101 protein-coding genes and 1 tRNA gene (1 of these 102 running past the window's edge) are annotated in these 114,022 nt (G+C 64.9%); 52 read left to right on the top strand and 50 right to left on the bottom strand.

The window, feature by feature from the left end; genetic code table 11:
* Window positions 1-160 precede the first annotated feature (160 nt).
* From V2L18_RS13980 to V2L18_RS13935, 10 genes are all read left to right on the top strand, one after another.
* Complete coding sequence (locus V2L18_RS13980) at window positions 161-1,435, top strand: FAD-binding oxidoreductase (protein ID WP_336178876.1); 1,275 nt, start codon at window positions 161-163, stop codon at window positions 1,433-1,435.
* Window positions 1,436-1,867: 432 nt separating this feature from the next.
* A complete protein-coding gene (locus V2L18_RS13975) occupies window positions 1,868-3,169 on the top strand; it encodes a diguanylate cyclase (RefSeq protein ID WP_336178875.1) in 1,302 nt (433 codons plus the stop codon).
* Between the two features lie 427 nt (window positions 3,170-3,596).
* Complete coding sequence (cysG, locus tag V2L18_RS13970) at window positions 3,597-5,060, top strand: siroheme synthase CysG (RefSeq protein WP_336178874.1); 1,464 nt, start codon at window positions 3,597-3,599, stop codon at window positions 5,058-5,060.
* 29 nt (window positions 5,061-5,089) lie between these two features.
* Window positions 5,090-5,413 (top strand): DUF2849 domain-containing protein, encoded by a 324-nt coding sequence (locus tag V2L18_RS13965; protein WP_336178873.1) that lies wholly within the window; start codon window positions 5,090-5,092, stop codon window positions 5,411-5,413.
* A gap of 26 nt (window positions 5,414-5,439) precedes the next feature.
* A complete protein-coding gene (locus V2L18_RS13960; protein ID WP_336178872.1) occupies window positions 5,440-7,095 on the top strand; it encodes a nitrite/sulfite reductase in 1,656 nt (551 codons plus the stop codon).
* Complete coding sequence (locus tag V2L18_RS13955) at window positions 7,082-7,843, top strand: phosphoadenylyl-sulfate reductase (protein WP_336178871.1); 762 nt, start codon at window positions 7,082-7,084, stop codon at window positions 7,841-7,843. Before V2L18_RS13960 ends, V2L18_RS13955 begins: the two co-directional genes overlap by 14 nt.
* A 2-nt stretch (window positions 7,844-7,845) precedes the next feature.
* Window positions 7,846-8,370: a DUF934 domain-containing protein gene (locus V2L18_RS13950; RefSeq protein ID WP_336178870.1), complete on the top strand. Its 525-nt coding sequence runs from the start codon at window positions 7,846-7,848 to the stop codon at window positions 8,368-8,370.
* Window positions 8,371-8,511: 141 nt separating this feature from the next.
* A complete protein-coding gene (locus tag V2L18_RS13945) occupies window positions 8,512-9,096 on the top strand; it encodes an NUDIX hydrolase (RefSeq protein ID WP_336178869.1) in 585 nt (194 codons plus the stop codon).
* A gap of 157 nt (window positions 9,097-9,253) precedes the next feature.
* Window positions 9,254-10,006, top strand: coding sequence for an SDR family oxidoreductase (locus tag V2L18_RS13940; protein ID WP_336178868.1), 753 nt, complete (start codon window positions 9,254-9,256; stop codon window positions 10,004-10,006).
* 140 nt (window positions 10,007-10,146) lie between these two features.
* Window positions 10,147-12,075, top strand: coding sequence for an alpha/beta hydrolase domain-containing protein (locus V2L18_RS13935; RefSeq protein WP_336178867.1), 1,929 nt, complete (start codon window positions 10,147-10,149; stop codon window positions 12,073-12,075).
* A 271-nt stretch (window positions 12,076-12,346) separates the two neighbouring features.
* Here the strand turns inward: V2L18_RS13935 and V2L18_RS13930 are convergent, their stop codons facing one another.
* Window positions 12,347-13,513: an acetyl-CoA acetyltransferase gene (locus tag V2L18_RS13930; RefSeq protein ID WP_336178866.1), complete on the bottom strand. Its 1,167-nt coding sequence runs from the start codon at window positions 13,511-13,513 to the stop codon at window positions 12,347-12,349.
* 182 nt (window positions 13,514-13,695) lie between these two features.
* Window positions 13,696-14,379, bottom strand: a complete 684-nt coding sequence (locus V2L18_RS13925; RefSeq protein WP_336178865.1) for a GntR family transcriptional regulator — start codon at window positions 14,377-14,379, stop codon at window positions 13,696-13,698.
* Between the two features lie 590 nt (window positions 14,380-14,969).
* On the opposite strand from V2L18_RS13925, the gene V2L18_RS13920 reads away from it, so the two are divergent.
* The 3 genes from V2L18_RS13920 to V2L18_RS13910 all read left to right on the top strand — a co-directional run bounded on the left by V2L18_RS13920 (window position 14,970) and on the right by V2L18_RS13910 (window position 20,737).
* Window positions 14,970-16,805, top strand: coding sequence for an ATP-binding cassette domain-containing protein (locus V2L18_RS13920; RefSeq protein WP_336178864.1), 1,836 nt, complete (start codon window positions 14,970-14,972; stop codon window positions 16,803-16,805).
* A 17-nt stretch (window positions 16,806-16,822) separates the two neighbouring features.
* On the top strand, window positions 16,823-17,275 hold the full coding sequence (locus tag V2L18_RS13915) for a YaiI/YqxD family protein (protein ID WP_336179133.1): 453 nt from the start codon (window positions 16,823-16,825) through the stop codon (window positions 17,273-17,275).
* Between the two features lie 177 nt (window positions 17,276-17,452).
* The gene (locus tag V2L18_RS13910; protein ID WP_336178863.1) at window positions 17,453-20,737 is read left to right on the top strand and encodes an AAA family ATPase; all 3,285 of its coding nucleotides are present in this window, start codon (window positions 17,453-17,455) and stop codon (window positions 20,735-20,737) included.
* A gap of 68 nt (window positions 20,738-20,805) precedes the next feature.
* Here V2L18_RS13910 and mdoH read toward each other — a convergent pair whose 3' ends face one another.
* Window positions 20,806-22,626: a glucans biosynthesis glucosyltransferase MdoH gene (gene mdoH, locus V2L18_RS13905; protein ID WP_336178862.1), complete on the bottom strand. Its 1,821-nt coding sequence runs from the start codon at window positions 22,624-22,626 to the stop codon at window positions 20,806-20,808.
* 56 nt (window positions 22,627-22,682) lie between these two features.
* Here mdoH and V2L18_RS13900 point away from each other — a divergent pair, with 56 nt between their 5' ends.
* The 6 genes from V2L18_RS13900 (at window position 22,683) to V2L18_RS13875 (ending at window position 28,119) form a co-directional block, all read left to right on the top strand.
* Window positions 22,683-23,684 (top strand): zinc-binding alcohol dehydrogenase, encoded by a 1,002-nt coding sequence (locus V2L18_RS13900; RefSeq protein WP_336178861.1) that lies wholly within the window; start codon window positions 22,683-22,685, stop codon window positions 23,682-23,684.
* Window positions 23,685-23,770: 86 nt separating this feature from the next.
* The gene (locus V2L18_RS13895; RefSeq protein WP_336178860.1) at window positions 23,771-24,193 is read left to right on the top strand and encodes a 6-carboxytetrahydropterin synthase; all 423 of its coding nucleotides are present in this window, start codon (window positions 23,771-23,773) and stop codon (window positions 24,191-24,193) included.
* Complete coding sequence (locus V2L18_RS13890) at window positions 24,190-25,287, top strand: glycosyltransferase family 4 protein (protein WP_336178859.1); 1,098 nt, start codon at window positions 24,190-24,192, stop codon at window positions 25,285-25,287. The genes V2L18_RS13895 and V2L18_RS13890 overlap by 4 nt, the downstream gene beginning before the upstream one ends.
* A complete protein-coding gene (locus tag V2L18_RS13885) occupies window positions 25,284-26,120 on the top strand; it encodes a class I SAM-dependent methyltransferase (protein WP_336178858.1) in 837 nt (278 codons plus the stop codon). The genes V2L18_RS13890 and V2L18_RS13885 overlap by 4 nt, the downstream gene beginning before the upstream one ends.
* A 184-nt stretch (window positions 26,121-26,304) precedes the next feature.
* Window positions 26,305-27,459, top strand: coding sequence for a GTP cyclohydrolase II RibA (ribA, locus tag V2L18_RS13880; protein ID WP_336178857.1), 1,155 nt, complete (start codon window positions 26,305-26,307; stop codon window positions 27,457-27,459).
* A 120-nt stretch (window positions 27,460-27,579) separates the two neighbouring features.
* Window positions 27,580-28,119, top strand: coding sequence for a cytochrome b (locus tag V2L18_RS13875; protein ID WP_336178856.1), 540 nt, complete (start codon window positions 27,580-27,582; stop codon window positions 28,117-28,119).
* On the opposite strand, the gene V2L18_RS13870 is transcribed toward V2L18_RS13875, so the two are convergent.
* Together V2L18_RS13870 and V2L18_RS13865 are read right to left on the bottom strand one after the other, a co-directional pair.
* Window positions 28,106-28,384, bottom strand: a complete 279-nt coding sequence (locus V2L18_RS13870) for a hypothetical protein (protein ID WP_336178855.1) — start codon at window positions 28,382-28,384, stop codon at window positions 28,106-28,108. The genes V2L18_RS13875 and V2L18_RS13870 overlap by 14 nt on opposite strands.
* 152 nt (window positions 28,385-28,536) lie before the next feature.
* Window positions 28,537-29,208 (bottom strand): GntR family transcriptional regulator, encoded by a 672-nt coding sequence (locus V2L18_RS13865; RefSeq protein ID WP_336178854.1) that lies wholly within the window; start codon window positions 29,206-29,208, stop codon window positions 28,537-28,539.
* A gap of 331 nt (window positions 29,209-29,539) precedes the next feature.
* Here V2L18_RS13865 and dctP point away from each other — a divergent pair, with 331 nt between their 5' ends.
* From dctP to V2L18_RS13835, 6 genes are all read left to right on the top strand, one after another.
* Entirely contained in the window at window positions 29,540-30,559 is a 1,020-nt protein-coding gene (dctP, locus tag V2L18_RS13860) for a TRAP transporter substrate-binding protein DctP (protein ID WP_336178853.1), read from the top strand.
* Window positions 30,560-30,811: 252 nt separating this feature from the next.
* Window positions 30,812-31,315 (top strand): TRAP transporter small permease, encoded by a 504-nt coding sequence (locus V2L18_RS13855; protein ID WP_336178852.1) that lies wholly within the window; start codon window positions 30,812-30,814, stop codon window positions 31,313-31,315.
* Window positions 31,312-32,619 (top strand): TRAP transporter large permease, encoded by a 1,308-nt coding sequence (locus tag V2L18_RS13850; RefSeq protein ID WP_336178851.1) that lies wholly within the window; start codon window positions 31,312-31,314, stop codon window positions 32,617-32,619. The genes V2L18_RS13855 and V2L18_RS13850 overlap by 4 nt, the downstream gene beginning before the upstream one ends.
* Window positions 32,620-32,636: 17 nt before the next feature.
* On the top strand, window positions 32,637-34,046 hold the full coding sequence (locus V2L18_RS13845; protein WP_336178850.1) for a malonyl-CoA decarboxylase: 1,410 nt from the start codon (window positions 32,637-32,639) through the stop codon (window positions 34,044-34,046).
* Window positions 34,043-35,581, top strand: coding sequence for a malonyl-CoA synthase (locus tag V2L18_RS13840; RefSeq protein ID WP_336178849.1), 1,539 nt, complete (start codon window positions 34,043-34,045; stop codon window positions 35,579-35,581). Before V2L18_RS13845 ends, V2L18_RS13840 begins: the two co-directional genes overlap by 4 nt.
* Before the next feature lie 339 nt (window positions 35,582-35,920).
* Window positions 35,921-37,018, top strand: coding sequence for an ATP-dependent RecD-like DNA helicase (locus V2L18_RS13835; RefSeq protein ID WP_336178848.1), 1,098 nt, complete (start codon window positions 35,921-35,923; stop codon window positions 37,016-37,018).
* 7 nt (window positions 37,019-37,025) lie between these two features.
* Here V2L18_RS13835 and V2L18_RS13830 read toward each other — a convergent pair whose 3' ends face one another.
* The 3 genes from V2L18_RS13830 to V2L18_RS13820 all read right to left on the bottom strand — a co-directional run bounded on the left by V2L18_RS13830 (window position 37,026) and on the right by V2L18_RS13820 (window position 39,448).
* Window positions 37,026-37,463: an EamA family transporter gene (locus V2L18_RS13830; RefSeq protein WP_336178847.1), complete on the bottom strand. Its 438-nt coding sequence runs from the start codon at window positions 37,461-37,463 to the stop codon at window positions 37,026-37,028.
* Window positions 37,464-37,535: 72 nt separating this feature from the next.
* Window positions 37,536-37,769, bottom strand: a complete 234-nt coding sequence (locus tag V2L18_RS13825) for a BrnA antitoxin family protein (protein ID WP_336178846.1) — start codon at window positions 37,767-37,769, stop codon at window positions 37,536-37,538.
* Window positions 37,770-37,900: 131 nt separating this feature from the next.
* Entirely contained in the window at window positions 37,901-39,448 is a 1,548-nt protein-coding gene (locus V2L18_RS13820; RefSeq protein WP_336178845.1) for a CHAD domain-containing protein, read from the bottom strand.
* 148 nt (window positions 39,449-39,596) lie between these two features.
* Between V2L18_RS13820 and ade the strand changes: the two genes are divergently transcribed.
* Window positions 39,597-41,321: an adenine deaminase gene (gene ade / locus V2L18_RS13815; protein ID WP_336178844.1), complete on the top strand. Its 1,725-nt coding sequence runs from the start codon at window positions 39,597-39,599 to the stop codon at window positions 41,319-41,321.
* 25 nt (window positions 41,322-41,346) lie between these two features.
* Here ade and V2L18_RS13810 read toward each other — a convergent pair whose 3' ends face one another.
* Together V2L18_RS13810 and V2L18_RS13805 are read right to left on the bottom strand one after the other, a co-directional pair.
* Window positions 41,347-42,045: a Crp/Fnr family transcriptional regulator gene (locus tag V2L18_RS13810; RefSeq protein WP_336179132.1), complete on the bottom strand. Its 699-nt coding sequence runs from the start codon at window positions 42,043-42,045 to the stop codon at window positions 41,347-41,349.
* Between the two features lie 177 nt (window positions 42,046-42,222).
* Window positions 42,223-43,497, bottom strand: a complete 1,275-nt coding sequence (locus tag V2L18_RS13805; RefSeq protein ID WP_336178843.1) for an OpgC domain-containing protein — start codon at window positions 43,495-43,497, stop codon at window positions 42,223-42,225.
* A gap of 522 nt (window positions 43,498-44,019) precedes the next feature.
* Here V2L18_RS13805 and V2L18_RS13800 point away from each other — a divergent pair.
* On the top strand, window positions 44,020-45,231 hold the full coding sequence (locus tag V2L18_RS13800) for a YeeE/YedE family protein (RefSeq protein ID WP_336178842.1): 1,212 nt from the start codon (window positions 44,020-44,022) through the stop codon (window positions 45,229-45,231).
* A gap of 84 nt (window positions 45,232-45,315) precedes the next feature.
* The gene (locus tag V2L18_RS13795; protein WP_336178841.1) at window positions 45,316-45,840 is read left to right on the top strand and encodes a DUF302 domain-containing protein; all 525 of its coding nucleotides are present in this window, start codon (window positions 45,316-45,318) and stop codon (window positions 45,838-45,840) included.
* A 101-nt stretch (window positions 45,841-45,941) separates the two neighbouring features.
* Here the strand turns inward: V2L18_RS13795 and V2L18_RS13790 are convergent, their stop codons facing one another.
* Window positions 45,942-46,859, bottom strand: a complete 918-nt coding sequence (locus V2L18_RS13790) for a PHB depolymerase family esterase (RefSeq protein WP_336178840.1) — start codon at window positions 46,857-46,859, stop codon at window positions 45,942-45,944.
* A 197-nt stretch (window positions 46,860-47,056) separates the two neighbouring features.
* Complete coding sequence (locus V2L18_RS13785) at window positions 47,057-48,646, bottom strand: MBL fold metallo-hydrolase (protein ID WP_336178839.1); 1,590 nt, start codon at window positions 48,644-48,646, stop codon at window positions 47,057-47,059.
* A gap of 250 nt (window positions 48,647-48,896) precedes the next feature.
* Here V2L18_RS13785 and V2L18_RS13780 point away from each other — a divergent pair, with 250 nt between their 5' ends.
* The 3 genes from V2L18_RS13780 (at window position 48,897) to V2L18_RS13770 (ending at window position 51,636) form a co-directional block, all read left to right on the top strand.
* Complete coding sequence (locus V2L18_RS13780; protein WP_336178838.1) at window positions 48,897-50,120, top strand: MFS transporter; 1,224 nt, start codon at window positions 48,897-48,899, stop codon at window positions 50,118-50,120.
* Window positions 50,121-50,179: 59 nt separating this feature from the next.
* Entirely contained in the window at window positions 50,180-50,824 is a 645-nt protein-coding gene (gene maiA / locus V2L18_RS13775) for a maleylacetoacetate isomerase (protein WP_336178837.1), read from the top strand.
* Between the two features lie 257 nt (window positions 50,825-51,081).
* The gene (locus tag V2L18_RS13770; protein ID WP_336178836.1) at window positions 51,082-51,636 is read left to right on the top strand and encodes a flavin reductase family protein; all 555 of its coding nucleotides are present in this window, start codon (window positions 51,082-51,084) and stop codon (window positions 51,634-51,636) included.
* Between the two features lie 16 nt (window positions 51,637-51,652).
* Here V2L18_RS13770 and V2L18_RS13765 read toward each other — a convergent pair whose 3' ends face one another.
* From V2L18_RS13765 to phnG, 14 genes are all read right to left on the bottom strand, one after another.
* Complete coding sequence (locus V2L18_RS13765; protein WP_336178835.1) at window positions 51,653-52,231, bottom strand: tetratricopeptide repeat protein; 579 nt, start codon at window positions 52,229-52,231, stop codon at window positions 51,653-51,655.
* 59 nt (window positions 52,232-52,290) lie between these two features.
* Window positions 52,291-52,899 (bottom strand): phosphonate metabolism protein/1,5-bisphosphokinase (PRPP-forming) PhnN, encoded by a 609-nt coding sequence (gene phnN / locus V2L18_RS13760; RefSeq protein WP_336178834.1) that lies wholly within the window; start codon window positions 52,897-52,899, stop codon window positions 52,291-52,293.
* A complete protein-coding gene (locus tag V2L18_RS13755) occupies window positions 52,899-54,041 on the bottom strand; it encodes an alpha-D-ribose 1-methylphosphonate 5-triphosphate diphosphatase (protein WP_336179130.1) in 1,143 nt (380 codons plus the stop codon). The genes phnN and V2L18_RS13755 overlap by 1 nt, the downstream gene beginning before the upstream one ends.
* A gap of 53 nt (window positions 54,042-54,094) precedes the next feature.
* A complete protein-coding gene (locus V2L18_RS13750; RefSeq protein WP_336179129.1) occupies window positions 54,095-54,784 on the bottom strand; it encodes a DUF1045 domain-containing protein in 690 nt (229 codons plus the stop codon).
* Between the two features lie 214 nt (window positions 54,785-54,998).
* Window positions 54,999-55,814 (bottom strand): phosphonate ABC transporter, permease protein PhnE, encoded by an 816-nt coding sequence (gene phnE / locus V2L18_RS13745; RefSeq protein WP_336178833.1) that lies wholly within the window; start codon window positions 55,812-55,814, stop codon window positions 54,999-55,001.
* 137 nt (window positions 55,815-55,951) lie between these two features.
* Window positions 55,952-56,950, bottom strand: coding sequence for a phosphonate ABC transporter substrate-binding protein (gene phnD, locus V2L18_RS13740; protein WP_336178832.1), 999 nt, complete (start codon window positions 56,948-56,950; stop codon window positions 55,952-55,954).
* Between the two features lie 56 nt (window positions 56,951-57,006).
* Window positions 57,007-57,852, bottom strand: a complete 846-nt coding sequence (phnC, locus tag V2L18_RS13735; protein ID WP_336178831.1) for a phosphonate ABC transporter ATP-binding protein — start codon at window positions 57,850-57,852, stop codon at window positions 57,007-57,009.
* A 190-nt stretch (window positions 57,853-58,042) separates the two neighbouring features.
* On the bottom strand, window positions 58,043-58,672 hold the full coding sequence (locus V2L18_RS13730) for a DapH/DapD/GlmU-related protein (protein WP_336178830.1): 630 nt from the start codon (window positions 58,670-58,672) through the stop codon (window positions 58,043-58,045).
* Entirely contained in the window at window positions 58,669-59,379 is a 711-nt protein-coding gene (gene phnL, locus V2L18_RS13725; RefSeq protein ID WP_336178829.1) for a phosphonate C-P lyase system protein PhnL, read from the bottom strand. The genes V2L18_RS13730 and phnL overlap by 4 nt, the downstream gene beginning before the upstream one ends.
* Before the next feature lie 2 nt (window positions 59,380-59,381).
* Entirely contained in the window at window positions 59,382-60,158 is a 777-nt protein-coding gene (gene phnK, locus V2L18_RS13720) for a phosphonate C-P lyase system protein PhnK (protein WP_336179128.1), read from the bottom strand.
* A gap of 29 nt (window positions 60,159-60,187) precedes the next feature.
* A complete protein-coding gene (locus V2L18_RS13715; RefSeq protein WP_336178828.1) occupies window positions 60,188-61,090 on the bottom strand; it encodes an alpha-D-ribose 1-methylphosphonate 5-phosphate C-P-lyase PhnJ in 903 nt (300 codons plus the stop codon).
* Window positions 61,087-62,190, bottom strand: a complete 1,104-nt coding sequence (locus tag V2L18_RS13710; RefSeq protein WP_336178827.1) for a carbon-phosphorus lyase complex subunit PhnI — start codon at window positions 62,188-62,190, stop codon at window positions 61,087-61,089. Before V2L18_RS13710 ends, V2L18_RS13715 begins: the two co-directional genes overlap by 4 nt.
* A 4-nt stretch (window positions 62,191-62,194) precedes the next feature.
* On the bottom strand, window positions 62,195-62,824 hold the full coding sequence (phnH, locus tag V2L18_RS13705) for a phosphonate C-P lyase system protein PhnH (protein WP_336178826.1): 630 nt from the start codon (window positions 62,822-62,824) through the stop codon (window positions 62,195-62,197).
* Complete coding sequence (gene phnG, locus V2L18_RS13700; RefSeq protein WP_336178825.1) at window positions 62,821-63,252, bottom strand: phosphonate C-P lyase system protein PhnG; 432 nt, start codon at window positions 63,250-63,252, stop codon at window positions 62,821-62,823. The genes phnH and phnG overlap by 4 nt, the downstream gene beginning before the upstream one ends.
* Before the next feature lie 243 nt (window positions 63,253-63,495).
* On the opposite strand from phnG, the gene phnF reads away from it, so the two are divergent.
* Window positions 63,496-64,248 (top strand): phosphonate metabolism transcriptional regulator PhnF, encoded by a 753-nt coding sequence (phnF, locus tag V2L18_RS13695; RefSeq protein WP_336178824.1) that lies wholly within the window; start codon window positions 63,496-63,498, stop codon window positions 64,246-64,248.
* A 78-nt stretch (window positions 64,249-64,326) separates the two neighbouring features.
* Here the strand turns inward: phnF and V2L18_RS13690 are convergent, their stop codons facing one another.
* From V2L18_RS13690 to V2L18_RS13670, 5 genes are all read right to left on the bottom strand, one after another.
* A complete protein-coding gene (locus V2L18_RS13690) occupies window positions 64,327-65,130 on the bottom strand; it encodes a class I SAM-dependent methyltransferase (protein WP_336178823.1) in 804 nt (267 codons plus the stop codon).
* A 168-nt stretch (window positions 65,131-65,298) separates the two neighbouring features.
* Window positions 65,299-65,375: transfer RNA gene (locus tag V2L18_RS13685), tRNA-Arg, on the bottom strand.
* Window positions 65,376-65,579: 204 nt separating this feature from the next.
* A complete protein-coding gene (locus V2L18_RS13680) occupies window positions 65,580-67,031 on the bottom strand; it encodes a HAMP domain-containing sensor histidine kinase (protein ID WP_336178822.1) in 1,452 nt (483 codons plus the stop codon).
* Between the two features lie 133 nt (window positions 67,032-67,164).
* Window positions 67,165-68,595 carry an FAD-dependent oxidoreductase gene (locus V2L18_RS13675; protein ID WP_336178821.1) on the bottom strand — a complete coding sequence of 477 codons (1,431 nt, stop codon included), beginning with the start codon at window positions 68,593-68,595 and terminating at the stop codon, window positions 67,165-67,167.
* The gene (locus tag V2L18_RS13670) at window positions 68,592-69,404 is read right to left on the bottom strand and encodes a TVP38/TMEM64 family protein (protein WP_336178820.1); all 813 of its coding nucleotides are present in this window, start codon (window positions 69,402-69,404) and stop codon (window positions 68,592-68,594) included. Before V2L18_RS13670 ends, V2L18_RS13675 begins: the two co-directional genes overlap by 4 nt.
* A 589-nt stretch (window positions 69,405-69,993) precedes the next feature.
* Between V2L18_RS13670 and rpmH the strand changes: the two genes are divergently transcribed.
* The 7 genes from rpmH (at window position 69,994) to V2L18_RS13635 (ending at window position 75,997) form a co-directional block, all read left to right on the top strand.
* A complete protein-coding gene (gene rpmH / locus V2L18_RS13665; RefSeq protein ID WP_336178819.1) occupies window positions 69,994-70,128 on the top strand; it encodes a 50S ribosomal protein L34 in 135 nt (44 codons plus the stop codon).
* 44 nt (window positions 70,129-70,172) lie between these two features.
* On the top strand, window positions 70,173-70,601 hold the full coding sequence (gene rnpA, locus V2L18_RS13660; RefSeq protein ID WP_336178818.1) for a ribonuclease P protein component: 429 nt from the start codon (window positions 70,173-70,175) through the stop codon (window positions 70,599-70,601).
* 16 nt (window positions 70,602-70,617) lie between these two features.
* Window positions 70,618-72,459 (top strand): membrane protein insertase YidC, encoded by a 1,842-nt coding sequence (gene yidC / locus V2L18_RS13655; RefSeq protein WP_336178817.1) that lies wholly within the window; start codon window positions 70,618-70,620, stop codon window positions 72,457-72,459.
* Window positions 72,460-72,643: 184 nt separating this feature from the next.
* Window positions 72,644-73,333, top strand: coding sequence for a CatB-related O-acetyltransferase (locus V2L18_RS13650; RefSeq protein WP_336178816.1), 690 nt, complete (start codon window positions 72,644-72,646; stop codon window positions 73,331-73,333).
* 63 nt (window positions 73,334-73,396) lie between these two features.
* On the top strand, window positions 73,397-74,086 hold the full coding sequence (yihA, locus tag V2L18_RS13645) for a ribosome biogenesis GTP-binding protein YihA/YsxC (RefSeq protein WP_336178815.1): 690 nt from the start codon (window positions 73,397-73,399) through the stop codon (window positions 74,084-74,086).
* Between the two features lie 204 nt (window positions 74,087-74,290).
* Window positions 74,291-75,121, top strand: a complete 831-nt coding sequence (gene argB, locus V2L18_RS13640) for an acetylglutamate kinase (RefSeq protein ID WP_336179127.1) — start codon at window positions 74,291-74,293, stop codon at window positions 75,119-75,121.
* Between the two features lie 189 nt (window positions 75,122-75,310).
* Window positions 75,311-75,997, top strand: a complete 687-nt coding sequence (locus V2L18_RS13635) for a pyrimidine 5'-nucleotidase (protein ID WP_336178814.1) — start codon at window positions 75,311-75,313, stop codon at window positions 75,995-75,997.
* A gap of 80 nt (window positions 75,998-76,077) precedes the next feature.
* Here the strand turns inward: V2L18_RS13635 and upp are convergent, their stop codons facing one another.
* The 15 genes from upp to V2L18_RS13560 form a co-directional block, all read right to left on the bottom strand.
* The gene (upp, locus tag V2L18_RS13630) at window positions 76,078-76,707 is read right to left on the bottom strand and encodes a uracil phosphoribosyltransferase (RefSeq protein WP_107988059.1); all 630 of its coding nucleotides are present in this window, start codon (window positions 76,705-76,707) and stop codon (window positions 76,078-76,080) included.
* A gap of 51 nt (window positions 76,708-76,758) precedes the next feature.
* On the bottom strand, window positions 76,759-78,069 hold the full coding sequence (locus V2L18_RS13625; RefSeq protein ID WP_336178813.1) for a DUF1688 family protein: 1,311 nt from the start codon (window positions 78,067-78,069) through the stop codon (window positions 76,759-76,761).
* A complete protein-coding gene (locus V2L18_RS13620; RefSeq protein ID WP_336178812.1) occupies window positions 78,066-79,070 on the bottom strand; it encodes an adenosine deaminase in 1,005 nt (334 codons plus the stop codon). The genes V2L18_RS13625 and V2L18_RS13620 overlap by 4 nt, the downstream gene beginning before the upstream one ends.
* Window positions 79,071-79,247, bottom strand: coding sequence for a hypothetical protein (locus tag V2L18_RS13615; protein WP_336178811.1), 177 nt, complete (start codon window positions 79,245-79,247; stop codon window positions 79,071-79,073).
* A 31-nt stretch (window positions 79,248-79,278) separates the two neighbouring features.
* Entirely contained in the window at window positions 79,279-80,499 is a 1,221-nt protein-coding gene (locus V2L18_RS13610; RefSeq protein WP_336178810.1) for a phosphopentomutase, read from the bottom strand.
* A gap of 89 nt (window positions 80,500-80,588) precedes the next feature.
* A complete protein-coding gene (deoA, locus tag V2L18_RS13605; protein WP_336178809.1) occupies window positions 80,589-81,902 on the bottom strand; it encodes a thymidine phosphorylase in 1,314 nt (437 codons plus the stop codon).
* Complete coding sequence (gene deoC, locus V2L18_RS13600; RefSeq protein ID WP_336178808.1) at window positions 81,902-82,669, bottom strand: deoxyribose-phosphate aldolase; 768 nt, start codon at window positions 82,667-82,669, stop codon at window positions 81,902-81,904. The genes deoA and deoC overlap by 1 nt, the downstream gene beginning before the upstream one ends.
* Window positions 82,662-83,483: a purine-nucleoside phosphorylase gene (locus V2L18_RS13595; RefSeq protein ID WP_336178807.1), complete on the bottom strand. Its 822-nt coding sequence runs from the start codon at window positions 83,481-83,483 to the stop codon at window positions 82,662-82,664. Before V2L18_RS13595 ends, deoC begins: the two co-directional genes overlap by 8 nt.
* Window positions 83,480-83,899: a cytidine deaminase gene (gene cdd, locus V2L18_RS13590; protein ID WP_336178806.1), complete on the bottom strand. Its 420-nt coding sequence runs from the start codon at window positions 83,897-83,899 to the stop codon at window positions 83,480-83,482. The genes V2L18_RS13595 and cdd overlap by 4 nt, the downstream gene beginning before the upstream one ends.
* Window positions 83,896-84,891: an ABC transporter permease gene (locus V2L18_RS13585; protein WP_336178805.1), complete on the bottom strand. Its 996-nt coding sequence runs from the start codon at window positions 84,889-84,891 to the stop codon at window positions 83,896-83,898. Before V2L18_RS13585 ends, cdd begins: the two co-directional genes overlap by 4 nt.
* Before the next feature lie 11 nt (window positions 84,892-84,902).
* Window positions 84,903-86,009, bottom strand: a complete 1,107-nt coding sequence (locus V2L18_RS13580; protein ID WP_336178804.1) for an ABC transporter permease — start codon at window positions 86,007-86,009, stop codon at window positions 84,903-84,905.
* A gap of 220 nt (window positions 86,010-86,229) precedes the next feature.
* Window positions 86,230-87,756, bottom strand: coding sequence for an ABC transporter ATP-binding protein (locus tag V2L18_RS13575; RefSeq protein WP_336178803.1), 1,527 nt, complete (start codon window positions 87,754-87,756; stop codon window positions 86,230-86,232).
* Window positions 87,757-87,842: 86 nt separating this feature from the next.
* Window positions 87,843-88,871: a BMP family ABC transporter substrate-binding protein gene (locus V2L18_RS13570; RefSeq protein WP_336178802.1), complete on the bottom strand. Its 1,029-nt coding sequence runs from the start codon at window positions 88,869-88,871 to the stop codon at window positions 87,843-87,845.
* Between the two features lie 110 nt (window positions 88,872-88,981).
* On the bottom strand, window positions 88,982-89,950 hold the full coding sequence (locus V2L18_RS13565) for a BMP family ABC transporter substrate-binding protein (protein ID WP_336179126.1): 969 nt from the start codon (window positions 89,948-89,950) through the stop codon (window positions 88,982-88,984).
* Window positions 89,951-90,145: 195 nt separating this feature from the next.
* Window positions 90,146-91,132 (bottom strand): sugar-binding transcriptional regulator, encoded by a 987-nt coding sequence (locus V2L18_RS13560; RefSeq protein WP_336178801.1) that lies wholly within the window; start codon window positions 91,130-91,132, stop codon window positions 90,146-90,148.
* 740 nt (window positions 91,133-91,872) lie between these two features.
* Between V2L18_RS13560 and V2L18_RS13555 the strand changes: the two genes are divergently transcribed.
* The 7 genes from V2L18_RS13555 to V2L18_RS13525 all read left to right on the top strand — a co-directional run bounded on the left by V2L18_RS13555 (window position 91,873) and on the right by V2L18_RS13525 (window position 98,869).
* The gene (locus V2L18_RS13555; protein ID WP_336178800.1) at window positions 91,873-92,685 is read left to right on the top strand and encodes a DUF1194 domain-containing protein; all 813 of its coding nucleotides are present in this window, start codon (window positions 91,873-91,875) and stop codon (window positions 92,683-92,685) included.
* Window positions 92,686-92,802: 117 nt separating this feature from the next.
* Window positions 92,803-93,324, top strand: coding sequence for a hypothetical protein (locus V2L18_RS13550; protein ID WP_336178799.1), 522 nt, complete (start codon window positions 92,803-92,805; stop codon window positions 93,322-93,324).
* Window positions 93,325-93,520: 196 nt separating this feature from the next.
* On the top strand, window positions 93,521-94,360 hold the full coding sequence (locus V2L18_RS13545; RefSeq protein WP_336178798.1) for a DUF1194 domain-containing protein: 840 nt from the start codon (window positions 93,521-93,523) through the stop codon (window positions 94,358-94,360).
* 60 nt (window positions 94,361-94,420) lie between these two features.
* A complete protein-coding gene (locus tag V2L18_RS13540; RefSeq protein WP_336178797.1) occupies window positions 94,421-94,831 on the top strand; it encodes a methylglyoxal synthase in 411 nt (136 codons plus the stop codon).
* The gene (glk, locus tag V2L18_RS13535; protein WP_336178796.1) at window positions 94,828-95,865 is read left to right on the top strand and encodes a glucokinase; all 1,038 of its coding nucleotides are present in this window, start codon (window positions 94,828-94,830) and stop codon (window positions 95,863-95,865) included. Before V2L18_RS13540 ends, glk begins: the two co-directional genes overlap by 4 nt.
* A gap of 16 nt (window positions 95,866-95,881) precedes the next feature.
* The gene (gene hrpB, locus V2L18_RS13530; protein WP_336178795.1) at window positions 95,882-98,350 is read left to right on the top strand and encodes an ATP-dependent helicase HrpB; all 2,469 of its coding nucleotides are present in this window, start codon (window positions 95,882-95,884) and stop codon (window positions 98,348-98,350) included.
* Between the two features lie 21 nt (window positions 98,351-98,371).
* Window positions 98,372-98,869: a hypothetical protein gene (locus V2L18_RS13525; RefSeq protein WP_336178794.1), complete on the top strand. Its 498-nt coding sequence runs from the start codon at window positions 98,372-98,374 to the stop codon at window positions 98,867-98,869.
* A gap of 128 nt (window positions 98,870-98,997) precedes the next feature.
* Here V2L18_RS13525 and putA read toward each other — a convergent pair whose 3' ends face one another.
* On the bottom strand, window positions 98,998-102,093 hold the full coding sequence (putA, locus tag V2L18_RS13520; RefSeq protein WP_336179125.1) for a bifunctional proline dehydrogenase/L-glutamate gamma-semialdehyde dehydrogenase PutA: 3,096 nt from the start codon (window positions 102,091-102,093) through the stop codon (window positions 98,998-99,000).
* Between the two features lie 134 nt (window positions 102,094-102,227).
* Here putA and V2L18_RS13515 point away from each other — a divergent pair, with 134 nt between their 5' ends.
* The 4 genes from V2L18_RS13515 to V2L18_RS13500 all read left to right on the top strand — a co-directional run bounded on the left by V2L18_RS13515 (window position 102,228) and on the right by V2L18_RS13500 (window position 106,451).
* Window positions 102,228-102,710, top strand: a complete 483-nt coding sequence (locus V2L18_RS13515) for an Lrp/AsnC ligand binding domain-containing protein (RefSeq protein WP_336178793.1) — start codon at window positions 102,228-102,230, stop codon at window positions 102,708-102,710.
* Between the two features lie 140 nt (window positions 102,711-102,850).
* Window positions 102,851-104,065: an ABC transporter substrate-binding protein gene (locus V2L18_RS13510; RefSeq protein ID WP_336178792.1), complete on the top strand. Its 1,215-nt coding sequence runs from the start codon at window positions 102,851-102,853 to the stop codon at window positions 104,063-104,065.
* Entirely contained in the window at window positions 104,062-105,774 is a 1,713-nt protein-coding gene (locus V2L18_RS13505) for an ABC transporter permease (protein WP_336178791.1), read from the top strand. The genes V2L18_RS13510 and V2L18_RS13505 overlap by 4 nt, the downstream gene beginning before the upstream one ends.
* The gene (locus V2L18_RS13500; RefSeq protein ID WP_336178790.1) at window positions 105,771-106,451 is read left to right on the top strand and encodes an ATP-binding cassette domain-containing protein; all 681 of its coding nucleotides are present in this window, start codon (window positions 105,771-105,773) and stop codon (window positions 106,449-106,451) included. Before V2L18_RS13505 ends, V2L18_RS13500 begins: the two co-directional genes overlap by 4 nt.
* Window positions 106,452-106,542: 91 nt before the next feature.
* Here V2L18_RS13500 and bfr read toward each other — a convergent pair whose 3' ends face one another.
* The gene (gene bfr / locus V2L18_RS13495; protein ID WP_336178789.1) at window positions 106,543-107,028 is read right to left on the bottom strand and encodes a bacterioferritin; all 486 of its coding nucleotides are present in this window, start codon (window positions 107,026-107,028) and stop codon (window positions 106,543-106,545) included.
* A gap of 537 nt (window positions 107,029-107,565) precedes the next feature.
* Between bfr and V2L18_RS13490 the strand changes: the two genes are divergently transcribed.
* Both V2L18_RS13490 and V2L18_RS13485 read left to right on the top strand, forming a co-directional pair.
* A complete protein-coding gene (locus tag V2L18_RS13490) occupies window positions 107,566-108,327 on the top strand; it encodes an SDR family oxidoreductase (RefSeq protein ID WP_336178788.1) in 762 nt (253 codons plus the stop codon).
* Window positions 108,328-108,788: 461 nt separating this feature from the next.
* Entirely contained in the window at window positions 108,789-111,209 is a 2,421-nt protein-coding gene (locus V2L18_RS13485) for a HAMP domain-containing methyl-accepting chemotaxis protein (RefSeq protein ID WP_336178787.1), read from the top strand.
* A gap of 100 nt (window positions 111,210-111,309) precedes the next feature.
* Here the strand turns inward: V2L18_RS13485 and V2L18_RS13480 are convergent, their stop codons facing one another.
* Both V2L18_RS13480 and V2L18_RS13475 read right to left on the bottom strand, forming a co-directional pair.
* Window positions 111,310-112,107: a xanthine dehydrogenase family protein subunit M gene (locus tag V2L18_RS13480; protein ID WP_336178786.1), complete on the bottom strand. Its 798-nt coding sequence runs from the start codon at window positions 112,105-112,107 to the stop codon at window positions 111,310-111,312.
* A 103-nt stretch (window positions 112,108-112,210) separates the two neighbouring features.
* Window positions 112,211-114,022, bottom strand: partial view of a xanthine dehydrogenase family protein molybdopterin-binding subunit gene (locus V2L18_RS13475; protein ID WP_336178785.1) — the 3' portion only. 555 nt of this gene lie beyond the right edge of the window; only the last 1,812 of its 2,367 coding nucleotides appear in the window; the start codon falls outside the window, past its right edge — the gene reads right to left on this strand; the stop codon is at window positions 112,211-112,213.

Below are 114,022 nucleotides of genomic sequence, written 5' to 3'. Positions count from 1 at the left end.
AGGATGACGTTATCGGGTGGTTGTTTTCTTTAATTCATCCACAAACACAACGTCATCCTGAGGAGCCCGCGCAAGCGGGCGTCTTGAAGGATGGGCGCCCCGCTCCGCCCCTTGGCTTCACCTTGAGGATTGTTCCTTCGTCCGCCACGAGACCCCGCCCATGTCCGTTCCGTCCTACGATCCTGCTTCCTACTACACCGCCACCATCAACGACGACCGGCCGCGGCCCGCGCTGACCGAAAGCCTGACGGCCGATGTCTGCGTCATCGGCGCCGGGTTCACCGGCATTTCGGCGGCGCTGCATCTGGCCGAACAGGGCTTTTCCGTGGTGGTGGTGGAACAGAAGCGCATCGGCTGGGGCGCATCGGGGCGCAATGGCGGGCAGTTGCATTCCGGCCAACGGCGCGACCAGCACTGGCTGGAGGCTCATGTCGGCAAGGATCAGGCGCACGTCTTATGGGACATGGCGGAGGAGGCGAAGGCCCTCGTCAAGGATCGCATCGCGCGTCACGCGATCGATTGCGACTGGGCGGACGGGCTCATCCATGCGGTCCACAAGAAGGCCTGGCTCGCCGCCGAGCAACGCGAGGCGGAAGAGCTTGCGCGCGACTACGGCTACGACGCCATCACGCTTCTTGACCGCGACGAACTCGCGGCCGCCATCGGCACGGATGTCTATTTCGGCGGCTATCGCGATGCCGGCGCCGGCCACTTGCATCCGCTCAACTTCGTGCTCGGCATGGCGAAGGCGGCGGAGGATGCGGGTGCGCGGATCTTCGAGGCGACGCGCGTCACCGACATCGGCTCGGGACAGCCCGTCGTCGTGAAGACGGAGAAGGGCGAGGTGCGCGCGGCCAACGTGGTGCTGGCGGCCAACGGCTACCTGGAGGGGCTGGAACCGGCGACAGAAGCCCGCGTGCTGCCAATCAACAACTACATTCTGGCGACCGAACCGCTGGGCGATCGCGATCCCATTCCGGGCGACGACGCGGTGGCCGACAGCCGCTGGGTCGTCCACTACTGGCGCATGAGCCCCGACCGGCGGCTGATCTTCGGCGGCGGAGAGACCTATTCGCGCCGCTGCCCCGCCGACGTCTCCGGCTTCGTGCGCCGGCACATGGCGAAGATCTATCCGCAATTCGCAAACGTGCGCATCGATCACGCCTGGGGCGGCACGCTGGCCATCACGGCGAGCCGCATGCCCTATTTCCGCAGAACCAGGCCCGGACTCTATGTCGCATGCGGATTTTCCGGCCACGGCGTGGCGATCGCCAACCTCGCGGGCCGGCTCATCGGCGAGGCCGTGGCCGGCGATGCCACCCGCTTTGACATGTTCGCAAAATTGCCGATGATGCCGTTTCCCGGCGGAAAATGGCTGAGAACGCCGATACAGGCACTGGCGATGACATGGTTCGCACTGCGCGACCGGCTCTAGCTCGCAATCACGCCCGAAGTGTATTGAACCCGCGGTTTTTCCATCATTTCCGCCGAAGAACGTGGCGGAAACCCCAAACCTCCGCAGGGGAACCGTCGCCCCAATATAGTGTTGCTTGCATAAAAAACCTTCGCAACCAGGCGTAGTTGCCGCCATCGCCAATTAAGATGGCTTTAATCCGATTGTGTTTTCTACTTAACCCGTCGCCAAAGGGCGGGTTTGCTTTTCCGACCTGCTCCGCGGCGGCGGCCGACGTTCCTGGAGGAACTGCCACAAACGGGTTGAGGGAAACCTGCGGGAGGGTAACGGCCATGCAAAGGGCGTCTGGAGGGGATGAGCCCCGAATTCAGCCCGATGCGCGACTTTTTCAAGCCGGAACTGGCCTGCCGCAATGATGCGGAGACCATTTCGGAAGTGGCACGGGATCGGCCCATGGACACGATATTGCTCGTCGAGGATTCAAGTTTCTTCGAAAAGGCGGTGACTCGCAGCTTCCGCCGCGCCGATGGGTTCGACATCGTCGTCGCCAAGACCTGCGCCGAAGCCACCGCCATCCTGCGAGAGGATGCGGCGCGTTTCGCGGTCGCCCTGGTCGACCTGTCGCTGCCCGACACGACCGACGTCGAGACGGTGGACCTGACGACAGCGTTCAGCGTCCCGACCATCGTCTTCTCCAGCCGGTTCGATCCCGCCCTGCAATCGCGCCTCTATGCCAAGGGCATCGTCGATTACGTGCTGAAGGACAGCCCCGCGAGCCTTTCCTATCTGCGCGAACTGGTGCTCAGGCTGCGTTCCAATCGCGGCATCGGCGCGCTGCTGCTGGAAAGCGGCCAGGCTCCGCTCGGCGATGCGGCCGAGCAGTTGCGCCGGCTTCAGCTTTCGGTGACCCGCGTCACCGACCCCAAGGACGCGCTGCAGCAGCTCAACGAACACGAACACATCCGGCTTCTCGTGCTGGACCAGGACCTGCCCGGCGTCGATGCGATCGATCTCATCAAGCAGGTGCGCCTGCGTCGCGGGCCGGAAAAGGTCGCCGTGGTGTCGCTGACGGAAGGATGCGACCAGACAGACATGGTGCGGCTTCTGAAGAGCGGCGCCAACGAGGCGCTGGCCAAGACCTGCCCGCCGGAAGAATTCCTGCTGCGCGTCGGCCAGAACCTCGACACGATCGACCGGATCCTGAAGCTGACGGATGCGGCCAACCACGACGCCATGACCGGGTTGCACAACCGCCGCTTTCTGTTCGATGCCGGCACCCGGCTCTACGTGGAATGCCGTCGCAGCGAACAGCCCGTGCCGGTGGCGCTGATCGACGTCGACCGCTTCAAGCAGGTCAACGACCACTACGGCCACGAGGCCGGCGATCTGGTGATCAAGAACCTGGCGGAGGATCTCGTGACCGCCTGCGGCAGCGGGGTTCTGGCCGTGCGGCTGGGCGGCGACGAGTTCTGCATGCTGATGCCCGGATGCGAGATCGAGGAGGCGAAGAGCTGTTGCGCCGCCGTCTACAGCCGATTCCGCGCGCGCGCACATGTCTTCGGCGGCGAACGGGTGGACGTGACGCTCTCCATCGGCCTGTCGTCGGGCTACGAAGACGACCTGGAAGAGGCGATCCGTGCGGCGGACGAGCAGATGTACGCCGCCAAGAGCCGCGGCCGCGACCGCATCATTGCCAAGAACGACGCGATCCCGCGGGTGGAAGAGCGGCTTGAGCGGTTCCTGCTCGACGTGTGAGATCCCATCACACGGCGGGGCGCAGGCGAAGACAAGATAAAAAGATCGCGAAGCGGCTTCGCCGCGCGTCTTGCGCTGGGTTCCGGGTCTGGCCATGCGCCTTCGGCGCAGATCGCCCGGGATGAAGGCGCGTGTGGGAAGCTTCAAGCCCACCACCCATGCCCTCATTCCGGACAAGCGAGGCCCCAATTCGGAACTGGGCCGAGCGCCGATCCGGAAGCCAGCGACCAAGGGCGGCGAAGCCGTTCCGTTTCCCTTCTCCTTCCTTCCGTCTTCCGTTGCCTTCCTCCCCTTCCCAACTCCCTTCCTGCCAGAAACCGGAAATCTTTTTCCTCTTTCGATTTCGCCTTGAAACCCCATGCCCGGTAATTCGCCGGCCCAATGCCTACCCTTTTAGGACACCAACGGGTTTTCCGCGGAGTGGCTCATGGGCCGGCACAGCAACGAATTCGATCGCAGCACACGCCTTGACGTCTTCCCGACCTTTCACAAGGTCGCCGGACGGCGCGTGGTGGTGGTCGGCGGCGGCGACGAGGCGGCGGCGAAGGTCCGCCTGATCGGCGAGACCAATGCCGACATCGTCATCGTCGCGCGCGACATGTCGCCGGCGCTTGCACGGGCGGCCGAAAAGGCCCGCGCCCGGCATATCGCCGAGGACTTCGCCGCACACCATCTGGCGGGAGCCGCGCTGGCCTTTTCCGCACGCGAGGATGAGGCGCTCGACCGTGAGGTCGTGGAGACGGCGCGCGACATGGGCATTCCGGTCAATGCCGTCGACCGGCCGGAGCTTTGCGACTTCTATACAGGGGCGCTCGTCAACCGCGCGCCCGTCGCCGTGGCCATTACCTCCACCGGGGTCGGGCCGGTGCTTGCCCGCCACATCCGCGCACGCATCGAGGCGCTGTTGCCGCGCGAGACGGGGACGCTGGCGCGGCTTGCGGAGAGTTTCCGCGAAACGGTTTCGAGCTTCGTGCCCTCGCCGGAGAGCCGGCGCCGGCTGTGGGCGTCGTTCTTCTCCGGCCCCGTTGCGCATGCGACCTATGCCGGCCGCACCGACGAGGCCCGCGCGGCCGCGCAGCGGCTCATCAACGGGGCTGCGGACGAGACCGGTTTCGTCTGGCTGATCGGCGCAGGCCCGGGAGCAGAGGACCTTTTGACGCTGCGCGCCCAGCGCCTCTTGCAGGAAGCCGACGTCATCGTCCACGACCGGCTGGTGCCCGATGCTGTCGTCGCCATGGGAAGGCGCGATGCGGCACGCATTCCGGTCGGCAAGGCCAAGGGTGCGCATTCGGTCACGCAAGGCCGCATCAACGAGATACTGGCGCAAGAAGCCGCCAAGGGACTGCGCGTCGTGCGGCTGAAATCCGGCGATCCGATGATCTTTGGCCGCGCGGGCGAGGAAATCGCGGCACTTCGCAAGGCCGGCGTTCCTTACGAGATCGTGCCGGGCGTGACCGCCGCCTTCGCCGCCGCCGCCTCGGCCGAAATCCCGCTGACTTTGCGCGGCGTCGCCTCAAGCCTCGTCTTCGCCACCGGCCACGACAAGGACGGCGAGACGCTGCCCGAGTGGGCGGGCCTTGCGCTTTCGGGTGCCACCGTCGCCGTCTACATGGGCCGTACCGTCGCTGGACGCGTCGCCGGGCAACTTCGCGCAGCCGGCCTCGACGCGGCAACGCCGGTGATGGCGATCGAGAACGCTGCAAGACGCGAAGAGCGGTCCTTCGCCGGGCGGCTCACAGATCTTGAGACGTTTTCGGCACGCGACGACGTCAACGGCCCGGTGCTGATCGTCATCGGCGAGGTGGTCGCCCATGCCGCGCTGGAACGCGCCGAACCTCTCGCGCCGCACACCGCGCCCGCGCTTTCCGTATCCCGCTTTGCTGCCGCGTGAAGACGCGTGCCCGAGACCACGAGGCCGTCATGAAGCCGATCTGCAAGCTCGTCACCGCAAACCGCCTCGCCGACGGCGAAGTCGTCTGGCTTGGGGCGCATGGCGCTTGGGTCGAAACCATCGAAAACGCCCTCGTGCTTGAGGACCCCGCAGCGGTGGAAGCGGCGGAAGCGGCAGCGGTCAGGGCCGTCGCCGCAAACGAGATCGTCGATGTCGACACGATCGACGTGACCCGCCAGGGCGCGGGCGTCGTGCCGGTGCGGCTGCGCGAGCGCATCCGCGCCGCCGGCCCCACCTTCCGAACCGATCTCGGCAAGCAGGCGCAGGCCTCCCGAGCCTTTGACGCGGCCTGACCAAGCCATCCGCCAGGAGTAGCCCCGTGTACCGTTACGATGAATTCGACCAGGAATTCGTGGACCAGCGCATCGCGCAGTTTTCCGATCAGGTGCGCCGACGCCTTGCGGGCGAGCTGAACGAGGACCAGTTCAAGCCGCTGCGGCTGATGAACGGCGTCTACCTGCAGCTTCATGCCTACATGCTGCGTGTCTGCGTGCCCTACGGCACACTGAACGGCGCCCAGATGCGCAAGCTCGCCCATATCGCGCGCACCTATGACCGTGGCTATGGCCACTTCACCACGCGCCAGAACATCCAGTTCAACTGGCCCAAGCTCTCCGACATCCCCGCCATCCTGAAGGAACTGGCGGAGGTGGAGATGCACGCGATCCAGACGTCGGGCAACTGCATCCGCAACACCACCGCCGATCATCTGGCGGGTGCGGCCGACGACGAGATCGCCGATCCGCGCCCCTATGCCGAGATCATCCGGCAATGGTCGTCGCTGCATCCGGAATTCACGTTCCTGCCGCGCAAGTTCAAGTTCGCGATCACCGGCGCACCCCATGACCGCGCGGCCATTCAGGTGCACGACATCGGCATGCAGATCGTCAGGAACGCGGCGGGCGAGCTGGGCTTCAAGGTCTATGTCGGCGGCGGCCAGGGCCGAACGCCGATGATCGCCAAGCTCGTGCGCGAATTCCTGCCCGAGGAGGATCTGCTCGCCTACTCGGAAGCGATCCTGCGCGTCTACAACCGCTACGGGCGGCGCGACAACAAGTACAAGGCGCGCATCAAAATCCTGGTGCATGAGACCGGGATCGAGGAGTTGCGCGGCGATATCGAGGCGGAATTCGAGAAGATCCGCCACGGCGTGCTGCAGCTTCCCGCCGACGAGGTGCGCCGGATCGAGGCCTATTTCGCGCTGCCCGCGCTCGACCCCACGGCAACGAGCGCACGGTTCGAGGCCAAGCGCGCCAGCAACCCGGCATTTGCCGCCTGGGCGGAGCGCAACGTGCATCCGCACAAGGTGGCGGGCCATGCCTCGGTGACGATCTCGCTGAAGCCCATCGGCGGCGTGCCGGGCGATGCCTCGGCCGAACAGATGGAGGCGATCGCGGGGCTCGCAGAGGAATTCGGGTTCGACGAGCTGCGCGTTTCCCACGAGCAGAACCTGATCCTGCCGCATGTGCGGCTCGACGATCTCGACAAGGTCCACGACGCGCTCGTCGCCGCCGATCTGGCGGAGGGCAATGCCGGGCTCATCACCGACATCATCGCCTGCCCCGGGCTCGACTACTGCGCGCTTGCCAATGCGCGTTCCATCCCGATCGCGCAGGAGATTTCCGAGCGTTTCGGCGATGCCGCGCGCCAGCGCTCCATCGGCGATCTGAAGATCAAGATCTCCGGCTGCATCAACGCCTGCGGCCATCACCATGTGGGCCACATCGGCATTCTGGGCGTGGAGAAGAAGGGCGAGGAGCTCTACCAGCTGACGCTGGGCGGCTCCGCCGACGAGCACACCTCGATCGGCTCGATCATCGGACGCGGCTTCGACGGCGACAGGATCGTCGATGCGGTGGAAACGGTGGTCGACACCTACCTGAAGCTCCGCGCCAACGACAACGAAACCTTCCTTGCGGCCTATCGCAGGGTCGGCGACGCACCTTTCAAGGAGGCGCTCTATGGCACAGCTTGACGCGACTGCCCTCGCGCTCGATCCCGAAAACGCGCTCAGGGCGGAAGCCCAGGCGCTCAATGTCCAGTATGGCGGCCTGCCGACACCGGACCTGCTGGACCATGTCCTTCACCGGCTCTATCCCGGCAGGATCGCGCTGGTTTCCTCCTTCGGCGCGGAGTCCTCGGTGCTGCTGCATCTGTTGGCGCAGGTCGACCGGCATGCGCCGGTGCTGTTCGTCGATACGCAGAAGCTCTTCGGCGAGACGCTGCGCTATCGCGAGGCGCTGATCGAGCGCTTCGGGCTGACCGGCGTGCGCACCACCACGCCGGACCCGGACGACCTGGCAACCGCCGATCCGCAGGGCTCGCTGTGGCTGCGCGACACCGACACGTGCTGCCATATCCGCAAGGTGCTGCCGCTGGAGCGCGCGCTCGACGGCTTCGATGCCTGGATCACGGGACGCAAGCGCTTCCAGAGCGCCACGCGTGCCTCGCTTTCGGTGTTCGAGGTCGCCAACGACCGCATCAAGGTGAACCCGCTCGCCACCTGGTCGGTGGATACGCTGAAGGCCTACGCGGAGACGCACGACCTGCCGCCGCATCCGCTGGTCGCGCAAGGTTTTCCCTCCATCGGCTGCATGCCCTGCACCGACCGTGTGGCGCCGGGCGAGGACCCCCGCGCCGGACGCTGGCGGGGTGCTGAAAAGACCGAATGCGGCATCCACCTGCCCACCCACGGGCGCGAGATCGACGGCAGCGGGATCTGAGCATGGCCGAAACGCAGGCAAACGACATCTACAGGGACGGCAGGTTCCTCCCCGACAGCTGGACGTATCTGGCCGACGACGATCCGGTTCCGGCCGAAGGCGCGGTGTTCCTGTCGCTTTCCCGTTTCCTCGCCGACATCGCGGTGCTGCGCGGACGCAACGCAGCCACTGGTGTCGTCGTGGAAGCCGGCGGGGACGTGCGATCGATCGCCGACGAGCTGGCGCATGTGGCGGCGGTGGCCGTGTCCTTTCCGAAATTCACCGACGGGCGCGGCTATTCCACCGCGCGCATCCTGCGCGAGGATCTGGACTTTGACGGCGAGATCCGGGCGATCGGCGACGTGCTGATCGACCAGATCGCACTGATGCGGCGCTGCGGCATCGACGCCTTCGAGGTGAGCCATGCCCCCACGCGCGCGGCGCTTGAGGCCGGGCACGTGCCGGAGGTCGACAACTACTACCAACCGGTCGGCCGGGCTTCGGAGGTTCCCACGGGAACGCGACCGTGGCTGCGCCGGCCGGCGTGAGGAGGGATGGGGGGTCCGGGAAACTCCTGCCCTGATCTCCCTTCTATTCGTGCATCCCTGCCGCTTCTCGCCCACGTCCCCATCTCGCTTGACCGGCTCCTCCGATCCGCCTCCAATGCGGCGAAACACGAGGAGCCTTCAATGTCCGATATCCGCATCGAGGAACGCGAAACGCTGATCGACACGCCGCGCGTCAAAACCGAGCGGCTGGTGCTGTCGCGACCCGACGGAGAAACGCGCGAGCACGTGGAGCGGATCGTCCACGATCACGGATCAGCCGCAACCGTCCTGCCGTACGATCCGGTGCGCAAGACTGTGCTGCTGACCCGCCAGATCCGTTTCCCGGTCTATGTCAGGGGCGACGCGGCGCTGCTGGTGGAGCCCTGCGCGGGGCTGATCGATCCAGGGGAAACGGCCGAGGATGCTGTGCGTCGCGAGGCGATGGAGGAGATCGGCACCCGGCTCGACACGCTGGAAAGGGTGGCAGAGGTCTATACCTCGCCCGGCTTCATGACCGAGAAGATCGCGCTCTATCTTGCCGCCTATGGACCGCAGGACCGGGTGGCCGACGGCGGCGGGCTTGAGGAGGAGCACGAACACATCGAGGTGCTGGAATGGCCGGCAGCACGCCTCGGGACGATGCTGGAAGCCGGAGAGATCAACGACGCCAAACTGCTGATACTGACCCAGGCGCTGCTGGCGCGGCGGCCGGACCTGTTTGAGTAGATTTCCCTGCTCGTCCGATGCTTTCGCCAGTTTGAGCTAATTCCTATCGAGACGATCGGAATATGTTCTGGCGGCGTCCCCTCCCCTTGCGGCGGCTTGCCGCAGCAATTTTGCGCGCGCTACCCTCCCCCCAACAACAATCATAGGGAGGAACGTCATGGGTAATCGTCTGGAGGGGAAAGTCGCCATCGTCACCGGCGCTGCGTCGGGGTTCGGCGAGGGCATCGCGACGCGGTTTGCCGAGGAAGGCGCCAAGGTCGTCATCGCCGACATGAACGGCGAAGGCGCGGCCCGCGTCGCCAGCCACATCGGGGCAAACGCGGTGGCGGTCACCGCCGACGTGACCGACACGGCCGACGTGGAGGCCATGGTGGCTGCGGCGCGCGGCAATTTCGGGCGGCTCGACATTCTGGTCAACAATGCCGGCTACACCCACAAGAACGGCCCGATGCTGGACATCGACGAGGAGACTTTCGACAGGCTCTTCGACGTCAACGCCAAGGCGATCTATCTGGCCACGCTGAAGGCGGTGCCGGTGATGGAGGAGACGGGCGGCGGCGTGATCCTCAACACCGCATCGACGGCGGGCCTGAGGCCGCGTCCGGGGCTGACCTGGTACAATGCGTCGAAGGGCTGGGCGATCACAGCCTCCAAGTCGATGGCGGTGGAGCTCGCGCCGAAGAAGATCCGCGTCAACGCTCTGTGCCCGGTCGCGGGCGAGACGGGCATGCTGCATCTCTTTCTCGGCGAGGATACGCCGGAGATGCGCGAGAAGTTCCGCTCGACCATTCCGCTCGGCCGGCTCTCGCGCCCGGAGGACATGGCCAATGCCGCCCTGTGGCTTGCTTCGGACGAGGCGGAGTTCATCACCGGCGTGGCGCTGGAGGTCGACGGCGGGCGCTGCGTGTAACGGGAGCCCCGCATCCGGCGCGAATCGTTGCGGTAGAATGGCACACGAAAAAACGCCGCTTGACACGTCGTTGCGGCAGCAAGCTAGCGTGTGCACGTTATTGTCTTACCGATCCACTCGGAGAAAAGATGAAAAAGTGCATGACCTTAGCGGCAGGGGTGGCAGGCCTGCTCGCCGCTTCGATGCTGACCAGCCCGACGTCCGCGCGCGTGATCGACTTCAAGATCCAGTCGTCCGGTCCGGTCTTCGACGGCCAGTCCTACGGGGATGCCGGCACCTATGAGCGGATCGACGCGATCGCCACGATCGCCGTCGATCCGAAGGCGCCGGAAAACGCCGTCATCGTCGGCATCGACAAGGCCCCGAAGGACAAGAACGGGGACGTCGTTTTTTCCACCGAGGTCTCCATCCTGCGCCCGAGCGAGGCGGCCAAGCGCTCTCCCTTCCTTTTCTACGAGATCGTGAACCGCGGCCGCAACCTCGCTTTCTCGGCACTCGATGGCGCGCATTCCAACTCGATTCCGTCCTCCGCGGAGGATGCCGGCGACGGCTTCCTGCCCGCGCACGGCGACACGATCGTGTGGAACGGTTGGCAGCCGCATCTGGCGGACAAGTTGATGAACATCGACCTGCCCGTGGAGAAGGGCGTAACCGGTATGTCCCGCGAGCAGGCCATCTTCGACAAGGCCGGTGAAACCGGCACGATCAAGCTGACCTACCCGGCCGCCGATCTTGATCCGGCCAAGGCGACGCTCACCGTTCGCACCGACGACGCCGACAAGGCCGAGACGCCCAAGGGCCTCACCTTCAAGTATGTCAGCCCGAGCGAAATCGAGATCACCCGTCCGGCCGATGCGCCCGCCGGCGCGATCTACGAATTCGTCTACCCGGCCAAGGATCCCGTTCCCGCCGGGCTCGGCATGGCGGCGATCCGCGATGTCGTGTCGTTCCTGCGCGGCAATCCCGGCCACGACGCTAAGTCCCCCGTGGACGGCATCACGTACACCGTCGGCATGGGCATCTCCCAGTCCGGCCGCCTGATGCGCGACATGATCTATCAGGGCTTCAATGCCGACGAGGGCGGCAAGCGCGTGTTCGACGGCGCGATGATCCACATCGCAGGTTCCCGCAAGACCTTCGTCAACTACGCCTTCGCGCAGCCCGGCCGCTACTCCCGCCAGCACGAGGACCACGACTTCCCCGGCGATCAGTTCCCCTTCACCTACGTGAAGACCACGGACGCGATCTCCGGCAAGACCGACGGTATCCTCGAGAAGTGCCAGGAGACCAAGACCTGCCCGAAGATCATGCATTCGGACAGCTCGACAGAATTCTGGCAGGCACGCGGCTACCTGCTGACGACCGCAACCGACGGCAAGAGCGCGCTGACGATGCCGGACAACGTCCGGCTCTATCTCATCGCCGGCACGCAGCACTTCTCGCTGTGGGACGCAAAGCCCGCGACGAAGGAGCAGGCCGCCTATCCGACCAACCCGCTCAGCGCCACGCCGGTGCTGCGCGCGCTCTATGACGACATGGAAGCCTGGGTTGCCGATGGCACGGAGCCCCCGGCCAGCCGCTACCCGAACCTCACCGACGGCACGCTGGCCGCACCGGCCGACCTCGCCTATCCCGAGATCGCCGGCACGCCGATGAAGCCGAAATACAACGTGCTTCAGGCGATGGACTACGCCACGCTGCCGCCGACCCGCGGCAAGGCCTACCCGGAACTGGTGCCCACGATCGATGCCGACGGCAACCCGCAGGGCGGCGTGACCCTGCCGCGCCTCGCCGCTCCGCTCGGAACCTACGAGGGCTGGAACCTGCGCACCAAGGGCTATGCCGAGGGCGAGCTCTTCAGCACCACCGGCAGCTTCATCGCCTTCCCGGCGACACCTGTCGACGACGACAGCCGCGACGCCCTGGCCGAGCGCTACGAGAGCACGGATGCCTATCTCGCGCAGGTCAAGGCAGCGGCAGAGGAACTCGTCGCCAACCGTCTGATGCGGGAAGAGGATGTGGCGAAGACACTGGAATACGCCAAACGCGACGCCGAGGCGCTGCAGTAGGTCAGCGGTTCCCGATTTCGCAAGAAACGACGCCCGCCGGAAGACCGGCGGGCGTTTTTCATTCCCCGAGACCTCGGGCGCTGGGGCGCTATCCAAATGCGCCACACCCTCCATCGTCATTGCCGGGCGCAGTCCGGGCAATCCAGCGCGGCCTGCGACTGTCAGGACGACGGCCATGGATCACCCGGACTGCGCCGGGTGATGACGAGCGGAGAGATTGTGCCTCGGGTCCAACGATGACTTCTTGCCTGGCGCTGCGCGGGCCGGGACCCTACTTCAGCGCCTGCAGCACGCTCACGTAGTTCGCGACCGCCGCGCCGCCCATGTTGAAGATGCCGCCGATCTCGGCATTGGGAAGCTGCATGTCGCCCGCCTCGCCGGCAAGCTGCATGGCGGTGATGGCGTGCATGGAAACGCCGGTGGCGCCGATCGGGTGGCCCTTGGCCTTCAGCCCGCCCGATACGTTGACCGGCAGCTTGCCATCGACCTCGGTCCAGCCCTCCAGAATCGCCTTCGCACCCTGGCCTTCCGGCGCGAGCCCCATCGCCTCATACTCGATCAGTTCCGCGATGGTAAAGCAGTCGTGGGTTTCCACGAAGGAAAGATCATCGAGCGTGATGCCGGCGGATTTCAGAGCCCGGTCCCAGGCGGTGGCACAGCCCTCGAACTTCAGGATGTCGCGCTTGGACATCGGCAGGAAGTCCTGCGCATGCGCAGTGGAGCGGAAGGCGACGGCCTTCCTCATGCCAAGCGCCGTCTCGGTGTTGGTGAGGACGATCGCGGCGGCACCGTCGGAGACGAGCGAACAGTCGGTGCGCTTCAGGGGACCTGCGACGATCGGGTTCTTGTCGCTCTCCGCGCGGCAGAACTCGTAGCCGAGATCCTTGCGCATCTGGGCATAGGGGTTCTTCACGCCGTTCCGATGGTTCTTCGCCGCGATTGCCGCCAGCGCGTCGGACTGATCGCCGTATTTCTGGAAATAGGCCCCGGCGATCTTGCCGAAGACGCCTGCAAAACCGGCGGGAATGTCGCCTTCTTCGGCAAGGTAGGAGGCCTTGAGCAGGTTCTGGCCGATCTCCGGACCCGGCGTCGTCGTCATCTGCTCCACGCCGACGACCAGCACGAAGCGCGCCGCACCCGAATTGACCGCGCGGACCCCCTGATGGACGGCGGCGGACCCTGTCGCGCAGGCGTTTTCCACCCGCGTCGCCGGCTTGAAGCGAAGCGCCGGGTCGGCCTGCAGCACCAGCGAGGCCGTGAAGTCCTGCGCGGAGAAGCCCGCGTTGAAATGGCCGAGCACGATCTCGTCGACGTCAGACGCCGCAATCCCCGCGTCGGCCAGCGCGCCGTTGGCCGCCTTGACGATCAGGCTCTCGACGGTCTCGTCGGAAAGCCTGCCGAAGGGCAGATGCGACCAGCCGACAATTGCTGCACTCATGGAAATCTCCTCCCTGTGAAGCGCCGCGCCGCGGGCCCGGCAAAGCCGCACCGACGGGCAGGCGCCCTGGCGCCGCCAAGAGCGCCGTTTCCTCCGGCTGCAAACGTAGCGCGGAGTGTGCGTTGCAACAACGGCAAAGATCGGCAGACGCCAGAAGCAAAGGGATGCAGCAGCGAAGCGAATCAGTTGGCGGTCGACAGGATGGACCTGAGCGCAAAGGTCGCTTGCGGACAAATCGCGCGCAACACCATGTAGACGGTGCCCGCAGGGCTGAGGTAGCGCCGCGTCAGCACCAGCCGACACAACCCCGACGCGAAATCGGGGGAAACCTCGCAGCGGATTTCTTGAAGAATCTGGGCAGGGCGAAGCCCGTGCAGGGAGGCCAGCAACGTGGGCAGATGCCCGCCTGACAGATGCGGCACGGCATCTCCACACGCCTCGTCGAGATAGATCCGGGCCGCAGCTTCCCAACCCGCCGTCTCGTCGCGAAAGACACCGGAAAGCCGCAGCATAGGTCCGCCCGACGGCAGATCGAAGTCCGCCCTGTCCGCCGCCGTTACCGTGGAAACGCCCTCCAGATGGAAAGGCCAGTCGAACGGCGAGGCCGCGAATCCCTCGACCACATGATAGCCGGCACCGACAGAACGTTCCTGCGCACGCACCACCTCCGTGCCGCGCCCCTGGCGCGACTTGACGAGGCCGCGTTCGCGCAACGCCCTGAGCCCGTGCCGGATCGTATGCCGGCTGACCTGAAACCGCGCGGACAGCTGCGCCTCTGTGGGCAACAGCGTGCCCTCGGGATGGATCCCCTCACGGATCTCTCGGCCAAGGGTCTCGGCGATCTGCTCGTATTTCGGAACCTGCATCTGCATTCCGTGATCAAGCGTTTGAAAACATAATTCGCATTCCGGGAATTGGCATTGTCTCTTGTTACACGGAAGGAGATCTCTTTTTTGACCAACCCTAGATAGAGGCAAGTGGTTTATAACTTTATGGTTACTAACACTCGGCCTCCCGGATTCGCTCAACGTAACCGGCGCGCCTTGTAACCTTGCGATTGCGCGCCGTGTATCTCTTTTCTTGGCGACGACAAAACACACGCGACACGACACCCCCTCGCTCCAGCTGCACCTGCGGAATATCGAGCGGTTTTCGGCTACCGCATCGCAAACAATGCCGCTGATCCGAACTGACTGGCTGAACCGACTGGCCGAGCACGTGGACTGCACAAGTGGGCCGGGCGAGAGCCCCGGACAAGAGGCCTGACAAGAGCACCCAGCGAAAGAGACCAGCCCGGCGCCCCTCGCACAGCCGCCCCTCCCGGGACGGGTTGGGCAGGAGGGGCCGGGCAGAAGGCGAAGGGCCGGATGGACCGGGTCGTAGACCGAGGATCATGCACCGCAAGCTTACGCGAGCCTTGCCGGGCGAGCGCGGCAAGGGTACATGCGCATGTATCATGGCTCTTCCACCGCTCCTCACCCTGCAATCGATCCGGCTCACCTTCGGCGGCACCGCGCTGTTCGAGGATGTCGAGATGGCCGTCGCGCCGGGCGACCGGCTGTGCCTCGTCGGGCGCAACGGCTCCGGCAAATCGACCCTGCTGAAGATCGCCGCCGGCCTTGTCGAGGCCGACGGCGGCCGCCGTTTCGTGCAGCCCGGTGCCACGGTGCGCTACTTGCCGCAGGAACCGGACCTTTCCGGCTTCGCGACCACGCTCGCCTACGTGGAAGCAGGGCTTGCGCCGGGAGACGACCATTACCGGGCCCAATATCTGTTGAACGAGCTGGGCCTGACCGGGGAGGAGCACCCCGAGCAGCTTTCCGGCGGCGAAGCCCGGCGGGCGGCGCTGGCGCGGGTTCTGGCGCCGGTTCCCGACATCCTGTTGCTGGACGAACCGACCAACCACCTCGACCTGCCGGCGATCGAGTGGCTGGAGGAGGAGCTCTCCTCCATGCGTTCGGCCCTCGTCCTGATCTCGCACGACCGCCGTTTCCTTCAGGATCTCGCCCGCTCCACGCTGTGGCTGGACCGCGGCACCTTGCGTCGGATGGACCAGGGATTTGCCAATTTCGAGGCATGGCGGGACGACGTTCTGGAGCAGGAGGAGCGCGACCGCCACAAGCTCGATCGCAAGATCGTGGCCGAGGAGCATTGGGTCCGCTACGGCGTCACCGCAAGGCGAAAGCGCAATATGGGACGCATGCGCGCCCTCGCCGACCTGCGCACGCAACGCCGCGAACAGCGCAAGTCCCAGGGCAACGTCAAGCTGACCGCAAGCGAGGGTGAAACCTCCGGCAAGGAGGTGGTCAAGGCCGAGGAGATTTCCAAGGCTTTTGGCGAGCGCGCGATCGTCGACCGGTTCTCCACCATCATCCAGCGCGGCGATCGGATCGGCATCATCGGGCCGAACGGCGCGGGCAAGACGACGCTGCTGAACCTTCTGACGGGAAAGCTTCAGCCCGACAGCGGCAAGATCAAGCTCGGCACCAACCTCCAGATGGTGACGCTCGACCAGCGCCGGGCGAGCCTCGATCCCGCATGGACACTGCGCGAGGCGCTGACCGACGGACGCGGCGACAAGCTGGAGATCGGCGGCGTCACCAAGCACGTCGTCGCCTACATGAAGGATTTCCTGTTCACTCCGGAACAGGCGGGAACGCCGATTTCCGCGCTTTCGGGCGGCGAACGCGGCCGGCTGATGCTGGCACGCGCGCTCGCCACGCCCTCCAACATGCTGGTGCTCGACGAGCCGACCAACGATCTCGACCTGGAGACGCTCGATCTCCTTCAGGAACTGATCGCCGACTACACCGGCACCGTGATCCTTGTCTCCCACGACCGCGATTTCCTGGACCGGGTGGCGACATCGGTCATCGCGGGCGAGGGCGACGGCACCTGGATCGAATATGCCGGCGGCTATTCCGACATGGTCGCCCAGCGCGGCCACGGGGTGCGGGCGCGCAATGAGGGTGCGCAAGCGTCGGCCAAGCCCGGCAAGCCGCAGACGGGTTCGCCGGACAGCGCACCGGCAGGAAAGCCGCAGACGGCGAAGCGCAAGCTGTCGTTCAAGGAAAAGCACGCGCTGGAGACCCTGCCCGGCCGGATGGAGACGCTTCAGGCCGATATCGCCACGCGGCGCGCGAAGATCGCGGACCCCGCCTTCTATTCGCGCGATGCGGACGGATTTTCCCAGGTGACGGCGGAGCTGGAGCGGCTGGAGGGCGAACTGGCGGCAGCCGAGGAACAGTGGCTGGAACTGGAAATGCTGCGCGAGGAGCTGGAAGGCCGGTGAACGCAGAAAAGCCCGCCCTGCCCGAGATTTACGTGGACGCCGACGCCTGCACGGTGAAGGCGGAGGTGGTGCGCGTGGGCGAACGGCACGGGCTCACCATGCATTTCGTCACCAACCAGTGGATGCGGCTCGACGACAGCCCGCTGGTGAAGCGCGTCATTGTGCCCGAAGGTCCGGACGCGGCAGACGACTGGATCGCAGACGCCATCACCGCACGCGACATTTGCATTACCAACGACATCCCGCTCGCCTCGCGCTGTCTGGAGAAGGGCGCGCAGGTTCTGGGCCAGTCCGGCAAACCGTTCGACGGGGCGGGCATCGGCATGGCGCTTGCCATGCGCGATCTCAACCGGCACCTGCGCGAAACAGGGGAGATTCGCGGAGGCGGACGGGCGGTGAGCCAGAAGGATCGGTCCGCCTTCCTGTCCGCGCTTGAAAACATGGTGCAGGCGGCACGGCGCTGCCGCTGACAGCCCTTAGCCGTCGTATTGCCGCCCGGCCTCTATCAAATGGAAGACTGGACAAACGGCCTCTTCCGCTACAAGATTTACCTAACGGAAAATAATAGGCTGCCGCGATCGAACGATCGAGCGGCGCAATGTTCGTTGTGCACTTCGGATTAACCGCAGCAGGTCGGGTTACTGCCGTTGAGCACCCCAGGAGACGTTGCGCGCGCACCGGCGCATGGAGTTACATCCGAGCGCCGGCAGGTAAGCGTTATCTTTTGCGACATCGTGCAATCGACTGCCATGTCGTGCGCGCTGGAGCCGGAAGATCTCTGGGCGGTGATGAACCGCTATCGCGAAACCGTCCGCGAAATGGTGCGTTCGCTGGGCGGCATCATCTGCCACCACAAGGGCGACGGCATTCTGTGCTGCTTCGGATATCCCGCCGCGCACGAGGACAATGCGAGCCGCGCGGTAATGGCCGCGCTTGGCGTGCTGTCCCACATGGAACGCGAAAACCGGCGTTGCGCGGTCGGCGACAACAGCGCAACGCCGCTTCGCCTGCGCATCGGCATCGCGACCGGCGAAGTGGCGATCGTCGACAACCGTGCGAGCGATCCTGACGGACTTGAGCTTCTCGGCCCCGCACCGAACCTGGCCGCACGTCTCCAGACCGGCGCGGGGCAGAACATGGCGCTGGTGGACGACACGACCTATCGCCTGACGCGGAGCGAATTCCGCTTCGCACCCGCCCGCACGGCCCGGCTGAAGGGATTTCGCGACCCGATCACCGTGCACCGGCCAGTGGCCGCGGAGCCCCGCCGCACCCGCTTCGAGCGGAGCGGCGGCGGCAGGCTTTCCGAATTCGTCAACCGCGCGCACGAGCAATCGGCCCTGTGCGACGCCTGGCGGCAGACCTGTGCCGGCCGCGGACAGGTGGTTCTGGTGACGGGCGATGCCGGGATCGGCAAGTCGCGGCTGGTGCGGCACTTCCTGGAAGGCCTCGGCGAGGCGCGCCCGCGCGATATCGAGCTGCAATGTTCCGCACTGTGCTCGCGCACGACGCTGCATCCCTTCGCGGCCGGCCTCAGCCATTTCATCGGACTGGAAGAGACCGACACGGAGGAGGCCAAGGTCCACCGGCTGCGTGCCTTCCTTGCCGGGCTCGGCATCCGCGACGGCTATTCGGTGCCGCTGCTCGGCCATCTGATCGGCCTTGCGGCGGCGCAATGCCTTCCGCTTCTGGGCATGCTGACGCAGACCGAAATAGCCCGGCGCACTGCGGCGCTGATGGTGACGTGCCTCGCGGCACTTGCCGACCGCCATCCCGTCATCCTCTTTGTCGAGGACGTTCACTGGGCCGATGCGGCCTCTCTGGACCTCATCGAGGCGCTGGCTGCGGGAAGCGTGTGCAGGCCGGTTATGATCCTCCTCACCTCTCGCCCTTCCCCCCGGACCGGGCCATGCGCACCGCTGGACGCGCTGCACAATGCCCCCAACAGCCGCGTGCTCACACTGGAAAGGCTGGGCCGCCGCGATGCAGCACGGATCGCCGCCAGCATCGCGCACCTTGCGGGAGCCGGCCCGCTTCGTGGCGACTGGATCGACCGGATTGTGGAGCGTTCCGATGGCGTGCCGCTCTTCATCGAGGAACTGACGCGGGCGGTCATCGACAAGGCGAGCGATGCAGCCACCTTGCCCCAACACAGCTCCGTGCGCGGCCCCGACGACGGCATTCCCGCGACCTTGCGCGATTCGCTGGCCGCCCGCCTGGACCGCCTGCGATTCGGCCTGCCCGGCGGCCCCTCGCCCAAATGGATTGCCCAGATCGGTGCCTGCATCGGGCGGGAATTCTCGCGCGAGATGCTCATGCGGCTTGCCGACATGCCCGGCATAGCGATGCCGGGAACCCACGGCCCCTGCAAGCGGGAGGCTTTGCTTCAGGATGCGCTGAACCGACTTGTGGAAGCGGATCTGATCTGTCCCGTCTCCGATCTCGGCGACAGCTATCGCTTCAAGCACGCGCTGGTGCAGGACGCCGCCTATGCCGGCTTGTGGCGCGACGACAGGAAATACATCCACGCCTGCCTGCTGGCGCTGCTGGAGGAAAACGGCGGCGCCGAAGTGGCCGGCAGCGTGGCTTCCGGCGCCAGGCCGGAGCTGCTCGCCCATCACGCCTGCAGGGCCGGCATGCCGGAAACCGCGGTCCGCCACTGGCTTACCGCGGGACAGCACGCCGCGCGACGCTCGAACATGACGGAGGCGCGGTCGAGCTACGAGGAGGCGCGGCGGATCGCCCGCACCATCGCAGACGAGACCAAGCGCACGGACGCAGAGCTGGAGGCGCTGGTCGCGCTCGGCACCGTGCGGATGATGGAAAAGGGCGTCGGCGGGCTCGGTGTGGAACACTGCTTCGACGAGGCGCGCAAGCTCGGCGAAGAAAAGAACGGCGACCGTGGCCTGACCGCGTCGGCGCAGCTCGGCAAGCAGCTCATCCTGACCGTGCGCGGACGCAACCGCGAAGCGCTCGGTCTTGCCCGCACCTGCCTTGCGACGGCGCAGCTTGCGCAGGAACGCTCCTACGAAATGGAAGCCCGCCGGCAATATGGCGTGGCCTTGTTCTGGAACGGCCGCCTGCAGGAGGCCTGCCGCCATTTCTCGACTGTCGCGCTGCGCCACGAGGAGGCGCGGCCGGGCTATCTCTCCGTGCTTTTTGGCCCCGATCTGCGCACCGCCTCGCTCTCGCTGCTGGCGCTGTCGCAGGCTCTGCTCGGGTTGAGCGAAACCGCGCTGGAGACGAGCCGACAATCAATGCGCATCGCGATGGAGACGAATCACAATCACAATCTCGGCTATGCGCTGCTGTGCCGGGCCATGTTGTTCGACCTGCTGGAGCTTGCCGAATGCGGCGATGCGGCGGAAACGGCGGTCGAATTCTGCACCAATCGGGATCTGCGGTTCTGGGCCGCCTGGTCGCGGGTCGTTCAGGGAAACGCGCTGATCCGCATGGGCAACGCGGCGGAGGGGCTGCGGCAGGCGGAGGCCGGCTTCGATGCCTTCATCGGCACCGGAGCGGGCGTGGCGCGCCCTCACCTCATCGCAATCCTCGCCAATGGCGACCAGAGGCTGGGTGCGGACAAACGGGCCCTCAAGCGGCTGGAGACAGCGTGCCGGATCGCGCGGGAGGATGGAGAAACGCTGTTTGAGAGCGAGCTGTGGCGCGCACGCGCGCTGCTTGGCAAGGATACGGCGGCACCCCGGCGGACCGAACGCCTGTTCACCGCCGCCCTCAGGCGCACGCGCGAGCGCGGACTGCTGCTGTTCGAAGCCCGCACCGCGCTTGACTTCGGCCACTGGCTCACCGCAACGGCACGGTGCAAGGAGGCGCGTACGGTCGTCGCCGAAACCCTGGAACGCTGCCGCGAAGGCGAGGACCGCGCGGGCATGGCCTTACTCGAAACCTTCCTGCAAGAAAACGCCGCCTGAGCGGGCGATCCACGCGCCTGCCGGCCGGTCGCCCAAGACGCCGGTCGCCCAAGACGGTTCTTCCCTGGCTATTCGGCAGCCACCGGTGCTTCGGCCAGCGCGGCGCCGGGTTCGAGCGCCGGCAGGGCGGGAAGGCCGAGCTTGCACAGATCCGGGTTGGGCGCGGCCTCTTCGGGAATGCGCCAAAGCCCGCTCGCCAGCGCCGCGCGTCCCCAGGAAAGCGATGCCGTCCATCTGGCCAGCGGAATGGAAACGAGCGGCCCCAGGAAAACTGGCAGCGCAGGGATCAGAACGGGCGTGGCGAAGGACGCGAACCAGGCGACGCCGGCCGCGCCGAACAGGGTCTGCGGCCAAAGCCTGCGTACGGCGCTGGCGTAGGGCACCGCGTGGAGCCCCCGCCGCTGGGCAGACCATGTACCGCCGCGCCCCAGCGCCAGCCTGGCGATGAAGACGGTGTGGGCGAGCGCCATGACAGGCGCGAGCAGCATGGAAAAGACAATCTCCGCGACAACGCCCGCGAGGATCCGCGCCGTGCCGCCGAAAGCGCGCCGGCGCTCCGGGGTCGCGAGAATATCGAGGACGGTGGCGAGCTTCGGCGCGAAGACCATTCCCATGATGCTGGCGAAGAGCGCGCCACCGAGCACCGGATCGAAATTCAGGACCGCGTTGTCCTGAAAGATGACAAGGCCTGCGGAGAGCATCATGAAGGCGACCCAGGCCGGCGAGCCGGCAAACATCAGTATGGCGAGCACGAGCTGCATGCGGCTGACCGGCCGGATGCCCTTCATGCCGAGAAGCTTCAGATACTGCATGTTGCCGTGGCACCAGCGCAGATCGCGGCGGATGAACTCGATCAGGTCCGGTGGGTTCTGCTCGAAGCTGCCGCCTTCGAGCGGCAGAACGCGGACCTCGTAGCCCGCCCGGCGCATCAGCACGGCCTCCACCTGATCGTGGCTGAGGACGGGGCCCGACAGAGGCCCGCTGCCGGAAAGCTCCGGCAGGTGGCATGCGGCGATGAAAGGCTCAAGACGAATGAGGGCGTTGTGTCCCCAGTAGGGGCCGCAGTCGCCCTGCCACCAGGCCGAGCCCAGCGTGTAGGAGCGCATGCCGAGCCGCATGCCGAACTGGAAGATGCGGGCAAAGGCGCTCATCGTCGGCAGGCCGACCACGAGGCTCTGCACGATGCCGAGCCTCTCGTGACGCTGCATCAGCCGCACGAGGCGCAGGATGGCGGGCGCATCCATGTAGCTGTCGGCATCGAGCACGAGGGCGAAATCGTGCGCAGCCCCCCAACGCTCGCAGAAATCGCGGATGTTGCCGGCCTTGAAGGCGTGATTGTCGCTCCGCCTGCGGTAGGTGACCGCGATATCCGCACCCCAGCGCGCCTGAAGGGAGGCGGCAAGCCTCTCCTCCGCGCCGATGATCTCGTCCCACGAGCTGTCGGAGAGCAGATAAAGATGGAAATGCCGGCAGACGCCTTCCTGAAGCAGTCCTTCCAGCATCGTTTCCACGCTGCGGGCGACGCCCTCGACCTCCTCGTTGCGCAGGCACACGAGGATCGCGGTGGAACGCGCGATCGGCGCCAAGGCGTCCTCGTCGGCCAGCAGCGGATTGACGGCGACGGCCGGATTGCGGGACAAGCGCATGAGCGCAAGGCCGATCACGGCGTTCCAAAAGCCTATGACGAGCCAGGGCAGCGTGACGAGAAAGAGCGCCAGCAACACGCCCTCGACCGGCAGGATGCCGCCGCGGTGCATGGAGGCGAACATCAGCAGTGCGAGGCCGGCGAGGCTCGCACCGACCAGCACGGCAAAGACGATGCGCCGGCGGGTCATTGCACTGGGCGAGACATGCGCGGATCGATCAGGGAACACGGCGGCAGAACTCATGTCTGATTTACTCGAAATGACGCCGACCCGACTGCGGCGGATGAAGGAAACCGGCAATGGCTGAAAGAGCAACGACGGGGTCCACGGTGGCCGAAGCGCTTTGGTACATCGGCGCTCGTTGCGCCGCAATACGGCAGGAGACGCTGGGTGAGCTTCCGCCCGATCACATTCGCGTTGAGACCATTAGCAGCGGCATCAGCCGGGGAACCGAGAGCCTCGTCTTTGCCGGCGCGGTGCCGGAAGAGGAATGGCAGCGCATGCGCGCGCCAATGCAGGCCGGCAGCTTTCCCTTCCCGGTCAAATACGGCTACCAGAGCGTCGGCCGCGTGGCGGCCGGGCCATCGGAATGGATCGGTCGGACCGTCTTCGTTCTGCACCCTCACCAGACCCTCTTCGACGCGCCGGTTTCCGCGGCGACGCTCCTGCCCGATCACATTCCGCCAACAAGAGCGGTTCTTTGCGGCAACATGCAGACAGCCCTTACCGCCACGTGGGATGCACGGCCAGCGCCGGGCGATCACATTAGTGTGGTCGGCGGCGGCGTGATCGGATTGCTGACCGCCTGGCTCTGCGCGAAGATCCCGGCAACCTCGGTGGAGCTTGTCGACGTGAACGGCACGCGGGCTCGGCTTGCCGAAGACCTGGGGCTCTCCTTCGCCACACCGGATCGCGCGCGCGCCGATAACGACCTCGTGATCCATGCCAGCGCCAGCGAGGCCGGGCTGGAGACGGCCCTGTCGCTTGCCGGCGACGAGGCCCTTGTCCTGGAGATGAGCTGGTACGGCGAAAAGCCCGTCAAAGTGCCGCTCGGCGGGGCCTTTCACAGCCGGCGGCTCAGGATCGCGGCAAGCCAGGTCGGACGCATTCCGGCCGACCATCGCGCCCGCTGGGATTTCGCCCGGCGCAACCGGACCGCCATCGCGCTTCTTGACGATGCCCGCCTCGATGGGCTTCTTGAGGAGCCGATCGCCTTCCGCAGCCTGCCCGAAGCGCTGCCGCGCATCTTCGACAGGCAGAGCGGCGTGCTCTGCCAGGTGGTGGACTACGGCACGGCGTGACGCGCGAGAAGTTGGCGAAGCCATCCTGTTGCGCGTCGAGGACCCCGCCCGAACGAAACCGGATTCAACCCACGGAGTGTACCCGCTTGTTTGCCGTCGAAGTTCGCGACCACATCATGATCGCCCACAGTTTTGCGGGCAGCCTTTTCGGCCCGGCCCAGGCCCTGCACGGGGCGACCTTCGTGGTCGATGCCGCCTTCCTGGCGCGCAGTCTCGATGCCAATGGCGTCGTCATCGATATCGGGCGGGCGCACGAGGCGCTGAAGGCGATCCTGGCGCCGCTCAACTACCGAAATCTCGACGAGGTCGAGGCGTTTGCCGGCATCAACACCACGACGGAATTCCTGACCGGTTACATCCACGAGAAGCTGAGCGAGGTGGCGCGCGCGGACGGGCTGGGGCGCCCCGGCGCGGAAATCGACAGGATCCGCGTCACGCTTTCGGAAAGCCACGTGGCGCGCGCCTGGTACGAGGGCCCGATCGGCGCGGAGAGCGGCGGCGGCAAATGACGGGCGCACGGCTCGTCTTCGCCTATCCCGGCGCGCTCGACACACCGAGCGGCGGCTACGAATACGACCGCCGCATTATGGCCGGGCTGGAGCGGCGCGGCTGGTCGCTGATGCCGCTCTCTCTGGGCGTTGGGTTTCCCTTCGCCGCAACCGAGGTGTGCGAGCGGGCCCTGGCGCAGCTTTCCGGCCTGCCCCAGGCGGTTCCCGTGGTCATTGACGGACTGGCGCTCGGCGTGCTGCCGGCGGCGGCAGCGACGCTGGGGGCCGGACGACCGCTGATCGGCCTCGTCCATCACCCGCTGGCGCTCGAAAGCGGCTTGTCCCGCGAAACGGCCGAGGGCCTGCGGACGAGCGAGCGTCACGCGCTTGCCGGATGCAGGGGCGTGATCGTGCCGAGCCCGGCGACCGCACGCGTCCTGACGGCAGACTACGGAGTTGCGCCGGCTCAGATCGTCGTCGTGCGCCCGGGTACGCATGGGACCGGCGGGTCAGGGCCGGCGCCGGACCGCCGACAGCGCACGAGCGATGACCCGATCCGGCTTCTCGCGGTGGGATCGCTGGTGCCGCGCAAGGGACACGAGATCCTGCTGGATGCCCTTTCGACCATGGCGGACATGCCGTTCCACCTCGATATCGCCGGCAGTCCTGACTTCGATCCCGATTGCGCGGCACGGATCCGCGAGAAGGCAAGATCCCCGGCACTCGCCGGTCGGGTGACGCTGCACGGCGTCGTCGGACGAGAGGCACTCGACGCGCTTTACGGACAGGCGGATCTGTTCGTCCTCGCTACCCGCTACGAAGGCTACGGAATGGTCTTTGCCGAAGCGGTGGCGCATGGCGTTCCGGTGCTGGCGACTGGCGACGGTGCGGTAGCCGAAACGGTGCCCGAAGGTGCGGGGCGGGTGTTTCCCGCGGCCGATGCGGCCGGCTTTCGCAAGGCCCTCAGACAGCTGCTGACAGATGCCGCCATGCGCGAAGAGCTTGCCGCCGGTGCGCGCAGGGCCGCGGCGCGCCTGCCGGACTGGGACACGGCTGCGGACGAATTCGCGGCCGCGGTCGCGCGCTTCACACAACCGAGGGAGAAGACGCGATGACAGGATTTTCTGCCGATTGGCTCTCCTTGCGCGAACCGGCCGACGAACGGGCCCGCGCCCGCGAGATACGCGACGCCGCCGTGCGCTCAGTCGCCGGCAAGGCCGCACCGCGCATTGTCGATCTCGCCTGCGGCACCGGCTCGACGCTGCGGGCGCTTGCCCCTTCGATCGGCTCCGCCCAGCGCTGGCGGCTCGTCGATAACGATCCGGCGCTGCTTGAGCGGGCGCGCAGCGAATGTGGCGGGCGCGCCGGCATCGAGGAACTTGAGACGATCGCGGCGGACCTTGCCGACGATCCTGGAGCGGTGATCGCGGACGCGGATCTCGTCACGACCTCGGCCTTTCTCGATCTCGTCTCCGAGGACTGGGCGGCGCGCCTGGTCGCGACGCTCGCGAACCGCGGTCTGCCCTTCTACGCGGCACTCAGCTACGACGGACGGGTGAGCTGCGAGCCGGCACATCCCCTCGACGACAGGATCACGGAACGCGTCAACCGGCATCAGCGCGGCGACAAGGGTTTTGGTCCGGCACTCGGTCCCGACGCGGCGCAGAAGATAGTCGAGCTCCTTGAAAGGGCTGACTTTTCCGTGATGCAGGCGCGCTCCGACTGGACTTGCCGGACAAGCGAACCCATCTTCCAGAGCGAACTGATCGGCGGCTGGGCACTGGCGGCAGGGGAAACCGGCGGGATTTCCGCCGACGATCTAGCGGACTGGAAAGCGTTTCGGCTCGCGGCGGTCGCAGCGGGCAGGTCGTGCATTCGCGTCGGCCACGTGGATGTCTTCGCCCGCCCGCAAGCCGACGTGCCAACCGCCGTTCACGGCAGCGTGTAGAAAATATGGCTTTTTCCGGCAACCGCCTCTGGTAGGGTGGCTGCCCCTTGGGAACTGGACCCGTGGAAACCGGAAAGGGCCGCCGGAGTTTGCTTGAGCGGTCTGCCGTCGCTCGTGCCGGATTGAGCGCCGGATCGCCACCCCCGATGCCACGTCGTGGCCTCTCAGTCATGAAACGCGTGTGATGCTGCAAAAGAACACTAGCTCTTCGTTCCAGTCCTTCGGGGACCCGATCCTGACGGCGGTTCACCGGTCCCTTGGCGAGATGCAGGGTCGCCGGCCGCTCGCCGTCGCTTGCGAGGACGGCTTGCGCTTCGCGCTGGTGCTGGACGGGTGCGGCGACGACGAGATCGCTGCATTCATCGATGGTTTGTGCGGCGGAGAGGCCGATCTCGTGCTGTCGGCGGTTCGGGCAAGGATGATGCGGCTTGCGCCCGAGATCACGCACGGCGCCGTCGCCACGCCCGTCGCATCGCCGGCGGCGGGTGGCCCGGGCGCCCTGCAATTGATGGAAATCGCGACCGCACCCGAGCTGATATCGCAGCCGGCTTCGGTCTTGCCGTTCGAAGCGGCAGGCCGCGCGGCGACAGCCGCGGTGGAGCTTGCCAAGCTCGCACAGCGCATCCCGGCCTGTCTGGTCGCGCGCAATCCCGCGCCTGCCCCCGTCGACGAGAGCCTGATCGTGGTGAAGGCGGAGGAGGTGGAGCGCTTCCGGGCCCGGCTGGCGGCCACGCTGAAGCCGGTGAGCGAGGCCCGCGTGCCCATCGCGGAAGGAATATCGACGCGTTTCGTGATCTTCCGCAATGCCATCGGCGGCATCGCCACGGCGGTCGTCGTTGGCGAGCCGGACGCGGAAAAGCCCGTGCCCGTGCGCGTTCATTCCTCCTGCCTCACCGGCGACATCTTCGGCTCCAGACGCTGCGATTGCGGCGAACAGCTACAGCTCGCCCTGCGCAGGCTGGACGAACTCGGCGGCGGCTGCCTGATCTATCTCGATCAGGAAGGGCGCGGGCTGGGGCTTGCCAACAAGATGCACGCCTACGCGCTGCAGGATCAGGGGCTCGACACCGTCGATGCGAACATGGTGCTGGGCTTCCACGACGACGAGCGCGACTACCACGCAGCAGGCTTCATGCTGAAGCGCATGGGTTGGGAGCGCATCACGCTTCTGACCAACAATCCGACCAAGCTCCGGGGGCTTGCGGATGCGGGCATCGAGGTCGTCGACCGGATGCCGGTGGTAACCGAGGTCAATGGCGACAACCGCCGTTACCTGGAAACCAAGGCGCGCCGCGCCGGACACCTGCTCGATACGGCCGGATTTCTGGAGACGGTTTGACGCCTGGCGACTCGGCCGATCGGACGCGTTTCCGATGCCCTGGCGCAGGCATCATAACCTAACGACAGACTACGCATTTTCGGCTAGTGTTTCCTTCGCCTTTCGGAGGGGAGACATTGCATGCAGACAGATGAAGTCGCCTATGGCGCGACGGCGCGGTCGTTTCACTGGGTCACCGCCGCGCTGGTCCTGACCATGATCCCAGCCGGGATCGCGATGGGGAACGTGCCGTCCGGTGCACTCCAGAATTTCCTGTTCGACTTTCACCGCTCGTGTGGAGTGGTGCTTTTCGTCATTACCGCGGGCCGGCTCCTGTGGCGGCTGAAATCGCCGCCGGCGCCAATCATCGAAGACATTCCCGCCCTCCAGAGACTTGTCGCGCACATCGTCCACGTCCTGCTCTATGTGCTGCTTCTGGTGCAGCCCATCATCGGCTGGATCGGCACATCGGCCTTCGGTGCGCCCATAACCGTGTTCTGGCTGTTCGTGCTCCCGCCCGTCGTCGGCAAGGACAAGGCCATGGCCGACACGTTCTTCGAGCTTCACGAGACGCTGGGGCTGGCGATGGCGGCGCTTGTGCTCATGCATATCGCCGGGGCGCTCTATCACCATTACATCCGCCGCGACCGCACGCTCATGCGGATGGTCACCGGCGCCTGATCGGCGGCGGGGCAAAGGGATCGCGGGTATAGGCTGGCGTGTTCTGGCGCCGCAGAAGCTCGTCTGCCTTGCGGCGGGTCTCGTCGTTCTGGCGATCGCGGATCTGCTGCTGGCGCTGGCGCAGGGAGTCGCGCAGCGCCTGATCGGTCTGTTGTTGCTGGCGCTGCAACAGTTCCGCCCCGCTCGGTGACAGCTGCGCGACGGCGACCGAGCCAAGGGCAAGGGCGACAAGGACGGGCAGCAGCAGGGCGATAAAGGTGCGCATGGCTCCGATATAGGGTCTCAGCCGGTGGATTTGGAGGGCAAAATCCGGCCCTATCGCCGCATGTGAGCCAATGTGCCAGAGGGATTGATCTGGAGCGCTTTCCGTTCAGACGATTCCGTCTGAACGGAAAGCGCTCTAGGCCCGGATAGGGCCTATCCAGCTTCCGCCAGCCCCTTCTCGCGCTCAAGGCCCGCGACGAGGTCGTTAAACCCCTCGCCCTGTATGAGGATGTGGCTCTTGAGGATGGTTTCCACCTCCTCAGGCTCTTCCCTGACGATGGCCGCGACGATGGCGCGATGCTCGGCAAGCGAGCGGCGCATGCGCCCGCGCACGCAAAGTTGCAGGCGTCGATAGGGCTTCAGCCGGCGATGCAGCGCCATCGCCTGGGCGCAGAGATAGCCGTTGCCGCCGGCGCGATAGATCAGGAAATGGAAGCGCTCGTTCTCGTAGTAGTAGCGGTCGAGTTCGCCGCGCGAACAGGAGGCCTCGCAGGCCTCCAAAGCGGCGGTCAGCTCCACGGTCTGCGCCCTTGTGATCCGGCGTGCCGCAAGCCGGCCGCACATGCCTTCGAGTTCCGCCATCACCTCGAACATCTCGATGATCTCCGAAATCGACGGCTTGCGCACGAAGGCGCCCCTGCGCGGCTTCAGTTCCACCAGCCCCGAGGCCGCAAGATGCTGGATCGCCTCACGGATCGGGGTGCGCGAGACATCGAAGCGGGTGGCAAGGCGCACCTCGTCGAGCCTGTCGCCGGGCGCATAGGTTCCCGTCAGGATGTCCTGTTCAAGCTGGTCGCGCAGCCGGTCGGCGATACGCTCACTCATCAACACGCCTCACGTTACCCCTGCTCCATCGCATCCTGCTCCCATCTGCGCCCGGCGCTCGCGATAGGGAGCCCTCCCCCGCTCGTGACGTCACCGGAGCCCGGGGGACGAAACGGCGCAAAATCTTTTCCCGGCTTCAAGGTCATGCCCCCGCGACGAAACGGAATTGTTGAGACAACCGTTTAGGCTTCCACGTCCCCTACGGCATAAAGCGCCTATTTTTGTGTCATTTCTTGTATACAACAACCTTGACTCTGTGTGCACGCCTCCGTCAAGCTACACTTCCCTAACGTTATAAAAATGCCGGCAACGACCGGCGGGAGGAAACGACATGCTGACAACCGCCTTGCGGAAATCCATCACTGTGGCCGCCATCACCACAGCCCTGGGGGCGACAGGCCTCATGGGCATCGCCTCGGCCGCCGACGTCACGCTCAAGGCCTCACACCAGTGGCCCGGCGGCAAGGGCGACGTGCGCGACGAGATGGTGCAGATCCTGGCGCGCGAAGTGGAAAAGGCCGATGTGGGCCTGAAGATCCAGGTCTATCCGGGCCAGTCGCTGTTCAAGGCGAAGGAACAATGGGGCGCGATGGTCAAGGGCCAGCTCGACATCTCCGCCTTCCCGCTCGACTACGCGTCCGGCCGTCACCCGGAATTCTCCGCCACCTTGATGCCGGGGCTGGTGCGCAATCACGAGCGCGCGGCGCGGCTGAATTCCTCCAATTTCATGAAGCAGATCAAGCAGGTGATCAACGACGCCGGCGTGGTGGTGCTGTCTGACGCATGGCTCGCCGGAGCGTTCGCCTCCAAGGAGCGCTGCATCACCTCGCCGGAGACGATCAAGGGGCAGGTGACACGCGCCGCGGGCCCCGCCTTCGAGCAGATGTTGGTGGGGGCCGGCGGTTCGATCGCCTCCATGCCCTCGTCGGAGATCTACACCGGGCTGCAAACGGGCGTGCTCGACGCGGCAAACACCTCGTCCGGATCGTTCGTTTCCTACCGGCTCTACGAACAGGTCAAGTGCCTGACCAAGCCCGGCGCCAATGCGCTGTGGTTCATGTATGAGCCGATCCTGATGTCCAAACGGTCCTTCGATGCGCTTAGCAAGGAGCAGCAGGACGCATTGATGGCGGCCGGCAAGGTGGCGCAGGACTACTTCGCCGGCGAGGCCAAGGGGCTCGACGACAAGCTCGTCAAGACCTTCGAGGATGCGGGCGTCGAGGTCGTGGAAATGAGCTCGGACGACTATCAGGCCTGGCTCGAGATCGCGAAGGCGACCTCCTACAAGAACTTCGCGGAAAAGGTCGAAGGCGGACAGGCGATGATCGACGCCGCGCTGGCGGTGGAATAGCGACAAACCCGGCCGCCTTATGGTGCGGGCACCCGAGCGCCCGAGGCTTGCACCCCTCTCCCCCCTTGCGGGGGAGATGTCGGCCTATGGCCGACAGAGGGGGGTGAGCCGCCCGCACCAAACTTGCCGCCTCCCCCCCCCCTCTGTCACGCGAGAGCGTGACATCTCCCCCACAAGGGGGAGAGGGCGCAAGCCACCCAACCCGGAACACGTCCAACTTCCGAGAGCCTCGGCCCGCGTCAGGACACCTTCATGAAAGCCTATATCTCCCTCGTCTCGAGCCTTTCTCGCGTCCTTGGCGTCATTGCGATCCTGCTGGTCGCGGGTGCGGCGCTGGTCGTGTGCCAGATGGTGTTCGTGCGCTACGTGCTGAACGGCTCGACCGTCTGGCAGACCGAGTTCGTCATCTATGCGCTCGTCGCCGCGACGTTTCTCGGCTCGCCCTTCGTGCTTCTGGAAGGCGGACACGTGAATGTCGACCTGTTGCCCAATGCCATGCCGCGACCGGTGCGGCTGGTCATGAACGTGGTGGCCGGCCTCGTGGGGCTCGCCTTCGCCGCATTGCTGGCCTGGTCGGGCTGGATCTATTTCGAGGAAGCGTGGACCAACGGCTGGACGACGGACACGGTCTGGGCACCGCCCTTGTGGATCCCGCTGGCACCGCTGCCGCTCGGCATCGGCGTTTTGTGCCTGCAATACGTGGCGGAGATCCTGCGCCCCTTTGCCGGCAATGGGCGCAAGGAGGCCATCCTATGACGCCTCTCGCCATCGGAGCGCTGGTTCTTCTCGCGCTGATCGCGCTTCTCGCCATCGGCACGCCGATCGCCTTCGCGCTCGGCTTCGTCTCCATCGTCACGCTGATGGTCGTGGAAGGCACCGGTTCGCTGTCGATCCTCGGCGAAACGTTCTTCGGCGGGCTCGCCTCGTTCTCGCTCGTCTCCATTCCGATGTTCATCCTGATGGGCGCGGCGGTCGCCTCCTCGCCGGCCGGCAAGGATCTCTATCTGGCGCTCGACCGCTGGCTGAACCGGGTGCCGGGCGGGCTGGTGCTCTCCAACCTCGGCGCCTGCTCGATCTTCGCCGCCCTTTCCGGCTCGTCGCCCGCAACGTGCGCGGCCATCGGCAAGATGGGCATCCCGGAAATGACGAGCCGCGGATACCCGAAGGAGATCGCCGCCGGCTCCATCGCCGCCGGCGGCACGCTCGGCATTCTCATTCCGCCGTCGGTCACCATGATCGTCTACGGCATCGCGACTGAAACCTCGATCGGCCGGCTTTTCCTGGCGGGCATCCTGCCCGGCGCCATGCTGACGGGCCTGTTCATGGCCTGGACGCTCTATTCCTGCCGGCGCCGCGGCATCGGACTATCGGACGTGACCGAGCGCTTCACCATGCGCGAACGCTTCGAGGTGCTGCCGAAGGTCATCCCGTTCCTGCTGATCATCGCCGGGATCCTCTACGTTCTCTATGGCGGGGTGGCGACGCCGTCGGAAGCGGCGGGCGTGGGCGCGGTCTTCTGCATCGTGCTGGTGATGGTGATCTACCGGCTGTGGAAGGCACGGCCGCTATGGGCCGTGCTGCGCGACACGCTGAAGGAAAGTGTCATGATCATGATGATCATCGGCGCCTCGGAGCTTTTTTCCTTCACGCTGTCGTCGATGTTCATAACCCAGTCCATCGCCGCTTGGATCGCAGATCTGGACGTCAACCGCTGGGTGCTGATGGGGGTGATCAACCTCTTCCTGCTGGTGGCCGGCTTCTTCCTGCCGCCGGTCGCGGTGATCCTGATGACGGCGCCGATCCTGTTGCCGATCATCACGCAGGCCGGTTTCGATCCCTACTGGTTCGCGGTGGTGCTCACCATCAACATGGAGATCGGGCTGATCACCCCGCCGGTGGGGCTCAATCTCTATGTCATCAATGGAATCGCGCCGGATATACGGCTTTCCCAGATCCTTCGCGGCTCGCTGCCCTATGTACTGTGCATGGTTCTGGGCATCGTGCTGTTGTGTGTCTTTCCCGAGATCGCCACATGGTTGCCTAAGACCATGATGGGGTGACCCGGAAAGGACTGAAAATGACGACGATCGAACAACGGGGAGAGACCAAGCGCATGAGCATGCTGCAGGACATGCTGTCGGCCCTGGTGAGCCGAGGCGCACGGCTGATGGAGGGGCGCGACGGCACCTACTCCGCCGAAAGCCTGGAGGCGTTGTGCCAGGCGCTGCTTTCCTCGCGCGGCGAGGCATCCGGCGTGGCGCTCGCAAGCGAGATCCTGCGCGGGTTCGATACGCTGGACGAGGAAGGTCGCAAGGCATTCCTGATCCTCCTCGGCGAGCCCTACGATCCGGACCCGGAACGTGTGGCGCGGGCCGCCGCCGCCTACCGCGAGAACCACACCAACGAGGCGCTGGCCGAACTGATCGCGGCAAGCGAACCTCCGCGCCAGGAGTTGCTGCGAAGGCTCAATCTTGCGCCGGGCGGCACGCCCGCGCTCGTGCACATGCGCGAGGCGCTGCTGCCGCTGCTTGCCGACAATCCGGCGCTGGCGCGGGTCGATGCGGATTTCGGCCGGCTGTTCAGCTCGTGGTTCAACCGCGGCTTCCTGGTGCTGCGCCACATCGACTGGGAAACCCCGGCACACATCCTGGAAAAGATCATCGAATACGAGGCGGTGCACGCAATCCACACATGGGACGAGCTGCGCCGCCGGGTGCAGCCGGCCGATCGGCGCTGCTTCGCCTTCTTCCACCCTTCCATGCCGGACGATCCGCTGATCTTCGTGGAGGTGGCTCTGTCGCGCGAGATCCCTAACTCGATCCAGACGCTCTTGTCGGAGGAGCGCGAGGTGCTGAGCCCGGACAAGGCGACGACAGCAACCTTCTATTCCATCTCCAACTGCCAGACGGGCCTCAGGGGCGTTTCCTTCGGCAACTTCCTGATCAAGCAGGTGGCCGAGGATCTAGCGCACGAGATACCGGGGCTGAAGACCTTCGTCACGCTGTCGCCCGCACCGGGTCTGACGCGCTGGATCCAGGCTCAGGCGGAGAAAGATCCGGATGGACGCGCGGCACAGGCGCTCGCGCTGACAGCCACCGAAGGCTGGCATCGCGATGAAGATGTCGCGGGCAAGGCCGAACCGCTGATCAAGGGTCTGGCGGCGGAATACTATCTCAACGCCAAGCGCCCGGATGGTCAGCCGATCGATCCCGTGGCGCGCTTTCACCTCGGCAACGGCGCCATGCTGCGCCAGATCGACTGGCTCGGCGACACCTCGTCCAAGGGGCTCGCGCAGTCGGCCGGCGTGATGGTCAATTACCTTTACGACCTTGGGGAAGTGGAGGCCAATCACGAGGCCTACGCGACACGTCGCGAGGTGAAGGCGGCCCGTTCGGTGCGCAGCCTCGTGCCCTCCACCGAGCGGAAGGCGAAAAAGCCCGAAATCGAGAAGCCCGAAATCGAAAAGAAGGACAAGGATACGGCATGACGAAGGGTTCCCCCAACGTGCTCTATGACGCCCTGCTGGGCAGCCCGCGCGATCCGGCCAAAACGCTGATCCGACGCCCCGACGGCGGCGAGATCAGTTACGCGGATATGATCGCGCTGACGGGCCGGCTTGCGAACGCGCTTGTCGCGCTGGGCGTGAAGCCGGGGGACCGGGTGGCGGTGCAGGTGGAGAAGTCGCCGGAAGCGCTGGCGCTCTATCTCGCCACGGTGCGCGCAGGCGCCGTCTTCCTGCCGCTCAACACCGCCTATACCGCGACCGAGATCGGCTATTTCGTGGGCGATGCGGCGCCGAGCCTCATCGTCTGCGATCCGCGTTCGGAAAAGGTCCTGCACGAGATCGACCGCGACGCGGCGGCAGCGCTGAGGACGCTCGACGCCGACGGCGCGGGCAGCCTGATGGACCTCGCCGCCGGCCAGCCGGACGATTTCGCAAATGTGCCCCGCGCCGCCGAAGACCTCGCCGCGATCCTCTACACGTCGGGCACGACGGGCCGCTCCAAGGGGGCGATGCTGAGCCACGCGAACCTCCTCGACAACGCCCGTACGCTGGTCGAGGCTTGGCGCTTTACCGCCGACGACGTTCTGTTGCACGCGCTGCCGATCTATCACACGCACGGGCTTTTCGTTGCCTGCAACACGGTGATGGTGTCGGGCGGGTCGATGATCTTCCTGCCCAAGTTCGACGCGGATGCGATCATCTCGCATCTGCCGGACGCGACCTCGATGATGGGGGTTCCGACCTTTTACACACGGCTTCTTGCGCGCGAGGACTTCACCAGGCCACTGGTTGCGCACATGCGGCTCTTCACCTCCGGCTCCGCGCCGCTTCTGGCGGAAACCCATGTGGAGTTCGAAGAGCGCACCGGTCACCGCATTCTCGAGCGCTACGGGATGACCGAGACCAACATGAACACCTCCAACCCCTATGACGGCGAACGCCGCGCAGGCACCGTGGGCTTCCCGCTGCCGGGCGTCTCCCTGCGCATCGCGGACCCGGAGACGGGCGGGGAGCTGGAGCCGGGCAAGATCGGCATGATCGAGGTGAAGGGGCCGAACGTCTTTTCCGGCTACTGGCGAATGCCTGAGAAGACGGCTTCCGAGTTCAGGCCCGACGGCTTCTTCATCACCGGCGATCTCGGCCAGATCGACGCCGACGGCTACGTCCACATCGTCGGCCGACAGAAGGACCTGATCATTTCCGGCGGTTTCAACATCTATCCGAAGGAAATCGAGCTGGTGCTCGACGAACTCGACGGGGTGTCGGAATCCGCCGTGATCGGCGTACCACACCCCGATTTCGGCGAGGGCGTCGTCGCGGTCATCGTGCCGAAGAAGGGCGCGAATCTCTCCGAGGATGGCGTGAAGGCGGCGATCGGCGACAGGCTCGCGCGTTTCAAGCAGCCCAAGCGCGTGTTCTTCGCAGACGCCCTGCCGCGCAACACCATGGGCAAGGTGCAGAAGAATGTGCTCAGGGACGAGCACGGGGCGGAGTTCAAGGAAAAGACCGGGGCTTGAGGGCCGGGGGAGCACTCGGAAAAGAACTGTGGAGCGGCTTCGCCGCCCTTCTTGCGCTGGATTCCGGATCTGGCCATGCCGCTTCGCGACAGACCGCCCGGAATGAGGAACAAGGGGCTAGCTTGAAGCCCGCCCCAACCTCCCTCATTCCGGACAAGCGAGGCGCAGCCGAGCGCTGATCCGGAATCCAGTAATCAGCGCGCCCGAAAGGGCGCTCCATTTTCCTCTCTCCCTCTCGCGTTCCTCCCTCTCCCCTCCTTTCCGCCCCTTCCCCCGCGCCCCATTCCCGGTGTACGAACCGTGAACCCTTAACGACGCCCAAGGATTCGCGAACCCGTCATGGATTGGTCGCCGCAGCAGGAAGAAGCCCTGAGCGAAGTATCGGCGTGGCTGAAGGCCCGCCCCACCCAGGTATTCCGCCTGTTCGGCTATGCCGGCACGGGCAAGACGACGCTCGCCCGGCATCTTGCGGAAGGCGTGGAGGGCGACGTCGCCTTCGGTGCGTTCACCGGCAAGGCGGCGCATGTGCTGAGGACCAAGGGCTGTGACGGCGCCTCCACCATCCATTCGATGATCTACCGCCCGCGCGGCGAGGACGAGGAGGGCGAGGGCCCCTCCTTCACCATCAACCGCGACAGCGCGGCGGCGTCGGCCTCACTGATCGTCATCGACGAATGCTCGATGGTGGACGAGGATCTCGGCCGCGATCTGCTGTCCTTTGGAACGCCGGTTCTGGTGCTGGGCGACCCGGCGCAGTTGCCGCCTGTGAAGGGCGGCGGTTTCTTCACCGAGGCCGAGCCCGACGTGATGCTGTCGGAAGTGCACCGGCAGGCGGCCGACAATCCGATCATCCGGCTTTCGATGGACATCCGCGAGGGCAAGGCGCTCGACTACGGCACCTACGGCGAGAGCCGCGTCATCCACCGTCGCGAGATCGATGCCGAGGCGATCCTGGCGGCCAACCAGGTGCTGGTGGGACGCAACAAGACGCGCCGGCTCTACAACGACCGCATCCGCGAGCTGATGGGCTATTCCTCGAAGATGCCGGAGGTGGGCGAGAAGCTCGTCTGCCTCAGGAACGACAAGGCCAAGGGACTGCTGAACGGGGGCTTGTGGACCGTCAAGACCGCGCATCCGCCCAAGCGCGGCAAGCTGCAATACGACGTCAAGCCGGAAGAAGGATCGCGCCGCCGGTCGGTCCGGGTCTCCATTGTGCCGGAGCTGTTTTCCGAAGGCGCCGACGATCTGCCCTACGCGCTGCGCCGGCGCTCCGACGAATTCGACTACGGCTACGCGATGACCGTGCACAAGGCACAGGGCTCGCAGTGGGACGACGTGGTGCTGTTCGACGAAAGCTGGGCGTTTCGCGAGCATCAGGCGCGCTGGCTCTACACAGCGGTGACGCGTGCGGCGGAGAAGATCACCGTCGTCAAGTAAGGCGATCCTAGCCCCGATAGGCGACGAGAACGGCGCCGGCCCCGATCAGCGCCACACCTGCCCAGTTCGGCATCGAAAGGCGTTCGCCGAGAAAGATCACGCCGAACACCGCAACCAGTACCACGGAGAGCTTGTCGATAGGCGCCACACGGGCGGCATCGCCGAGCTTCAGCGCGCGGAAATAGCAAAGCCAAGACGCCCCCGTCGCGATGCCGGACAGGATCAGGAACAGGTAGGTCCGACCCGAGATCGAGCCAAACGACTGATATTGCCCCGTAGCCACGACAATGCCGGCGATGACGAGCAAAATGACCACGGTGCGGATGAGCGTGGCGAAATCCGAGCCGACGTTCTCGACACCAATCTTGGCGAAAATCGCGGTCAGTGCCGCGAAACAGGCCGCGAGCACGGCCCATACCTGCCAGGTGAGAAACAGATCCTTCACAGTCGAACCTCTCGACAGCGCCGCAAGACGCCCGTTGCGTCGTGAAAATGCGTCCGGCGCCGGCGACAGTCCCTACTCCAGCCTGGCCGCCTTGCGCAGCGCGGCGTTGATTCGATCCTGCCAGCCGGGGCCATCGTCCTGGAAATGCGCGAGCACATCGTTGTCGAGACGCAGAGTGACGCTTTCCTTGCCGGCGGGAATGGTGTTGCGCCTCACCTGCGGGGTTTCCGGGGCGGGCTTGGTCGTGACCTTCTTGAACATCGCCTCGGCCTGATCCTTGGCGGAGGTATAGCGATGCTGAGCCATGGGGTGTTCCGATTCAGTTTTCGGGGAATGGAAGGCCAGTATTGCACAGTGTGCCAGGATCGGTGAGCACATTCACCGCGCGCCGGAGAGGAAGAAGGTGGACAAGCCCGCCTGAAGGCAACCGGCGCCCGCTACCGCCACCACTTGGCCACCTGTTCCAGCGCCTTCCATTTCGCCTTGGCATCGCCCCAGGCGTGGTCGGCATTGGCCTGATGCCAGCCCATCACGTAGCCGGCGGCCATGAGGGCCTGATCACGGTCGGAGCGCGTGCCGGGATCGACGTCGGCGAGCCGGCGCGCCATGGCGACGTCGTTCAGATAGCCGAAGACATCCTGCAGCGCCTTCAGATCATCGAGAAACGGCTTGAGCTTTTTCGGCTTAGCCAGAGCGGCGAAGAATTCCACCGTGTAGCGCAGGCTCTTCAGCTTCTTGCGCAGCGCGTGTCGCTGCTCGGTGTCGAGCTTCGAAAGCCCCTTTGCGGCCTTCGCGCAGGATTTCCAACGTCGCTCCAGCGCACCGGACGCGAATTCACCAATCGGGCCGGCGAGGCGCGCGCTCTGGTCGATCTCCTCGCTCAACCAGCCGCGGGTTTCCGTATAACGGCCGAGATCGAGCAGGAAGGCATTGACGGAAGGCTCGCAAAGGGCGGCCACCACCTGAGCACGGGTCTTCACGCGGCGGGACTCGAGTGTCGCGGTAAGCGCCCTGGCGCCATCGGGGGCGGAACCGGCCGCCGGCTGCACGATATCCGAGATGATCACATCGGCATCGCGCAAGGCGCCAACCAGCAGACCGATGCGCCGGGCCTCGGCGTCTAGCAGATGGGTCTGCGGCGTATCCGCGATGGGCGCGAACACCTTGAACGCGGAGCGCAGGCGGCGCAGCGTCACGCGGAGCTGGTGCGGGCCCTCCGGATCGTCGCCGGCGATTGTCGCAAGCCGGTTGAGGGCGATCTGGTCGAGGCAGGCCCGCAGGATATCGGCGAAGGCTTCCTCCGTCGTCATCTTCGGGTCCATGCGATGATCGAGCCCCTTCGACGGTTCGATCGTGTCGGACGCCTCGCCACGGGCGAGCCTGTAGCCGCGTGCCGCCTTGCTGAGCGCGGAAAAGCGGATCGGCCCGTCGTCGAACAACCGCGCCGCAACCGTATAGAGCGCACCGAGCGACCCGGAGGTGAGCTCCAGTTCCGCCTCCGCCAGCGGCGTCGTTTGTTCGCCGGCGACGATCTCGCCGCTGTCGAGCGCGAACTCGATGACGCCCTCCTCCACGCTGAGGACGCGCGTCGTGCGGCGCATGCGGGTCTCGAAGCGGGCAAGAAGCGGGCCTTCGCCGATCCGCCGGACGAGTTCTTCCGCAATCGCGGGCTCCGAAATCGCGTCCATGTCGGGCTCCCGGCCCTTGACGGGCGCCTCCAGCTCCATCGGCGTCGACAGGCCGCCCCTCAGCGCCTTGCCCTGCTTGACCGTCTGGATCCACTTGCGCCCGACCTTGCGGACCCTCAACGAAAGGCCCGCGTTGAACAGCGCGTCATCCGGGGTATCGTAGTAAATGGAGAGGAGTGTCTGGGTCTTGGCGCGGCCGACGGTCAGCTCGCGCAGGGCGGCGTGGGTGCGCAGGCGGTCCATTTCGGCTGGCTGCAACTCGAATTTGAGTTCGGCTTCCCGGTTCGATGCAGACATGGTACGCGCGCCCCAATTTTTTGCCAGGTCGATAAGACCGGGCGAAGACTAATATCGGCCAGCGACCTGTCCAAGCCCGCAAATTGCGGAATACTCATATAGCCGGCTAAGTAAATATTCGAAACGCGGCCTGAAACCCTCGAAAGGAATGACCATGAGGCACGACGAGAATTTCCTGAAAAGGGCAATCGCAGCCGGCAGGGGCGCGGAAAAGGCCGATCTTGTGCTGAAGAACGTGACCTTGCTCAGCGTCATCGACGGATCGCTGACGCCGACGGATATCGCCATCGTCGGCGACCGGATCGTGGGAACCCACGCCACCTACGAGGGCTTGCGCGAAATCGACGCAGCCGGCCGGATCGCCGTGCCGGGCTTCATCGACACCCACCTGCACGTGGAATCATCTCTCGTCACCCCGCACGAATTCGACCGCTGCGTGCTGCCGCACGGGGTCACCACCGCCATCTGCGATCCGCACGAGATTGCAAACGTGCTGGGGGCGGAGGGTATCCGCTATTTCCTGGCCTGCGCCGAGACGCTGGTGATGGACCTGAGGGTGCAGCTTTCCTCCTGCGTGCCGGCGACCGCGTTCGAGACCTCGGGCGCGCGGCTGGAAATCGCCGATCTGCTACCGTTCGTCGACCATCCCAAGGTGATCGGCCTTGCCGAGTTCATGAATTTCCCGGGCGTTCTGGCGGCGGACGACGCCGTCATCGCCAAGCTCGCGGCCTTCCAGGGCGGACATATCGACGGGCATGCGCCGCTTCTCGCCGGGCTCGATCTGAACGGCTACCTCGCCGCCCGCATCCGCACCGACCATGAGGCGACGAACGCGCGCGAGGCGCGCGAAAAGCTTGCCAAGGGCATGAGCGTGCTGATCCGCGAGGGCTCCGTTTCCAAGGATCTGGAGGCGCTGAAGGGGCTGGTGAACGAGAATACTTCCCCGTTCATGGCGCTGTGTACTGACGATCGCAACCCTCTCGATATCGCGGAGGAAGGCCATCTCGACCACATGATCGGGCGGCTGATCGCGGACCTCAAGACGCGCGGCGTGCCGCTCCACCATGCCTACCGGGTTGCGAGCTGGTCGGCGGCGAGCGCCTTCGGGTTGCGCGACCGGGGCATCCTGGCGCCCGGCTGGCGGGCCGATATCGTGCTGCTCGACGACGTTCAACGGTGCAAGGTGCATTCGGTGGTGGCCGGCGGCCGGCCCGTCGAACCGCCGGCCTTTGCGGCGCGCAAGGCCGTCGATCCGGTCGGGCTTTCGAGCATGAAGGCAAAGCCGGTGACCGCCGACAGCTTCAGGGTGCCGGCGCACAACGGCCCAACGCATGTGATCGGGGTCAAGGCCGGGCTGATCCTGACCGAGCACCGCGAGATGTACCTGCCGGTGCATGACGGCGGTGCCTCGATCGACACCACGCAGGATGCGATCAAGGTCGCTGTCGTGGCGCGGCATGGCATCAACGACAATATCGGCCGTGGCTTCGTCACGGGCTTCGGCCTGAAGCGCGGGGCGATCGCATCCTCGGTCGGCCACGACAGCCACAACATCTGCGTCGTGGGAGCAAACGAGGCCGATATGGCGACCGCGGTCAACCGGCTGATCGAGCTGAAGGGCGGGTTCGCGGTGGCGGAGGCCGGCGTCGTGCGGGCGGAGCTTGCGCTGCCGATCGCCGGACTGATGTCGGACCAACCCTTCGAGAAGGTGCATGACGCGCTTCTGGTGCTGCGCGCGGCGGCACGCGAGATCGGCTGCACGCTGCCGGAGCCGTTCCTGCAGGTCGCCTTCCTGCCCCTGCCGGTGATCCCGCACTTGAAGATCACCGACTTCGGCATGTTCGACGTGGACCGCTTCGCGCTGATCGAGTGAACGGACGCGACTGGGACAGCCTCGACTATTCTTCGCTGCCGCTTTCCTCCACCATCGCACGCAAAGCCGCGATATCGAGGATCTCGAGATCGCGGCCCGCACGGCGCAGGATGCCGTGGCGCGCAAGCCGGTTGATCTCCCGAGTCACGGCTTCACGGTGGGTGGAAACGCGCACCGCCAGATCGCCGTGGGTGGGAAAGCGGCGGATCATCACAGGCGCCGCATCGTCCGGCGGATCGCCGGCCAGACGCAGGATCTCCGCCTCGATGCGCGCCCTGACCGGCAAGGTGGAAAACGCGAAGACGCGGGCCGTCAGATCGCGGATCTGGGCCACGAGGTGGCGGGTCACGGCTTCCATGACGCCGGGCTCGTCGCGCATGGCCCTGTAAAAGTCCTCAGCGGAAAGCCGCGCCACGACGCACGTGTCGGATGCTTCCACCCGTGCCGAACGAGGCCCATGGTCGATGGCTGCGAGCTCACCGAAAAGGTCGCCCGTTTGCAGATTGCGGAACGCGACGGCCTTGCCCGCACGCGAATAGATCATCACCCGCGCGGCACCACTCGTCAGAAAATAGACATCGTCGCGTTCATCGAGGTAGGGGACGATCTCCTCGCCCTCGTCATAGGCGCCCCATTGACACGCCACCGACAGACGCGCCAGCGCATCGTCGGGAAGTTTTTCAAAAATCGCGACAGCTCGCAGATCGCGGCCTACCGGCCCCACGGCTTTCAAGACGCGCCCCCTCTTCACACTTCTGCGACGGCACGCCACCTGCCGCGACAAACGCGAATTAGAGGATAAGACAAGAAAGCGCGGTAAGAAATCGTCGGGAAGCCTGATGCCCAGAAATATTTGAGAACGCTAGTTCTTTTTTCTCCAAAGACCAACTTCCACTTGCAATTATTCCGCTGCGGCAGTCGCCGGTTGTGCGGGCAACGGAACCTGGCGATGACCGGACGACGGCTTCTGGTGCTTTTTCGCCCAGGGGGCCTGCTTGAACCAGCCGACCAGATAGGCGGTGGCGATCAGGATCGCGAAGCCTAAGAGGTTCGAAAGGACCTGCGCCACGAAACCGCTCTCGGAGACGGTGTCGCGTGCGATGGCGATGGCCTGCGCGGCGACGAGGCTCATCAGGAAGACGGCGAGCGACTGCTGACCGACCTTCTGCACGATACGCACGCAGACACCCCATGCGCCGCTGCCCAAGAGGCGCCGTCCGCCCTCGCCGGCGGCGATCCAGGCGAGATAGGCGAGCGACAGGAAATGAACGTAGCGCAGGATGCCGAAATGGGTCTTGTCGGTGACGGGCAGGATCGTGCGCGCCGCTTCCAACAGCGCTGGCACCGCTTCCAGAATGCGAAAATAGGCAAAGGGAACGGTTGCGACGACGACCACGGCCGCCGCGATCATCAGCGGACGGGAGACCGGCGGCGGCGCCAGCCAGCCGCGCATGAAGGCAAAGCCGGTGAAGAAGCAGAGCTGCCAGGCAAACGGATTGAAGAACCAGGGTCTGTCCGACCAGGGTTCGGCCGGCAGCTCCACCAGGCGGAAGTTCGCAACGAGCCACATCGCCACAACTGCGGCCATGGCGAGGCCCGGCCCGCCGATCCTCCTCAACCCCATGACGACAGGCACCATCGCAAGGATGGCGATGTACATGGGCAGGATGTCGAAATAGTTCGGCACGTAGGTCAGCGTCAGGAAGGCCGGCAGGTTGACGGCCGGATTGTCGAAGAAATAGTGCAGGTTCAGTTCACCGACATAGTCGGGCGTGAACCAGCCCGAGCCGTTTGCCAGCGCCAGCATGGAGGCGATCACCAGGAACAGGCAGACATGCGCCCAGTAGACCTGCCACATGCGATAGAGGATGCGGGCGGTGCCCATGCGCCAACCGATGAATTCGAAAACGCGGCCGAAGGCGATGGCCGAAGCCATGCCGGAACAGAAGACGAAGATCTCGGTCGCATCGGAAAAGCCGAAACGGGCGGGGATCCACAAGGCGCCCCAGTTGCCGGGCAGGTGGGCGACGAAGATGATGAACATGCCGAGGCCGCGGAAGAAATCGAGACGCGGATCGCGTCGGCGCTGGCCGGGTCGATGATCGCTTGCCAGATCGGACACCAGATCAGGGGCCGAAGTCGGGGCAGCAAGCGTGAGAGGCGGGGTCTTGTCCATTCTTTGAGCGGGAACCTCTGTGTCACCCGGCAGGCGCAGGCTAAAAGGCGCCTCGTCCGGTCCGGACTGCCACCGGTCCCGCATCGCCGCGGTCGGGGGCGCAATTTCCTGCCTGATCCGCGCATAGCCGTCAAAGGGTCATTTCGTGAATCTTGCGACGAATTTGTGGCAGTGCCTACATGCAGAACGCGCTACCGCCCCGGACGTTCCCTTCCCCAACGTCCGGGCGATGACGGCGGGCCGACGAATGGCGAAGACATCCGAGCCGCGGCGGCGCTGCAACCAAAGCGCCCGACTGTCAAGACAAAGCGTTTCAGCCGATCCGGCGCCGTTGCGTTGACGGATCTCCAGGGCCATGCGATGCGCTTGTCCAGCCGTTTCGGCCAACCTCGGCCGTTCCATCAGCAGGCGACACAATGCCTGGGCGGATGTGACGGGCAGCAGGTCGGCTCGCATGAAATCTCCTGTTGAAAATGATCGGCCGCAGCTGCGGAACGCGTCAGGAAAACCCTCGTTAGTCCAATGATTACAAGCAACACACAAGTCCGTGTGCTGGGCGCGTCCGGCACGGCAATGGCGCTCGTGACGGTCGCCGGATGGCAGGCAGGAGGCTGGCGCGTCGGCGTCGGCGCCATGATCGGCATCCTTGCGGGCTTCGCCCTCTACCACGCGAGCTTCGGTTTCACCGCCGCGTGGCGCCGGTTCCTGCGCGAGCGCCGCGGCGCGGGGCTCAGGGCCCAGTTCGTGCTCATCGTGACGACCGTCGCGATCGCCTATCCGCTGATGCACTACGGTCGCGATTTCGGAATTCCTGTCAACGGCTTCGTGTTCCCGATCGGCGTCGCGCTGGTCGTCGGGGCGTTCATGTTCGGTATCGGCATGCAGATCGCGAACGGCTGCGCATCGGGCACGCTGTTCACGGTGGGCGGCGGATCGAGCCGTATGGTGGTGACGCTCGCCGCCTTCGTGGCCGGCTCGGTGATCGCAACGGCGCATATTCCGTTCTGGAATTCGCTGCCAAAAGAAAAAGGTTTTTCACTCATCGCGCAATTCGGACCGTTCGGCGCGTTCGCCGTGACCGCCGGCCTGCTCGCGCTCATCGCGCTCGTCAGCATCCGGCTCGAAAAGCGCAAACATGGCGCGCTGGAAGAGACGGGCCGGGCCGGTTCGTTTTTGACCGGTCCCTGGTCTCTCGTTCTCGGCGCCGTCGCCATCGCGGTCGTCTCCATCGCAACGCTTGTCGTTCTTGGCCGCCCCTGGGGCATCACCTCCGGGTTTGCGCTTTGGGGCGCGAAGATCGCCTATGCGATGGGCATCGATGTCACCGGCTGGGAGTACTGGCGCGGCATGAAAGCGGCCGTGACGGAGCGCTCGGTCTTCGCGGATGCAACCTCGGTCATGAATTTCGGCATCATCGCGGGCGCCATGGCGGCGGCGGCACTTGCCGGCAAGTTCCGGCCCAAGCGCTCCATCACCGCGATGGAGGCGGCAACCGCCATAGCAGGCGGGCTGTTGATGGGATACGGCGCGCGCCTGTCGTTCGGCTGCAACATCGGCGCCTATCTCGGCGGCATCATCTCAGGCTCGCTGCACGGCTGGATCTGGTTTGCCTTCGCGCTCGCCGGTTCGGTTGCCGCATTGCCGCTGCGGCGTCTCGCCGGCATGGATCCCGCCCGCCCCCAACATGCCGTTACGGCGCCTTCAGGGCCTGTTGTCGCAAGCGTGCGGAAGTGATCGGAATCCGCATTTTTCTTCGGTATACGGATCGTCTTTTCGCCTATCTCGGGACGAAAAGATGATTCTTTCCCGGAGAGTAGAATGCGTATCATCGCCCTCGCCCTGGCAGCCCTTCTCATGGCGGGCACGCTCGGCGCTTCGGCCGAACCCATCTGGCCCAAGCGACCCGGCTGGATCATCCAGCCAACGCCCTACACGTTCGACGATCTGAGCGATCGGCTGAAACGGGCGATTGCGGCGGAGAACATGAACCTGGTCACGCAGGCCAGCGCCTCCGACAGCGCACGCGCGCAAGGGATCGACATTCGCGGCAACCGGATCTTTGGCGTGTTTCGCAACGACCTCGCCCGCCGCATGTTGTCGGCCTCCATCGCCGCCGGCATCGAGGCGCCCGTGCGTTTCTACGTGACGGAAAACGCTGACGGAACGGCAACGCTCGCCTACAAGACGCCGCACATGATCTTCAAGCCGTATTTCGAGGAAGGCGGCGACACGCTGCGCGCCGTCGCCGACGAACTGGACGCGGTTTTCAAGGCGATCGCCGTGCGCACGATCCGTTCCGACGAAGAAGACGGGTCACAGGTCCCAGCACCCCGGGTGAACTGAGGCCGCTGCACTTGTGGCAAGCAAGACAGGTGGAGATTTCGAGCGAGAACGAGAGCCTTCGCCTGCCGGCGCAAGTCGTTTCGTTCTCCGCCCGGCACGCCTCATTCGACGCGGGCTGGCACTTTCCAGCCCTTGATCGCCGCAAGCTCCTGCCAGGCGCGCCTGACCCAAGCCGTCTTGAAGACATGCCCGCCGGAATGCAGGCAGAGCTCTATTGTCTTTCCAGCACACTCGGTGCGCCGCTCGCAGGCGAGCTCCAGTCCCTCCGGTGCGAATTCTACCGATGCCTCGTCCGTACAGGCGCCCTTCGCCTCCCACAGCGCAAAGCCCTTGCGGACGTCGCCCTGACGACCGACATCGCTGATCATCCGCCCCGCCATCGGCACGACCGTGTCATGCGTTCCGTGAACGTGGAACAGATTGGGTTCCGGTCCAGGACAATCCTGGGGCAGAGGTTCCCAGAAGGCGCCGGCGACAGGTGCGAAGCCGGCAAACCGGTCGCCCATGTAGCAGGCAAGGTACCAGACCATCGATCCGCCGACGGAAAAGCCCGAGGCCATGATCCGGTCGGGATCGACGGAATGGCGCGCCACCGTATCGTCGAGGACGGAGCGGATGAAGGCGAGGTCGTCGCGCTGCTGGCGGTACGGCCCGGGAAAGGACCATGAACGCTCCTGCCCTTGCGGGGCGATGAGGGCGAGATCCAGCTCCGAGGCCGCGGCGATCAGCCCCTTGTTGTTGATCTCATGCTCGGCGGTTCCGCCGTAACCGTGCAGAAACAGGATCGCGCCGACGCGGGAAGACCCGTCCCAGCCCTTCGGCATGCGCACGCGGTATTCGCCATCGGGAACGCGGCACGGTTCATCTACACCGCAACCGGGCAGCGCAGGCGGCTGTTTGGTTTCCGCCGTGTCCGCCGGCGTGAGCCCGAGCATCAGGCCGGCGAAAGCGGCACCGCAGAGAAAGCCGCGGCCGAGGAGCTTGATGCCGCCCGCCGAGAGCCACCGTGCCTTGGTCATACGGGGCCTTTCACACATGATGCATCGACTGTGCCGGCGGCACTTCCAAAGTCAATGAAAGCATCGCCTGCTCCGCTCACAGGAGCGTGACGAATGCGGCCCAATAAGGGCCCGGCCCCAAAGACATGGACTTCCGCGTCCCCGTCCGCGCGTCCGTTTTGCGCCCATGCTGCGCAGTAAGCCCTTGAAATCAGGGATCAGCTTTCTTCAAGAGCTCGCCTCAGACGGCGGATCACCACTTTGCGGGCCCGGTCGTCCGCAGCGCGGTCGATCTCCTCGCGAATGTCGAGCAGAAGCTGCGCGGCGTCGTTGTGCCAGTCGGGCCGCACGATCACATCGGGCTCCACCCGGCGCGCCTTGCGGCGATCGCCCGGCACCAATCGCCCGCTTTCCAGATCGAAGACGTCGTCGATCTGCGGCAGAACCACATGATCCGCCGCAAAGCCGGTGGCGACGACCGCCTCGCGCAAGGCGGCGCCCGCCTCGGGATCGCCATGGGTGAGGATAAGCTGGCGGATCGGCATGCGGTCGCCAATCCAGTCGACCAGTTCGCCGTGATCGGCATGACCGGAATAGACGTCGATCTCCCGGATGCGGGCGCGCACCTTGACCGGTTCGCCCTGGATCGTGACCTCCGATGCGCCGTCACTCAGCAGTCGTCCCAGTGTGCCTGGTGCCTGGTAGCCGACGAGAAGCACGGTCGAATCCGGCCGCCACAGGTGTTGCCTGAGATGGTGGCGGATGCGGCCAGCATCGCACATGCCGCTTGCCGCCAGAATGATCGCGCCACCGCGAATGCGGTTGATCGCCTTGCTCTCGTCCACCGTCTCGGTGAAGCGGATGTTGGGATTGTCGATGAGATGCGGCTGACGGCTCAGATGCTCCAGTTCGCGGGCATGACGCTCGAAGACCTCGGTCGCGCGGATGGCGAGGGGAGAGTCGAGAAAGACGGGAGCGTGATCTATTGCCCCCGATTGTTCCAGCAACGTGAGATCGGCAAGCAGTTCCTGCGTCCTCTCCACAGCGAAGCTCGGGATCAGCAGATTACCGCCCGCCTGAAGGGCAGCGCGCACCTCGTGCGCGAGGATCTCGCGCCGCTCCTCCTCGTTGCGCCGGGTTCGCGCACGGCCACCATAGGTCGACTCGCAAATGACATCGTCGAAGTCGCTGGAGGCCTCGGGATCGGGATGGAAGAGTTTGTGGTCGGGCCCGATGTCGCCGGAGAACAACAGGCGCAGCGGCTTTTCCTGCCCCTCCTGCAATATCTCCAGCTCAATCGAGGCCGAGCCCAGGATGTGGCCCGCGTTCCAGAGGCGGAAGCGGATGCCCGGCGAGGCCTCCACCCAGCGTTCGTAATCCACGGCGCGAAACAGCCTCAGGCATTCGGCCGCATCCGCCTTCGTATAGGCGGGCGCGACCTGCGGCCGTCCACGTCGCGCGTTACGGCGGTTGAGTTGCTCGGTCTCCATTTCCTGAATGAAGGCGCTGTCGGCGAGCATGAAGGAGAGAAGATCGCGGGTGCCGGACGTCATGTGGACGGCGCCGCGAAAACCCGACGCATAGAGCTTCGGCAGCAGGCCGGAGTGATCGATATGGGCGTGGGTCTGGAGGACGAAATCGATCTCAGCGGCTTCGAAGGGGAACGGCTCGTAGTTCAGCGCCTGTAGCGTCTTGTTACCCTGGAACATGCCGCAATCGACGAGGAACGAGGCTTGCGACGTGGTCAGCCAGTAGCAGGAGCCGGTGACCGTCCCGGCCGCTCCGCAAAAGCGCATGGTAAGAGACATGGATCTGATTTTCCTCGTTTTCCTCCGGCGCCGCGCGCCCTTTCCCGTTGAAGCAGGTCTGTGCTGGACACGCAAGACGGCCAAGCGATGCAGCCCGGGGGGGGCCTGACAGTGGGGGGGGGATGGGGATTTGGCACTTGATATGGCGACGGGCCTTGCCTAAATCGCGGCAGGACGCTTTCTACAGGCCCTTTGCGGCGCGCGCCTTCCCGCCCTGTTGCCGCATCCACCCCGTTCCACCGGAGCCACCATGTCTTCGACCAGCTGCCCCGCAGCCGGCCCGCGGGCCGTTTCTTTCTGGATCACGCTGCTGCTCGCCGCATCGTGTGGCCTGATTGTCGCCAACATCTATTATGCCCAGCCACTCGCCGGCCCGATCAGCGCCTCGCTCGGGCTTTCGGAAAAGGCGACCGGCCTTGTCGTCACGCTGAGCCAGCTCGGCTATGGCGCGGGGCTGCTGTTCATCGTTCCGCTCGGCGATCTGGTGGAAACGCGCAAGCTGGTGCTGGCGCTGATCGGGCTGGCGACGCTCGGCCTTCTGGGCGCAGCACTCGCGCCCGGCGCCGCGACGCTGTTCGTGGCGGCGGCGCTGATCGGCCTTGGCTCGGTGGCGGTGCAGGTGCTGGTGCCCTACGCGGCGCACATGGCCCCCGACGAGGTGCGCGGCCAGGTCGTCGGCAACGTCATGAGCGGGCTGATGCTTGGCATCATGCTCGCCCGCCCGCTGGCGAGTTTCGTCGCCGAAATCGGTTCATGGCACACGATCTTCTTCCTGTCGGCGGGATTGATGGTCGTGCTCGGCGCCTTGCTGATCGCGACGCTGCCACGGCGGCGCCCGGCCTCACGGCTCTCCTACCGACAACTCATCACCTCCATGCTCGGCCTGATGCGGACGGAACCGGTGCTGCGGCGACGCGCCTTCTATCAGGGCTGTCTCTTCGGCGCGTTCTCGCTCTACTGGACGGCCATTCCGCTTTACCTCAGCGGACCCGAATTCGGGCTCGGCCAGGGCGCCATCGCGCTTTTTGCGCTGGCCGGCGTATCGGGTGCGATTGCCGCGCCGGTGGCCGGACGCATTGCCGATCGCGGCTGGACGCGACCGGCGAGTGCCGCCGCCTTTCTGGTGAGCGCGCTCGCCTTCGTGATCCCGCATGTGGCGACGCCCGGCACCCCCGTCTCCCTCGCCCTGCTGGTCCTCGGCGCCGTACTGGTCGATTTCGGCACGACGGCGAGCATGTCGCTCGGCCAGCGCGAGATCTTCTCGCTCGCCCCGGAATATCGCAGCCGCCTCAACGGCGTGTTCATGGCCTCGTTCTTCCTGATGGGTGCGGCCGGCTCGGCGATCGGCGGCTGGTCGTTCGCGCAAGGCGGCTGGTTGCTTTCCTCACTGATCGGCTTCGCGCTTCCGCTTCTGGCCCTCGTCGTCTGGCTGAGCGAACCGGGACTGTGGCGCCGCGGTTCGCTCAAGGCATGAAGCCTGAAGGCGTGCTATAGGCAGATCCGACGGGCAAACCACCGGGAGGAGACGCCTGAATGATCCTGCACAGCTATTTCCGCTCATCGACCTCGACCCGGCTGCGCGCCGCGCTGAACCTGAAAGGGATCAGCACCCGCTATCAGCCCTGGCACCTGAAGGCCGGCGAGCAGCGCAGCCAGCGCTACCTCGCGCTCAATCCGCAGGGGCTCGTGCCGGCGCTGGAACTCGATGACGGCACCGTTCTCACGCAATCGCTGGCGATCATGGAGTATCTCGATGAGGTACACCCCGAACCGCCGCTCCTGCCGCGCGATCCGCTGGGCCGCGCGCGGGTGCGCGCGATCGCCTACGCGATTGCCTGCGAGGTTCATCCGGTCAACAACCTTCGGGTGCTGACGCATCTGAAAACCGAGTTCGGCGCCGACGAGGCGGCCGTGGCCGCCTGGTTCCGGCACTGGGTGGCGGAAACCTTCGCGCCGCTGGAAAAAGTGCTCGCCGAAGACGCAGATACGGGCCGCTTTTGCCATGGCGACACGCCGGGGCTTGCCGATTGCTGCCTTTACGCGCAGGTGCTGAACAACGCCCGCTTCGGCGTCGACATGACGCCCTATCCGACGATCAACCGGATCTTCGATGCCTTGCAGGAGGTGGAGGCCTTCGCGGCTGCAGCCCCGATGCGGCAACCGGATGCGGAAGCCTGAGCGGCAGGCACAAACAGGCAACCCTGCGTCAACCATGCTCAGCGAAAAGTGGCGAGCCATGCACATGCGACAGGCTCCCATGCGGCAGATTGCCTTGCGGAAGTTGTACCCTTGAATGATATAAGCTCGCAGCTGGAGGAGAGGCCACGGAGGGACGGCCGGGAGGCAACAGATCACGGGGAGGAACGGGAGGACCAATTCGAATGGCGCACAGCCTTTTAAGGGCGCGCCGGAGAACAGGTTCGAAAGGAACTTCGATGACCAGGCCCGAAAAGCACGACTTCCCCGTCGTCGAGGCCCGCCATTTCCTGGAGCCCGGCCCCGTCGTGCTGGTCTCCTCCCATCATGCCGGCAAGTCGAACATCATGACGCTCGGCTGGCATTCCATCCTGGCCTTTGCGCCGTCACTTGTGGGCTGCATGATTTCTTCCGGCAACCACAGTTTCGAGATGATCCGGCAATCGGGCGAGTGCGTGATCAACCTGCCGACGGTGGAATTGGCCGACATCGTTTCCAAGATCGGCAATTGCACCGGGACCGCGGTCGACAAGTTCGCCGAGTTCGGCCTGACGGCAAGCCCGGCGGAAAGGGTTTCCGCGCCGCTGATCGACGAGTGCTTCGCCTCCTTCGAGTGCAAGCTCTACGACGACGCGATGGTGCCGAACTACAACTATTTCATCTTCGAGATCGTCAAGGCGCACGTGGCAGAAGGGATGGAACATCCCAAGACCATCCATTACATGGGCGATGGCGAGTTCATGATCGCCGGCGACGTGATCGAACGCCGGGAACTGTTCACGAAGGTGAGCTGAGCGAACGGGCCGCGGATCAGCTCGGCGCGCCCGAATCCAGCGTCACGCTGCCGTTCGGCCCCGAGCCGATCAACCTGAGGATCGCCGGACGGAGCTTCCGCGCACCGCGATAGAGCGGACAGAGAATGGCCTCCTCCGCTTCCGTGCTGCCGAGATCCCACACGGCCTGCGCCCGCGAGAGGCTGAGTTCCGGATTGCCCTTCAGTGCCGTCTCGCAATCCTCAAGCGCCTTTTGCGGCTCGCCCAGACGCAGGCGCAGCCGGGCGCGATAGCCGTGCGCGTCCGTATCGCCGGGAAAAGCCTCCAGATAGGCCGTGAAGGCGGCCTCTGCGGCGCGCAGGTGGCCCAGATCCATGAGACAAGCCGCGTCCTCGAACCGGGCTCCCCGATGGGAGGGGTTCAGCGCGAGGCAGGCGCGCAGGGCCGCAAGCGCGGCCTCATGCCGCTCCCGTCTGCGCAGAACGAGAGCGAGATTGTAGTGGAGGGAGGGATTGTCCGGGGCGCTCTTCAGGAGATCGCGCAAGGCGGCCTCGGCAACGGGCCAGTCCTTGCGCGCGGCAGCCGACATGAAACGCTGTCCCGGGTTTTCGGTCACGTCGCCTCCTCCGTCGCCTGGCGGCCCACATCGTCACCGCCCGAATATCCACATCGCCTTCACACGCGCGACGCGGTCAGTTCCTCAAGGGCGGCAACCAGACGTGCGCCAGCATCCGCCAGTTCGCCGGAATTGTCGATCTCGATCACGCCGGGCCCGGACGGGCACGGTTGATCACGGTTAAGACGGGCCTCGATCTCGGCAGCACTTTCGCGCCCGCGCGCGGCGAGCCGACGCGCCACGACATCGCGCGGCGCGGTAACTGAAACGATGCGGCAAAACGAAAACTCCATCCGGGCGACCTCGATGCTGGCCCGCGAAATGTTCGCGATGACGGTCCGGCCAATCGCCAGATCGCGATGGATTTCGCCGGGCAGCGCGTAGCCCAGATCATGGGCACGCCACGCAAGGGCGAAGCGGCCGGAAGCGCGCGCATCATCGAACTCGGCGGGGCTCAGACTGTCGTGGTCCTCCAGGCTCGCATCCGCGATGCGGGTCACGATCCGGCGCACGAAGACGAAGCGCGGATCGCCGGCCAGACGCTCCCGGGCATAGGCGATGAGGCTGTCCTTGCCGACACCGCTGGGCCCGACGACGGCGACGAAGCAGCCCGTCATCGGCCCGGTACCGGAGCGGCTCTCGCCGTCGCGCGCCTTCGCCATGTCCATCAGGACACCCGCACGCCTTCGCGCCAGACGGAGCGCACCACGGGCACCTCCTCCTCGGTAAAGACGCGCACCAGATCGGCGCGGCGGCCGACCTCGATCGCGCCGCGGTCGGTGAGACCAACCGCCTCGGCCGGCGCCTTGGTGACCATGTTGATCGCCTGGTTCAGCGAAACGCCGTCGACATTTTCCGCCAGCATGAAGGCGCCCTGGATCAGCGAGAACGGGATGTAGTCGGAAGAGAGCACATCCAGCAAGCCTTCCTCCGCGAGCGTGCGGGCGGACACGTTGCCCGAATGCGAGCCACCGCGCACCACGTTGGGCGCGCCCATCAGCACCTTGAGGCCGGCCTTGTGCGAAGCGCGGGCGGCTTCCAGCGTCGTCGGGAACTCGGCAACCGCAATACCCTGGGCCTCGGCTTCGGCCACGTGGGCGTCGGTTGCGTCGTCATGGGAGGCGAGAACGATGCCGCGCTCGTGACAGACGGCGGAGATCTGCTCACGGTGGGTGTCGGAATACTTGCCGGCCAGCGACTGGCGCATGGCGGCAAAGGCTGCGAACTCGTCGTCCGACATGCCGGTCTTGCCCTGATAATAGATCTTGTAAGCCTCGAGGCTCACGAACTGGCGCTGGCCGGGCGTGTGATCCATCAGCGAGGCGAGACGGACGCGGTCGTCTGCCTCAAACAGCTTGAAGCCTTCCATCACGTCCGGCGAGGAGACCTCGCAGCGCAGGTGCAGGAAGTGGTCCGCGCGCAGGCGCCCCGCGTTCTGGGCGTGCTCGATGGCATCGGCCAGAAGCCGCATGTCGGCGGAGGTGACCCGGGAATCCTCGTCCATGCCGACCCGCAGCGCATCGAGCACCGTGGTAATGCCGGAGGCTGCGACCTGGGCGTCGTGGGCCTGGACGGAGGCAAGCGCGTTCCAGCGCACCTTGGGGCGCGGCATGTAGTGGCTTTCCAGATGATCCGTATGAAGCTCGACGAGCCCCGGCACCAGCCAGTCGCCCGCCATGTCCTCTCCCCGATCCGGGGAAGACGCGGCATCGATCGCGGCGATCAGCCCGTCTCGCACAAGAACGTCGCCCTGGATCACGGTGTCGGGGAGAACCAGACGGGCATTGCGGAACACGGTTTCGGTCATCAGAGCCTCTTTGCGGGACATTGCGCCCGAACGGGACGGAACCTTGCCTCCGGCGGTCAGGGATCGCGCAGGGCGTGGCGGGAGAAGACGGTGAAATTGGCGCCGGCAGCAGGCTCAACGAAGAGCGTCAGCGCGTCGATGGGCATAGGCTTGCCAATGAATCCGGCGAATTGACGGACAAGAAGCTTCACGACTTCGGCGCTTCTTCCCTCGCGAACCGGACCGGTCAGCGTCATGTGGAAGCGGAAATCGTCGAACACATACGGGTAGCCCCATTTGCGCACGTTCTCGACCTGTGACTTGGTCAGCTTAGCCGCGGTGCGGCGGGCGAATTCCGCATCGTCGAGCGGCGCGCGGAACGGTTCGAAGGCGCGCACGACATCTCCGGCCAGTTTCTGCAACTCCGCGCTCGGCGCGGCCGGAACGAGGGCGAAGAATGATCCGATTTGGCGGATCTCCATCGACGGCAGCACGAAAGGAGCGGTTTCCGCGCACCACGACTGGAGCGCATTGTCGAGACTTGCGACGGAGCGGTGAACATCCAGCGAAAAGGGCGCCTTGAGCGTGGCGTGAAAGCCGTAGCGGCGCGGCGCGGCGGTGAGTTCGACCCATTCCTCCGGCGCGAGCCCGTTCAGGAAGGGGCCGTCGACAACCGGATCCCCGTAGGCGTTGCGGCCAAGCCAGCGGGAGGCGGCCAGGGTGAGCGGGTGGTCGGGCGGCGGCGTGAAGTAGATGGCGGTACGCATCCGGGACATGGTTGGCAAAGGATCCTCAAACGGACCGGGCGCAAAAGGCCGGCCTGATGTCCGGACCAGACGCCTTGTCTGGTCCGTCGGCGTGCGGGCACCAGACATGACCGGCTCCCTGTCGCAGCCTCGGTCGGTCCCTTGCCCGATCGGACATCCCGAACCGGGCCGGATCCCCCCGATCAACATCGGCCGGCAGACGTCGGTTAACCGGCTAAATCGCAAGCTTGCGAAGCTGCTGCGACAGCAGGTCGACGAACGTGACGGTAATGACGACGATGATCAGGATCGCTGCGGTTTCGCCATAGTAGAAGCCGCGGATCGATTCGAACAGGATTTGTCCGATGCCGCCGGCGCCCACGACGCCGAGAACCGTGGCGGAACGCACGTTGGTCTCGAAGCGGTAGAGAGAGAACGAGATCCACAGGGGCGCCACCTGCGGAATGATGCCGTAGACGATCTCCTGCAGCTTGGATGCCCCGGTCGCGCGGATGCCTTCCACCGGATAGGGATCAATCGCCTCCACAGCCTCGGAGAAGAGCTTGGCGATGATGCCGAGATTGTGGACAAAGAGGGCCATGACGCCGGCAAAGGGTCCAAGACCGACGGCAACGACGAAAAGCACGGCGAACACCAGCTCGTTGATCGCGCGGCATGCATCCATCAGCCGGCGCACGGGCTGGACGATCCAGATCGGTGCGACATTCGACGAGGAGAGGATCGCGAAGGGAATGCCGAAGAAGATGGCAAGCACCGTGCCCCACAGCGCGATCTGCACGGTGAGAATCATCTCCTGGACGTAGTAGTCCCAGTCATGAAAATTCGGGCTGAGAAAGCCTGACGCGTATTCCGCCATGTTGCCGGAATCGCTGAAGAGATAGGTGAACCGGCCCATTTCCGCCGGCGCCCAACTCCACACGAGCGCGATCGCCAGTGCCCCCCACACGACATAGGCGTAAAGCCTGCGCGAAAGATCCTTGGGCGGCAAGGCGATCGTCTGCGGCGCGGCGGTCGGGGTGGATGTCGTCATGAGGATTTCCGGGGGTTGCGGGCGAGCGGGTTCGTGCTTTTGGGGGACCGGGGTGGGAGTGTGTTCGTGTGGCCCATCCGCCCCGAAACGGCGGCACGTATCGTGCCGCCGCCGGGATAAGCGCGCATGGCGCAGGATCAGACCTGCGGGACGGTCTCCATCAGCTTCTCGTACTTGGCCTTTTCCGCAGCCAGTTCCTTGAGCTTGGCGGCCTTCTCCTCGGCGGAGAACTTGTCGTCCGCCTGGATCTTGAACATGTCCTTGGTGATGGCCATCACGCGGATTGCGTAGAGCTGGGCATCGGAGGAGGGCTTGAACGGAGCCCAAGCGAGACCGGCCAGCACCTTGCGGGCTTTGGCCACCTCTTCCGGCGTGCCGAGACGGCCGTAGCTCATGAAGAACGTGTAGAGCTTGTCCTTGGTGGCCTGATCGAGCTTCTTGTTCCACACGATCGGATCGGCCGGGATCAGCGGCGACTTCCAGATGACCTTGAGGTTGGCGAAGGCCTTCGGGTTGGTCTTCTCGATACGCGCGAGGTTTTCGGTGTTGTTGGCGGCAACATCGACCTGGCCGTTGGCGACCGCGAGAGCGTTGGTCTCGTGGTTGGCGTTGCGCACCGTCTTGAAGCACTCCTTCGGATCAATGCCGTTCTTGGCAAAGATGAAGGTGGTCGGCACCAGGAAACCGGACGTTGAGTTCGGATCGCCGATGCCGAAGTTCAGCGACTTGTCGCACTTGAGAACGTCGTCGAGCGAGTTCAGCGGGCTGTCCTTCTGGGCAAGCAGGACGGACCAGTAGCCCGGGTTGCCTTCGACATCGACGGTCTGGGCGAAGACCTCGCCGCCGGAGCGGTCGACGGCTTCCATCGCGGACTTGTTGCCGAACCAGGCGGCATCGACCTTACCGAAACGCATGCCCTCGATGACGCCGGCATAGTCGGAGGCGAAGAAGGCGTTGACCTTCATGCCCGTCGCCTTTTCCATCGCCTCAAGGAACGGGTCCCACTGCGGCTTCAGGTTCTGCTGCGATTCCGTGGAGATGATGCCGAAGTTGATTTCGCTCGTCTCGGCGTGCGCGGCGGTGCCGAGCGAAAGGGCGAGGGCGGCCGCTGCGGCCCCCTTGAAAAACGCGTTCATACTGTCCTCCATCTGGACGGTTTGGGCATGTGGACGAATGGGCCCGACGTATCCGGTCAGGCAGTTGCCAGCGCCGGTGCGCCGGAGCCGATGGCCACGACGGGCCGCTCGCGGAGCCGGTCCTGAACCGGGGCATCCGGCAGGATCAGCTCTTCGGAGGCTTCGCCGTAGAGTTCTTTCAGAAAGGCGGTGTCGAGCGCCACGGAGGGGCCGTCATAGACGATGGCTCCGTCCTTCATGGCGATGGTGCGCGGGCAGTAGCGGCGCGCATATTCGACCTGATGCAGCGAGACGACGACGGTCATGCCGTCTTCCTTGTTGATACCCGCCAGAATTTCCATGACGCGGCGCGCCGAGGCCGGGTCGAGCGAGGCGATCGGTTCGTCAGCAAGCATCAGGCGGGCACCCTGGACGAGAGCGCGGGCGATCGCGGCACGCTGCTGCTGGCCGCCCGAGAGGGTGGAGGCGCGCTGACGCGCCTGTTCGGAAATGCCGACACGGTGAAGCGCACGCATCGCTGCCTGCTTCTCCGACTCCGAGAAAAAACCCAACGTGCCCCGCAACCGGCTGATCTGGCCGAGGAAGCCGATCAGGACATTGGTGATGACCGGAAGACGGGAAACCAGATTGAACTGCTGGAAGATGACGCCGATCGAGCGACGCATGTCGCGCGCTTCCGCTGAGAGCTTGCCGGCGGACTGGATCTCCCGGCCATGAATGGCGATCCGTCCGGCATCGCCGCGTTCGAGCCCGGCTATATGGCGGATGAGGGTCGACTTGCCGGAGCCCGAAGCTCCGATGAGCGCCACCATCTGACCGGCCGGGATTTCGACGCTTACGCCATCGAGAGCGCGCTTGCGGCCGAACGTTTTCGTCAGTCCGTCAATCGATACGGCAACCATGTGAGCATCCCGTGTTTTGCTCACTGTGGGTAGCGCGTATCTGTTGCACCTGTGTCTCGCTTTTGTGACGGTTGCGTGACTGTTGAAAACGATGCCGTAAAATAACCACCAGCACCGATTTCGATTTAACTTCCAGATACTTGTTGACGAACTTGAGCAACACGGCAAATCGCGCCGCACTTCCACTGCGTCATGCCATGGGCGGATTGGCCTCATAACGATCGAGGAACGCCTCTATCGGGAGATACCGGAAGTCGTCGAGGGCATGCCGCAGGCTCTCGTGCGACCAGTCCCACCAAGCCAGCGCTTCGAGCCGATCGGCGATCTCCTGAGGGAAACGGCGGCGGATCGGCTTGCCCGGCACCCCGCCGACGATCGTGTAGGGCGCCACGTCCCGGTTCACCACGGCACCGGCGGCGATCACCGCACCGTTGCCGATCGTAACGCCGGCCAGCACGGTCACGCCGTGCCCGATCCAGGTATCGTGCCCGATCCGCACCCGGTTGGCGCGACGCCGGTCGAAGACATCGGCCTCGTGCTCCGCGTCATCGAAATAGTCGCCCGCGCGATAGGTGAAGTGATGGAGCGTCGCGCGCTCCATCGGATGGTTGGTGGCGTTGAGGCGCACGTGGCTGGCGATATTGGAGAACTTGCCGATATCGGAGGCCCAGATCTCGCAGTCCCGCACGAGATAGGAATAGTCGCCGAGCGTACTCTCGGTGACCTGGCAGCGCTCGCCCACGGCGGTGTAACGCCCGAGCGTGGAGGCGACGACCTCCGCGCTTTCGTGGACGTCCGGGGTTTCGGACAGCTTCGTCATGCCGCATTGCTCCGTCTTGAGAAGGCCGCGACGTCGATGACGCGGTCGGCCACAACCTCGCGCACATCCCTGTCATGGAAGATGCCGAGCATGGCGACGCCGGCCTTCTTCTTTTCCGCGATGAGATCAATGACCACGGCACGGTTCTGCACATCGAGCGAGGCGGTGGGCTCATCAAGCAGCAGGATGGCGTGGTCGGTAATGAAGCCGCGCGCGATGTTCACCCGCTGCTGCTCGCCGCCGGAGAATGTCGCGGGCGGCAGATCCCACAGCGCTTCAGGCAGGTTAAGGCGGGCGAGCAGTTCGGCCGCGCGACGGCGCGCCTCCTCGTGGCTTGCGCCCTGCGCGGCCAGCGGCTCGGCCACCACGTCGAGCGCGGAGACGCGCGGGACGACGCGCAGGAACTGGCTGACATAACCGATGGTGCGACGGCGCAGCGCATGGATCGTCCGGGCATCGGCAGACGCGATGTCGATGAGCTTGCCATCCTCGCAGGCGCAGATGATCTGGCCGGCCTCTACGCCGTAGTTGCCGTAGATCATCTTCAGGATAGAGCTCTTGCCGATGCCGGAGGGACCGCCGAGCACGACGCATTCGCCCGCGTCGATGGAAAACGAGACACCGGAGACGACCGGGATCGTTACACCGCCGCGCAAGTGCATGACGAAACTCTTGCCGATATCGGTGAGAATGAGACGGGAAGGCATGGCTACACCTGCAATATGGAAGAGACGAGAAGCTGGGTATAGGGCTCGCGCGGATCATCGAGGATGCGATCCGTGAGTCCCTGCTCGATGATCGAACCGCCCTTCATCACCATCATCCGGTGGGACAGCAGCCGGGCGACGGCAAGGTCGTGGGTGACGAGGACGACAGCCAGCCCGAGATCTGCGACGAGGTGGCGGATGAGATCGAGCAGGCGGGCCTGCACCGAAACGTCAAGTCCGCCGGTCGGCTCGTCCATGAAGACAAGGCGGGGTGCGGTGACCAGATTGCGCGCGATCTGCAGGCGCTGACGCATGCCGCCGGAAAAGGAACGTGGGTCGTCATCGATGCGATCGGTGGCGATCTCGACGCGCTCCAGCCAGTGTTCTGCCTCACCCCGAATCTTGCCATAGTGACGGGCGCCGACCGCCATCAGCCGTTCACCAACATTGGCACCGGCTGAGACCGACATGCGCAACCCGTCGATCGGGTTTTGATGGACAAAGCCCCAGTCGGTGCGCATCAGCACGCGGCGTTCGGCCTCCGACATGCGGAAGAGATCGCGCACGGTGCCGTCGCGCATGCGGTATTCGACGCAGCCGGCAGTCGGCGTCAGGCGCGAGGCGAGACAGTTCAGAAGCGTCGTCTTGCCGGATCCGCTTTCGCCGACAATCGCCAGAACTTCGCCGGGCCAGAGCGACAGCGAGATATCGCGACAGCCGATCCGGTCGCCGTAGAAGCGGGTCAGCCCGGAGGCACGCAGAAGCGGCAAGTCTTCGATGGCGACCGGCGGGGTTTCAACGTGTTCGTTCATTGATCGACCTCCCAACCGGCAACGGGAGCCGAGCCATCTTCGGGCCTGTGGCGCTCGCAATAGTCCGTGTCGGAGCAGACGAACATGCGACCGCCCGCATCATCCAGGATGACCTCGTCGAGGTAGACGCCGCGCGACCCGCACAGCGCACAGGGCTCGTCGAAGGTCTGGATCTTAAAGGGATGATCCTCGAAATCGAGGCTGACGACGGAGGTGTGCGGCGGGATGGCATAGATGCGCTTTTCACGACCCGCGCCGAAGAGCTGCAAGGCCTCGCAATCGTCCATCTTCGGATTATCGAACTTGGGGATCGGGGACGGGTCCATCACGTAGCGGCCGTTCACGTTCACCGGATAGGCGTAGGTTGTGGCGATGTGGCCGTGTTTCGCGATGTCCTCGTAGAGCTTGACGTGCATGAGGCCGTATTCGGCGAGCCCGTGCATCTTGCGGGTTTCCACCTCGCGCGGCTCCAGATAGCGCAGCGGCTCCGGGATCGGCACCTGATAGACGAGGATCTGGTTGGCGCCAAGCGGTGTCTCGGGAATGCGGTGGCGGGTCTGGATGACCGTCGCCTCCTCCGTCACCGTCGTCGTGCGCACCCGGGCGGTCGTCTCGAAAAAGCCGCGAATGGCGACCGCGTTGGTCGTGTCGTCCGCGCCCTGGTCGATGACCTTGAGAATGTCGTCCGGCCCCAGCACCGAGGCCGTGATCTGCACGCCGCCGGTGCCCCAGCCGTAGGGCATGGGCATCTCGCGACTGGCGAAGGGCACCTGATAGCCCGGGATCGCCACGGCTTTCAAAAGCGCGCGGCGGATCATCCGCTTCGTCTGCTCATCCAGATAGGCGAAATTGTAGACGGGGGCGGCATCCTTGCCGTCGATTGCGGAGAACTCGTTCATTCCGCGGCCTCCTTGCTCTCCTGCGCCGAACGCTCCTCGTATTCGCGGCGCATGCGGCGCACGAGGTCGAGTTCGGCCTGAAAGTCGACGTAGTGGGGCAGTTTCAGATGCTCGACGAAGCCGGTGGACTGGACGTTGTCGGAATGCGAGAGCACGAATTCCTCATCCTGCGCGGGTGCCACGACGTCCTCGCCGAATTCGCGCGCCCTCAGCGCCCGATCGACCAGCGACATGGCCATGGCCTTGCGCTCGCCCTGACCGAAGACGAGACCGTAGCCGCGGGTGAACTGCGGCGGCGCCTTGGCCGAACCCTTGAACTGCGTAACCATCTGGCATTCGGTCACCTGGATCTCGCCGATGGAGACGGTGAAGCCAAGTTCCGGGATCTCGATTTCGACCTCGACCTCGCCGATGCGGATCTCGCCGACGAAGGGGTGGGTCCGGGAGTAGCCGCGCTGGGTGGAATAGCCGAGCCCAAGCAGGAAGCCCTCATCGCCACGGGCGAGCGCCTGAAGCCTGAGATCGCGGTCGGCCGGAAAGGACAAGGGTTCGCGGGTGAGGTCGCCGACCTCCGCCCCCGCTTCCTGCTCGCCGTCGCCCTCGATCAGATCCTCGTGGGCCAAAAGATCGGTGACGCGCGGCATCGGCCGATCCTCATCGGTTACCTCGGCGCGGGCGGGCTCCTCGATGTCGGCGCCTTCAAGCGTCGGGTCGAGCAGGCGATGGGTGTAATCGAAAGTGGGGCCGAGAAGCTGGCCACCGGGCAGGTCCTTGAAGGTGGCGGAGATGCGGCGCTCAATGCGCATCTTCGATGTGTCGATTGGCTCTGAGAAGCCGAAGCGGGGCGCCGTGGTACGCCAGGCGCGCACGAGGAAGATCGCCTCGATGAGATCGCCGCGCGCCTGCTTCATCGCAAGCGCGGCGAGATCGCGGTCATAGAGCGAGCCTTCCGACATGATGCGGTCAACCGAGAGCGCGAGCTGCGTCGCGATCTGTTCCAACGTGATGTCGGGAACATCGCGAAAGCCGCGGCGCTTGTCTGCCAAGAGCCGGTGAGCATTGCGGATGGCGCGCTCGCCACCCTTTACGGCGACATACATGGGCTCAGGCCTCCCCGATCTCGATTGCGGTGGAACGCGGCAGGCCGGCGACCGCCTCGCGCGAGACGAAGATCACGTCGATCCCACGTGGATAGAGCCCGTGATTGGCAATCAGCTGCTGCCAGACGGCTGCCGAAACGCCGTTCGGCGAGAAGGGCTGCCTCTCCTTGATACCCGGGCCCGACAGGGCGACCGGCATACCACCCGCAAAGCCGGATACCGCGACAATCACCGTGGCGGAGCGATCCGGATAGTCGGACGTACCGGGACCGAATTGCGTAAGCGGCGGCAGATCTTCCGGATTTGCGGCGACCGCAAAGTCGGCGTCTGCCGGGGTCTTCACCAGGGGCGCGCCCGTCTGAAACCGCAGCCAGTCGGCAGTGCCTGCCGCCCTGGCAAGCGAGGGACACAGGAAGATCGACGTGTCCGGATCGACAAGCGCGCAAAGGATATCGGCGGCTAGCGGCGGGAGTTCCCGAGGCGGCTTCGTGCGAGGGTCAAGCGGCAGGATGGTGCCGGGACGGGCCAGCGCATCGAGGACGATCCGGAAAACGCCTTGCGCATCGAAGACCGGGTTACGGAAGCCGCCGGAATAATTGCCTGAATGGATGTCGTTGCGAGGTTCGCCGTTCACTGGTCCTCTCCGCGTGTCATGGTGAAGAAGTTGACCCGGGTGGCGGCGGCTTCTTCCGCCTTGCGGTGCGCCTCGTCCGCAAGACGCCGCCGCACGAGGCTGAGCAGATGCGTATCGACCGCCTCCGCCTCGCGCTGCCAGACCGCATCGAAGACGGCCGCAAGCCGCGCCTTCTCGAGATCTCGGCCGAGAACGCAGGAAAAGCCGATCTCCCCGGAAGACAACCGGACTGTCGCGCGGGCAACCGTCGCCTCGCCGAGATTGAACGGTGCACCGGCACCGCCGGCACGCCCGCGCAGCATGACGAGACCGGTCTCGGGACCGCGCAGCAGCTCTGCTTGCGCGTCCTCGGGCCAGGCTTCGATTGCGCCGCGCAACTCCTCAACACTGGCACGTGCGAGGATGCCCATCACTTCCCGTCGTTCCATCGACAAACCTCTCCTGTCAGGCTCGCGTCCCTCGACTGCGGCAGACTCTCATGACGGCCCGTACCGCGTCGCCAGATCCGGCGAGAACACCGCGTGTTGTATAGTTATCTATACAAGTGTATCTTTCACGACAAGGGGTATCCGATTTCAATGACGCAGCGATGACACAAAGGGCCCGACCGGATATGTGACGGACCGTGGCGGCAGATGACCGCTTGGGATCAGGAGAGGAAGATCGGGCCGATGACGGCGACAGACGGGAGCACGACCGGCATCTCGATGGAGCGCAGCGGCGGCGTGGCGCTGTGGCGGCAGATCGCGGAGCGGCTGAAAGGTGACATCCGCGCAGGTCTTTGGGGGCAAGGTGCGAAGCTGCCGGCGGAAGCGGAGCTTGCCCGGCGCTTCGGCGTCAATCGGCACACGATCCGCCGGGCGGTCGGCGAACTCGCCAACGAAGGGTTGGTATCGTCGCGCCAGGGCCGCGGAACGTTCGTTGAGAGCGCCCCGATCAGCTATCCGATCGGTTCGCGCACCCGTTTTTCGGAGATCATCTCGCGACAGGCCCGGGAACCGGGCGGACGGCTGATCGCTTCGTTCCGCGAAACGGCGGCACCGTGGCTGACGGACAAGCTGCAGTTGCCGGCCGGCTCCGCCCTGCACCGGCTGGAAACGCTGCATGTGGCGGACGGTATTCCGGTTTCGGTATCAACCGCCTGGTTCCCTGCCGCGCGCTTCCCCGATCTTGTACTGCACTATGCGGAGACAGGATCGGTGACGAAGGCCCTCGCCGCGCACGGCGTGACGGATTATTCCCGCGCCCGAACCGATATTTCGGCGCGCATCGCAGAACCCGACGAAGCGCGCCTCTTGCAGATACCGCCCGATGCCCCGGTTCTCGTTACGGCCGTGCTGAACGTGGATACAGGCGGCAAGCCGATCCAGGTGGCCCGCACGCGCTTTGCGGCCGAACGCGTCCAGCTCACGGTAGAAAGCTGACGCGCCCCGTACCGCATCGAGGCCGGCAGCAAGGCTGCGGCGCCCCCACTGCAATTTCGGTCCGTCCGCCCCTTTCGGTCAGACCGTCTTTGTGGCGACCAGGCAGTAGCACATCGGGATCTGCGCAGAACGACCCTGGTAAATATCGTATTGCGGCTCACGGTTGCTGTGCGGGTATTCCGTCAGCTCGGCGATCCGCAGCCCTGCATTCGCGCAAGCCGTCACGATGTCTCCCAGAGTGTGCTGAAACCAGTAGCCGATCTCACCCTTGCCGTGATCCAGCCCGTCATAGGTGATGATCTCTTCGATCTTCTGCGGTTGCCGCTCGAAATAGCTGAACGCGAGTTCATGGGGCGCGGCGCTCGCGGGATCGAACATCTCCAGAATGGGATGGGTTTCGTAGACGACGAGCCGCCCCCCGTCGTTCAACAGTTCCGAGACGATCCGGAAGAACGCAGGCAGATCAGGCATCCAGTTGAGAACGCCGATCGTGATCAGCCCCAGATCGAATTTGCCGAGCCCGGAGGGCAGATCATAGACGTCGGCTTCGACCAGCCGCACATCGGCGCCGCAGGCCGCCGCCAGCCTCGCCCCTTGCGAGATGAACGCCGCGGAGTGGTCGATTCCAAGCTTGGGCACGAGCCCCAGGGCCTGCAGCGACAAAAGCTCGCGGGCATTGTTGCAGCCGACCTGGAATGCCGTTGCACCCGAGAGGCTCAGGGCCCGAAGCGTTTCCGTCAGGCAGCTGTCCAGCACCGAAAACCCGGGTTCCCGGACCTGGGCAAGGAGAGCATCCCACTCGTCGCCCTGCTCATGAAGCGGGGCGGAGGCTTCCCAAACAGCACGGTTGGCCGCCGTATAATCCGAGATTGTCTTCGTCATCGGTTCCACTCCTTCAAGCGCACGACAAAATCCGCCCGCACCACAAATCGCCCCACACAACGGCGGAATGATCGGTTTTGCGTGACAGATGACAGAGGGGGTTTCAGCTGCGTCCCCAGAGGGATTTGAGCTTATTCGGAAAGGCGAGGTGCGCCATTGTCGAGGCAATGGCGCGCCGGGGAGGATTCGAACCCCCGACCCCCAGATTCGTAGTCTGGTGCTCTATCCAGCTGAGCTACCGGCGCCTGCCGTGGGCTTTCGCCCGGGTCGTCGGCGGATGCGGGACATCCGCCTGTCGTTTCTGTGCGGCGCGCTTAAGGCGTTCCCGAACAGCGCGCTACCTCTACTGCCTAAGCTTTCCGATTGCAAGCGTGGCGAACGCGAATTCTGTTTTAAGGCCCAACCAGTGGTCATGCCTGTGGAAATCGCCCCTTTGGCAGGTCGCTATGTCAACCGTTTCCAGGATCTCCGGCACGCTCGTCCGGCGCATTGCCGAAGTCCCGCTCCAGCCTGCGTGTACCGTCCTGAACCGCCCGAGCCCGGGTGAAATCCAATGGTCGGTCGGGCAGCGTGATGCGAAAGACGGCTCCGGGGCCATGCTCCTCCAGGGCGATTTCACCACCATGGGCACGCACGAGTTCGGAAGCGATGGCAAGCCCCAGTCCCGTGCCGCCCGGCCGGGCGGAAGCTTGAAAGGCGCGAAAGAGATTCGCCCGCGCGGCCGCAGGCACGCCCGGACCGGTGTCCGCGATTCGAATCGTCACCACCGTGCCGGTGCGCTCAGCCGCAACCGAGAGTCGTTTAACCACCGCCGGGTCGCCCTCTCCCTGAAGCGCCTGCACCGCATTGCGGCAGATGTTCATCAGGACGCGGAAGATCTGCTCCGGGTCGGCATCGATCTCCATATTCTCGGCGACCCGGTTTTCCCACGCGATAGCCTCGTGTTCGACAAGCCCCTGCACCTGGCCGACATCATCGACGATGCGGGCAAGACGCACGATCCGGCGGGCGGGCGGCGCCTCCTGGGCGCGGCCGTAGGCGAGCACCGCGCGGGTATATCCGACGGCACGGTCGAGCGTGGAGACGATCTTGGGCGCAAGCCGGGCCGCGAGCGGATCCGAGCTCGTCTCCAGGCGCTCCAGAAAAAGCTGGGCGGAGGCGAGAAGATTTCTCAGATCGTGATTGATCTTGGAGACCGCAAGACCGAGGTCGGCGAGCCGGCGCTGTTGATGCAGCGTCTGGCCGAGCGTCTTTTGCATGGTGGAGAGCCGTTCTTCGGCCTCGCCGATCTCGTCGGCGCGGCCCGACGGCACGATCACCCGTGAGGCATCCTCCGGAGCTTCGCCGAAGCGCGCCATGTTGGCGGAGAGCCGTTGCAGCGGCCGTACGAACAGCCAGCGCAGCGAAATGTAGACGAGCGATGCGGTGATGATCGAAATGACCAGCGACAGACCGAGGATGCGGACCGCAAACCCGAGCATCGCCTTTCGCAGCGGCGTCTCCGGCATGACGATCTCTATCGTGCCGCTCATGCCCATTTCGGCCTTGCCGATGATACGCAGGGTCCGCCCTGCACCGTTCATCAGCGTATCGAAGGCCTGAACGATCGAGGCCGACGCATTCATCCGGCTCATGTCGACAACCTCGTCGACCATGGGCGGCATGGTGTCCATGGCGATGAGGCGTCGGGTCGGGCCATCGTTGAGCGCGATCGCATCCGATCCCGTCGCCTGAAGCAGCCGCGTCTGAAGGGCGGGCGAAATGACGTCGGATTCCGCAAGCACCGCGGCGGCGACACCCGCGGTGCGCAGCTTGTCCGAAAGCCAGTTGTTTCTGAAATTTGCGATGGAGGGCACGAAGATCAGTACCTCGCTCAGCATCACGAAGATGACGGTGAGCATGAGGAGCTTTGCGGACAGCCCGACGCGTCGCCCCCGCGTGCCTAAGGCCGCGGATTCGGCAGAGCGGACGTTTTCGGCGGTGTCTGGCATGACGGTCGTTGCGTGCGCGTCCGGTGACGGGATCGGCCGCATCTTATCCGAAGATGCGCAGGAAACGAACCAGCCGCCTGACCCACGGCTTTTGCGGGATTGCGGAATAGAAAGCGACGGCCGCGCGCTTTCCCGTTTCCGACAATGTCGGATAGGGCAGGACGAGGCCGGCAATGGCGGAGACCTTCAGGCGCCGGGATACGGCAAGCGACCAGAGCGAGATCAGTTCTCCCACACCGGCGCCGACAATCGTGACGCCGAGGATGCGACCGCGCCTGTCGGTCACGAGCTTGACGAACCCTTCCGTGCGATCTTCGGCACGGGCCCGGTCGTTTTCCGCAAAAGACGCGCGAAGCACCGATATCGAATCGCCGTGACGCCCGCGCGCCTCTTCCTCGCTCATTCCCACATGGGCGAGTTCCGGGTCGGTGAAAGTGACGCGCGGAACCAGAATGGGCTTGTTGCGTACGGGCAGGCGGAACAGGATGGCGCGAACCACCAGCCCGGCGTGGTAGTTCGCCGCATGGGTGAACTGAAGGCCGCCGGCAACGTCGCCGATGGCATAGACGCGGCGATTGGACGTGCGCATCGAACCGTCCACCCGGATGCCCCAACGATCGTGCTCGATACCGGCCGCCTCAAGATCCAGCCCCGCGACATTGGGCGTGCGACCGACAGCGACGAGAAGGTGGGAACCTGACAGGCGTCCCTCGCCTTCCGCCGTTTCCATAACGACCGCGATGCCGTCACCGTCGGGCTCCACGCGTGTGATCTTCGCGTTCTCGTAAAGGCGGACGCCCTCGGAACGCAGCGTTTCGAGAACGGCGGCGGCGGCCTCCCGATCCTCGCGCGACAAAGCCTGAGCAGCATCCACGACCGCAACCTCCGCCCCGAGCCGGCGGTAGGCCTGTGCCAGTTCGATCCCGATGGGACCGCCTCCGACGATAAGAAGACGATCGGGACGGGAGGTGAGATCGAAGATCGTCTCGTTGGTGAGGTAAGCGACCGAATCAAGGCCGGGAATCGGCGGCACGGCCGCGGAGGAACCGGTGGCAACGACGAAACGCCGGGCGCGAACCCGGATGTCGCCGGCCTCAACCGTCCTTTCGTCGACGAAACGGGCATGATCGCGAAGGACCGTCACGCCGAGCCCCTCGAACCGCTCCTCCGAATCGTGCGGGGCAATCGCGGCGATGACATCGCGGATATGGGCGTGGGTGCGGGAATAGTCGAACCGCGGGTCGGAGCACTCGGCACCGAACGCGGCCGCGGCGCGGGTCGATGCCGCGCCGGCGGCGGCGGCGATGAGGGACTTGGAGGGAACACAGCCGTGGTTCAGGCAATCCCCGCCCATGAGCCCCTTCTCGATCAGCACCACATCGACGCCGAAGGCGGTAGCGGCAGCGGCGACACTGAGGCCGCCGGAACCGGCGCCGATGACGCAGATGTCCGGGGTAATGGTCCGCCGGGTCATGTCTTTTCTCCCATGCGCTTGCGGCGCCACCGCTTGGCGACAACGGGAATGAGCGAAACCAGCCCGAGCGCGACGAAGGCGATGATCATCTCGCGCGTGACAAGGGCCGTCGGATCCAGATGGCAATCCCCGCGCGCCGCGCATCCGGGATCTGCTTCTTCCTGGGCCGAGATCAGGCTGTCGAGCCCCGAGCCCAGAACTGCGTAGGCGTAGGTTCCAGGCAGGATGCCGATGAAGGTTGCCGCGGCGTAGGTGCGGAGCGGCACGTTGACGAGCGCCGGGGCGACGTTGACCAGCCAGAACGGGAAGATCGGCGTGAGGCGCAGAAAAAGCAGGTAGTTGAAGGCATCCTCGCGCAAGCCCCGGGCTAGGCGTGCGGTCATCGGGCCGGCGCGATCCTTCAACGCATGGCCGAGCGAACTGCGTGCGGCCAGAAAAATGATCACGGCCCCGGCGGTCGCGGCAAAAGCCGTCATGGTCCCCCCCGCAAGCGTCCCGAAGAGCAGTCCGCCGGCCATCGTAAGCAGCGAGGCTCCCGGGAAAGACAGCGCCACGGCACCCACATAGGCGACACAGAAGATCCCCGCCGCCATGATCCAGTTGCCCGCCACCACATCGGCGAGTTCCGCACGGTGGCGGATGAGCTGCGAAAGGGAAAGATATCGGTGCCAGCCAAGCGCGAAACCGACGATCATCAGCGCGGCGAGGCCGGCGAGCGGCAACCAGCGCTTCCAGGCCGACGTTTTCGCCGGGCCTCCCGTTTCGCTCGGGCGCTGCGCGGAGGGCTCGATCTGATCGTGTCTCGGCATCGGGCCTCCGGTTTCCGGCATTACGTTTGGACAGCACCGCGCGCTTCCGCCATCGGCGCGCGCCCGTCAGACCTTTCCCACGCGATTGTGGATTACCGGGATATGCGCACAGGCTGCGGCGAAATCGGGTTCACGTCGTCCAGCACCTCAGTTGAGCTATCTAGAGATCATCGCCGCTTCGCGCGCGCTGAAACAGGCCACTTCACCCGGAATTGATGAATATTCGGAAGGGCATCAAGCCCCCGTGAGGCCTAAAAACGGCCAACGACCCGCATCTGGCGTGCCTTGCGAGCGGCCGACAGGCATCCTTGCTACCCTCGCCGTCGGCGGCGCATGGACAACGCCAGTCCGTTTGCCTTCGCTGTTCGACATCCGTTTGCGTTGACTTAGGCGAACGCCGCCCGTATAAGCGCGCTCCATCAGGACCTGTCGCCCGACCGGTTCTTTCCGGCTGCGGTTTTGCACGTGACGTGCGCCCTGTCCGTTTGGAACGTGCGCTTGAGCGAGCGCGCCGGGCGCATCCTCAGCCGAACACCGATCGTCTAGTCAGTTTTTAAGTCAAGGGCCGCGTCCGGCGCGGTGGGAAACAATGAAGCGCACGTATCAGCCGAGCCGTCTTGTCCGCAAGCGCCGCCACGGTTTTCGCTCCCGCATGGCCACGAAGAATGGCCGTCAGGTCATCAGCCGCCGCCGTGCCAAGGGCCGCAAGCGGCTGTCCGCCTGAGGCTTGAACGAGGCGGATTGCCAATGGCTGTACCGCCCTTCTCCATGCCTGTGCTGAAGAAGCGCTCCGAGTTTCTCGCAGTCGCCAAGGGCGTGCGGGCACCTCGGCGCGCTTTCGTGCTGCAAGCGCTCTGCGATTCCGACAGCGGCCACATGCCGCGCATCGGTTACACCGTCACCAAGAAGACGGGTAATTCCGTGGAACGCAACCGCATCAAGCGGCGTCTCAGGGCGGCCATCCGTGAGGTGGCGCCATTTGCAGCCAGGCCGGCATGCGATTATGTCCTCATAGGTCGACGCGCGGCACTCGATATTTCCTTTTCCGATCTGAAAAAGGATTTGGCCGCAGGCTTTGCCCGCGTGCATAAGGACGCCAGATCTCCCGTTGACGGACAGGATCATCCGCAACGGGATCACCGCGCGCTCAGGCGCCGCGACAAGCCAAACACCGCGCCCAGGGCGAAATCAGAGTAACGGTGAGACCAGAGGCATGTTCGAGAACAAGAACTACATCATCGCGATCGTGCTTTCCCTGGCGATCCTGCTCGGCTGGCAGTTCCTGATCGTTCAACCGCGGATCGACGAACAGCGCAAGCAGCAGGAAATCGCCCAGCAGGAGGCCGCCTCCAAGCAGCCCGGCGAGAGTGCGACGCCCGAGGCGCCGACGTCCACCAAGCCGACGCCGGGCGAAGCACAGGGCGTTGCGCCCGCTCCCGGAGCCGGAACCGCCGCGCAGCCTGATGCCGCGATGAGCCGCGAGCAGGCGCTGGCCGCCTCCCCGCGCGTGGAGATCAAGACCGAAAGCCTGTCGGGCAGCATCAACCTGCGCGGCGCGCGCATCGACGACATCCATCTGGTGAAGTACCGCGAGACGGTGGACGACAACAGCCCGACGATCACGCTGTTCTCGCCGTCGGGCTCCGCCACGCCCTATTATGCCGAGTTCGACTGGGCCGCGGATCCGGCCGCGAACATCAAGCTCCCCGATGCGCAGACGGTTTGGACCCAGACGAGCTCCGGCCCGCTGACGACCACCAATCCGCTGGAGCTTTCCTGGGACAACGGCCAGGGCCTCGTTTTCCATCGCACGATCGCGGTCGACAAGGACTACATGTTCACCGTCACCCAGTCGGTCGACAACACGACCGGCGAGGCGGTGAAGCTATACCCTTACGGCCTGATCTCGCGGCACGGCACGCCGCACACGGCCAACTTCTACATCCTGCACGAAGGCATGATCGGCGTCTTCGGCAACGAAGGCCTGAAAGAGGTCAAGTACAAGGATCTGAAGGAAGAGAAGGCCATCCGCGGCGACAAGATCAAGGAAGGCTGGCTGGGCATTACCGACAAGTACTGGGCCGCGGCCCTTTTGCCGGATAATGAAGGCGGCGAGTTCCAGCCGCGCTTTTCCTACATCCCCAACGTGGACGGCTATCAGGCCGACTATCTGGGCGATGCGATCACCGTGCCCGCAGGCGGTTCATCGCAGGCCAAGACCCGGCTTTTCGCCGGCGCCAAGGAAGTTGCGATCGTCAACAGGTACGACGACGAGTACAAGCTTCACAATTTCGACCTGCTGATCGACTGGGGATGGTTCTATTTCATCACCAAGCCGATGTTCCACATGATCGACTTCTTCTACAAGCTGGTCGGAAACTTCGGCATCGCGATCCTGCTGGCGACCGTCGTCGTCAAGCTCATCTTCTTCCCGCTCGCCAACAAGTCCTACGTCTCGATGAGCCGGATGAAGAAGGTCCAGCCGCAGATGGTGGAGATCCGCGAGCGCTACAAGGACGACAAGGCCGCCCAGCAGAAGGCCATGATGGAGCTCTACAAGAAGGAGAAGATCAACCCGCTGGCCGGCTGTCTGCCGGTGGTGGTTCAGATCCCGGTCTTCTTCTCGCTCTACAAGGTGCTCTACATCACCATCGAGATGCGGCACGCGCCGTTCTTCGGCTGGATCCATGACCTGTCCGCACCGGACCCGACGTCGGTGTTCACGCTGTTCGGATATCTGCCGTGGGATGCGCCGCACTTCCTGATGATCGGCGTCTGGCCTATCATCATGGGCATCACGATGTTCTTCCAGATGAAGATGAATCCGACGCCGGCCGAGCCCGCGCAGCAGATGATCTTCAACTGGATGCCGGTGTTGTTCACCTTCATGCTGGGCTCGTTCCCCGCCGGTCTGGTCATCTATTGGGCCTGGAACAACACCCTCTCGATCCTGCAGCAGTACGTCATCATGCGGCGGCAGGGCGTGAAGGTGGAACTGTTCGGCAACGTCGCCGGCACGTTCAAGCGCAAGAAGGACGCGCCGGAAAAGAGCTGACGGCGCACCGCGCCGCAGCAGCCGACCCGACGATCCCAGAGGAGTTCGCGCTCATGATCAGGTAGAGGCGATCCGCATTCCGGCATCATCATGCCCATGGAGCGGATCAAGCGGAACAGGCTGTCGGCCGATGCGATCGATCGCATGTGAGCCGGCATCTTCTCTCCAGCATGAGGACGACACCATGCATGGCCCCGATCCGGACTGCCTCTACCCGTTCAACGGCGAACCCCACACGGTCTTCCTGAAAAACGCCATATCCCGGCCGAACATTTTCGTTGGCGATTACACCTACTATCACGACGACGATGGCGCGGCCGGGTTCCAAGACCGCTGCGTTCGCTACCATTTCGAGTTTCTCGGCGACCGGCTGATCATCGGCCGGTTCACGGCAATCGCAATGGGTGCGCAGTTCATCATGAACGGCGCCAATCATGCGATGACGGGGCTTTCCGCCTATCCCTTCAACATATTCGGACAAGGGTGGGACGAGGGCTTCGACTTTGCCACGATCGACGCGGGCCTGCGCGGCGATACGACCATCGGCAACGATGTCTGGATCGGCCGGGAAGCGACGATCATGCCGGGCATCACCATCGGCGACGGTGCAATCGTCGGGACGCGCGCCGTCGTGGCCAGCGATATTCCGCCTTATGCAATTGCGGTGGGCAACCCGGCACGCGTTATCCGCAGGCGGTTCGACAACAAGACCATCGACCGGCTGCTGGCCATCGCCTGGTGGAATTGGCCGGCGGAACAGATCGGCCGCCACCTGGACCGCATTCGCGGCGCCGATATCGACGCTCTGGAACGCGCCGCGACTTCGCTGCCTAGCGCGCAAGGAGCCAGTCAATCTCCTGCGTCGCCCGAATAATACGAACCCTTTGCCACCCTTTCGGTGGTTCCCCCGGAAAACGAGTTGCCCTAGAAGAGATCCATGGACCAGAACCCAGACGATAGCGAAGCGCGCGCCGCGGCTCTTGAAGCCGGCCGGCTTCTGTTTGCCCGCACCTGGGATTTCGTGACATCGGTCGCGCGTTACGATCAGCTTGTCCCGCCCAAGGGCGTCGAGGTCGCCTTCGCGGGCCGCTCCAATGTCGGCAAGTCGAGCCTCATCAACGCGGTGACCGGTCGCAACGGACTGGCGCGAACCTCCAACACGCCCGGTCGCACGCAGCTCCTCAATTTCTTCTCCACCTCCGATTTTGGCGGAGCGGAGCCGATCACCATCGTCGACATGCCCGGCTACGGTTATGCTGAGGCACCAAAGAAGACCGTGGATGCCTGGACGAGCCTGATTTTCGACTACCTGCGCGGACGACCGAATCTGCGCCGGGTGTTCGTGCTTGTCGATGCCCGGCACGGGCTCAAGGGCAACGACCTCGCCGCCCTCAAGGCGCTGGATACGGCCGCAGTGACCTACCAGATCGTGCTGACCAAGGCAGACAAGGTTAAGCCACCGGCGCTTGAGAAGCTCATCCGTCAGACGCAGGAGGAGATCGGCCGGCGGCCGGCCGCCTTCCCCGTCGTCCTCGCGACCTCCAGCGAGAAGGGCACAGGGCTTGCCGAGTTGCGCGCGACGATCGCGGAACTCGGAGGCTTCGTCGCCCCCGCCCTCCCGCGCTGAACCGACGCCACGAACGGCGCCTTGCTTGCGCTGCGGAATATTTCCATCGGCAATTGCGGTTAACCCGGAACGCAAATTGGTCTATAGACGCTTTCCGAACCGGGCACAGGATCGGACATGACCGACGAAAACACCTCCGCAGTGAACAATCATTCGACGCCCGCGCAGACGCGCGCCACCATCATCTCCGAAGCCCTGCCCTACATGCAGCGCTACGACAACCGCACGGTCGTGGTGAAGTACGGCGGCCACGCCATGGGCGACCCGGAGCTTTCACGAGCGTTCGCGCGCGACATCACGTTGCTGCGCCAGTCGGGCGTCCATCCGGTGGTCGTGCACGGCGGCGGCCCCCAGATCGGCTCCATGCTGGAGCGGCTCGGCATCAAGAGCGAGTTCCGCGGCGGGCTCCGCGTTACCGACAAGGCGACCGTCGAGATCGTGGAGATGGTGCTGGCCGGCGGCATCAACAAGGACATCGTCAACACCATCAATACCGAAGGCGGACGCGCGGTCGGACTTTGCGGCAAGGATGGCCGCATGGTGGTGGTGGACAGGCTGACGCGCACGGTCGTCGATCCGGACAGCAACATCGAGAAGATCGTCGATCTGGGTTTCGTGGGCGAGCCGAAGACGGTCGACCCGACCGTGCTGAAGCTGGTCTTGAAGGAAGACCTGATCCCCGTAGTTGCCCCCGTGGCGCCTGGTGCGGACGGCGAAACCTACAACGTCAACGCCGATACGTTCGCGGGCGCCATCGCGGGCTCCCTGAACGCCTCGCGGCTGATGTTCCTGACAGATGTTGCGGGCGTGCTCGGCAAGGACGGCAAGCTGATCAAGCGGCTCACCGCCGCCGAGGCGCGCGCGCTGATCGTGGACGGGACGATTTCCGGCGGCATGATCCCGAAGGTCGAGACGTGCATCGATGCACTTGACCGGGGCGTGGAGGGTGTCGTCATCCTCAACGGCAAGGTCCCGCATGCCGTCCTTCTGGAACTCTTCACCGAAGGCGGTGCGGGCACCCTTATCACGCGTTAGCCCCTCGGGGTTCCGGCAAGCCGACGCAGCGCGTTCGCGGTCATGCGCGACCGGTGCGGCCACGCGGCCACGCGCTTCCCCCGATTGACGCTCGGCGTGCAGACGCCTATTCGAAGGCGGTCGCCTGCCTGCCCCGGCACCCAGCCGCCGCATTCCCGCGGCGGCGCCAATCTCACGAGCCCTCCCCCGATGCCAATGAACGCGTTCAGCTCGGTCACCGACTGGGTCTTCGATCTCGACAACACGCTTTATCCGGCGCAGACGAACCTGTTCGCCCAGATCGATGACAGGATCGTCGACTACGTGATCCGGCTGACGGGCATGAGCCGCGAGGATGCGCAACGGATCCAGAAGGACTACTACCGACGCTACGGAACGACGCTGCGCGGGCTGATGATGGAATATGCCATCGAGCCGGACGACTTTCTGGAATTCGTGCACGATATCGATCACGAGGCGCTGAGGCCGGATCTGAGGCTCGGAGAGGCGATCGGCCGTTTGCCAGGCCGCAAATTCATCATGACGAACGGCACCCGCAACCACGCGCGCGCGGTTGCGACCAAGCTCGGCATCTTCGACTATTTTTCCGACACGTTCGGCATCGAGGAAGCCGAACTGATGCCCAAACCCTATGCGGAGACCTATGAGCGTTTCATCCGGCTCTACGGTATCGAGGCACACAAAGCCGCGATGTTCGAGGACCTGGCGCGCAATCTGAAAGTTCCGCACGATCTCGGCATGCGCACCGTGCTGGTGGTGCCGGGCGGGACGCGCGAAGTCTTTCGCGAGGACTGGGAACTGAAGGGCCGCAACGCCCCGCACGTCGATTACGTCACCGACGATCTCGCCGCGTTCCTGGAAACGCTGGTGAAATAGGCCGGAGCGCACACAGGCACTGCACTGGCACGGGTCGGGACGCACAGGGATCGGCTGCGAGCCATGCCCCGTTCCAGGTGTTACTTCGTTCCGTACATGCGATCGCCGGCATCGCCGAGGCCGGGGACGATATAGGCGTGCTCGTTGAGCTTCTCGTCGATCGCGGCTGTGAAGATCGGCACGTCCGGATGGGCCTCGGAGAATTTCCTTACCCCTTCCGGGGCGCCCAGAAGGCAAACGAAGCGCAGGTTCTTCGCGCCGCGCTCCTTCAGCCGTTCCACGGCGACAATGGCGGAATTGGCGGTGGCCAGCATCGGATCGACGACGATGATGAGCCGGTCCTCAAGATCCTCCGGCGCCTTGAAGTAGTACTCCACCGGGATCAGCGTCTTGGGATCGCGGTAGAGGCCGATATGGGCGACGCGGGCCGACGGCACCAGATCGAGCATACCTTCCAGCAAGCCGTTGCCGGCGCGCAGGATCGAACAGAAGACGAGCTTCTTTCCGGCCAGCGTCGGCGCCCGCATTTCGGCAATCGGCGTCTCGATGGTGATTTCGGTCAGCTCAAGATCGCGGGTGACCTCATAGCACATCAGATGCGCGATCTCGCGCAGGAGCTGCCGGAAGCTCGATGTGGAGGTTTCCTTGTCACGCATGATGGTGAGCTTGTGCTGCACCAGCGGATGATCGATGACGGTCGCCGTGCTCATGCCGGAAACTCCTTTTCTTGGCCTGCCGGCCTCAAGTCTATCGTTGATGGCTCACAGTAACCTGTCGGCGCCTGCGAACAGAAGTGCCGGCGCCGCGCTGTCGCGCTTTTCCAGTGCAATCTTGCCTGCGGCATATCGCATGCCGCCTTCCAGCAGGCCGGCGAGCGGCATTTCCTCCTCGGTGACGCCCAGACGTTCGCGCACCTTTGCCGCGAGTCGATCAAAAAGCGCAACCGTAAGCCCTCGAGATTCAACCACCAGGGCATCGCCAATATCGGGCTCAGTCTGCGTGACGGCAGGTCCGATCCGCTTCAAGAGCGCCAGATCGAAAAGCAGACCGACGGCCTGCGGATCGCTGCAGGCTGTCAGCGTCTCAAGCCCGACGATTTCAACACCGGCCCAGACGAGCGGTTCGGCAAGGTCGGTCACGAGACGCTGCAGGCGGGAATGAAGCGGCAGCAGACCTTCGGTCGCCGGCGCGGTCCCCTCGCCGGCCACGGCCGGATGGTGATGGGTATCCCCAAGCGGGATACCGCCAAGCTGCGGCCCGCCGGCAAAGACCGGCACCAAACCGTCAGCGACCACATCCAGAATGCGTTGTGCAGACAGGGGGCCGGAAAGCCCCTCGTCGAAAAGCAGATCGAAAAGACCGCCGGGACGCGGATCGTCCTCGCGAGAGAAGAGATCGTCGCGAAGGCCCACAGCTTCGCCCAGTCGCCGCAGCGCTTCGGCCCGGCCAGCGCAATCCATCAGCCCCGCATCAGCTCCGGCTCCGACCTGCAGGCCGGAGGCGATTTCGTCTGTCGATATCCGCACCAGTTGCCCTGCATCGGCACGCAGCGGATCGCCCGGGACGCCGGAGAAGAGCCCGCTCGCAATCATCGCAAGACTTGCGATCGCAAGTCCCTCTTCGCCGCCATAACGTTCCTGCGATATTCCGTCATCATAGCCCCAGTCAGTGGGCGCAACGATGCCGAGGAAGCCGCTGACGAGCGCCATGTCGAAGGCAGCCCGCCCCATTTCGCGCACGTCCGCCCATTGCCGCGCATTGGCGAGACCAGCGAAGCGATCATGGCCGCCGGCTTCGAAGCGGCGCCACAGCGAATGGAACGGCAGGGCAAGATCGGGCCAGCGCTCTTGGATCAAAGCGGCGACACGGTCGGCCGCAGGATCAAGCGCGCTCATGTCTACCGCCACATGATCGAGCCCCTGCCCCAGTGCCCGCCGAAACAACAGATCCGCGCGCCTGCGAACGGCGGCACTGGTCATGAGCTGCCGGGCCTCGTGAGCAAGCGCCTCGTCATAGCCTTCGGGCAGGTCGTCCGCGACGGGGCCGAAGCCGGATTTCTCGTCTTTGATCATGGCGTGAGCCTCAAGGGAGGGTTGGCGACATCCTGGCCGTCAAGGCGGGCAAGCAGACGGCCGCGGGTTTCCTCGTCGCAAAAGGCCGCACGCAGGGCGGTCCTCGTCAACGCTTCCAGCGCGCTGTCGTCCCAGCCTTGCGTCCGTGCCATTTCCTCGTGTTCACGGGCAAGCGTCGTGTCGAAAAACGGCGGGTCATCGGAATTCAGGGTGACGGCGACGCCGGCCCGGCGCAGCAGGCCGATGGGGTGGCTGGCAAGATCGGAACAGACACCAAGCGCGATGTTCGAGCCCGGGCAGATTTCCAGCACAACCTGTTCGTCCGCAAGCCGGGCGACAAGCGCAGGATCCTCGATCGCGCGCACACCATGGCCGATGCGCGAGACGGCCAGATGGTCCAGCACGTCTGCGACATTCTCCGGACCGCCAAACTCTCCGGCATGGGCTGTGAGCCCGTATCCGGCCTCCCCCGCCAGCGTGAAGGCCCGCGCAAAGTCCGCAGCCCGCCCTTGTCTCTCGTCGCCTGCAAGCCCGAACCCGGTGACGAGCGGGTGCGGCTCCTCAACCATTATGCGCGCGGCGCGCTCCACCGCCTCTTCGCCGAGATGCCTGACGCCGACCACAATCATCCGGCCTTCCACCTCCGTCTCCTCGCGGGCACGCTCGATACCGGCCGCCAGCCCTTCAACATAGCTGGCGTAGGAAAGGCCGGCATTGGCCGCATGATCGGGCGAGATGAAGATCTCGCCGTAGATCATGCCTTCGCGGGCTGAAGTCGCGAAATGGGTGTGCGCGAGATCGGCGTAATCCTGCGGCGTGCGGAAGACGGAGGCCGCCCGGTCATATGCTGCGAGGAACGATGTGAAATCGTGCCACGCATAGCCGCCTTCGGGCGTGAAGAGACCATCGAGCGAAATGCCGTGGCGTTCGCCGAGCTTGCGCACGAGAGCAGGCGGAGCGGCCCCCTCGATATGGCAATGGAGTTCCGCCGTCGGGCGCATTCAGAAACCACGCATAAGCTTGTCGGCAGAACGACGCAGCCGGTTGTCGGACGGCCGCTCAGCCGTTCCATCGCCGCCCTGCAGATCGAAGGCATGGCGAGAGCGCCGCGAGCGGTTCGGCGCCCGCTTGTGCGCCAGCCGTCCGTCCTCCGTCGCGTTGAAGCGCCTTGCCTGCATTGGATCCATCCTTGCGGTCAAAGCGCCGACCTCACAGGAAGCTTCGGCCATGCTTGCCCGGGGGCAGATCCAGATGCCGGGCGATGCTCGCCCCGATGTCCGCATAGGTCGGACGCGCGCCGATCGGGCGGCCGGCGATACCCGGCCCGAAGGCAAGAACGGGAACATGCTCGCGCGTGTGATCCGTGCCGTGCCAGGTCGGATCGCAGCCATGGTCGGCGGTCAGGATGGCGATATCGCCAGGCTTCAGACGAGCCTCGATCTCCGGCAGGCGCTTATCGAACGCCTCCAGCGCCGCGGCATAGCCCGGCACGTCGCGACGGTGGCCGTAGAGCATGTCGAAGTCGACGAAATTCGTGAAGACGAGATCGCCGTCGCCGGCCTCGTCGACGGCCTTGAGGTTCGCCTCGAACAGCGCCTCGTTGCCTGTCGCCTTCATCACCTTCGTCACGCCCTGATGGGCGAAGATGTCGGATATCTTGCCGACCGCTATCACCTTCCGGCCCGCCTGCTTCGCCCTGTCGAGCAGGGTCGGCTCCGGCGGCAGCACGGAATAGTCGCGCCTGTTGCCGGTACGCTGGAAATTCTCGGCGCTCTCTCCCACGAACGGGCGGGCGATGACGCGGCCGATGTTGTAGGGATCGACCAGTTCGCGCGCGATCTCGCAGATCCGGTAGAGCCGTTCCAGCCCGAAATGCTCCTCATGCGCGGCGATCTGGAAAACGCTGTCGCCCGACGTGTAGCAGATCGGCTTTCCCGTCCGCACGTGCTCCTCGCCCAGCTCCTTGATGATCTCCGTGCCCGAGGCATGCTTGTCGCCGAGAATGCCCGGAATTTCGGCGCGGGCGATGAAGGCCTTCGTCAGTTCCTGCGGGAACGTGGGAACCGTATCGGGGAAATAGCCCCAGTCGAAAAGAACCGGAACGCCGGCGATCTCCCAGTGTCCCGACGGGGTGTCCTTGCCGTGGGAGACCTCCGCCGCATAGCCCCAAAGCCCCTCCGGCGCGCCGTAGTATTCAAGTCCCGGCGGACGGATGCCGTTGGAGGCGACGGCCGCGTTGCCGAGGCCGAGACGGTCCAGGTTGGGAAGCTGCAGGATGCCGGAGCGCAGGCCGGGCCTGTCGCCGGCGCCGCGCGCGCAGGCCTCCGCGATATGGCCGAGCGTATCGGCCCCGAAATCGCCGAAGCGGTCGGCGTCGCCGGCGCCACCGATCCCGAAGGAATCAAGCACCATCAAAATGGCACGGCCCATTGGGTTTCCTCATTGTCGCTGCCGGCCATCGAGGCCGGAAAGGGCACTTTTCACGTGCCGCTCAAATTCGATATCACGCAGCGCGGCGCTCAGGGCGCGATGCGGCGGGCGATGACATCGTGATCCGCGATTTCGCCACCGATCGTGTAGGCGGATCGCAGGGCCTCAGCCGCCCTGTCTGCGGCGGCATCGTCGGCGGCATGAACCACCGCCAGCGGCTCCTCTTGCGGCCCGACCGGCATGCCGATGCCGGCAAGCTGCGTGAAGCCGACGCGCGGATCGATGGCATCTTCCGCCCGGCGCCGGCCGCCACCGAGTTCGATAACCGCGATGCCGACGGCACGTGCGTCAATCGCGCGGACCAGACCGGCATCATCGGCGCGGATCTCGCGGACGACGGGGCTTGAGGGCAGATAGGCTTCCGCCTTTTCCATAAAGTCGGCCGGACCACCGAGCGCGGCAACCATCTGGCCGAATAATTCCGCAGCCCGGCCGCTGTCGAAGGCCGCGTGTATCCTGTCCGCGCCTTCGCGCGCGTCGGCCACGAAGCCGCCGGTCGCCAGCAGTTCGCCGCCGAGTGCCACGGTGACGTCGAGCAGGCGGTTGTCGATATGCCGGCCGGTCAGAAAGTCGACGGCATTCTGCACCTCCACCGCATTGCCCGCCGCACTGGCCAGCGGCTCGTTCATGTCGGTCAGTAGCGCCGTGGTCCGGAGGCCTGCACCATTGGCAACATCCACCAGACTTTGCGCGAGCGCTTCGGCTTCCTTCAGGCTGCCCATGAAGGCACCGGAGCCCCACTTCACGTCGAGAACCAGTCCCTGAAGTCCGGCGGCGAGTTTCTTTGACAGGATCGAGGCGGTAATCAGATCGAGGCTTTCCACCGTCCCCGTCACGTCACGGATAGCGTACAGACGCTTGTCGGCAGGGGCCAGATCCGCAGTCTGACCGATGATGGCACAGCCGACCTCGGCCACGACCTTGCGAAAGAGCATGTTGTCGGGCTGGGACGTGTAGCCGGGGATGGAATCGAGTTTGTCGAGGGTGCCGCCCGTGTGGCCGAGACCGCGGCCCGAGATCATCGGCACGGCGGCGCCGCAGGCGGCGAGCGCGGGAGCGAGCATCAGCGAGACGTTGTCGCCCACCCCGCCTGTTGAATGCTTGTCGAGCACGGGCCGGTCGATATCGGACCAGTCGAGCACCGTGCCGCTGTCGCGCATGGCAAGTGTCAGCGCCACGCGCTCGTCGATGGTCAGGCCACGGAAGAAGACGGCCATCGCCAGAGCGGCGGCCTGTCCCTCGGTGACCGTGCCCGCAGTCAGCCCCTCGATGAAACCGGCGATTTCCTCGCCGGTCAGGGTCGCGCCGTCGCGCTTTCTGCGAATGATCTCCTGGGCAAGCATCAGTAGCCTCCGCCTGCGGTCAACTGTTCGCCGTTCAGCGCGGCAAGCAGGGCATCGAGCACGCCGCTTGCCCCGAAGCGGAATGTTTCCGGGTTTACCCAGCCCGGCCCGAGGATCTCGTCGGCCAGCGTCAGATAGGCGGCGGCGTCCTCCACCGTGCGGATGCCACCGGCCGGCTTGAAGCCCACCGGCTGGCCGGCATCGCGGATCGCCTCCAGCATGATGCGCGCCGCACCCAGCGTCGCGTTGACCGGCACCTTGCCGGTGGAGGTTTTTATGAAGTCGGCGCCGGCCGCGATTGCCATGTCGGACGCCTCGCGGATGAGGCCAGGATCGCAGATGCGCCCCGTCTCCAGAATGACCTTGAGCCGGACCGGCGGCATGCAGGCGGTGCGCACGCGTACGATGGTGGATTCCGCCACCACCCGGTCGCCTGAAAGCCACGTCGAATAGGGCATGACGAGGTCGATCTCGTCGGCACCGTCGGAAATCGCCTGCTGGGTTTCCTCGATGATCGCGGCGATATCCATGTCGCCGCCGGGGAAATTCACGACAGTTGCGATCCTCACCTTTGTTCCGGCCAGAAGAACCTTTGCATCGCCCACGAAGCGGGGCCAGATGCAGACGGCGGCGACGTTGCCGTGTGGCGTGACTGCGCGTGCGCACAGGCGCTTGATCGCAGCCGTGTCGCAATCGTCGTTGAGGTCGGTCAGATCGAGAAGCGGCAGAGCCCGCGCGGCGACCGCGCGGGCATCGAGATCAGGCATCGGCCTCGTCCTTGTCGAGCGTTTTCAAGAGCCCAGTGACGAGCGTCGTCAGCTTGCCGACGCCCTCCAGGCCCATCCTTTTCGTTTCCGCATGAGACAGCGTTGCCTGCATCCCGGCGGCGAGGTTGGTGATGGTCGAAATCGCAACGACCCGCAATCCCAGAAAACGCGCAAGGATCACTTCCGGCACGGTCGACATGCCGACCGCATCCGCCCCGAGGGTCCGGGCCATGCGGATTTCGGCCGGCGTCTCGAAGGAGGGACCGGAGAACCAGGCATAGACCCCCTCGGCGAGCGGGATGTCGTTTTCCACCGCCACCGCCTTTACACGAGCGCGCAGATCCTTGTCATAGGCGCCGTTCATATCGACGAAGCGGGCATCGCTTTCCTCGCCGATGAGCGGATTGAAGCCGGAGAAGTTGATGTGGTCGGTGATCAGCATCGGCGAACCGGGCGCCACGTCGATGTCGAGCGAGCCGGCGGCATTGGTCAGGATGAGGGTCTCGCAGCCCAGCGCCTTCAGCGTTTCGAGCGGCGTGCGCATGCGGGTGGGATCGCCGCTCTCGTAGTAGTGCGCACGGCCCGCGAGGACGACTACCTCGCACCCCGCCAGCCGCCCGGCGACCACTTCGCTCGCGTGCGAAGAAACGGTGGAAACGGGGAAGCCCGGCAGTTCGTTATAAGAAATGCGCACTGCCCCCTCCACCGCATCGGCAAGCGTGCCGAGGCCGGAGCCGAGCACGATGCCGACCCGATAGGGCGCATCGCGTGCCGCGCGCACGATGGCCGCGCATTGCTGTCCATAACCGCTCATGATGTCGCTCCGCCGGTTTTGTCCTTGTCTTCCAGAGCGAACCCGGCGGGCAGAAGTTCCCCGAGGGTGAATGTCTGGCGCAGGCCGCCAAGGTCGGCGATGTGGACGGGCGTGTCGGGGCCGGCGAATTCGGCAAGGCGCTGGCGGCAGCCGCCGCAGGGCGTGCAGAGCCGCTCGCCGTCGGCGATCACGACGACTTCAAGGACCTCGCGCGCACCGGATACGCCCATACAGGCCAGCGCCGTCGTCTCCGCGCACCAGCCTTCCGGGTAGCTCGCATTTTCCATGTTGCAGCCGGCGTGGATCGCCCCGTCGCGGGTGCGCAGGGCCGCGCCAACCTTGTAGCCCGAATAGGGGGCGTGAGCGTTTTCGCGGGCCGCTTTAGCTGCCGCGAAAAGCGCATCGAACGAACTCATGTGCGCTCCTTGACGTAGGCGACGCCGCCCGCCTTGGGCGGAATGGCCTTGCCGATGAAACCGGCCAGCAGGATGACCGTGAGGATATAGGGCAGCGCCTGGAAGAACTGCACCGGAATGACGCCGACGCCCGGGATCGCCTGGCCCTGCAAGCGGATGGCGACCGCATCGAGCATGCCGAAGAGAAGACAGGCGAACATGGCCGGAACCGGTTTCCATTTGGCGAAGATGAGAGCGGCGAGCGCGATGAAGCCGCGGCCTGCCGTCATGTCGCGGTTAAAGCCGGCGGACTGGGCAATGGAGAGGTAGGTTCCGGCAAGTCCGCACAGGATGCCGGTACAGATGACGGCGCGATAGCGCAGCCACGTCACCGAGATGCCGGCGGTATCGACTGCCGCCGGATTTTCGCCGACTGCCCTCAACCGCAGGCCGAAGCGCGTGCGGTAGAGCACCCACCAGGAGAACGGGACCGCGAAGAACGCCGCGTAGACGAGGATGTTGTGGCCTGAAATCAGGTGATTGTAGATGTCGCCGACGACCGGCACGTCCTTCAGCGCATCCGCCCCCGGCAGATCGATTTCGCCGAACCGCGCATCGCGCCCGAGCTGCGGCGTGCGCCCGCCGTGACGGAACCACGCCTGACCGAGCAGCGCTGTCAGGCCGGCGGCAAAGAAATTGATGGCGACGCCGGAGACGATCTGGTTGCCGCGCGCGGTGATCGAGGCGAAGCCGTGGACGAGCGCCAGCGCGATGGAGATCATCACACCGGCGGCAAGTCCGAGCCAAGCCGAACCCGTGACACCCGCGACCGCGCCGGCGGCGAATGCGGCCGCCAGCATCTTGCCCTCAAGCCCAATGTCGAAGATGCCGGAACGCTCGGAAAAGAGACCGGCCAGTGCCGCAAGCAGCAGCGGCGTCGACAGGCGGACCGCGGCGTCGAGCGTCGACAGGTTGAAGATGATGGAAAAGATGGCGGCAAGAAAGTCGATCATGTCCGTCCCCCTCAAGCCGCCTGTGCTTCCGGCGCGTGGCCGGAGGCAAAGAGCCGTTGAAGCCACGGCCGGAAGAGATGTTCCAGCGCGCCGGCGAACAGGATCACCAGCCCCTGGATGACGACGATCATGTCACGCGTGATCGCCGGTTTTTCGAACGCCAGTTCCGCACCGCCCTGATAGAGCATGCCGAAGAGGATGGACGCCAGGATGATGCCGACCGGATGGGCACGGCCCATCAGCGCCACCGCGATGCCGACGAAACCGTAGCCGGCGGTGAATTCCAGAAGCAGACGCGTCTGCGATCCCATCACCTCGTTGATCGCCATGAGACCGGCAAGCCCGCCGGAAATCAGCATGGTGACGATGGTGATCCTGACCGGCGAGATGCCGGCATAGATGGCGGCAGACTGGTTCGCGCCGAAGGTTCGGATCTCGTAGCCGAGCCGCGAGCGCCAGATCAGCACCCAGACGAACGCGCAAGCCGCCAGCGCCAGCACGAAGGCGAGGTTCAGCGGCGCCTGGCCGAGATCGAGCCCGGGCAGAAGATCGCGGATGAGCGGCAACTGGCCGCCGGGCTCGAAGTTGCGCGTCTCGGGCTGCATGGAGCCGGGCTTGGCCAGAACGTTGACCAGCAGATAGACCATCAGCGAGGAGGCGATGAAGTTGAACATGATCGTCGTGATGACGACGTGGCTGCCGCGCTTCGCCTGGAGATAGGCCGGGACGAAGGCCCATGCCGCACCGAAGATCGCCCCGCCGGCAACCGCCACGGGGAAGGTCACCCACCACGGCACGAAGCGGTCGAGCGCAAGGCAGGCGAGGCCAACGCCGAGACCGCCGACATAGGCCTGCCCCTCGCCGCCGATGTTGAAGAGACCGGCATGGAACGCGACGGCAACCGCGAGCCCGGTGAAGATGAAGTTGGTGGCATAGAACAGCGTGAAGCCGACGCCCTCGCCGAAGCCCAGCGAGCCGTAGATCAGGATCCTGACCGCTTCCAGCGGATCCTCTCCGATCAGGAGCACGACGAGCCCGGCCACCAGGAAGGCGGCGGCAAGGTTAAGGGCCGGGAGGAGGCCGTAATCGACCCACTTGGGGAGCTTGCCACGGGTCATGCTGCGGTTCCGATTTGGCTATCCGATGTGGGAAACGTCCAGCTTGTTCCCCTCTCCCCCCTTGCGGGGGAGATGTCGCGCGAAGCGGGACAGAGGGGGGTAGGCCCCACGCTCACAGCCCGCCGCCTGCCCCCCTCTGCCCCTTCGGGGCATCTCCCCCGCAAGGGGGGAGAGGGGTGCCTGCGGGACGTGCCCGGCAAACACGGCGCGATCGATCGTCTCATTCGGCCGCCTCCTGGGTGACGCCGGCCATCATCAGGCCGAGTTCCTGTTCGCTGGCATCGGGCGCCCTCTCGCCGACGAGGCGGCCGTCGAACATCACCAGCACGCGGTCGGCCAGCATGCGGATCTCGTCGAGTTCGACGGAGACAAGCAGAATGCCCTTGCCCGCATCGCGCAGCTCGATCAGGCGCTTGTGGATGAATTCGATGGCGCCGATATCGACGCCGCGGGTGGGCTGGCCGACGAGAAGCACGACAGGATCGCGCTCGATCTCGCGCGCCAGCACGATCTTCTGCTGGTTGCCTCCGGAAAACATCGAGGTCTTGAGCGTGCAGGACGGCGGGCGGATGTCGTATTTCTCTATCTTGTCAATCGCATCGTCGCACATGGCCTTGATGTCGAGCAGCGCGCCGGAGCCGTATTTGGGATCATTGTGATAGCCGAGCGCGCAGTTCTCGTATTCGGCGAAGGAGTTGACGAGCCCCATGCGGTGGCGATCCTCCGGGACGTGGGCGACGCCGAGACCGCGCATCTCGGCTGGATCGACCTTGCCGTCGGACATCACGTCCTGACCGTCCACCAGAACCCGGCCGCTCTCCCATTTGCGGATGCCGGCGAGTGCCTCCAAAAACTGCGACTGGCCGTTGCCGGACACACCCGCAATGCCGACGATCTCGCCCGCGCGCACTGTCAAAGACGCATGATCGACCCGTACCACGCCGCGAGCGTCGCGCACGGTGAGATCCGTCACCTCCAGCACCGGACGACCGGGGGCCGCCGGCTTCTTGTCGACCCTGAGCAGCACCGAACGGCCGACCATGAGTTCCGCCAGTTCCTCAACGCTCGTCTCCGCCGTCGCGCGGGTGTCGACGATCTCGCCGCGGCGCATGACGGAGACCTTGTCGGTAACCGCCATGATCTCGCGCAGCTTGTGGGTGATGAGCAGGACCGTCTTTCCCTCGTCGCGCAAGGTGCGCAGGATGCGGAAGAGGTGATCGGCCTCGGCTGGCGTCAGCACGCCTGTCGGCTCGTCGAGAATGAGGATGTCGGCGCCGCGAAAAAGCGCCTTCAGGATTTCCACCCGCTGCTGGAGGCCGACGGGAAGTTCGCCCACCTCCGCATCGAGATCGACCGTCAGACCGTATTCATCGGCCAGCCGCTTCAGTTCCTTGCGCGCCCTGGCGAGCCCGGCATTGAGCATCGGCCCGCCCTCGGCGCCGAGCATGACGTTTTCCAGCACCGTGAAATTGTCGACCAACATGAAATGCTGGTGGACCATGCCGATGCCGTGGCCGATAGCGGCCTTGGAATCGGGAATGGAGACGGGCTTTCCATCGATGCGAATCTCGCCGGCGTCGGCGCTGTAGAAGCCGTAGATGATCGACATCAGCGTCGATTTCCCGGCCCCGTTCTCGCCGACGATGCCATGGATCGAGCCCTTGGCGACGGCGAGATTGATGTCCTTGTTGGCGTGGACAGAGCCGAAGCGCTTGTCGATGCCGACGAGTTCGAGCGCGAGCGTCATGGGCGAGGCTCCGTGCGGTGGCGAGGCCCCTGGGGCATGCAGGGGGCATGCTCGGGGGGATGGGCGCGTGGAATGGCAACCATGTCCTACTCCAGCGGGCACGCACCGTCGGCGACGACGTCGTGCACCTTGATCGTTCCCGCCGAAATCCCGGCAACGGCGCGTTCTGCCGCTGCTTTCATCTCCGGCGTGATCAGTTTCGCGTTGTTCTTGTCGAGCACCCAGTCCATGCCGCCATCGGCGAGCCCCAGAACCCGGATGCCGGGCTTGAAGCGCCCGTCCCTCGCCGCCATGAAGCTCTCGAAAACGGCATTGTCGACGCGCTTGCGGATGGAGGTCAGCACGTGGCCCGGGTGCAGGCCATTCTGGTTGCTGTCGGTGCCGATACCGAGAATGCCGGCATCCGCCGCCGCTTGAAGAACACCTAGGCCGGTGCCGCCGGCGGCCTGGATGATCACGTCGGCACCCTGGTCGATCTGCGCGCGGGCAAGCTCGGCGCCACGCGCGGAATCGGCGAAGGCGGCGGGCGTGTCTCCGGCCATGTTGAAGACAACCTTGACGTCGCCGCCGACAGAAGCGGCTCCCTGCCGATAACCGCACAGGAACCGGCGGATAATCGGGATATCCATGCCGCCGACGAAGCCGATCGTGCCGCTCTTCGTGGCCATGGCCGCCAGAACGCCCGCTATGTAGGCGCCTTCCTGTTCCTGGAAGACATAGGAGGCGACATTGGGCGCATCGACCACCATGTCGACGATGGCGAACGAGCGTTCCGGAAACTCGTGCGCCACCTGTTCCATCGCGCTTGCCTGATTGAACCCGATGGCAACAATGGGGGCGTAACCGTGGCCCGCGAAGGTGCGCAACGCCTGCAGCGACTGGGCATCGCGGACGATTTCGAATTCGCGCACGCCGCCCCCCGTTTCCGCCTTGAAACGGGTCACCCCGGCAAACGCGGATTCATTGAAGGAACCGTCGAACTTGCCGCCAACAGAGTAGACGATCGCCGGAACAGGCACGGACGCGGCGGCCTCATCGCCGGCGGCGCCCGCCGTCGGCATGCCGCAGCTTCCGAGCATGGCAGCGGCGACCAGCGCCCGCCTCATCGCTCGCATGGGTGTGCTTGTGTCCATGGCAGTCCATGTTCCCGAATCGCCGCATCAGCCTTCGCCGCCCGCAGCAGCCCCCGCGCGGCACCTTCAATGCCACACGGGGGATCCGTCGCTCACATCGGGCAGGAATTGTCCGACATGTAATCGTGAACCTCGACCTTTCCGGAGATGATGTCGTCCTTGGCCTTCTGCACGGCGGCCTTCATCTCGTCGGTGATCAGGTCCTTGTTGTTGTCATCATAGGCCCAATCGACGCCGCCTTCCTTCAGGCCGAGCGCCTGGATGCCAGCCGACCAGTTGCCCTGGGCGGAATCCTCGAAGGTCTTGTAGACGGCCACGTCCACGCTCTTCACCATCGAGGTCAGCATGTTGCCGGGATGAAGCGCATTCTGGTTGCTGTCGACGCCAATGCCCAGCTTGCCGGCATCGGCGGCGGCCTGAAGCACGCCAATGCCGGTGCCGCCGGCCGCGTGGTAGATGACGTCCACGCCCTTGTCGAACTGCGCCTTGGCGAGTTCGCCGCCCTTCACGGGATCGTTCCAGGCCGCGCCCGTCGTGCCGGTCATGTTCTGAATGACCTCGATGTCGGGGCTGACAGATTTAACGCCCTGGACGTAGCCGCAGGCGAACTTGCGGATGAGCGGGATGTCCATGCCGCCGACGAAGCCGACCTTGCCCGTCTTCGAGGCCATGGCCGCGAGAATGCCGACGAGGTAGGAGCCTTCGTGTTCCTTGAACAGGATCGAGCGCACGTTGGGAAGATCCACAACGGAATCGACGATGGCGAAGTGGGTGTCTGGGAATTCCTTGGCCACCTTCTCGATCGCCTGCTCGTAGGAAAATCCGATACCGACGATCGGGCTCATGCCGCGGCGGGCGAAATTGCGCAGCCCCTGCTCGCGCTGGCTGTCGTTCTGGATCTCGAAGTCCCGGTACTCGGTACCGGTATCCTCCTTGTACTTTTCCGCGCCCGTGTAGGCGGACTCGTTGAACGACTTGTCGAACTTGCCGCCGAGGTCGTAAACCACCGCCGGCGTGCTTTCCGCGGCGGATGCCGCAACCGTTGCAACTCCCGACATCATGGCCGCGACGGCGACCGCTCCCATAAGCTTGGCAATCGTCTGCACGTAGACCTCCATCCTGTTCGGCGCCTGCCGAGCCGCTCAACGACCCGACGCCATCCCTTTTGACCCATGACCGATGACGCGGACGTCATCCGTTCCTTCCTGAAACTTCCGTCCGCCGCGAAAGCCGCGGCGGCGTGTTCCTCGCCGGTCTCACGCCGGCTGGGGAACCTTCGCGTCGATCGCATCGGCCAAGCTTTTCGCCAGGGCTTCGTCGATGACGAGATCCGTGATGACTCCGGTGCGCAAGGCGGAGAGCGTCGCAGCCGTTTTCGACACGCCGCCCGACAGGGCGAGCACCCGCGCGCCCCGAACGTCCTCGAATCCGAGGCCAACGGCCTGTTCGCTCAGAGCCGCGGGCACCGCCGCGCCGTCGATGTCAATGAAACGTCCCATGAGGTCGCCGACCGCCCCGACCTTCTGCAACGCGCTTTGCTCTTCACGCGAGATAAGGTTCATGCGCCTGAGATGACCGTCGTCGCCGATGGAGCCGATGCCGACGACGAAAGTGTCGGAGCGCCGCGCCCGGGCCAGCAGTTCCTGGACGCTCGGCTGCTTCAGGAACATGTCCTTCTCCGTCGCGGTCGTCGCGAGATAGGGAACTGGCAGGTAGTAGCCTTCGCCACCGCTGCGTTCCGACAGAAGCTGCACCACGTCGTAAGGATTGGCGGAAAGACGGCTTGTCAGGCTACCGGAGATCGAGACGATGCTCAGGTCCTCACGTGAAATTCGCGGCATGGCTGCGACCGCCGCCTTCAGCGTGCGCCCCATGCCGACCCCGACCTGGCGAATGTCGGCCGCCGACAGAAGCTGTGCCAGAAGATTTCCCGCCGCAGCCCCGACCGAGCGGATCGCCGCCTGCTCGTCGTTTGCGCCGCCTCCCAGATCGGGAGCGACAATGCAATTGTTGAGCCCAAAGCTGCGCGAGAAGGCTTCCTCGTATTCGAGGCACTCCAGCGGACGCCCCTCAATATGGAAGCGCACATGCCCGGCGCGCTGGGCGTAGGCGATGAGCCGATGCACCTTGGCCGGAGAGACATCGAGACGCGCCGCGATTTCGCCTTGCGTGCAACCGCCGACAAAGGACAGCCACGCCGCGCGTATGGCCAGGTAGGTCGTCCAGTCGTCCGGTTCGCCCATGCCCGATGATCCGCCCCAATGATCCGCCATCAACCGGCCGCACACACGTCGGCGGCATTCGCGCCGCCCGCAGGGTGGCCCCGATTTCCCACTCTGTCGCCGACATTCCGCAGGCGCGCGGTGCCTATGACTTTGAATAATTATTCATTGCGTGTGATTTCTTTCATCGCACCACATATTGTGGGCGCGGGTCAAGCCTCCTGCCAGCAGTTCTTCCGCAGCGTCCCTCGATTTTCCACACCGTGCCGCATTTTCGCGCAGGAGCACAGCAATCGAGCAGCCGTCGCTGCGCACATGCACGCCCTCCGCAGGCCTTCAGATCGCCATCCAGGTGAGAAGCCGGCGCCCGGGTCCGACGGGCGCCAACCGGAGGGAGGTTCCGGTCAACTGAAGCGCCTTGGGCGATGTCTTACCGCATCATGCCCGTTACGGCATGAATGGCGCGATTCTTGCTTCGCAAAAACCCACAGTCATTTTGAAAATTCACGAAACAAATACCGCGCATACGTTATTTTACTGGCGTATTACATGTTATCTGACAAGACAGCTACACGCACGATTACTTATTTTTAACCAAATATTAACTTGTATACACCGATAAATTACATCGAAGCCACAGCGCCGATCTACCCAGACTGTTGGATACGCACGGAGAGACGGCGACTGCTGCAAGTTCACGGGTTTCAGGAAACAAAAACCGGGAGGGCGCCGAGACACGTTCGTTGAAAAAGGAACCGTCGATGCGTCTGAATACAGCGAAAGCGCAACTTGCGGCCGCGACGATGGCCGCCACCATGGTCGCCCTGCTGGTGAACGAGGCCGGCGCGACCCAGTTCGCCAACTACGATCCGACCTCCGAAGTCGACGTCGAGCTGGTTCTGGCCGTCGACATTTCCCAGTCGATGGATGAGGAAGAGCAGCAGGTCCAGCGGCGCGGCTACGTCGAGGCGATCACGTCAGCGGAGGTCATGGAAGCGATCCGCATGGGCCCGACGGGCCGGATCGCGGTCACCTATGTCGAATGGGGCGGGATGGGCGAACAGTACGTGGTGGCCGACTGGCAGGTGATCGACGGCCCGGAAACGGCCGCGAATTTCGCTTCCAAGATCGCGGAATCGCCCCTTCGTCAGGTTCAGCGCACGTCCATTGCCGCAGCGCTCGCCTTTTCCGTCGCGCATATCGAGAAAAGCGGCTTCTCCGGGTTGCGTCGCGTCATCGACATGTCTGGTGACGGACCCAACAACCAGGGCGGACAGGTCACGTCAGCGCGCGACGAGGCAATCGCCCACGGCGTCACTATCAATGGCCTGCCGCTGATGCTCAAGGGCACCGGCAACGGCTGGTATCACATGCCCAACCTCGATCACTATTATGAGGATTGCGTCATCGGCGGCCCAGGCTCGTTCATGGTGCCGGTCTATTCCACCGCCGAATTCGGCATGGCGATCAAGACCAAGCTGGTGATGGAGATCGCCGGATTGATCCCGCGCGACGAGGTACGTGTCTATCCAGCCGGCGCCCGCAAGCCGATCGCCTGCAACCTATACAACTAGAGGCATGATCGACCGCCAGCACCAAATCGACTAAGCTTGCCCTCGATTGTCTATCTAGGGAATTTTCTGCGAGGTACAGGCATGTCTTGGAGCTCCGAGTCAAAATTTGAGTTTAGCATGAAAGAAGCAGTTACATTCTCTAGCGTGATCGTAGCGGGACTTGGCGCAATCGCGTTCTTCCTGCTGGGCGGAGTGCGTTCAGACGTTTCAGAAATAAGGAATGAGCTCAAAAATCTCCACGCAATAGACAGCTCTAACAAGAACGATTTAAAAAACTCCGAAAAAGACCTTAGATTCACTATATCGGATCTCAATACGCAACTTCAATTAAATACGAAAGCAATTGAAGGACTAGAACAAAGCCTCAACGGCGTACAAGTTTCAATATCTCAACTGGCGACCCAGTATTCTGAAATCGATAAAAACCAAGCACGATTGTTCGACAAATTGGTTTCCATGGATTCTAGTCAGACGCTCTTTAACAACGCAATTCTCACTCGAATCCTTACAATCGGCAATACAGGAGAAGAATCGGCCCCTCCCGAATGGAGAAAGAACAACCGAGACATGTTAGATCTGATGCGAGGAAAAGATGACCCTATGCGAGAACTAGGCAACTCCATGTTAGAGCAGCAATGATGACAAAATGGAATACTGCCTTGCACTCGCCGCTGAATCTGGCAAAATTCTTATCATTCGGGGGCAATGGTGGTCATATGAGACCGTAGCGGCAATACACGACGCGGGAAGCGGCAACTTCCATCGTGCAAGATGGGAATGGTTACCGTTTTTGCATCTTCGTTAGTCGAGCCGCGCCAGGATTTGGAGCGGCCCCGTGCGCCTTGCGATAGTCTTTCTCGCCCTCTTCGCCTTTCCCTGCCTGCCGGGCCCCACCACACAACGCGCGGCGGCCCGTGAACCCGCCCCCGGCACGGAGATAGACCTCGCGCTCGTTCTTGCGGTCGACATTTCCTATTCGATGGATCAGGACGAACAGCGCGTGCAGCGCCTGGGCTACATTTCCGCGATCACCGCGCCGGACGTGCTGAATGCCATCGCCAGCGGCCTGACGGGCAAGATCGCCGTCGCATACGTGGAATGGGCGGGCGCCACCTCCCAGTTCACGCTCGTGGACTGGCACGAAATCTCGGACCGGCAATCGGCGGAGGAATTCGCGGCCGCCCTTGCCGAGGCCCCGATGCAGAGGGCCTACCGCACCTCCATCAGCGGCGCGCTCACCTACGCCAAGGGCGTGCTCGGGAAACTGGAAGCCTCTCCCTTCAGGCGCGTGATCGACATTTCGGGCGACGGCCCCAACAACCAGGGAGAACCGGTCCTGGCGGCTCGCGAAGACGTGATCGCGGCCGGCATCGTCATCAACGGTCTGCCGCTGGTGCTGAAGCGCGGGCCCGCCGGCTGGTACGACATCGACAATCTCGACGCGTATTACGAACGATGCGTCATCGGAGGGGCCGGCGCGTTCTCCATTCCGGTGCGCGACATCAACGCGTTTGCCGAGGCGGTGCGGATGAAGCTCGTTCTGGAGATCGCCGGAAAGAGCGAGCCGGCGCTTGTCAGACAGGCGGCGTTTTCGGCGGAAGACCGGGAATTCTGCCTTATCGGCGAACGTCTCTGGCGCGATCGCATCCGCGATGGCGACTGGAACTGGCGCTGACGCGGTCTTTCAATCGTCAAGTCAAATGGCTAAACCGGCATGGGAAAAGGAAAAGACCCCATGCAAGAACGCCCCGCATTCGCCCTTGTCGCTCACGATGCCAAGAAGGACAGCCTCGTCGCCTTCGTGAGATTGCATGAACATCAGCTTGCGCCCTTCCGCCTGATCGCCACCGGCACCACCGGAGCCAGGCTGAAGGCAGCCTGCCCGAACCTCGATATCACGCCGGTCAAGAGCGGCCCGCTCGGCGGCGACCAGCAGATTGGCGCCATGATCGCCGACGGGCGTCTGACGGCGCTCATATTCTTCGCCGATCCGCTTACCCCCATGCCGCACGATGTCGACGTCAAGGCATTGACGCGACTCGCCATCGTCTATGACATACCGATGGCATTGAACCAGGCTACGGCCGAAGCCGTTATCAGCACGATCGCAGACACCGCATACACGGAAAGCACGCCATCGCAATGATCTCAACTTCGCGCGACGTCCCGTCCTTCTCGTTCCCTGTCCTTGTCGCGGACGTGGGAGGCACGAATGCCCGCTTCGCAATCGTCAGCGATGCGCATGCGAACCTGTCGAAGGTGGTTACCGCCTATACGCACGACCACCCGGAAGGCATGGCCCAGGTCATAGCCGACAAGGTGCTTGCGCAGACCTCGCTCATTCCGCGCACCGCCGTGATCGCCATGGCCGGCCCCATCCAGGGAGAGCGGACGAAACTCACCAATGCGCCCTGGGTCGTTGAGCCGAGGGAACTCATCCGCGAACTGGGGCTCGACACGGTCGTGCTTCTCAACGATTTCGAAGCGCAAGCACTCTCGCTTCTGACGCTCGAGGACAGCGACCTCACGCAGATGGGCGGCGATGCCCCGATGCCGTTTGCGCCGAAGGTCGTCGTCGGCCCCGGCACGGGCCTTGGCGCCGGTGCTCTCGTTCACGCGGCCGACCGCTGGGTTCCGATCCCGGGAGAAGGGGGGCATGTGGAGCTCGGCCCCGTGAGCGATGAGGAATACCGCATCTGGCCGCATATCGAACGCAACGGCGGACGAATCGGGGCCGAACAGGTGATCAGCGGCGATGGGATGGTGCGTCTTGCGCGCGCGGTTGCGCGCGCAGATGGCGCAGAACCGCGTTTCACCACGGCCGCAGACATCGTCGCCGCCGCACAAGGTGGCGACAGCGACGCGAGAAAGACGCTCGATCTCTTCACCGCCGCGCTCGGCAGGGTCGCAGGCGATCTGGCGCTGATCATGCTGGCGCGCGGTGGCGTTTATCTCGCCGGCGGCATCCCGCCCCATATCGAGAGCTTCCTGGTCGATGGTCCGTTCCGCGCCGCCTTCGAGGCGAAAGCCCCGCACGAGGCGATCCTGAAGAAGATCCCGACTTTCATCATCAAGCATCCGCAGCCCGCGCTGGAAGGTCTCGCGGGGTTTGCCCGCACGCCCTCGCGCTTCGCCATCGATCTGATCGGTCGGATGTGGCGCGCAGAACCTGCCGCCTGATACGGCCCGCCCGCACATGAACGCGTCCCTGCCGGTCGAAGAGGTCCTGCCGGAACTCCTGAGTGCGCTTGAAACCGGCCCGAACGCCGTTCTTGTCGCAAGTCCGGGTGCGGGCAAGACCACGCGGGTTCCGCTCGCGCTGCTGGAAGCGCCGTGGCGCGGCGACGGACGCATCCTCGTTCTTGAGCCACGCCGGTTGGCCGCGCGCGCCGCAGCACGGCGCATGGCGGAGACGCTCGGCGAGAGGGCAGGCGAAACGGTCGGCTACCGCATGCGGATGGAGACGAAGGTTTCCGCCCGCACCCGCATCGAGGTGGTCACCGAAGGCGTCTTTGCTCGGATGATCCTCAACGATCCCGACCTTGCCGGTGTCGCCGCAGTTCTCTTCGACGAGTTCCACGAGCGCAGCCTCGACGGCGATCTCGGCCTGGCTCTCGCGCTCGACGTCCAGTCCGCGTTGCGCGAAGACCTGCGCCTTCTCGTGATGTCCGCAACGCTTGATGCGGCAAAGGTCTCAGCCCTGCTGGGCGATGCGCCGGTCATCGAGAGCAAGGGACGGATGTTTCCCGTGGAGACGCGCTATCTCGGCCGCGATGGCGCCGCGCGGCTGGAGGCGGAGACGGTGAAGGCCGTGCGCAAGGCGCTTGCCGAGGAGACGGGTTCCATTCTCGTCTTTCTGCCGGGCCAGGGCGAAATCCGCCGCGCGGCGGAGATGCTCGGCGAACGCTTGCCGGCAAACGTGCTGGTCGCCCCGCTTTACGGCGCGCTGACGGGACGCGAACAGGATGCGGCGATCCGGCCGGCGCCCGAGGGCGTCCGCAAGGTTGTGCTGGCCACGTCGATCGCGCAGACGTCCTTGACGATCGAGGGCGTGCGGATCGTCATCGACACCGGGCTTGCCCGCGTGCCTCGCTATGAGCCCGCCACCGGGCTCACGCGGCTGGAAACGGTGAAGGTGACGCGCGCTGCGGCCGACCAGCGGCGCGGCCGGGCGGGACGCACGGAGCCCGGTGTGTGTTACCGGCTATGGAATGAGGCACAGACGGCGGCGCTTGCCGAACACGACCGACCGGAGATCCTGGAGGCCGATCTCGCCCAACTCGTTCTGGATCTGGCGCAATGGGGCGCGCGCGAACCAGATGCGCTCGCCTTTCCCGATCAGCCGCCCGCGGGCGCCTGGGCAGAAGCGAAGCAGTTGCTCACAGATCTCGAGGCGCTCGACGGGGAAGGTCGGGTGACGCGCGAGGGCGAGGCACTGGCCCGCCTGCCGCTGCATCCCCGTCTTGCGCACATGGTGCATCGCGCCGCAAGCGAAGGGCGCGGACAGCTGGCCGCCGAGATCGCGGTGATCGTGTCCGAGCGCGGGCTTGGCGGCACATCGAGCGACCTGCGCGAACGGTTGCGCCGGCTGCGTCGCGACAGTGGCGGAAAGGCCCGCGACGCCAGAGGGCTCGCAGCGCAATGGCTCAAGCGCATCGATGCGCTGCCCGAAGACACGGACAATCACGACGGCGAAATTGAGCAAGCAGGCCAGGTGCTCGCCCTCGCCTTTCCCGACCGGCTGGCACAGGCGCGCGGCGCGACGGGAAGCTTCCGCCTCGCCAACGGACGTGGCGCACAACTCGATGAGGCGGATGCGCTGTCACGCGAGCCGTATCTCGCCATCGCCGAGGTTCAGGGCAGCGCCCAGCGCGCGCGCATCCTGCTGGCCGCGCCGATATCGCGCGGCGACATCGAGGAGGATTTCGGCTCTCATATCGTCACCGAAGATGAGGTCCGACTGCAACCCGGCGGCGATACGGTCCGCGCACGTCGCATCCGGCGCCTCGGCAAGCTGATCCTGAGCGAGGTCCGGATCGACGACCCGGACCCGGCGCTCGTCGCCGGTGCCTTGCTGGAGGCCGCGCGCGGGCGCGGGGTCGAGCGGCTTGCCTGGTCGAAGGAGCAGAAGCGCTTGCGTGCGCGTGTCGGATATCTCCACGCCAATCTTGGCGATCCCTGGCCGGACCTGAGCGACAAGGCGCTGCAGGCCACGCCAGATACGTGGCTCGCGCCCTACCTGGCAGGCGCCTCGTCGCTTGACGACATCGACGCCGACCGGCTGGGACAGGCGCTTGGCGGGTTGCTGCCGTGGGACAGGATAGCGGAGATCGACAGGCTCGCCCCAAGCCATTTCGAGGCGCCGACGGGCTCGCGGGTTCCCATCGACTATGGTGCGGATCCCGGGCCCCGGATCTCCATTCGCGTGCAGGAGCTTTTCGGCCTCGACCGGCACCCTGCGGTGGCGGGAGGCCGCATTCCGTTGCTGGTGGAACTCCTCTCGCCGGCCCACCGCCCCATCCAGCTGACACGGGATCTGCCGGGCTTCTGGTCGGGCTCGTGGGCGGACGTGAAGGCGGACATGAAAGGCCGCTACCCGAAACACCCCTGGCCGGATGATCCGGCCTCGGCCGAGGCCACGCGGCGGGCGAAACCGCGCAACTGAGCGATGATCGGAGGACGAGGCATGCAATCGAACGGGCGCAAATGGCTGATGCCGGCCACAATCGCCGTGGTGGCCGCGGTGGGCCTCGCACTGGTCGGCATGGACATGATGCTGTCGGCCCCGCCCGTCGACCGTGTCGCCATCGAGACGTTGCCGGAGAACACGCCGGTTCTCGTCGCAAAGATCGTCGGGCACGGGCTCGACACGGTGTGCGTGTTGCCGCCGGAAGAAAAGCGCGTGCCGGCCGACGCCGTCGATGCGGCCGCGATCAACGACTTTCTGACGACCCGCACCTATGGCGGCGACGAGACCCACTGGGCCCTCGTCACCCGCGACGGCGACCGCTTCACGCTGACTCGCTTCGAGCGCACGGGTGGGCTTGATCTTGCGTGGGGGGCGGATGCCGGTGAGATCGAAACGGGCGGCCTGCGTCTCGTGCCTTGTGCACCAGGAGCGAATGCTGCCCTGGTCAAGCTTGGCGAGACGCGCGCGCGGATCGTTTTTGGGGCCTTGAAATAAGAACGACGCAACAGATTTGTTGCGCCGTCACAAGGTTTGCCGAAGCCGGTTCGCCGCCGCGCCCTCTCTTGTCATCACCGCCTTCGCTGGAATGACAAGAGAGAAAAGCGCGAAAGGCCAGTTCCCCGCTACTCCTCCGCCTGCGCCAGCAGGCTGGCGTTGCCGCCGGCTGCTGCGGTGTTGATCGAGATCACCTGTTCCTGCGCAAAGCGCGGCAGGTAGTGCGGGCCGCCCGCCTTCGGGCCGGTGCCGGAAAGCCCCGAGCCGCCGAAAGGCTGGGTGCCGACGACCGCGCCGATGGTGTTGCGGTTGACGTAGACGTTGCCGACCGGCAGGCGATCGACCACCTGCTTCACCGTCGTGTCGATACGGCTGTGAACACCGAGCGTCAGCCCGTAGCCGGTGGCGGCGATCTTCTCGATGACCTCGCCGAGCTTTTCCGCCTTGTAGCGCACCACGTGGAGGATGGGCCCGAAGACCTCGCGCTCAAGCGCTTCCGGCTTGTCCAGTTCGATGATGTGGGGCGCCATCCAGCTGCCGCCCGACAGGGCGCCCGACGGCACGTTTCCGGCGTAGCGAATTTTCTGCGCGGAACGCATGCGGTCGATATGCGACTGGATATTGTCGCGCGCCGCCCGATCGATGACCGGGCCGATATCGGTTGCGGCAAGGCGCGGGTCGCCGAGCCGCAGTTCCGCGGCCGCCCCCGCGATCATTTCCAGCATCTTGTCGGCCACGCCATCCTGCAGGAACAGAAGCCTGAGGGCAGAACAGCGCTGGCCAGCCGAGCGGAACGCCGACATGACGACGTCATCGCTCACCTGCTCGGGCAGGGCGGTGGCATCGACGATCATGGCGTTGATGCCGCCCGTCTCGGCGATCAGCGGGACGATCGGTCCGTCCTTGGCGGCAAGCGCGCGGTTGATGACCTGCGCGGTTTTGGTGGAGCCGGTGAAGGCGACGCCCGCGATGCGGGGATCGTCCACGAGTGCTGCGCCGATGGCAGGGCCCCCGGGCACGAGCTGCAACGCCTCCTTGGGAACGCCGGCCTGATGCAGCAGACGCACCGCCTCAAACGCAATGAGCGGGGTTTGCGGGGCAGGCTTGGCGATCACCGCGTTGCCGGAGACGAGCGCGGCCATCACCTGGCCGAGGAAGATCGCCAGCGGAAAGTTCCACGGCGAGACGCACAGGAAGACGCCACGGCCGCGGAACCGGTAACGGTTTTCCTCGCCGGTGGGACCGGGCATGAGCGTGCCGGCACCGAAGAGCCCCCGCGCCTCGACCGCATAGTAGCGGCAGAAATCGACCGCCTCGCGGATTTCCGCAATGCCGTCTGCCTGGGTCTTGCCAGCCTCCACGGCGAGCAGCGCCATCAGCCGATCGCGGTTTTCCTCCAAGAGATCCGCCATGCGTTCCAGTGCGGCAGCCCGGCCCTCGACCGGCATGCGCGACCAGCTCTGGAAGCCTTCGGCGGCTGCGCCGATGGCCGCAATCGCCTCCTCCGGCGTCGCTTCCGCAACCGTTCCGGCCACGGTCTGCCCATCCATCGGCGAGAGAACCTGGCGCGGCGCGCCGGTTCCGGCCTTGCCGTTTAGGAGCGCGGTGGCCTGCACCATCGGGAAGCTTTGCGCGGCGATCCCGGAGGCAAGCGCCTCGCGCTCCTTGGCATGACCGAACTCGATGCCGGCGGCATCCACGCGATTGCCGTAGAGCGCATGCGGCAGAACGATACGCCGGTTGCGCGCGCTGCCCGCCTCCAGATAGGCGGCCGGGCGCTTCAGGAGGCTGTCGATCGGAATGGAGGGATTGCCGACAGCCGCCACGAACGACGAATTCGCACCGTTTTCCAGAAGACGGCGGACGAGGTAGGCGAGCAGATCGCGGTGGCCGCCCACGGGTGCGTAGATGCGGCAAGGGTGACCGTCTTCCTCCACCACCGCCCTGTAGAGCGATTCACCCATGCCATGCAGACGCTGGAATTCGAACCGATCCGCCGGGGTCGACAGCTCCAGGATCTGGGAAACCGTCAGTCCGTTATGCGTTGCGAACTGCGAATAGATGCGGTCTCGGGAACTCAGCATCCGCTGTACGCAGGCCATGTAGGAGAGATCCGTCGCCGCCTTGCGGGTAAAGACCGGATAATCCTCCAGCCCACGCTCCTGCGCACGCTTGATTTCCGTGTCCCAGTAGGCGCCCTTGACGAGGCGCACCATCAGATGCCGGTCATGGGCGGTGGCGAGATCGTGAACGTAGCCGATCACGTCCAGAGCCCGCTTCTGGTAGGCCTGAATGGCAAGGCCAAGCCCCTCCCAGTCCGCCAGGGAAGGATCCGCCAGGGCTGCTGCAAACACATCGAGCGAGAGTTCCAGCCGATCGGCCTCTTCCGCATCGACGGTGAGATTGAGATCGTGCGCCTTCGCAAGACGGGAAAGCTCGATGAGCCTGGGCGTCAGATCGGCCAGGACTGCCTCGCCGTTGGTCGCCTCGTAGCGCGGATGAAGCGCGGACAGCTTGACGGAAATGCCCGGCCTATCGGGCAGCGGGCGGTCCCCTGCCCGCTGGGCGATCGCTTCGATGGCGTTCATGTAGCTTTCGAAGTAGCGATCCGCGTCGGCCGCTGTACGCGCCCCCTCACCCAGCATGTCGTAGGAATACCGGTAGCCCTTGGCCTCCATCGCGCGGGCACGGTCGAGCGCGCTGGCAATCGTCTCGCCCAGCACGAACTGGTGGCCCATCAAACGCATGGCCTGACGCGTGGCGGTGCGCATGGCCGGCATGCCGAGGCGCTTGGTGAGCTGGCGTAGGATCGTCTCCGGCGTCTCGCCGGGGTGCAGAAGGCGCGTGGATATGTCGAGCGCCCAGGAGGAGGCGGAGACGAGCCAGGTATCGGACTTGGGACGCTGGCTGCCGAGGCGCGCGGCAAGCTTGTCCTCGATAAGCTTGTCGGCGGTCGCCGCATCGGGCACCCGAAGCAGGGCTTCGGCCAGCACCATCAGCGCCAGGCCTTCCTTGGTCGACAGACCATAGTCACGCAGGAAATCCTCTACGCCGCCAAGTCCCGAGCGGGTGGACCGGATCGTGTCGATATAGCGCTCCGCCGTCGCGCTGATCCGTTGCTCGGCCATCGGGTCGAGCCGCGTCAGCTCCTTCAGCTTCTGGACGAGCATCTCGTCGTCAGGAGCGTAGTCGGGGCGAAACGGAGCGGGGGCAGAATGCGACATATCGGCGCGCGCGGCCGGCTGAGGCGAAAGAGTGTTCACGTTAGGGATCTCCAAACTGCTCATTCGCTAGAATAGCTCGAAGCTGATAGTGGTATCCTCCAAATGTGACCATCGAATCCGGAGATTTTCTGGAAATGGACGAATTAATCGCGGTTTTCGCGGATCTTGACAAACAGGACCGGAAGATCCTGGCCCAGCTCCAGGCCGACGGGCGCATCACAACGACGCAGCTTGCGGAGCGTATCGGGCTGTCTCCCACGGCAACGTCGGAGCGCGTGAAGCGGCTCACGCGGGAGGGCTACATTCTCGGTTTCACCGCCCGGCTCGACGCCGCGCGTATCGGGCTCGGCCTGCTGGTTTTCGTCGAGGTGAAGCTCGAGCGGACGACGCCGGACGTATTCGATGCCTTCGCCGAAGCCGTCAACAAGGTGCCGGAGGTGCTGGAGTGCCACATGGTCGCCGGCGGCTTCGACTACCTGCTGAAAGGCCGCGTCGCCGACATGGCAGCCTATCGAGCATTCCTTTCGGAAGTCGTGCTGAACCTGCCGGGTGTGCGCGAAACCCACACCTACACGGTGATGGAAGAGGTGAAAGACACCTCCGTGCTGCCGATCTGAACGCCCGCCTCCGGACCTTCCCGGTGCCTGGCGGCTTGCACATTCACCAAGCTGTGTGTTGACCTTCCCCCGATGGAGAACGCAAGCAATCGCTGTTGGTTGCTATCGTGGCCGCCTCACCGGACAGAAGGACACCCGCCATGCTCCGTGGCTTTTGCGCGACCCTGTTTGGCCTGCTCGCCACCGTCTGTGCGGGCCATGCGCAGCAACCGGACCCGGACAACTGGGATGCCCTTCTCTCCGCCGCGCGGGGCGAGACCGTCTATTTCCATGCCTGGGGAGGCGAGCCGCGGATCAATGCCTACATCGCCTGGGTGGGAGACGAGGTCGCGGCGCGCTACGGCATCACGTTGAAGCAGGTCAAGGTGGACGACACCGCCAATGTGGTCAGCCGCGTGCTGGCGGAAAAGGCCGCCGGACAGACCAGCGGCGGAGCGGTCGATCTCGTTTGGATCAACGGCGAGAACTTCGCCGCAATGAAAAAGCAGGGGCTTCTTCTCAAATCCGGCTGGGCGGACAAGCTGCCCAACTGGAAATATGTGGATGTCGCGGGCAAGCCCACCGTCACCCGCGATTTCACCGTGCCGACCGACGGGCTGGAAGCGCCCTGGGGAATGGCGCAGCTCGTGTTCATGTACGACACGGCACGCATCAAGGAGCCGCCGAAATCCATGGCGGCGCTGCTCGACTGGGCCAAGGCACATCCGAGACGCTTCACCTACCCGCAGCCGCCCGATTTTCACGGCTCCACCTTCCTGAAGCAGGCGCTTTACGAGCTCACGCCCGATCCCGCCCGGCTCCAACGGCCGGTGTCTGACGCAGATTTCGAGGCGCTCAGCGCGCCCCTCTTCGCCTATCTCGACAAGCTCCACCCCTTCCTTTGGCGCCAGGGCCGGGCGTTTCCGCAAAACGCCAGCGCCATGCGCCAGCTTCTCGCCGACGGCGAGACCGATATCGCCTTCACCTTTAATCCCGCCGGCGCCTCCAACGCGATCGCCAACGGTGAACTCCCCGATACGGTGCGCACCTATGTGCTCGATGGCGGCACGATCGGGAACACGCATTTCGTCGCCATTCCGTTCAATGCCAACGCACCTGCGGGCGCCATGGTCGTCGCTGACTTCCTGATGTCGCCTGAGGCGCAGGCTCGCAAGCAGGATCCCGATGTCTGGGGAGATCCGACGGTGCTGGCGGTCGACCGCCTGCCGGAGGCCGACCGGGCCCGGTTTGCGCAGCTCGATCTGGGGGTCGCGACGCTGTCGCCGCAGGAGCTTGGCAAGACCCTGCCGGAACCCGATCCGGGCTGGATGTCGCGGCTGGAAAAAGCCTGGGCAGCGCGCTACGGCGTCGAATGACGACGGTTAACGCCGAGCCCGGCATCGTGTTGCGGCTTGCCCCGGTGCTGACCGTCGCCGTGTTGATCCTGCCCGTCAGCGCCGGGGTCGCCGGCGTCGCCCTGCCCGCTTTTGGTTACCTGCCGGCGCTCGGCGGCACGCGATTCACGCTGGCGCCCTGGCACGCACTCATGGCGATGCCCGGCATCTGGCACTCGGCCGCCCTCAGCTTCGCGGCCGCGCTGGTGACCGCGCTCTGTTCCTTCCTGCTGGTCCAGTTCTTCGTTGCCGCCTGGCACGGGACACGGCTCTTCTCGATGATGCAGCGCGCATTGTCGCCGCTTCTTTCCATGCCCCACGCAGCGGCCGCCTTCTCGCTCGCCTTCCTGTTTGCGCCTTCCGGCTGGATCATGCGGCTTCTGTCTCCCTGGGCGACGGGGCTCACCCGCCCGCCGGACCTGCTCGTCATTCACGATCAGGCGGGCCTGGCGATGATGGCGGGGCTGATCGCCAAGGAGACGCCATTCCTGTTCCTGATGACGCTCGCGGCCCTGCCCCAGACGCCGGCCCTGCGCCTCGGCCAGTTCGCCACCAGTTTCGGGTACGGGCGGATCGCCGGCTTTTTCAAGGTGACGCTGCCGCTCCTCTATCCCCAGATCCGGCTGCCGATCCTTGCCGTCATCGCCTACGCCTCGTCCGTGGTGGACGTGGCGATAATCCTCGGTCCGACCCGCCCCGCACCGCTTGCCGTGCAACTCACGCGCTGGATGAACGATCCGGACCTCGCCCTGCGTTTTACCGCGTCTGCCGGCGCGCTGCTCCAGCTGGCAGTCACCGCCTCAGCGATTGCCTGCTGGATCGGGGCCGAAAGGATCGCTATCGCAATCAGCCGAAGATGGCGGACGGATGGCCGACGCCTTGCGAAAGACGGGCTCGTCAGGTTCTCGATCGCCCTTGCGACCATCGCGCTCGTCGGAGCGTTGACGCTTGGACTTGTCGTCCTTGCGCTCTGGTCCGTCTCGGGCTTCTGGCCGTTTCCCGACGCCTTTCCGCCGACGGTCTCGCTTCAGACCTGGATGCGTGCCCTGCCCCAGGCACGCGACGCAATCCTCACGACCATCTGGGTGGGACTTGCGGCGCTCTCTGTGGCTCTCGTCCTCACCATCGCGTGTCTGGAACGGGAGACCCGAACGGGCCGGCAGCCCGCGAAGGCGGCCCTGAACCTCGTCTATGTGCCGCTTCTGGTGCCGCAGGTGGCTTTTCTGTTCGGCCTGCAGTTCCTGCTTCTCGCCGCCGGACTGGGCACAAATGCGGGGGCGCTGGCCCTTGTCCATTTCGTCCTTGTGCTGCCCTATGTCTTCCTGTCGCTCGGCGATCCCTGGCGGGCATGGGACCCGCGCTACGGACACGTCGCAGCCGGCTTCGGTGCGCGACCGTCACGGGTATTCTGGCGCATAAGGCTGCCGATGCTCGTTGCCCCGATCCTCACGGCCGCAGCCGTCGGCTTTGCGGTTTCCGCGAGCCTGTATCTGCCGACGCTGCTAATCGGAGGTGGCCGCTATTCGACGATCACGACGGAAGCCGTTGCGCTTGCCTCGGGCGGCAACAGGCGGCTCATCGCCGTCTATGCCCTCATGCAGATGCTTCTCCCGCTCGTCGGCTTTGCCGTCGCGATCGCGGTGCCGGCCCTTCTTTTCCGAAATCGGCGCACGATGAGGAGCGCGGCATGAACGAGACGGCAAACGGCGGCGCTCTGGTTCTGGAGGCGGTGAGGATTTTGCGCAGCGGCATCCCCCTCATAGAAGTGGAAGCGACCGTGGAGCCCGGCACGGTTCTGACCGTGATGGGAGAAAGCGGCATCGGCAAGTCGACACTGCTTTCCTATCTCGCCGGTTTTCTCCCGCCGGGCTTCTCCGGGGCCGGCCGCGTGCTGGTGGGCGAAACCGACGTGACCCGCCTGCCTGCCCATTCGCGGCGCATGGGGCTGTTGTTCCAGGACGACCTGCTCTTCCCGCACATGTCGGTGATCGAGAACCTGATGTTCGCGGTCCCGCAGGATGTGGCACGCGGCGCGCGCAGGAAACGGGCGGAAGACGCGCTGGCCGATGTCGCGCTTGAAGGAATGGGCGCACGCGATCCGGCGACGCTCTCGGGCGGTCAGCGGGCTCGGGTGGCCCTCATGCGTGTCCTTCTTTCCGAGCCCCGGGTGCTGCTGCTGGATGAGCCGTTTTCCAAACTCGACATGGCATTGCGCGAGCAGATCCGCAGCCTTGTCTTCGCCAAGGCCCGCGAACGGCGGCTACCGGCCTTGCTCGTGACCCACGACGAGCGAGACGCTGAGGCCGCGGGCGGCCCGGTCATCACGCTGACGCGCTCGGGAAAAGAGGATGGAGATCTTCAAGACTGAAACAGGAGCGAGAGCGGGGCCGCGCCCTTGAAAAAAGCAACGGGCGGCAACGCGCCGCCCGTCTTTGATCCTGGACTTGATGCAGAAGAACTTATTCGGCCTCGTCGGCGGATGCCGCCTGAAGCTGCATGTAGCGCTCGACGCCGATGGCCTCCAGCAACTCAAGCTGGGTCTCGAGGTAGTCGATATGGCCTTCTTCGTCGGCCATCAATTCCTCAAAAAGCTTCATCGTGACGTAGTCGCCCTTGTCGTGGGCACATTCGCGCGCTTCCTTGTAGAGGGCACGCGCGGAATATTCTGCCGCAAGGTCGCACTCCAGCGCTTCCTTGATATTCTGGCCGATACGCAGCGGGTCGAGGCTCTGCATGTTCGGATGGCCACCAAGGAAAATGATGCGGCTCGTCAGCTTGTCAGCGTGCTGCATCTCCTCAATGGATTCTTCCCGCTCCTTCTTCGCGAACTTGGCGAACCCCCAGTCGTCGGCCAGCCGGTAGTGCAACCAGTACTGGTTGATCGCGGTCAGCTCGCTGCGCAGCGCCTTGTTCAGATATTCAATGACTTCAGGTTCACCCTTCATCGCCGAGGTTCCTTTTTCCGAGGGATAGTCTGTGGGGGCGCCTTGCCGGCCGCGTTTTCCGGGATCATCGGTTCTTCAGGATCGACATCCCACCAACGCGGGGCCTCCGGCTTGGACTCACGTAGTTTAGAATTATTATAACTCCGATGTATCACCTGCACAACCATTGGGAAGCAATTGCCGCATTTCGGCCGACAGTTCAGCTTCTTGAAACACCCCCCCGGCGTAACGATGCGTCCGGAGGGATCATCGCGGATTTCGGCGGCAGCCCTCTCCAGATCCTTGTCGGTCAGGACGTTGCACGAACATATGATCATCGACGAAATACCTGAGGCACTTTGGGTCGTGGCGGCGTCCAATTCGATGCGATAGGGTGTCGCGCTGCCAGATCGCAATCAGGCATGATCGAATCGAGTGGCCCTGAAGGTCCAACCCTGCAAAATAATCCGGAACGTCCGCTTGTCGATCAAACCTGTTCGGCTTGATCTCAAACGGCACTAACGTATGCGCGTCGCCGCATTATACAAGGTAACCGAGATGAGCGTTTCCGACAGCATGAACGAAGCTCGCAGGACGGTCGTGCTCACGGGCGCAAGCCGGGGTATCGGCCACGCGACAGTCAAGCGGTTCTCCGCGGCCGGATGGCGCGTAATCACCTGTTCCCGGCAGCCGTTTTCGGACAAGTGCCCCTGGCCTATGGGACCGGAAGACCACATTCAGGTCGACCTGTCCGATCCGGAGACCATCGACGTCGCCGTGTCGGAAATTCGCGAAAGACTTGAAACGGATGGATCGAAGCTTCACGCTCTCATCAACAATGCCGCGATCAGCCCGAAGGATACGGGCGGCGGTCGGCTGGATTCGCTGACCACGCCGATGGACCTGTGGCGCATGGTCTTTCAGGTCAATTTCTTCGCCCCGATCATGCTGGCGCGTGGCCTGGTGGAGGAGCTGAAGGCCGCCGACGGCTCGATCGTCAACGTCACATCCATTGCGGGCATGCGCGTGCACCCCTTCGCCGGAACGGCCTATGCCACGTCCAAAGCCGCTCTTGCTTCCCTGACGCGCGAAATGGCGGCCGACTTCGGCCCCTTCGGCATCCGCGTCAATGCCATCGCCCCCGGCGAAATCGACACGTCGATCCTTTCCCCGGGTACCGAGCGACTGATCGAACAGATCCCCTTGCGGCGGCTCGGCCAGCCCGATGAAGTGGCGGAAACGATCTTCTTCCTTTGCAATGCCCCAAGTTCCTACGTCACCGGCGCCGAGATCCACATCAACGGCGGACAGCACGTCTAGACCGGGGCTCATCCTCTTCCAGGCAATGACCACGGAAGCGGGCGCTGGCGCGCTGTGTCGCTTCTGGCGGGACGACCATGTCCCCAGCGCCTGACCTGTAAGCGGTATCGGGTTGAGGAGCATGATACCGTTTTTGGCTGAGCTCTGAGGCGGCACGGCGCCCGAACTTGAAGGCCGCCTGCCCTTGGGGACAATGGCGTCGCACATCAGGCGCTGCCTCTCCCGAGCCGGACCTTCCGCACTTGCGAACCAGCCTCACCGAGAGGGATGAATGGTTTCGCCCGCAGATGGCGGCCACGCGCATCCACCCGGAAGTCAAACCTCATCGAAAGCACAGAGATATCGACTCGAGCGCTACCTAACGCTCTTAAATTTACTGATTTTTCTCATTTTCCACCCATTCTTTTGCCGCATTCCAATCTACATCCAGAGCAGGCATGTCAAATAAATCAGGATTTCTATTGAATCTTCCGATCGGGGCCAAGATTACCGGCGGCTTCGGACTCGTCCTGGTGCTCGCGGTCGCCATCGGGCTGAGCGGCATCCTGGCTATCATGTCGCTCAACAACCGAATGGCCCTGACCGCCGCCTCCATTGACGTGGCTAACCAGTTGCAGAAGGTTTCCGCAGCCCGCGAAGCCTACATGCAACAGCGAACGCCGGAGCTGCAGGGTGCGGTCGACCGCGAGACGGCCGCATTGAGGCAACAGATCTCCGTCATGGCCGAGAAGACCGGCGACGTGGATGGGACGGCAGGGATTCGCGAGGCAGGGCAGTCCGTGACCTTGCTCGTGGATGGTTTTTCAAAGCTGACCGAGCTTCTTGAGCAGCGGAGCAGAAACCTCGCGCAATTCCTTGAGGGCTCTGCGGCGCTCGACACGTCGGCGTCGGCGTTCAGTCAGACCATCCAGCAGGTTCGCAACCAGACGAGCAAGGAACTGGCAGCGAACCAGGTGAAATTGCAGCGCATCGACACGCTGGCACGCCTTTCCTCCGAGACGATTGAACGGCTACTGCTCGTCCAGACCTATTTCTCCGGCGGCGCCTCGGGCAATGCAACGGCTCAGGCGCTTGCGGAATCGGAATCGCTCGAGGAACTCGCACAACAATTTGCCAAGGCCGGCAAGGATGGCCCGCAGCAAGCCACAACCGACGACCTGGCCGAAAAGCTCTCCACCTATCGCGCCAATATCGTGAAACTCTCCCAGACGACCGACTTCGCCACGCTTTACGGGCTTGAAGCCGCCGTCAGATCGTCTGGAAAGGCAGCGCTCGATGCGGCCAACGCGCTTCGCAAGACGGTTTATGACCTGGTCGATACCGGGCGCCGGCGTTTTCAGGAGATCAGTGCCACGGACGAGCAATTTGCCCGCCTGGCCCACGCTGCAACGTTCATCCGGACGCAGGCGCTTACGGCAGAGGCACGCTTCCACGCCTTTGTCAGCAACCGTGACGACATGACCGGAAAGGACGCCCTGGCGGCGCTCGGCGCTCTGAAGGCGGCCAACGATGCCATGTCCGTGGAGCTTCTCAGTCTCTCGCCGCTCGCCCCCCAATCGGCAGAATTGCGTGCCGCGCTCGATCAACTGGAGACACTGACGACGGAAATACGCGGGTCTCTCGAGACGCTCGTCACCTTGCGCAACGCCTTGGCTGAACAAACCACAAGTCTCGATCAGGTTTCGCGCGAGGTCCGCCAGGCAATTGCCGACATGGCAAGTGCCGAAAGTCAGGCGGCAACCGCCGCCGGTTGGTGGGCGCTCTGGCAGATCGGAGCCACCCTCGCCGTGGCGATTGTGGCGGCGAGCGCAATTGCACTCGTGCTCTCCCGCGCCATCGCCCGGCCGACCCGCACGCTCACCCACACAATGGAACGCCTCGCCAACGGGGATACGGATGTCGCCATTCTGGGAACGGAACGCAAGGACGAGATCGGCGGTATGAGCCGCGCGGTCGGGATCTTTCGAGACAATGCGGTGGAGCGCAAACGCCTGGAGGAGACCAAGGAGCGTGTCGATCAGGCCGAAGCGGAGCGTCGCACGCGCATCGAGGCACTCATTTCCGGTTTCCGAAACGATGTTCAGGACCTGCTGCAGTCCGTTTCGGGCAGCATAGACACGATGGCATCGACCGCGAACGAGCTTTCCGACATCGCCCATGGCGCATCGGCGCGCACGGCCCATGCCGCAAGCGCATCGAGCGGTGCTTCCCAGAACGTCCAGACGGTAGCAAGTGCGGCGGAGGAGCTGGCATCCTCGATCGCCGAAATCGGCCGGCAGATCGACATGACGACGACGGTCGTTGGTCGGGCGACGACGGGAACACAGGAAACCAACGCCAAGGTCGCGTCGCTGGCGGAGTCCGCCCAAAAGATCGGCGAAGTCATTGGCCTGATCCAGGATATCGCCGAACAGACCAACCTCCTTGCCCTGAACGCCACGATAGAGGCCGCACGTGCCGGAGAGGCAGGCAGGGGCTTTGCGGTCGTCGCTGCGGAAGTGAAGGAGCTGGCAACACAGACATCGAAGGCGACGGACGAGATCAGCTCCCAGATTTCCGGCATTCAGGGGTCAACGGATGAGGCCGTCGCAGCGATCAGGCACATCGCGGAAACGATGGAAGAAGTGAACAGCTACACCGCGGCCATCGCGGCGGCCGTCGAACAGCAGGGATCGGCGACCACGGAAATCAGCCGCAGCGTTCAGGATGCCACCCGGGACACGAGCTCGGTCAGCGAGGAAATGGACAGTCTTGCCGCTGTCGTGAACCAGACGACGGAATCGGCCCGCTCCGTGCGGGTATCGAGCGCTGATGTCTCGCAAAAGACCGAACATCTGCGCGCTCAGATCGACAGCTTCCTGAAGGAGGTGACCGCGGCCTGACGGTTGCGGTGACTTTCTCGGGGACTTGATCCCGTGCAGCCGGACATGAAAAAGGGCGGAGGTGCCCCGCCCTTTCCGCTTCTTCGGCAAAGTGCGAACGTCAGGCTGCGGCAACCGCGCGCTTGGCCATGACCGTGACCAGGTTGGCGCGATATTCCGCCGAACCATGAATATCGCCGAGCAGACCCGACGGGTCGACCGAGATGCCTGCAACCGCATCAGGCGACCAATTGGAGGCAAGCGCACTCTCCATTTCCGCGATACGGAAAACGCCGTCTGCCCCCGCACCGGTCGCCGCGACCCGAACGGAGCCGTCGGCGAACTGCGCCACGAAGACGCCGGCCATGGCATAGCGCGAGGCGGGGTTTGGAAATTTCGCGTAAGACGATTTCGCCGGAATCGGTACTTTCACGGCGGTGACGATCTCGTCCTCGTCGAGCGCCGTCTCGAACAGCCCGGTAAAGAAATCATCCGCCGCGATCTCGCGCTTGCTGGTGACGATGGTTGCCCCCAACGCCATCATGCCGGCCGGATAGTCGGCCGCCGGATCGTTATTGGAGATGGAACCGCCGATCGTGCCGCGATGGCGCACGTGGGGATCGCCGATCTTGGAGGCCAGGGCCGCAAGACCCGGTATGTCGGCCTTCAGTCCGGCATTGCCGGCCACCTCGGCGTGCCGCGTGCCGGCGCCAATGACATAAGCGTCGCCCTGCTTCTCGATCCCGCGCAAGGCATCGATGCGCGAGATGTCGACAATGTCGGAGGGCGCTGCAAGCCGCTGCTTCATGGTTGGAATGAGGGTCTGGCCGCCGGCCAGCAGCTTCGCCTCGTCGTTGCCGGCGAGAAGGCCCGCCGCCTCCTCGACACTGCCGGCGCGATGATAGTTGGTCGCGTACATGGATATCCCTTCCCCTTTCGGCCTGCCCCTGCGGGCTGCCGGGAATTCAGAAAAGGCCCCGGCGCGGGCTGCTCCGCGCCGGGACGAAACCGCGTCTCGTGTCCTATTCGGCGGCCATCGGCGCCCGTGCCGCCTGTGCCAGGCGCCAGACCTTCTCCGCCGTCGCCGGCATCGACAGATCTTCCGTGCCCAGCGCGTCGGTCAACGCATTGATCAGCGCCGGCGGCGAACCGATGGCGCCGGCCTCGCCGCAGCCCTTGATCCCGAGCGGGTTGCCCGGGCAGATCGTCTCCGTCGTCATCACCTTGAAGGACGGGAGATCGTCGGCACGCGGCATGCAGTAGTCCTGGAAGGAGGCCGTGGTGAGCTGACCGGATTCCGCGTCGTAGACGCAGCCTTCCAGCAGCGCCTGGCCGATGCCTTGCGCCAGCCCGCCGTGAACCTGTCCCTCGACGATCATCGGGTTGATGATCCGGCCGAAATCGTCAGCGGCGACGAAATTGACGACCTCCGTCTTGCCGGTGTCGGGATCGATCTCAACCTCGCAGATGTAGCAACCGGCGGGGAAGGTGAAGTTGGTGGGATCGTAGAACGCCCCCTCCTTCAGCCCCGGCTCCATGCCGTCGGGCAGGTTGTGCGCGGTATAGGCGGCAAGCGCAACTTCCGTCATGGAGAGCTGCTTGTCGGTGCCGGCGACCTTGAACGCGCCGCCTTCAACGACGATGTCGGTCTCGGCCGCCTCCATCAGGTGGGCGGCGATCTTCTTCGCCTTGGCCTCGACCTTGTCGAGCGCCTTTGAAATGGCCGACATGCCGACGGCGCCGGAGCGCGAGCCGTAGGTGCCCATGCCGAACTGCACCTTGTCGGTGTCGCCGTGGACGATCTGCACCGTGTCGATGCCGACGCCGAGGCGTTCGGCAACGAGCTGGGCGAAGGTCGTCTCGTGGCCCTGGCCATGGCTGTGCGAGCCGGTCAGAACCTCGATGGTGCCGACGGGATTGACCCGCACTTCCGCCGATTCCCACAAGCCCACGCCAGCACCGAGCGAGCCGACGGCCTTGGAGGGAGCGATGCCGCAGGCCTCGATGTAGCAGGAGACGCCGATGCCGCGCAGCTTGCCGCGCGAGGCTGCTTCCGCCTTGCGGGCAGGGAAGCCGGCATAGTCGATGGCATCCTGCGCCGCGCGCACGGAAGCGTCGTAGTCGCCGGCGTCGTAGCACATGATCACCGGCGTCTGGTGCGGGAACTCGGTGACGAAGTTCTTGCGGCGAAGCTCGATCGGGTCGAGCCCGAGTTCGCGCGCCGCAACCTCCATGATGCGCTCGACCACATAGGTCGCTTCCGGCCGGCCCGCGCCGCGATAGGCATCGACCGGCGTGGTGTTGGTATAGACAGCCTTCACGTTGGCGTAGATCGCCGGCATGGCGTACTGGCCGGACAGAAGCGTCGCGTAGAGATACGTCGGCACGGCGGACGAAAAGAGCGACATGTAGGCGCCGAAATTCGCCGTCGTGTTGACCCGGAAGCCCGTGATCCGGTTGTCCGCATCAAAAGCCAGCTCCGCCGTCGTCGTGTGGTCGCGACCATGGGCATCGGTTAGGAAGGCCTCGGTGCGGTCCGAAAGCCATTTCACCGGTCGGCCCACCTTCTTCGCCGCCCACAGGCAGGCGACTTCTTCCGGATAGACGTAGATCTTGGAGCCGAACCCGCCGCCAACGTCGGGAGCAATGACGCGCAGCTTGTGTTCCGGCGCAATATTGTAGAAGGCCGACAGCACGAGGCGCGCGGTGTGCGGGTTCTGCGAGGTCGTCCAGAGCGTGAAATGCTCCTCCGCGCCGTCATAGTCGGCAACGGCAGCGCGCGGCTCCATCGGGTTCGGCACCAGCCGGTTGTTGGTGATGTCGATCTTCGTCAC

The sequence above is a fragment of the Breoghania sp. JC706 genome (genome assembly GCF_037026715.1).
Classification (GTDB): domain Bacteria; phylum Pseudomonadota; class Alphaproteobacteria; order Rhizobiales; family Stappiaceae; genus Breoghania.
The sequence above is the reverse complement of the archived record's forward strand: the minus strand, read 5'-3'. Positions and strand labels throughout refer to the sequence as shown.

What these genes read in the sequence shown, in the direction of transcription:
- V2L18_RS13980 (WP_336178876.1), top strand. Translation starts at nt 161, where the DNA reads ATGTCCGTTCCGTCCTACGATCCTGCTTCCTACTACACCGCCACCATC.
- V2L18_RS13975 (WP_336178875.1), top strand. Translation starts at nt 1,868, where the DNA reads ATGGACACGATATTGCTCGTCGAGGATTCAAGTTTCTTCGAAAAGGCG.
- cysG (WP_336178874.1), top strand. Translation starts at nt 3,597, where the DNA reads ATGGGCCGGCACAGCAACGAATTCGATCGCAGCACACGCCTTGACGTC.
- V2L18_RS13965 (WP_336178873.1), top strand. Translation starts at nt 5,090, where the DNA reads ATGAAGCCGATCTGCAAGCTCGTCACCGCAAACCGCCTCGCCGACGGC.
- V2L18_RS13955 (WP_336178871.1), top strand. Translation starts at nt 7,082, where the DNA reads ATGGCACAGCTTGACGCGACTGCCCTCGCGCTCGATCCCGAAAACGCG.
- V2L18_RS13950 (WP_336178870.1), top strand. Translation starts at nt 7,846, where the DNA reads ATGGCCGAAACGCAGGCAAACGACATCTACAGGGACGGCAGGTTCCTC.
- V2L18_RS13945 (WP_336178869.1), top strand. Translation starts at nt 8,512, where the DNA reads ATGTCCGATATCCGCATCGAGGAACGCGAAACGCTGATCGACACGCCG.
- V2L18_RS13940 (WP_336178868.1), top strand. Translation starts at nt 9,254, where the DNA reads ATGGGTAATCGTCTGGAGGGGAAAGTCGCCATCGTCACCGGCGCTGCG.
- V2L18_RS13935 (WP_336178867.1), top strand. Translation starts at nt 10,147, where the DNA reads ATGACCTTAGCGGCAGGGGTGGCAGGCCTGCTCGCCGCTTCGATGCTG.
- V2L18_RS13930 (WP_336178866.1), bottom strand. Translation starts at nt 13,513, where the DNA reads ATGAGTGCAGCAATTGTCGGCTGGTCGCATCTGCCCTTCGGCAGGCTT.
- V2L18_RS13925 (WP_336178865.1), bottom strand. Translation starts at nt 14,379, where the DNA reads ATGCAGGTTCCGAAATACGAGCAGATCGCCGAGACCCTTGGCCGAGAG.
- V2L18_RS13920 (WP_336178864.1), top strand. Translation starts at nt 14,970, where the DNA reads ATGGCTCTTCCACCGCTCCTCACCCTGCAATCGATCCGGCTCACCTTC.
- mdoH (WP_336178862.1), bottom strand. Translation starts at nt 22,626, where the DNA reads ATGAGTTCTGCCGCCGTGTTCCCTGATCGATCCGCGCATGTCTCGCCC.
- V2L18_RS13900 (WP_336178861.1), top strand. Translation starts at nt 22,683, where the DNA reads ATGGCTGAAAGAGCAACGACGGGGTCCACGGTGGCCGAAGCGCTTTGG.
- V2L18_RS13890 (WP_336178859.1), top strand. Translation starts at nt 24,190, where the DNA reads ATGACGGGCGCACGGCTCGTCTTCGCCTATCCCGGCGCGCTCGACACA.
- V2L18_RS13885 (WP_336178858.1), top strand. Translation starts at nt 25,284, where the DNA reads ATGACAGGATTTTCTGCCGATTGGCTCTCCTTGCGCGAACCGGCCGAC.
- ribA (WP_336178857.1), top strand. Translation starts at nt 26,305, where the DNA reads ATGCTGCAAAAGAACACTAGCTCTTCGTTCCAGTCCTTCGGGGACCCG.
- V2L18_RS13875 (WP_336178856.1), top strand. Translation starts at nt 27,580, where the DNA reads ATGCAGACAGATGAAGTCGCCTATGGCGCGACGGCGCGGTCGTTTCAC.
- V2L18_RS13870 (WP_336178855.1), bottom strand. Translation starts at nt 28,384, where the DNA reads ATGCGCACCTTTATCGCCCTGCTGCTGCCCGTCCTTGTCGCCCTTGCC.
- V2L18_RS13865 (WP_336178854.1), bottom strand. Translation starts at nt 29,208, where the DNA reads ATGAGTGAGCGTATCGCCGACCGGCTGCGCGACCAGCTTGAACAGGAC.
- dctP (WP_336178853.1), top strand. Translation starts at nt 29,540, where the DNA reads ATGCTGACAACCGCCTTGCGGAAATCCATCACTGTGGCCGCCATCACC.
- V2L18_RS13855 (WP_336178852.1), top strand. Translation starts at nt 30,812, where the DNA reads ATGAAAGCCTATATCTCCCTCGTCTCGAGCCTTTCTCGCGTCCTTGGC.
- V2L18_RS13850 (WP_336178851.1), top strand. Translation starts at nt 31,312, where the DNA reads ATGACGCCTCTCGCCATCGGAGCGCTGGTTCTTCTCGCGCTGATCGCG.
- V2L18_RS13845 (WP_336178850.1), top strand. Translation starts at nt 32,637, where the DNA reads ATGACGACGATCGAACAACGGGGAGAGACCAAGCGCATGAGCATGCTG.
- V2L18_RS13840 (WP_336178849.1), top strand. Translation starts at nt 34,043, where the DNA reads ATGACGAAGGGTTCCCCCAACGTGCTCTATGACGCCCTGCTGGGCAGC.
- V2L18_RS13835 (WP_336178848.1), top strand. Translation starts at nt 35,921, where the DNA reads ATGGATTGGTCGCCGCAGCAGGAAGAAGCCCTGAGCGAAGTATCGGCG.
- V2L18_RS13825 (WP_336178846.1), bottom strand. Translation starts at nt 37,769, where the DNA reads ATGGCTCAGCATCGCTATACCTCCGCCAAGGATCAGGCCGAGGCGATG.
- V2L18_RS13820 (WP_336178845.1), bottom strand. Translation starts at nt 39,448, where the DNA reads ATGTCTGCATCGAACCGGGAAGCCGAACTCAAATTCGAGTTGCAGCCA.
- ade (WP_336178844.1), top strand. Translation starts at nt 39,597, where the DNA reads ATGACCATGAGGCACGACGAGAATTTCCTGAAAAGGGCAATCGCAGCC.
- V2L18_RS13805 (WP_336178843.1), bottom strand. Translation starts at nt 43,497, where the DNA reads ATGGACAAGACCCCGCCTCTCACGCTTGCTGCCCCGACTTCGGCCCCT.
- V2L18_RS13800 (WP_336178842.1), top strand. Translation starts at nt 44,020, where the DNA reads ATGATTACAAGCAACACACAAGTCCGTGTGCTGGGCGCGTCCGGCACG.
- V2L18_RS13795 (WP_336178841.1), top strand. Translation starts at nt 45,316, where the DNA reads ATGCGTATCATCGCCCTCGCCCTGGCAGCCCTTCTCATGGCGGGCACG.
- V2L18_RS13790 (WP_336178840.1), bottom strand. Translation starts at nt 46,859, where the DNA reads ATGACCAAGGCACGGTGGCTCTCGGCGGGCGGCATCAAGCTCCTCGGC.
- V2L18_RS13785 (WP_336178839.1), bottom strand. Translation starts at nt 48,646, where the DNA reads ATGTCTCTTACCATGCGCTTTTGCGGAGCGGCCGGGACGGTCACCGGC.
- V2L18_RS13780 (WP_336178838.1), top strand. Translation starts at nt 48,897, where the DNA reads ATGTCTTCGACCAGCTGCCCCGCAGCCGGCCCGCGGGCCGTTTCTTTC.
- maiA (WP_336178837.1), top strand. Translation starts at nt 50,180, where the DNA reads ATGATCCTGCACAGCTATTTCCGCTCATCGACCTCGACCCGGCTGCGC.
- V2L18_RS13770 (WP_336178836.1), top strand. Translation starts at nt 51,082, where the DNA reads ATGACCAGGCCCGAAAAGCACGACTTCCCCGTCGTCGAGGCCCGCCAT.
- phnN (WP_336178834.1), bottom strand. Translation starts at nt 52,899, where the DNA reads ATGGACATGGCGAAGGCGCGCGACGGCGAGAGCCGCTCCGGTACCGGG.
- V2L18_RS13750 (WP_336179129.1), bottom strand. Translation starts at nt 54,784, where the DNA reads ATGCGTACCGCCATCTACTTCACGCCGCCGCCCGACCACCCGCTCACC.
- phnE (WP_336178833.1), bottom strand. Translation starts at nt 55,814, where the DNA reads ATGACGACATCCACCCCGACCGCCGCGCCGCAGACGATCGCCTTGCCG.
- phnD (WP_336178832.1), bottom strand. Translation starts at nt 56,950, where the DNA reads ATGAACGCGTTTTTCAAGGGGGCCGCAGCGGCCGCCCTCGCCCTTTCG.
- phnC (WP_336178831.1), bottom strand. Translation starts at nt 57,852, where the DNA reads ATGGTTGCCGTATCGATTGACGGACTGACGAAAACGTTCGGCCGCAAG.
- V2L18_RS13730 (WP_336178830.1), bottom strand. Translation starts at nt 58,672, where the DNA reads ATGACGAAGCTGTCCGAAACCCCGGACGTCCACGAAAGCGCGGAGGTC.
- phnL (WP_336178829.1), bottom strand. Translation starts at nt 59,379, where the DNA reads ATGCCTTCCCGTCTCATTCTCACCGATATCGGCAAGAGTTTCGTCATG.
- V2L18_RS13715 (WP_336178828.1), bottom strand. Translation starts at nt 61,090, where the DNA reads ATGAACGAGTTCTCCGCAATCGACGGCAAGGATGCCGCCCCCGTCTAC.
- V2L18_RS13710 (WP_336178827.1), bottom strand. Translation starts at nt 62,190, where the DNA reads ATGTATGTCGCCGTAAAGGGTGGCGAGCGCGCCATCCGCAATGCTCAC.
- phnG (WP_336178825.1), bottom strand. Translation starts at nt 63,252, where the DNA reads ATGGAACGACGGGAAGTGATGGGCATCCTCGCACGTGCCAGTGTTGAG.
- phnF (WP_336178824.1), top strand. Translation starts at nt 63,496, where the DNA reads ATGACGGCGACAGACGGGAGCACGACCGGCATCTCGATGGAGCGCAGC.
- V2L18_RS13690 (WP_336178823.1), bottom strand. Translation starts at nt 65,130, where the DNA reads ATGACGAAGACAATCTCGGATTATACGGCGGCCAACCGTGCTGTTTGG.
- V2L18_RS13680 (WP_336178822.1), bottom strand. Translation starts at nt 67,031, where the DNA reads ATGCTCACCGTCATCTTCGTGATGCTGAGCGAGGTACTGATCTTCGTG.
- V2L18_RS13675 (WP_336178821.1), bottom strand. Translation starts at nt 68,595, where the DNA reads ATGACCCGGCGGACCATTACCCCGGACATCTGCGTCATCGGCGCCGGT.
- V2L18_RS13670 (WP_336178820.1), bottom strand. Translation starts at nt 69,404, where the DNA reads ATGCCGAGACACGATCAGATCGAGCCCTCCGCGCAGCGCCCGAGCGAA.
- rpmH (WP_336178819.1), top strand. Translation starts at nt 69,994, where the DNA reads ATGAAGCGCACGTATCAGCCGAGCCGTCTTGTCCGCAAGCGCCGCCAC.
- rnpA (WP_336178818.1), top strand. Translation starts at nt 70,173, where the DNA reads ATGCCTGTGCTGAAGAAGCGCTCCGAGTTTCTCGCAGTCGCCAAGGGC.
- yidC (WP_336178817.1), top strand. Translation starts at nt 70,618, where the DNA reads ATGTTCGAGAACAAGAACTACATCATCGCGATCGTGCTTTCCCTGGCG.
- V2L18_RS13650 (WP_336178816.1), top strand. Translation starts at nt 72,644, where the DNA reads ATGCATGGCCCCGATCCGGACTGCCTCTACCCGTTCAACGGCGAACCC.
- yihA (WP_336178815.1), top strand. Translation starts at nt 73,397, where the DNA reads ATGGACCAGAACCCAGACGATAGCGAAGCGCGCGCCGCGGCTCTTGAA.
- argB (WP_336179127.1), top strand. Translation starts at nt 74,291, where the DNA reads ATGCAGCGCTACGACAACCGCACGGTCGTGGTGAAGTACGGCGGCCAC.
- V2L18_RS13635 (WP_336178814.1), top strand. Translation starts at nt 75,311, where the DNA reads ATGCCAATGAACGCGTTCAGCTCGGTCACCGACTGGGTCTTCGATCTC.
- upp (WP_107988059.1), bottom strand. Translation starts at nt 76,707, where the DNA reads ATGAGCACGGCGACCGTCATCGATCATCCGCTGGTGCAGCACAAGCTC.
- V2L18_RS13625 (WP_336178813.1), bottom strand. Translation starts at nt 78,069, where the DNA reads ATGATCAAAGACGAGAAATCCGGCTTCGGCCCCGTCGCGGACGACCTG.
- V2L18_RS13620 (WP_336178812.1), bottom strand. Translation starts at nt 79,070, where the DNA reads ATGCGCCCGACGGCGGAACTCCATTGCCATATCGAGGGGGCCGCTCCG.
- V2L18_RS13615 (WP_336178811.1), bottom strand. Translation starts at nt 79,247, where the DNA reads ATGCAGGCAAGGCGCTTCAACGCGACGGAGGACGGACGGCTGGCGCAC.
- V2L18_RS13610 (WP_336178810.1), bottom strand. Translation starts at nt 80,499, where the DNA reads ATGGGCCGTGCCATTTTGATGGTGCTTGATTCCTTCGGGATCGGTGGC.
- deoA (WP_336178809.1), bottom strand. Translation starts at nt 81,902, where the DNA reads ATGCTTGCCCAGGAGATCATTCGCAGAAAGCGCGACGGCGCGACCCTG.
- deoC (WP_336178808.1), bottom strand. Translation starts at nt 82,669, where the DNA reads ATGCCTGATCTCGATGCCCGCGCGGTCGCCGCGCGGGCTCTGCCGCTT.
- V2L18_RS13595 (WP_336178807.1), bottom strand. Translation starts at nt 83,483, where the DNA reads ATGAGCGGTTATGGACAGCAATGCGCGGCCATCGTGCGCGCGGCACGC.
- cdd (WP_336178806.1), bottom strand. Translation starts at nt 83,899, where the DNA reads ATGAGTTCGTTCGATGCGCTTTTCGCGGCAGCTAAAGCGGCCCGCGAA.
- V2L18_RS13585 (WP_336178805.1), bottom strand. Translation starts at nt 84,891, where the DNA reads ATGATCGACTTTCTTGCCGCCATCTTTTCCATCATCTTCAACCTGTCG.
- V2L18_RS13580 (WP_336178804.1), bottom strand. Translation starts at nt 86,009, where the DNA reads ATGACCCGTGGCAAGCTCCCCAAGTGGGTCGATTACGGCCTCCTCCCG.
- V2L18_RS13575 (WP_336178803.1), bottom strand. Translation starts at nt 87,756, where the DNA reads ATGACGCTCGCGCTCGAACTCGTCGGCATCGACAAGCGCTTCGGCTCT.
- V2L18_RS13570 (WP_336178802.1), bottom strand. Translation starts at nt 88,871, where the DNA reads ATGCGAGCGATGAGGCGGGCGCTGGTCGCCGCTGCCATGCTCGGAAGC.
- V2L18_RS13565 (WP_336179126.1), bottom strand. Translation starts at nt 89,950, where the DNA reads ATGATGTCGGGAGTTGCAACGGTTGCGGCATCCGCCGCGGAAAGCACG.
- V2L18_RS13560 (WP_336178801.1), bottom strand. Translation starts at nt 91,132, where the DNA reads ATGGGCGAACCGGACGACTGGACGACCTACCTGGCCATACGCGCGGCG.
- V2L18_RS13555 (WP_336178800.1), top strand. Translation starts at nt 91,873, where the DNA reads ATGCGTCTGAATACAGCGAAAGCGCAACTTGCGGCCGCGACGATGGCC.
- V2L18_RS13550 (WP_336178799.1), top strand. Translation starts at nt 92,803, where the DNA reads ATGAAAGAAGCAGTTACATTCTCTAGCGTGATCGTAGCGGGACTTGGC.
- V2L18_RS13540 (WP_336178797.1), top strand. Translation starts at nt 94,421, where the DNA reads ATGCAAGAACGCCCCGCATTCGCCCTTGTCGCTCACGATGCCAAGAAG.
- glk (WP_336178796.1), top strand. Translation starts at nt 94,828, where the DNA reads ATGATCTCAACTTCGCGCGACGTCCCGTCCTTCTCGTTCCCTGTCCTT.
- hrpB (WP_336178795.1), top strand. Translation starts at nt 95,882, where the DNA reads ATGAACGCGTCCCTGCCGGTCGAAGAGGTCCTGCCGGAACTCCTGAGT.
- V2L18_RS13525 (WP_336178794.1), top strand. Translation starts at nt 98,372, where the DNA reads ATGCAATCGAACGGGCGCAAATGGCTGATGCCGGCCACAATCGCCGTG.
- putA (WP_336179125.1), bottom strand. Translation starts at nt 102,093, where the DNA reads ATGTCGCATTCTGCCCCCGCTCCGTTTCGCCCCGACTACGCTCCTGAC.
- V2L18_RS13515 (WP_336178793.1), top strand. Translation starts at nt 102,228, where the DNA reads ATGGACGAATTAATCGCGGTTTTCGCGGATCTTGACAAACAGGACCGG.
- V2L18_RS13510 (WP_336178792.1), top strand. Translation starts at nt 102,851, where the DNA reads ATGCTCCGTGGCTTTTGCGCGACCCTGTTTGGCCTGCTCGCCACCGTC.
- V2L18_RS13505 (WP_336178791.1), top strand. Translation starts at nt 104,062, where the DNA reads ATGACGACGGTTAACGCCGAGCCCGGCATCGTGTTGCGGCTTGCCCCG.
- V2L18_RS13500 (WP_336178790.1), top strand. Translation starts at nt 105,771, where the DNA reads ATGAACGAGACGGCAAACGGCGGCGCTCTGGTTCTGGAGGCGGTGAGG.
- bfr (WP_336178789.1), bottom strand. Translation starts at nt 107,028, where the DNA reads ATGAAGGGTGAACCTGAAGTCATTGAATATCTGAACAAGGCGCTGCGC.
- V2L18_RS13490 (WP_336178788.1), top strand. Translation starts at nt 107,566, where the DNA reads ATGAGCGTTTCCGACAGCATGAACGAAGCTCGCAGGACGGTCGTGCTC.
- V2L18_RS13480 (WP_336178786.1), bottom strand. Translation starts at nt 112,107, where the DNA reads ATGTACGCGACCAACTATCATCGCGCCGGCAGTGTCGAGGAGGCGGCG.